Genomic DNA, 115,343 nt, shown 5'->3' on the forward strand with positions numbered 1-115,343 from the left:
ACAGGACCGGATGGCACCACTTATCGCAGCACACAGCCCGGCACATTGGGTGGTCATCGACGCGGAAAAATCTATGGAACGCTGGACTGCCGTGCCGCACTGCAGGCTATCGCGCGCGGAGGTTATGTGAAACATCGCGTATTTTTTGCAGAAGAAGCGACAGCCATTGCAGCGGGCTACCGCCCCTGCGCGGTGTGTCTGCCGCAACGCTACGCGCTATGGAAGGCATCGCGGACAGGTGGCCATTAACGCATTATTGCATTTGCAAATCCGCGGCATGAACTGTATCGGCCCACAATTTCTGCTGATCATCAATGAAAGAGGCAAATTCCTGTGGCGTTTCGCCGCCTGGTGTACCGCCCAGCGTGTGAAACCGTGAAACAATATCCTCCTCATGCAGCGCTTTTCTGGCCGCCTGCTGGATTGTATTGACAATCTCATCCGGTGTTCCGGCAGGCGCAACCAGGCCGAACCAGGCATTGACCACCATATTGTCAATACCGGCCTCTTTCATGGTGGGCACATCGGGCAACTGATCGGACCGTTTTTCACCTGTAACGGCCAGTGCACGAAATTTTCCGGATTTGATGGACGCGATCGAACTGGGCAGATTATCAATCATGAATGTATATTGATTGCCCAGCAAACCCGACACCGCAGGACCCGCGCCTTTATAGGGAATATGCTGCGCGGTCTGTTTAATACGTTGCAGAAACATCTCCGCAGAAAGATGCGGCGATTGCCCTTTTCCCGATGAACCGAATGTTCGCCGATCCTCATTTTCGGAGAGATACGTCACCAGCTCAGCAACCGACTTGACGGGCGTTTCGCTATTGACCACCAGCACATTGGGAACGGAAATAACAAGTGTGATGGCCTTGAAATCTTCCTTTTTATAGGGCAGCGTTTTATACAGGCTGTAGTTGATCGCATTGGGCCCGACATTTCCCATGCCAAGCGTGTAGCCATCAGGTTTGCTGCGCACCAGTGCCTGCGAGCCAATAATGCCGGCAGCGCCCGCCTTATTCTCAATGACGACGGTTTGGCCCAGCGTCTTGCCCATTTTTTCCCCGACCAGCCGGGCGACAATATCGGTGGTTCCGCCAGGCGCGGCGGGCACAATGATGGTAATCGGTTTGTCTGGCCAGGCCGCGCTGGCGGGTCCGGAACAGAGTAAAGCGGCGGTCACGGCAGCAATCAGGCGCAGTGTCATATTCATATGTGTCTCCTGTTTGTAGGTTTGCGTTATCCCGTCAGAATACGGGCGGACCACAAGATTAGCTATCTGTGTTTGGCGAAGACATGCTTCATCCCTGTTTAATGGCGGTTTACCCCTACCTGCCCGCGCCTGCCAGCCGCCGCTTTCCCATCCGATACTTTTTAGGTATACATAAGAACAAATTCCATATTAGACCCGGCGCCAGCCGCCTTATATACTCAATGGATACACGTAACGCCGATACCAGGGAAATGGATATGGATATGAATGCCACAATCGTCAACGTCAGTACGCAAATTCTGGATATTCCAACCATCCGCCCGCACAAGATGTCCGTGGCCACCATGCACAATCAATGCCTGGTGCTTGTACGAATCAAAACCTCGGATGGCATCGAAGGCATCGGCGAAGCCACCACAATTGGCGGCCTCAACTACGGTGGTGAAAGCCCCGAGAGTATCAAGACCAATATCGATCGCTACTTTGCACCGTTGATTACCGGCCAGTCGGCTACTCGCCTGGCGTCCCTTCGCCAGCGCATCAATAAGACAATCAAAGACAACCGCTTTGCCAAATGCGCCATCGAGACGGCGCTGTATGATGCCCATGCAAAACGACTGGGGGTACCGCTGCATGCCCTTTTTGGCGGTGCCATTCATGACGAAATCAGCGTCGCCTGGACCCTGGCCAGCGGGGATACGCAAAAGGACATCGCGGAAGCGCAGCAGATGCTGGAGAGCCGCCGTCATTGCATTTTCAAACTCAAGGTGGGCATGCGCGCGCCCAAGGACGATCTGCAGCACATCCGCGCCATCAAGAAAGCCGTGGGCGATGACGTCAGCATCCGGATCGACGTGAACCAGGGCTGGTCGGAAACAGAAGCATTACGCCAACTAAGGCCCCTGGCCGACGCAGGCGTTGACCTGATCGAGCAGCCCATCCATGAAAAAAATCTGGCGGGATTGCAACGACTGACCGCGCAGGGAATTGTGCCCATTATGGCCGATGAGTCGCTGAAAGGAACGGAAGATGGTTTTGCTCTGGCCAGCGCACACTGCGCCAATGTCTTCGCCATTAAAATCGAACAGGCGGGTGGATTGCAGAATGCACGCGACCTGATCGGTATTGCCCAGGCGGCCGATATTGCCCTGTATGGCGGCACAATGCTGGAAGGATCTATCGCCACGATTGCCGCCGCGCATCTTTTTTCAACGATCAGTAAACTGGAATGGGGCACAGAAATGTTTGGCCCGCTGCTGCTGAAGGACGAGATTCTGGCGACACCGCTGGACTACAGCGACTTCACATTGAAGATTCCCACCGGCCCGGGTCTGGGGGTTGAACTGGACGAGGAAAAAGTGTCCTTTTACACTCGTCCGTAAACCCGGCAGGGTTTGGTCCCATTAGCCCGGCAGGGCCGGGCCAGTTTTAATCGCCCAGGAATGCGCCGACCGCGGCATTGAACGCTGCGGCGGCTTCGATATTGGAAAGATGGGACGCTTCCAGGGCAACACGCTCTGCGCGCACGACCTGGCCAGCGATAAAATCGGCATCATCGACCGTGGTAACCGGATCGTGAGCGCCGGCGACCACCAGCACAGGCGCCGTAATCGTCTTGATGTCATCGCGCAGATCAGCCGTGGCCAGCGCTTCGCAGCAAGCGGCATAGCCCTCTGGCGGCGTGCCGCGTAATTGCGCGATCAGGGGTGCCACCGTAGCCGGATGAGCATCCACAAACTCAGCGGTAAACCAGCGCCCCGCCGACCCATCCGCTACCGGCCCCATACCCTGAGCACGCACCAGAGCCGCCCGCTCTTTCCAGGCCGTTTCCTGACCAATCCGGGCGGCCGTATTGCATACGACCAGTCGATCCAACCGGGACGCCGCATGAACGCCAAGCCACTGCCCGATCAGCCCGCCCATGGAAATACCACAGAAGCTGAACGTCTGTATCTGCAGCGCATCGACCAGTGCCAGTACATCCTGACCTAATTGTTCCAGCGTATAGGATCCCGCAGGTGCCGATGAACCACCATGACCACGAGTGTCATAGGTCAGGACGCGATGCGTTTTGCTGAAAGCGGCCACCTGCTCCGCCCACATGCGCCTCGTGGTGCCAAGCGAGTTCGACAAGACCAGCACCGGCGCCTGTGGGTCGCCGTCGAGCTGGTAGTCAACATGAAGATCATTGATAGCAAGCGTAGTCATGGTTCCTGTCCTGTTTGCATTGTCTGCATCTGCACGATCAGATCGCCGATGGATGACGGCACAGGGCAGTGACCTGGATATCCATATAAGGGAACAGCGGCAGTCCGGACAACACATCATGCAGCTCGGCATTATCCTGCACATCAAAAATACTGACATTGCTGTATTTGCCGACCACGCGCCAGATATGGGGCCATTTGCCTGCCCGCTGCAAATCCTGTGAGTACTGCTTCTCTTTCGCCTTGATATCAGCGGCAACCTCGGCCGGCATATCCTGAGGAAGATTGACTTTCATTTCGACCATGAACAACATATTTAATCCTTGATATTTAACGAAAAAGCACTCATAAGCAAGCACACCTCTGACATCGAAGTTCAAGCACCGAGCTCCGAACTTCGTGTTTCGAACTTCAGCAGTGAAGCCTAGTTTGCCGAAATGCCTGTTTCAGAAATGATTTTTTTCCATTTATCGGTTTCTGATTGCAGATAGGTCTTGAGTTCTGCCGGCGTACTGCCGATTTTTTCAGCGCCAATCGTCTGGAATGTGGTTTTGACCTTATCCGTTTCCATTGCCTTGATCATTGCCTTTTGCAGTGTATCGATGACATCGGCAGGCGTGCCGGCAGGTGCAAAGGTCGCAAACCACGGCCGCAATTCATAGCCGGGCATGCCGCTTTCTGCAATGGTCGGCACATCAGGCAGGGATGACGAGCGTTTGCTGGTGGTAATGCCCAGCGCCTTCAGTTTACCTGCATCGATATGCGGTTTGGACGAAGTGATACTGTCGAACATATAATCGACCTGCCCGCCCAGCAAATCGGAAACGGCCGGACCACTGCCTTTGTAGGGCACATGCAGCATATCCAGTTTACCCAGATAGGTGAACAAGGCACCGGCAAGATGGATCGATGTACCCACACCGGCAGACGCGTATGTGTATTTGCCAGGATTGGCCTTGACCTGTTCGATCACATCCGCTACCGAATTGACGTCCTTGCGACTTGCCTGTGTGACCAGGATATTTGGTACGTCCGCCAGCAGAGAGATCGGCTCGAAATCTTTGATCGGGTCATAGCCCAGTCTTTTATAAAGAGACGGATTGACGGCCATGCCATTGGCCACAATCATGATCGTGTAGCCATCCGGTTTGGCATTCGATACCTGGGTTGCACCAATATTACCGCCGGCGCCAGGTTTATTTTCCACCACAATCGGCTGGCCCAGGTCCTTGGAGACAGTCTCGCCAAGCGTGCGCGCAATCACATCCATGGCGCCGCCGGGCGGGAACGGTACGACCCAGGTAATCGGCCGTTCAGGATAGGCAGCCTGCGCAAAAGAAGCCCCCAAGAGCCCGCCAACGGCCAGGGCGGCGCTCAGAGTAGATATGCCGAAACGGCGACGCGTGATGTTTTTCAACTTCATCTCCATACGATATGAGTAATCGGGACGCCGACCTGATGCCACATTGATGTGACGGGTGTCTCCGGCCCCGGATGTTTTCTTTATTATCCGTATTGTTTTTGTCCCTGTCTAAGACTATATTTGTCGTAATCAATACTTTTAAGGTATGAATAATGGAGTTAAGACAAATCCGCTACTTCCAGTGCGTTGCCCGGGAGCTGAGCTTTACCAAGGCGGCCAGGCTGCTGCATATTGCCCAGCCGCCGCTGAGCCGGCAAATCAAAATGCTTGAAGAGGAACTGGGTGTGGAGGTCTTTGAGCGGCTGGGGCGCGGCATACAGCTGACCGAAGCCGGTCGCTATTTCCTGGACCAGACTGAAAAAATGACGCTGCGGCTGGAGGAAACCATCAATGCCACACGACGGATCGGGCAAAATGACCGCATGTGGTTTGGCGTCGGTTTCGTTCCGTCCACGCTGTATGGTCATATGCCCGCGCTCATTCGGCAACTGCGCGAGATGAACAATCAGGTTGAAATCGGCCTGGTGGAAATGACTACATTGCAACAATTCGATGCTCTCAAATCGGGCCGTATCGATATCGGCGTCGGGCGAATTCTGCTCAAGGATGAGGAAATCGAGCGCCTGGTGCTGACCGATGAACCCCTGGCGCTTGCCTTGCCGATCAGACATCCATTGGCACATCGCCGATCAGTCAAAATATCAGATATCCTGAACGAACCGCTGATCCTGTACCCGGCCCGCCCCCGACCCAGCTATGCGGATCATGTGCTGAACCTGTTTAAACAAAAAGGTCATTCACCCGTGGTCGCCCAGGAAGTCAATGAACTGCAGACGGCCATCGGGCTGGTGACGGCAGGAATCGGCGTATCGATTGTGCCCGAATCTGTCAGACGCCTGCATCGGGAAGACGTGGTCTATATCGACCTGGACGAGTCCGGCTTTACCTCACCCATCATGCTGAGCTGGCGCAAAAACGATCAATCGGCTTTTCTGAAGGAGGTCATTGCCCTGTTCAGGCAAACAACGATCTAGACTGTGGCGGCAGCAGGTACTTAGTCATTCCGTATATGCGTTGAACTCCCCTGATTCCGGATCACGCACAAACAGCAGGCCTGTTGCGACACCAAAATAGGCGCCATGCAGGGTCAGCGATCCATCCTGCACACGCTCGCGCACCGCCGGAAAGGTCATCAAATTGTTCAGGCTGTATTCGACCACGGCCCATTCCAGCTGCCGGATCCAGCCCTGATGGTCTTCGGTGGGCGGCCCCAGTCGATCGACAACCGGCGCGATTTGCGACATCCATTTGCCGATGAAATCGCGCTTGGACAGGGGCGCCGACTTGTTGGCAAAAGCGGCAACGCCACCGCAACTGGCATGGCCCATGACCACGATGTGTTTGACTTTGAGCGCATTGACGCCAAATTCAATGGCGGCACTGGTGCCGTGATACGAGGTGTCGACATCCGGCTCGCAGGGCGGCACCAGATTGGCAATATTGCGCACCACAAACATTTCGCCGGGGCCTGCATCAAAGATGGTTTCTGGCGCAACCCGCGAATCACCACAGCCGATAACCATGATTTCAGGATGCTGGCCCTTTTCGGCGAGCGTCTCGTAGCGGGCCCGTTCTCGTTCAAGCCGGCCATGAAGAAATGAAACATAGCCTTCGGTAAGTCTTTTGGGAAACATGTGGTGATCCTGCGGTCGAATTAATCTTGGCATTATTTTACGCCGATTCTTTTTCCGCATAATCTCATTGCGTTCATATTCTGGAACTCGCAATCAGACCGTTGACCGCCGCTCTCCCTCTCCAGTGCAGAAAAATGAACGAACATATTTTGGAAAAATAGCTTGACATACCGCCCTGCCCCGCTATACTTACGGAATCAAGGGGAGTAGCTCTCTTTCCGCCGCATCGTCATTACGGTTGTCATAAGACATCCCGGTGCCCGGGCAACATGCTCATGTTGCAGCAAGACCTTGCCATCAAGGGCAAGGTGCATCCTCTGAAAAAAGGTGGCCTGTGTCCTTGCGGATCAGGCCGTTTTTTTGTCTGACGCTACTCTCGAATTTGCCGCAAGCCTTCAAGGGCAGGCAGGCCAGGCGTCCCGATCCGTTCCACTTCAACGACAAATTTGACGGATTCATGGTGACTTATGCTTGAACTTTTACAGACGCTCAGTTGGACAGCCGTTTTTCAGATTATTCTCATTGACATACTGCTCGGCGGCGATAACGCAGTTGTGATTGCCCTGGCCTGCCGCAACCTGCCGCCAAAACAGCGAATGCAGGGTATTTTGTGGGGTACCGCCGGAGCCATTATCCTGCGGGTCGCGCTCATCGCGTTCGCTTTGACTTTACTGTCCGTTCCTTTCCTGAAAATCGTCGGCGCCCTGCTGCTGGTCTGGATCGGTATCAAACTGCTGATTCCCGAAGATGATTCGCATGGCAAGATCAACGGCGGCACGACTATCTTTTCGGCGTTCAAGACCATTCTGATTGCCGACTTTGTGATGAGCCTGGACAACGTGATTGCCATTGCCGGTGCGGCCCAGGGCGCAGACCCGAGCCATCAGATCGGCCTGGTGATCTTCGGACTGGTTATCAGCGTGCCGATCATCATCTGGGGCAGCACGCTGGTTCTGAAACTGATCGACCGTTTTCCAAGCGTGGTTATCTTCGGCGCGGCACTGCTGGGCTGGATCGCCGGTGGTATGTTGATCACAGATATCGTGATCGTCGAACGGTTCGGCGAGCCATCTACTGCCATGAAGCTGGCTGCTGAAGCCATCGGCGCCGTGGTCATCGTAGTTGCCGGACGGGCACTTGCCAAACGCAAGCAGCGCCTTGCGGTAAGCCAGGCGTAATAGCGAACCAGGCGTCATTGTTGGCGGCAGCCCTTGCAAGGGCTGCCGCCATTTATATGCTATTGGCGCATGCCGATAGCAAGCCGGTTGAACGCGCTCATCAGTGCAATGGCAAATGTCAGATCAGCGATCTCCGTATCGCTGAAATGCGCTTTGAGCGGTTCATAATCTGCATCCGGTGCATGTGTCCTGTCCACATGTGTCAGCGCTTCAGTCCACGCCAGTGCCGCACGCTCACGCTCAGTGAAATGCGCGCTTGCATGCCACCCAGCCACGCTATCGAGCTTGGCCGTTGCAATCTCACCCGCACGCAATTCTTTCGTATGCATTTCCAGACAAAACGCACAACCGTTGATCTGCGACATGCGCAACCACACCAGCCCGATCAGTTGTTTGCCCAGGCTGCTGGTTTCCAGCGCTTTCTTGGTGGCGGCCAACCCGCGATAAGCCTCGGGCGAGAGTGTCCAGTAGGACAGGCGAAGGGTATTCATACATCACTCCGGATTCGGTCATTGAATGGGCTCGATTGAGCCCCGACCTCAATGCTAGAAGAACAATGATTCATTGAACAGAGACAAGAATCGGCCAATCACATAGGCCATATCACTTCACCCTGTGGCCTGAGTCGGTTTCATACTCCTTCACGGTTTCCCGCAGACAGTCCATCGCAAGCTGTACGGCGTGCGACATAAACGCATCGGTATTCCAATACATGGTGACAGCCCCAGCTCCAGGCAGATCAAGCGGCAGGATGCGCAACGTGTTCATTTCAGCCAGCCGCAGGGCAGCCCGATGCGATGCCACGCCGATCATATTGCTTTTGTTCAGCAAGGTCAGGTTGGCCGTGACAGAATTGGTTTCCAGGCAGTCCTGCGGAATGATCTGTCTGGCGGTTGCCAAAGCGCTATCGAGCGCATTGCGCACCGGCGTGCCCTTGGGCCAGACGATCCAGCGATAGGCACGCAGATCCGACCAGCGCAACGGCCCTGCATTGAGCAGCGGATGACCTGGGCGCACCACCAGATGAATACCGTCAAAAAAAAGGGTTTCCTTGTCTACGGTGGGCGCCCCCAAAGCCAGATCGGCGCGCCCAAGCACGATATCCAGGCCGCCTTCCTCCAGCTGTGCGATCAGCCTGTCGGTGGTGCCTTCCATCAGGCTGACACGGGCCTTGGGCATTCGCTCCAGCAGACGCATAATGGCGATGGGTACAGTATCGGAGGCGGCAACGCCACTGGCGCCGATCATCACCCGGCCGCTGCCCCCTTCCCGCAGCGCTTCCATATCACTACTGGCGCGATCAAGCTGCACGTCGATACGGCGGGCGTGGGCGATGAGCATTTCCCCGTACGGCGTGGGGATCAGGCCCCGGGCATGGCGCTCGAACAGGGGCAGGCCGATGTCATCCTCAAGATCTTTGAGCCATTTCGACAGGCCCGGCTGCGTGGTATGGAGTTTGACAGCCGAATGGCTGATATTGTGTGTCTGTGCCAGACTAAGCAACATTTTCACATGGCGCAGCCGCAAGCGATGAGTCCAATCCATGAGGAAACCTGGTATACGATATTTAATATGGATAATAATATTATTTCATTTTAATTCATATATCAATGACGTCATAATAGCGGAACATCAAAACGTTGGGTGAAAGGAGGAAATCATCGTGACGACCAAAAACACGCGCACCGCCATTGTCGTAGGTGGCGGCATTGGCGGTCTGGCAGCCGCGTTGGCGCTGACCCGCCAGGGCATCCGGGTGCAGTTGCTGGAACAAGCTTCGGAGATCGGAGAGATCGGCGCAGGCATTCAGTTGGGGCCCAATGCCTTTTCCGCGCTTGATGCGCTCGGCGTTGGCCAGGCCGCCAGACAACGCGCCGTATTTACCGACCACATCATCATGATGGACGCCGTCGACAATACCGAGATCATCAGGATTCAGACGGATCAAGCCTTTCGTGAGCGTTTTAATGGACCCTATGCAGTCATTCACCGTGCCGACATTCATGGCGCCATCCTGGATGGCGTCAGGAACGACCCCCTCATCTCATTTCGCACATCGACCCGGATCAACGCATTTACGCAGACTGATGCCTATGCGCAGGTGAGCGATGACGAAGGCAATATCTACCAGGCAGATGCCGTCATTGGCTGTGATGGCGTCAAATCGGTCGTGCGCGATCATCTTATCGGCGGCGCACCGCGCGTAACCGGACATGTCGTTTACCGCGCGGTGGTCGACAAAGAAAACATGCCCGAGGATTTGCGGATCAACGCGCCGGTATTGTGGGCCGGCCCGCGTTGCCATCTTGTCCATTACCCGTTACGCGGCGGCGAGCAATACAACCTGGTCGTGACATTTCACAGCCGGGAGCAGGAGGAATGGGGCGCACGCGACGGCAGCAAAGAAGAAGTCTTGTCTTATTTTGAAGGCATTCATGCCCGCCCGAGACAATTGCTGGATTTGCCTGATTCCTGGCGCCGCTGGGCGACAGCGGACCGTGAACCGGTAGGTCAATGGAGTTTTGGTCGCGCCACGCTGCTGGGCGATGCCGCGCATCCCATGTCGCAGTACATGGCCCAGGGCGCATGTATGGCACTGGAGGACGCGGTGACGCTGGGCTTGTCGGTTGAACAGTGCCAGTCTGATCTGCCTGCCGCATTCAAGCTTTATGAATCCCTGCGTATCCCACGCAGCGCGCGGGTCGTCTGGTCTACTCGTGAAATGGGCCGCATTTACCACGCAGCGGGTGTAGAACGCGCCGTGCGCAATTCCTTATGGAAAGACGCGCCCCAATCACGCTTTTATGACAACCTGCAATGGCTGTATGGCTGGAACGCCGACAACTGCATGCAGGGCACTCGCCTTTGAAAATGACGCCCACTCATAATATGACATCAGGAGACAAGCCATGTTCTTTCGCAAACGCCGCACTGTGCTGGCAGCCGCGCTCGTTGCAGCCTGCATAGGCAGCGCCGCACAGGCGCAGCCGCAGCCGCAGAATTTCCCGGAAAAGCCCGTCACGCTGTACACCGCTTTTTCCATTGGCAGTGGCCCTGATGTCGTGCTGCGCATTGTGGGTCAGGCACTCGGCAAATTATGGAAGCAGCCTGTGGTGGTTGAAAACCGGCCGGGCGGCGGCGGATTCATTGCCCTGGAAGCCGTCAGCAGACAACGTCCCGATGGCTACTCGCTTCTGCAGCTGGACAGTGAACATATCGCCGCCCTGCCACACCTGTATAAATCGCGCCATTATGTTCCCCTGGAAAAATTTGATCTGGTCGCGCCGCTGTTTTATACCTCCTTCATGATCGCAGTCAGCAAGGAATCGCCCTGGAAGACCGTGACCGATCTGCTCAATGCCGCGAAAGCCAAGCCGGATGCCGTAACCTATGGCTCGTGGTTTGTCGGCAGCCCGGGGCATCTGGGTGGCGAATGGCTCAGCTCGCTGACCGGCACAAAAATGCTGCATATTCCGTACAAGGAAGTCAGCCAGTTGTATACATCGGTTGCCACCGGCGAGGTTGACTGGGCCTTCGGCACCATTCCGTCCAGCAGCAACGGCAAATTGCGCTATCTCGCCATCGCCGCCCCGCAACGTAATAAGCTTTACCCGGACATTCCAACCGTTGCCGAATCGGGCGGCCCTGCCGAACTGGATGTCAATTCCATCGTCTCCCTGGTTGCTCCCAAAGGGGTGCCTGACGCCATCCGCGACAAAATCCATACGGACATTGCCAAGGTGCTGGCAGACCCCGATGTGCGCAAGCGCTTCGATACGTTTGCATTCGAGCCATTGGACTGGAGCCTGACGGAGCTGCGCAAGCGCCTTGACCAGAAATCAGCGACGTACCAGAGTTTGATTCAAAAAGCAGGCATCAGCCTGGACTGAAGACAGGAGCAATTATCATGAATGTGATCAACGCCATTCCCTCTCCCGTTCGTTTAAAAGCCATTTCTGCTCCCGGCCAGCCGGAGCCGACACCGGCGCTGGAGCAGTTATATCGCGGCTTTGAACGCGAGATGCTGGTACCCTTGTGGACAGAAATCGGCGACCTGATGCCGGTGAATCCCAAAAGCCGCGCCAGCGCCCATTTGTGGCATTGGGACGCATTGGTGCAACTGGCAGATGAAGCAGGCCGTATCGTCCCCGTGGGACGGGGCGGTGAACGCCGCGCCATTGCGCTGGCCAATCCCGGACTGGGAGGTCGCCCGTTTGCTACTCCCACACTATGGGCCGCTATCCAGTATTTGATGCCGGGGGAAAATGCGCCGGAACACCGTCATACCCAGCATGCCTTTCGTTTTGTCGTTGAAGGCGAAGGCGTATGGACCGTGGTCAACGGTGATTCGGTGCGCATGTCGCGCGGCGATTTTCTACCGCAAGGCGCCTGGGCCTGGCACGCGCACCATAACGCAACCACGCAACCGATGGCCTGGATCGATGGTCTGGATATCCCCTTTGCCCACTACACCGAATCGCAGTTCTTCGAAACCGGACGTGACACGCTGGATCCAGGTGAATATATCAAACCGGACCTGTCCCGTTCCGAGCGCCTCTGGGCGCATCCCGGCCTGCGTCCCGTCTCGCGGCTCGAAGACCTGCCGGTCACGCCCATGCTGGCCTATCGCTGGCAAGACACAGACCGGGCATTGAACGAGCAGCTGACCCTTGAAGCCGAAGGATATGAAGCCACCCTCAGCCCCGGCCATGCGGCAGTACGGTACTCGAACCCGACCAATGGCCGCGATGTGCTGCCCACCATGCGATGTGAGATGCATCGTTTGCGCGCAGGCGCCCAAAGCCGGACCAAACGCGAAGTGGGTTCCTCTGTGTTCCAGGTCTTTGATGGCGCTGGGCTTGTCACGGTTGGCGAGCGTCAATGGAACGTACGTCGGGGCGACCTGTTTGTGGTGCCATCATGGCAACCCTTTACCGCGACATGCGACGCTGATCATGCGTCACTCGATCTGTTCCGCTTCAGTGACACCCCTATTTTTGAGGCCGTTCACGCTTATCGCGAACAATTTGACGCGCAGTGACAGCCGGGCCGGGTAGGCTCGAGCTGTCCGGCCATTTTTTTAACACGAACCGTTAGCGCGGCTCGCTCCCTGTTTTCGACTGGATATTTCATGACTCACGTTTCTTACCTTTGGACACCCTCCCCTGTTCCCTCCCTGCCGGTACGCGGCAGTGACCAGCGCCTGCCCATCAACCGCCTGTTCTTCGTCGGTCGCAATTACCACGCGCATGCGGCTGAAATGGGCAAACCGGTGGACAAAAGCGTCGAGCGCCCTTTTTACTTCACCAAAAGCCCGCAGACGTTAACCCAGTCCGGTGCCACCGTAGCGTACCCCCCTGAAACAGGCAACTACCATTTCGAAATGGAATTGGTGGTCGCCATCGGCAAAACCGGTTTCCGTGTTCCGGCTGAACAGGCGCATGAAATTATTTACGGTTATGGCTGCGGTCTGGACATGACGCGGCGCGATCTGCAGTTGGTGGCACGCGACAAAGGACGCCCATGGGATCTGGGCAAAGACGTAGAGCAGTCATCCGTCGCATCCGAAATCGTACCCATGCCCGGCAAAATCATTGAGAGCGGCGCCATCGAACTGTCCATCAACGGCCAGGTGAAACAACAGTCCGATATCGATAAACTCATTTGGAATGTGCGTGAAATCATTGCTGATCTTTCCCAGTTTTACCATCTGCAGCCGGGCGACCTGATCTACACGGGGACACCGGAAGGAGTAGGTGCCGTGGTTCCTGGTGACCAGATAAGCGGGCGCGTGGAAGCAGTATGTGACATCCAATTGACTGTTGGCCAGCCGGCATAAATGGCGCAACAACACAATCCTGGCCAGAAGGAATAATATGAAAATCTACAGCTTTTTTCGTAGCGGAACATCACATCGCCTGCGCATTGCACTCAATCTGAAGGGCCTGACGCCAGAATATGTGCCGGTCGACCTGCGCGTGGACGCGCAAGCCCAGGCTCCGTATAAACAGATCAACCCACAGGGATTGGTGCCCGCGCTGCAACTGGATGATGGCATCACGCTGATTCAGTCTCCCGCCATTATTGAATGGCTGGAAGAGCGCCACCCCGAGCCCGCCCTGCTCCCGACAAATCCAGAAGAGCGGGCCCATGTGCGGGCACTGGCAGCCATGATCGGGTGTGATATTCATCCAATCAATAACCGGCGTATCTTGCAATACCTGCGCCAGCAGTTTGGCCAGGACGAGGCGGCGATTAACGCCTGGTGTGGTCACTGGATCACTGCCGGTTTCGATGCCATAGAGACCCTGCTCTCCCAGGACTCGCAACGCCAGGGATTTTGTTTCGGCACGCACCCCTCTTTGGCCGATGTTTATCTCATCCCGCAGATTGAGGGCGCACGCCGCTTTGGTGTGGACATGAGTCAATGGCCTTTGATCTGCGCCGTGGATAAAACATGCAGCGCACTGTCCGCCTTCATCGACGCGGCACCGGCCGCGCAACCGGACGCCTGATCAACGCCCGTGCGTCACTCCCCTGACGCGGGCGTGCACTGGCGTGCCGCCCGCTATTGCCTGGCAATCCCGGCCGCGTCTGCAATTTTTTGATAGCGATCGATATCACGCCTGAGCAAGTCTCCGTATTCTTTTGAACTACTGGACACAGGCTCAATCCCCACCGACGAAAACTGCTTTTTGATGCTGTCTTCTTTGACTGCACCCGCCACGGCAAGATTCAATTTTTGAATAATTTCATCCGGCGTACCCGCCGGCGCCAGCAATCCGATCCAGCCGTTGAAGTCGAACCCTTTGTAGCCCAGCTCCAGCATCGTCGGCGTTTGCTTTAATGAAGCGATTCTTTTGCCGCTCAGAATGGCTAGCGGCTTGATGCGCCCCGACTGAATATTGACCATGGCGGCGCCCATTGAATCGGGCATCACCGTCAGCCGGCCGCCAATCAGATCAATACTGGCCGCTGAAGGACCCTTATAAGGAACGCCGGTGAGCTGAACCCCGGCCTGTTGCTTGAACTGCTCCATCGCAAGCCGGAACAGCCCGGCCGAATCGCCATAAGTCATTTTCTCCGGTTGTGCCTTGCTCAATTCAATCAAGGCCGGCACCGTGTTGATAGGTGAATCGTGACGCGCCACCAGAAGCAAGGGCGTGCTGGCCAATAACGAAACCGGAGTCATGTCCTTCAGTAAGTCATAGGGCATGGATTTGAACAGGGCGGGCGGCACCGCTGTGCCTGAAGCGCTGGTCACGACCAGTGTATAGCCGTCGGGTGCGCTTCGAGCAACATGTTGCATGCCGATTGTCCCGCTTGCGCCAGGCTTGTTCTCAATCACAATCGGCTGCCCCAGCACAGGCGCAATCGCATTGGCAATGGCCCTGGCGGTAATATCCGTTGTTGATCCCGGCGTAAACGGCACGACAAAATTGATAGGCTTGGCCGGATAGTCTGCCGCCCAGGCACATGATGAGCAAAGAAAAAGTGCTGCGATCGATCCTGACAGTTTCATTGTTGTAGTCTCCTGGATAGTGTTCCGGGTGGCTCCCGGAATCTGGGTCTGGTTGTATTTGCTGCGTGAATAAATCGTTCCAGCCATACCGCAAGCTGCGTGTCTAAGCTGCGTGTCTATGGTCCTGGCCGCGCCAGCTCGCCGATCCAGTCGATATGCTCACTGTCTTCAAGCGACATCATGCGTTTTACGTAGTCATCGATCTGCTCTGCTGTCAGCATATGGGATACGAGACGATGAAATTTTCCGATCACATCAGAATCAGACAATGCATTATCCATACCTCCGCGAGGCGTATGAAATTCCAGCCGGCAGATCTCCTGATTGTCGATCGACTCGGCCGTGACGATGCATTGCCGGTAATGCGCAAGCGCAGGATTGCTTCGCATGACGATGCGTGCGCGTGTCTGTTGTGTCTGCGCAAGGCTCAGGTATTTTTCGAACTCCAGGCTATGCTGCGGCAGGATCACGCTCTGGCCATTGACGGCAAGCGCAGCGCAATAGCCCAGGTCGAAGCGGGCTTCATTCGGGGTGGCGGGCGGCTTCTGTTTGGAGACGGCGGCATGCACATACGGCGGCAATTCAATCACCAGCCGATAATCAGGCAGCTTGCCCTTCACTTTGCCTGACAATGCAGAGATCGCATCGATCGTGGAATGGATATAGCCGCAACAGGCATGCAACTTGCGGACAGGCCTGGCCAATGCCCAATGCGATTGTCCGGGCTCTTTATGTGCGTCTGTCGGTTGTGAGACCGTGGCGTAATATCCAAATTCGCCGTCCAGTATCTCTGCAGGTCCGGTCATGCCGGCAAGCGCATAGTTGACTGCCGAGATGCCGGTCATGGCTGGCTGCGCCCCGAAAAGCATCGGTTTGACCGTGCCGCCCTGTCTGAAGATCACCTGCGCCGGACACCACCCGGCAAGGCTTGCGGCAATCGCCATGGCCTCTTTTGTTTGTCCCCCGTTCAAATCACGAATGTGACTCACGACGGCAGCCGCACCCACCGACGAAGGCAGCCCGACAGGAACCAGCCCCGCTTCACCAAAGGGTTTCAGGGTTGGATAAATGCGCGAATAGATCCGGCTGGTCACTTCGATCCCGCGCACAACCGATTCAAGCAGAACTCTGCCGGTGATTTTTTTGTCGGCAGCACAGGCAAGCGCGGCGGTCACATTGCCAATGCTCGCGTGCCCGCCAATCAGATCATTCAGTTCCAGAATATCGCCCGCATAGCCATTGACCATGGCAGCCTCTACCGGATCCAGAGATCCGCCCGTGCCAATAACGGGGGCACCCCTTGCGCCCTTTTGCACTCCCCTGCTTGAAGCCGCCTGCAAAACCATGGACACTTCAGTCGTGCGATGGCCTGCGATCATGCAGCCAATGGTATCGAGAATGCAGAGTTTGGCCTGCCTGACAACCTCATCAGGCAGGGTCTCCAGCGTGCAGCGACTGGCCAGCTGTGCCAGCGCCGCAATATTCAGATCCGATGTGGCCATGACGATCACGCCGCCAGCAGATTTCGTGCGATGATCAGGCGCTGGATCTGATTGGTTCCTTCAAAGATCTGATTGAGTTTGGCATCTCTCATCATTCTTTCGGCCGGATAGTCCTTGACATAACCATACCCGCCAAGAATCTGTACCGCGTCAGTCGTCACCTTCATGGCCATATCGCTGGCAAAGCATTTGGCCATGCTTGCAAGCATTGAAAGCTGCTCAAAGTCGCCTTTGTCGCCCGCGCGTGCGCAGGTATAGACCAGGCCGCGTGCCGCTTCAATCTGCATGGCCATGTCCGCCAGCATGAACTGAATGCCCTGAAACTCGGCGATCGCCTTTCCGAACTGCTTGCGCTGCCTCGCGTAATCCACCGCCAGTTTCATGGCGCCTTCAGCCAATCCCAGTGAGGCGGCGGCGATAGCTGGACGGTTCAGATCCAGCGCCCGCATGGCGGCACGGAACCCTTTGCCCTCTTCACCCAGCATATTCTCGACCGGAACCCGAACGTTCTCCAGAAAAATCGGCACGTTGATGGACCCCTTCATGCCCATTTTCCGCTCGTTACGTCCGAACGTGACGCCCGGGGTGTTTTTGACATCGACCATAAATGGACTGATATTGCTGACGCCTCCACCGTCGTCTGTCTTGGCAAAAATCATGATGTAGTCGGCCACGCTGCCGAAGGAACACCATTGCTTTTGTCCGTTCAGGACATAGTGGTCACCGTCCCTGACTGCGCGGGTGCGCATCGCGCTCACGTCGGAGCCTGCGTCGGGCTCGGACAGGGCAATGGCGGTCAGCGTACGTCCTTTGGCCAGCAGGGGCAACATGCGGTCTTTCTGTTCCTGGGTGCCGAAATGAATCAGCGGCAGCGCAAACATGGAGTTGAGTCCGGCCAGCAGCGCGCACGTTTCGGAATGCTTGGCAATTTCTTCCCTTGCCAGGCACACCATGGTCAGGTTGGCCCCAGGCCCGCCGTATTCCTCCGGCACCCACAGTTGTAATAATCCCATATCACCGTAAATCGGCACGAGCTCCTCGGGGAAGCGGTCATTTTCATCTATTTCAGCTGCAATTGGCGCGACATGCGTCTCGGCCATCCGGCGAACGCTGTCCTGAAACGCAACTTCTTCCTCTGTTAAATGCATGAGTGTGATTCCTTCAATCGATTAAGCACAATAGGTGCCATACAAGTAAAAAGACCTGCCTGCGCAAATGCAGACACGGGATACCTAAAAACGCAGTCAGCCGCCTTTACAAAAGGAACTCGTGATGGCCGGGCTCCGACATCCGTTCCTGTGCGGACAGCGTGACAATCATCATCGTGAGCCGGCATACGCAAATCAGACGCGCTTTTTCATCTTCTATACGAATGGCCCAGACCTGGGTGCGGCCACCGATATGCTGCGGGGTGGCCGTGCCGATGACATATCCGGATCGTGCAGGACTCACGTGGTTGGCATTGATATCCAGCCCTACGGCACGCTGGGTCGCCGAGTCAATAGTCAATTGCGCCGCGTAGCTGCCAATCGATTCGGCCAGAAATACTGATGCGCCACCATGCAGCACACCGAAACGCTGTCTCGTTCTTTCGTCCACCGCCATGCGCGCCTGCAGGCTTTCATTGTCCTGGCCATGGAAACCGAGAAACTCGACGCCCATATGCTTCAATGCCGGCCCGCGCGTATCATTCATGACGGGTACGGAAGGGACGATACGCCAATGATCCGCCATCATGATTGTCCACTACCGGTCAGTTGCTGTTGCGTTGCCAGCGTCTGGGACCATTGATGCATCTCATTACGCAGCGAATCCCGGAACGCCGCCAATGTTGCCTGTCCTGGCTGAAATTGCAATTGACGGAATTGAGCCTTGAGTTTGTCTGAGGTAACGGCCTCGGTCAGTGCATCATTGATTTGCCGGACGGTGTCGGCCGGCATGCCCGCCGGACCGAATATGCCGAACCACGAGTCGACCGCATAGTTTGGCACTTGCGAGTTGATGGTGGGCGTGTTTTCAAACAGCGCATCGGGCTTGGCCGATGACACCGCCAGAAGTTTGATTTTTCCCTGGTCGATGAATTGCAGCATCGAGGTTGACGGCGACGTCAGCAGCAACTTCACTTCCCCGCTGACCAATGCAGTCGTACAGGGTGCCTGGCCCTGATAGGGAATATGCACCATGCTGGTGTCGGACATTTTTGCAAACAGCATCGTGGCGTAATGCCCCAGCGAATTATTGCCGGCGCTGGCATATTCCACCCGCCCGGGATTGGCTTTCAGATACTGGATCAATTCCTGCACATTATTGGCCGGCACCGAGGGATGCGTCATCAGGAGCAGGGAGCCGCTGCAAATCAGTCCAAGCGTGGTCAATTTGCTCAACGGGTCGCTTTGTCCCTGCAACTGCGGTGCAAGCAATACCGGCCCGTTGTTCCCGAAAAACAAAGTATGGCCATCGGGCGCGGCATTGATGGTAGCGCGAAATCCGATCATGCCAGAGGCGCCAGGCATACTTTCCACGACAACAGGTTGCTTGAAACGCTGCTGCAATGGCTCCTGAATCAGACGAGCCAGAAGGTCCGTTGTACCGCCCGCAGAATACGGCACGATCAGTCGTATGGGTTTGCTGGGAAAAGCGGGTTGCCTGGCTTGTGCGAATGCGTGCGCAGGACTGAACCCAAGAAGAAGCGAGGCCAAAGCGAATCGGCGCCTGTTAACCATTGTTGTCTCCATGTATGCGCCTGAAATGCACGCTTGTATTTTGTGGATTGACCACCGGTTACTTTCAATGCATCGATGGTAGTACCAATGATATAAGGGAAAAAAATTTTCGTCAACAAAAGAATTGCATTTGTGTGATGGATTATTTCAATCGTGGTGAGCGATCAGATTTACGACGCCCTGACCGCAAGCAATGCTCTCTTCGCCGTATCAGGACGATACGGCGATATGGCGAATCGTGCGTTTCGTTTCACGAAGACTTGGCACGCTTCTGCGCCAGGGTGGATTTTCGTGCCGACGCCGTCAGAAGATGCTGATGCAACCCTGCCAGGTAGGTTGTCATGGCCTTGGACGCTTTGGCGGCATCGCGTGCACGCAGATGTTTCATGAATTGCTTGCGTGAATCAATGAGCAGCGAAATATGCGGTTTATCTGCAGACGCCAGGAACTGCATCAGGATTTCCGTGAGCGCGTCAATGGAGACCCCCAGCACTTTGTTTTTGCCGGCCGCCGCCAATAAGCGGTAAAAATCCTCGGCCAGCTCCAGCCGCCCTTTCGCGTCGCCCGACTGCGTAAATTCATCGGTGCGTTCGATATTTTCTTCAAGCGCCACAAAATCCTCTTCGGTCGCACGATCGCAAGCCAGGCGGATGATATCGTTCAAAATCAGAATTCGCGCTTCTGTGAATTCACTGAGCGTCATCCCGCCGGTCACCAGCACATCCTTGAATGCCCTGGAGACGATTTTGGGATCGCCACCGGTAATGAACGACCCACCGGTGCCACCCTTTTTCAGACTGATCAGCCCGGCGATTTCCAGACTACGCAAAGCTTCGCGCAACACATTTCTGCTGACGCCGAAACGCTCGGCCAGCTCGCGTTCCGGAGGCAGCTTGTCGCCATGCTGCAAGGCACCCGACTCCAGTTGCGCGCGAATCTGGTCGCATACATTCTCGAAGGCGCGCGGTGTTTTCACCGGCCTGTAGACAGGCTTTAGCTCTTTATCCATACACGTACAACACCGTAAAAATTGAATTGGCCAATCTGATCCCGTTAACGTTTTTGCATTAAATGTTCTGCATATTAACTGATCAGCTCAGAACGGATCGTATCAAAAACCGCAACTTTATAGGTTGCGCAAGCAAAGTCTCTTTGATATAGTTCAATGGTAGCACCAACAAACCAACGTGCCAAATAAACTAAGACACGTATGAAAAACGCAGCGACTTGCGCTATTTAAACTGGAGACACCATGTCAGACTACTCGCATTACCAACATTTGAAAATTGAAATTCAAAACAAAATCGCAACAGTGACCCTGAACCGGCCTGACGCACGCAATGCCATTAATCAGCGCCTCATCCGGGAACTGCGAACGATCTGGCTGGATCTGGCCGATGATATGTCGGTCAACGTGGTCCTGCTGACAGGCGCAGGAAAATATTTCAGTGTGGGTGGCGACGTCAAGGCCATGTCCGAGCGCCCCGGCGGCGATGTCCTGGAAGATGGAGAAATCCATGATCCCATGGTGAGCCGGCGCATTGTCAACCAGATTCTGGAACTGGACAAACCGATTATTTGTGCCATCAATGGGGATGCGGCCGGACTGGCGGCCACCATCGCCCTGTTTTGCGACGTCACGGTCGGCGCAGAGAATGCCCGCATCGGCGATCCGCATGTGAAGGTCGGGCTTGTTGCCGGTGACGGCGGTGCGGTGATCTGGCCATTACTGGTCGGTGTTGCCAAAGCAAAAGAATTCCTGATGCGCGGCAATATGATCAAGTGCAAGGAAGCCGAGCGCATTGGCCTGATCAATTACGCCTTACCCCAGGAAGATGTGCTGGCCAAAGCGCAGGAACTGGCGCTGGAATTGGCTCAGGGTGCCACCTGGGCCATCCGCTGGACCAAACTGTCGGTCAATAAAGTCATCAAGGAACGGGTCAATCTGATACTGGAAGCCTCCATGGCGCTGGAACAGGTCACGTTTGAAACGGCCGATCATAAGGAAGCCACGAAGGCATTCGCCGAAAAGCGCAAACCCAACTTTCAGTAACACGAGAAACGGTGCTGAGAGCACGCACGTTCTTTCAATGCCATCATTTCAAAGCAGGTGATTATGATCGAGACAAACAGAAACAAGAGCGTTTCCGAGGGCCCGTTGCATGGCATCAAGGTGATCGACTTTACCATTGTCATGGCAGGTCCCATGTGCACCAGGGCGCTGGCGGACGCCGGTGCAGATGTCATCAAAATCGAATCTCCTGCCGGAGATATTGTCAGGCATCGTGCGCCGATCCGCGCCTGTGGCAGTACGTATTTTGCCGCCATGAATTGCGGGAAACGCAGTATTATCCTTGACCTGACAACGGAGGAAGGCAAGTCGACGGCACGCGAACTGATCGCGACAGCAGATATTTTAGTGGAGAATTTCCGGCCAGGCGTCATGCAACGACTGGGACTGGACTACGAACAACTGCGGGAACTGAATCCGCGACTGATCTACTGTTCCATTTCAGGGTTCGGCCAATCGGGCCCGTTATCCCAGGCTGCCGCATACGCGCCGGTCATTCATGCGTCGTCGGGTTATGACCTGGCCTATATGGGCTATCAAAGCGATTCAGAGAAGCCCCCAAACAACGGCATCTTTCTTGCCGACGTTCTGGGTTCGGCACACGGCTTTGCCGCTGTGCTGCTGGCGCTCTTCGATCGTGAGCGCACGGGACTGGGTCAAAGCATTGACTTGTCCCTGCTCGACTGTGTGCTGGGGTCGCTCATTTACGAAGTGCAGTCGGCCCAGTTTCCTTCCGACAAACCCCGGCAGGTATATCAGCCGGTGCGTTCCAGCGATGGTTTCGTCATGGTGGCGGCGGTCACGCCCAAGAACATGGCGACGCTGTTTGATATTGTCGGGTACCCCGAAGGCAAAACCGACCCCCGGTTTTCAACCGTGGCGGCCAAAGAGGAAAACTGGGCCGCGCTGCTGCAGATTATCGAGCGCTGGACGATCCTGCGCCCCGCAGCCGAATGCGAGTCGACGTTCATGGCGGCCGGCGTACCCTGCTCCCGTTACCGCACGGTGGCCGAAGCCATCAAGGACCCGCATATCCAGGAGCGCAAAGTGCTGGAGCAAATCGGTGAAAACGATCCCTTCTTTGTCGTCAACCAGTCATATAAATTATCACGAAGCAAAATGATTGCCCGTTCGCGCGTGCCTGCATTGGGCGAGCACACCGACGAAATTCTGAAGGAAATATCACACTGATGGACACGATTTCATTACTCGACACGCATGAGCGACAGCTCTTGCGGGATTCTGTCCGCGCGCTTTTGCAGGAACACGCATCGACTACCGATGCTGCCTCATCCGCAAGCCAGCAGGCACCTGAGAATATCGGCAGACGATTGGCCGATCTGGGCATCTTCACGCTGGGCAGCGAACCCCAGGACGGCTATATCCGCGAAATCTGCGCGGTTATGCAGGAACTGGGACGAGCGGCCTGCGCGGTGCCTTTGTCCGGCGCCAGCCTGTTCAATCTGTCCCTGGCTTCCTGCAGTAACGCGGGGTCGGCATTGAGCGAGCTCAGTCAGGCCATACAGTCGGGCGAGGCTCGTATCGGTTGCAGCTTCGCTGCGTGGGAGAGGCAGGCACAGGACGCCAAAGTAATCATCAGGAATGACACGATTACGGTTGCGCTGGATGCGATTGAAAGCGCTTCCGCTCTGACACACCTGATGGTCGCCACGCATGTGAATGAGGCTGCGGGCTTCGCCATTGTTGATTTGGCAGATTCCCACACTGCTATCGTCCCCGATCAATTGCTTGGCACAACCGGCTACAGTCACATCAGGATAACGCAAGCGCCCTTTGCGTTTCTGAACATGGCAGGCTCAAAGGTACAAGACCTGCACCTGCTCATGAAACTGTTTTTGCTTGCGCGGGCTTATGGTGCAGCAGAAAAAGACTTTTCAGACGTAATCGAGTATGCCCGGGTACGTCACCAGTTCTCCCGGCCCATTGGCAGTTTTCAGGCGATCCAGCACAAACTGGCAAATTGTTTTATCGACCTGGAAGGCACCCGGTTGATTCAGGAATATGCCGCGGCGCAATTTGATTTCCAGAACCCAAACTGGCGCTATTTCGTGTCTGCCGCACTCACTTTCGGCAATCGCAGGCTGAAGCAGATTGCACTTGAAATACACCACACCTATGGGGCGAACGGATATGCAGACGATCACGAGGCCGCCCGGCATTTTCGTACCATTCATATCGACACGACGGTCAATGGCGGATGGCACAAGGCGCGCGCTGACCTGGCAGACTGTCTATTCAATGACGGGTTCACGCAGCTTCCGGAATACGATCTGGGTGAGAAAGCCAATACGCTGCGACTGGCGGTTCGGCAGTGGCTTGAGCAGAACTGGTCTGCCGACAGTCGCGCCGCTTTCAAGCAGCAAAATTTCGAGCAGCGTGAGTACGACCCTTTATTTGCACGCGCGTTTGGCACGACAGGATGGATTGGACTGTCGTGGCCGAAGCACATGGGTGGCCTGGCGGGATCCGCCCATGAGCAACTGGCGCTGATCGAAGAACTCGAACGGGTCGATGCGCCGCGCGTGGGCGCCAGTATTCAGTCTAATGCCCTGATTATGTTCGGCACGCCTGCACAACAAGCGAAATATCTTCCGGAAATTTTGCAGGGTCAGGCCATGCACGGTATGGGATACAGTGAACCGCAGGCAGGTTCTGACCTGGCAGCGCTGCAGACCACTGCTGTCAGGGATGGTGAAGACTGGATCATCAACGGCCAGAAAATCTGGACCACAACGTGGTGGGGAAAGTACATGTTCCTTGCCGCCCGGACCGATACACAGGCAAAGCCAAAGCACGCGGGTATCAGCATGTTCATTGTACCCATGGATACGCAAGGCATTACGATCCACCCCGCCAAAACAATGTATGACGGCAGCTTCTCCAATATCTTCTACGATAACGTGCGCATTCCGGCTGACTCATTAATAGGGCCGATCAACCAAGGCTGGCGGGTATTGACCGAAGCGCTGTCCTACGAACGGGGCCTGATTGGCGGGGGCATCGTGCTTAAAGTTGCCCGGGCCTATAATCAGTTGCTCGATTATCTTAAGCGGGACGCATACAATCGAACCAGCAGCAGCCCTGACGCCGAGATCAAAAACATGATGGCCGAGCTGGCTGCCGACATCGAAGCCGGACGCCAGTTGATGCTCCATTGCGCCGAACTGGCCCAGGACGGCGTCACGCCGCCGCACTACGGCGCCATGAGCAAAGTATTCTCGGGCGAGCTGATGGAACGGTTTGGCGAAGCGGCGCTTGAAATGCTGGGAGAACGCGGTCTGTTATCACAGCACAGCGAGCATGCAATACTCGATGGCCGGTTCGAGCAGATGCTGCGACATTCCTTAATGTGGGTCATCAGCATAGGGACCAACGAAATCCAGCGTAGCCTGATTGCCCAAAAGGGGTTGGGATTGCCACGATAAATCACGCCCGTCCGCCTGCAATGCACGCTATCCCGGGCTGAACGTGATGCCAGAACACGTTCAGCCCGGCTAACACCATCAGCCATCAGCCGTCTCTGAGCAATCGAATTTCACAAAAAATATGCCTCAGGTTGAATATTCACTTGAAAGCATATATCATGGTGCCCTTACGCTGCATAACAGATCCACGCAAGGGGCCAGAACATGCCGAAAAAATCCAGCAAAGAGACCACGTCTCCCTCTTCCCGCCGTACGGTCAGGGAAGACAAAGGCGTGGGCGCAACCGAGCTGGTTGCCATCAAAGTAGCCACGCTCAAAGAGCTGCGCAAAACAACACGACATACTCAGGAAGAACTGGCCATCACACTGGACGTCGGTCAGGGCACCATCTCGCGTATTGAAAAACGCAACGATATGCTGGTATCGACATTGCAACATTACATTGAAGCCCTGGGCGGCAAGCTGCAAATCGTGGCTTCCTTTCCCGATGGTCCGGCGGTCATCGTGGAGCGGCTGGGTAAAAAAATCCCGCTGCACCAGAAAGCCGCCAAGCCCGTTTCCACCCACGCCATTTCGCCGACCGATACGTAATATATTCATGCAAACGCTTTCAACACCCTATTATCTGATTGATAAATCCGCGCTGCTGCGCAATCTCGAGGTCATCGATTACATTCGTGAACGTTCGGGTGCCAAAGTTCTGCTGGCGCTCAAATGTTTCGCCACCTGGTCAGTCTTCGACCTGATGCGCGAACATATGGACGGCACGACGTCTTCTTCGCTTTACGAGGTCAAACTGGGTTATCGGAAATTCGGTGGTGAAACGCATGCCTATAGCGTGGCCTTTGCCGACCACGAAATAGAAGAAGTGGTCGCCAATTGCGACAAAATCATTTTCAATTCGATCAGCCAGCTCACACGCTTTGCACCCCTGGCCGGGAACAAGCCCATCGGGCTGCGCCTGAACCCGGGCGTCAGCTGCGCCGGCTTTGATCTGGCCGATCCCGCGCGGCAATACAGCCGACTGGGCGAGGCCGATCCTGCACGCATCCTGTCTGTCGTTGACAAACTCGATGGTGTGATGATTCATAACAACTGTGAAAACAATGACTTTGCCCGATTCGATCAATTGCTGACCGAAGTTGAGCAGCGCTATGGGTCCATTCTGCAGCAGCTCAAATGGGTGAGTCTGGGCGGCGGCATCAGTTTTACTGAAAACGACTATCCACTGGATGCCTTTTGTGAACGCCTGCGCCGCTTCGCCGAACAATACGGCATTCAGGTCTATCTGGAGCCCGGCGAGGCCGCCGTGCGCCACAGCACAACACTTGAAGTAAGCGTACTGGACATCGGCTTCAACGAAAAAAACATTGCTGTCGTCGACAGCTCCACCGAAGCGCATATGCTGGACCTGCTGATCTATCGTGAAACCGCGCCTGTCGGGGATGGCGCCGGTGAACACCCCTATCTGGTCTGCGGCAAAACCTGCCTGGCGGGTGATTTTTTCGGCGAAGGCCGTTTTAACAAACCCTTGCAAATCGGCGATCGTATTTCGATTGGCGACGCAGGGGGCTACACCATGGTCAAGAAAAACTGGTTCAACGGTATCAATATGCCATCCATCGCAATCAGGGATTTCGATGGCTCCATGCGCGTCGTGCGCGACTTTTCCTTTGACGACTACGTCAACAGCCTGTCCTAGGACAGCGCTGCTTGTCATTTAATTTGGGGGATTATCCAATGAAACGCAACGTTCTGATTATCGGCGCCGGCGGCGTCGCTCACGTCGCCGCACACAAATGTGCCCAGAATAATATTTTGCTGGGCGATATCCATATTGCCTCGCGCACCGTCACAAAATGCGACGCCATTATCGCGTCCATCCGCGAAAAAGACAGCCAGTGTGGTCCCGGCCAGTTGAAGGCCCATGCGCTGGACGCACTTGATATCTCCGCCACCACAGCGCTGATCCGCGAGACCGGCTGCCAGATCGTGATCAATGCCGGCTCGCCGTTTTTGAATATGGCCGTTATGAGCGCGTGCATTGAAGCCGGCGCCGCCTATCTGGACACCGCCATTCACGAAGACCCCGCAAAAGTTTGCGAAGCGCCGCCCTGGTATGGCAATTATGAATGGAAACGCCGCGAAGAATGCAGCCAGGCGGGTGTCACAGCCGTGCTGGGCGTCGGCTTCGACCCGGGCGTGGTCAATGCCTACGGGCGTTTTGCGCTGGATACCTATTTTGACAAGGTCGATTCCATCGATATTATCGACATCAACGCCGGCAGTCACGGTCGCTATTTCGCCACCAATTTCGATCCTGAAATCAACTTTCGCGAATTCACCTCAACCGTCTGGTCGTGGGAAAAGAACCAATGGAAAGCGAACAAAATGTTCGAGCACCGTCAGGAATGGGACATGCCGGTCGTCGGCACGCACGCGACCTATCTGACGGGACACGACGAGCTGCATTCCATGTCCAAACACCTGGGCGTTCCCAACATCCGTTTCTGGATGGGCTTTGGCGAGCACTATATCAATGTATTCAATGTGCTCAATAACCTGGGCCTGCTCTCCGAAAAGCCCGTGCGAACCGCCGAGGGCCAGGAAGTGGTGCCGTTAAAGGTCGTCAAAGCGATCTTGCCCGACCCCGCGTCGCTCGCACCCACCTACAGCGGCAAAACCTGCATCGGCGATCTGGTCAAAGGCAGCAAAGACGGGAAAAAGCAGGAAGTGCTGGTTTATAACATTTGTGATCACAAGACATGCTTTGAGGAAGTGGGCAGCCAGGCTATTTCCTACACAGCCGGGGTGCCGGTTGTAGCGGCGGCGATGCTGATCGCCGATGGCCAGTGGGATGTCGGACACATGGTCAACGTGGAAGAACTGAACCCGGCGCCGTTCATTGAACTGATGAACCGCATGGGACTGGTCACACGCGTGCGCGATGCCAGCGGCGACCGGGTACTTGAACCGCAGAAGGAACGGGCTTCGCTGACAGTTGAAGACCAATCCGACGCCCAGGTGCTTGTCGGCCATTTTGGCTATCAGCAGTCAACCCTGGCTGAACAGCGCATGACGGGTTAACCTCCTTTTGGTCAAACCTCAATCAGGCGGCATGCAACGGCTTGACGTATGCACCCCGCCTGGCTGACCATGGAATCTTTTCCTTGCCGGTCACTGCATTATTCCGTCTTTCTGGCGGACATTCGATATAATTTCGCCATGTTCGCTTTCCGGAAACCGTCTTCGCTCAAGGAACTCGCAGTCTGGCAAATACTTTTTTGCCTGACCGTACTCTCTTTTGTTTTGCGGTCCACGATCCCCAGCGGCTATATGCCGGATTCGTCCGCCAGCCGCAATGGCACAATCGCACTGACGCTGTGTTCTGCAGGCGGGGGAAATGCAACGATCCTGCTGGACCTGCAAGGCAAGACGAAGCACTCATCTTCAGACGAGCATAACGCCGGACAACATTGTGCTTTCGGCGTGGTCGCCTCGCAAGGCGTCTTGCCGACCAGCGTTTCTATCCTGCCGGCCATGACGGTCCTGAGCCAGCCTCTGCCTGCCCGGCAGCGCAATCTGGCTTTGCCTCCCATGCCCGCACAGGGCCCGCCTTTAGGATCCCGCGCCCCACCTTCCCACCTCGGTTGATTTTTCATGCCTGGCCTGCATTGACACAGGCCCATCACTGATCACATCTTTTCCGAGGTTCTCATGTCTCTCTTCAGCTGTATTGGCACGCCGCGTGTCACATTCCTGGCGGCCGTTGTTTTCCGTAGACCGTTACACGGATAACGCGCCCACCCTTCAATGACTTTTTCGATCACTGCCCTGCGGGCGGCGGGTTGCCGTCTGTCGAGCCTGCTCGTATTTCTATATTGGATTAAACATGTCTGTGCCCAATACGAAAACCGCTTTCAAGCCGTCGCTTCTGCAATTTTTGCGACGCATTCATTTTTATATCGGCCTGTTTGTAGCGCCCTTTATTTTCGTTGCTGCGCTGTCGGGAACGCTGTATATCCTGAGCCCTCAACTGGAAAATTATTTATATACGGACGCGCTGACTGTTCAACAGCAGGGCACCTCCCGGGCGTTATCCGAGCAGATCGATGCGGCCCGAACTTATGCCGGTCCTGAATCCAGGATTTATGCCATTCGACCGGCACCCGGCCCCACAGAGACGACACGGGTGCAATTTTCCGATCCGACGCTTGGCGAATCTGAATCACGCGGCGTCTTTGTCGATCCGTATACGCTTGATATCAAGGGCGATATGACCGTATACGGTACGAGCGGCGTTCTGCCGCTGCGCATGTGGATTGACAAATTCCACCGTAATCTGCTGCTGGGTGATCTTGGCCGCAACTACAGTGAACTGGCCGCCTCTTGGTTATGGATTGCTGCCCTTGGAGGGTTGCTGCTGTGGGCAGGGACGCGGTCGCGGCGGGGCCCGCCCACTGCTGCGAACCGATTCATGAACACGCGCCGCTGGCATACCACCGTAGGTCTGGTTCTGTTTTTGGGACTGCTGTTTGTGTCGGTCACCGGCCTGACCTGGTCCAAATGGGCAGGTGGGAATATCAATAGTTTGCGAGCAGATCTTGGATGGCTGACCCCGCAGGTTAATACGACACTGTCTCATCATGCAGAGCAAATGAGCCACGCGGCAAACGGCGATCCGCATGCGGGACATGGCGCCGCAGCGCCCGGTATGACAACTGTCAGCGCCGATTGGCAACGTGCGCTTTCCTCTGCAAGACAGGCTGGCATCCTGGCAGAAAAAGTAGAAATTCGCGCACCAAAGGCTGTCGGCAAAGCCTGGACCGTCACGGAAGTGGATCGTCGCTGGCCTACCCGGGTCGATGCCGTTGCCATTGACCCGCAGGATTTCAGTGTAGTCGATCGCACCCGTTTCGAAGCATTTCCCCTGGCCGCCAAACTCACCCGGTGGGGCGTCGATGCCCACATGGGCATTCTTTTCGGTCTGCCTAATCAACTCATTCTGATCGCTTTCGGCGTCGGCTTGTGCTTCATGATCGGATTGGGATACCGCATGTGGTGGATCAGAAAGCCGGTCGCATCGGCTGAGTCGCCGGTCAGAACGCTTGTGGCCGCCTGGCTGGCGCTGGCCTTTTGGGGCCGGATTATTTCAGTTATCGTAGCTGTCGCATTGAGCATTGCTTTACCCGTGATGGGAGTCAGTCTGAGCGCGTTTCTCGTCGTTGATTTGGTGAGGTGGAAACGGGGACAGCGCAGCGCGGCACTGGCCCTGTCTTCTACCTGATTTCATCGGCCCTCGTTCTCAACATCACGTTTATTTATCGACTCTTTTTCAACAGGAAAACTCATGAAAAAATCTATCATTATTTCTTCATTGTTCGTGACTGCTACATTAATGAGCACGTCAGCATCGGCTCATGATCACGCGGCAGCCGCCGGTCAACCACAGAACGCTCAGGCCCATGGGCATATGGCCGGAATGGACCATGGCGCCACAAATGCGGACAAGGGAAGCGACCACGTGCAGATCGAGTCATGCTGGATCCGCCTGCTGCCCGCTGCCGTGCCCTCTGGCGGGTATTTTAAAATCCACAACAAGGATACTGCGAGACCGGCCATTCTGACGCATCTGGAAACGCAGGCGTTTGCCACGACCATGCTGCACCAGACCATGGAACAGGGAGGGCAATCCAGAATGCACATGGTGCACAATGTGCAGATTGATCCCGGCAAAACCATTGAGTTCAAACCGGGCTCCTATCACGCCATGTTTGAAAAGCCCACTGCGGGGCTTAAAGTTGGTGACAAGGTGACTGTGAATTTTGTGCTGGGAACGGGCAAGAAAGTGCCCACGGAATGCCTGGTCAAAACGCCCAATTCGCGTACCTATGCGGATTGAGTGACAACGTCGGTCAGAAGATAGCCTGGGTTTGCGGTGGCGTACGTTGGGCACGCCGCCGCAATGCCCTGGGTTCTGGGTCAGGGCTTGCGGCTTGCGGCTTGCGGCTTGCGGCTTGCGGCTTGCGGCTTGCGGCTTGCGCAAAATGATGTTTCAAAATTGCGCTTCGCTGTAGATTTCCTCGCTTTCCCCGCCCAAAAAGCCGCCGCTCTGGCGGTGCCACAACCGTGCATAAATCCCGTTCTTTTTAAGCAGTTCGGCGTGACTTCCTTGTTCGACAATCCGCCCTTCTTCCATCACAACCAGCCTGTCCATGGCCGCAATGGTAGAGAGCCGGTGTGCAATGGCAATCACGGTTTTACCCTGCATCATTTCGTCCAGGCTTTCCTGAATGGCCGCTTCGACCTCAGAGTCCAGCGCGCTGGTGGCCTCATCCAGCAGCAGAATCGGCGCGTTCTTGAGCATGACGCGCGCAATGGCAATGCGCTGACGCTGACCGCCGGACAATTTGACGCCACGCTCGCCCACCTGCGTCTCGTAACCCTGACGCCCTTGGGGATCGGTCAATTGGCAAATGAACTCATCAGCATGCGCCTCAATAGCCGCCCTTTTGACATCCGCATCAGTGGCATCGGGCAGACCATACGCGATGTTGTCGCGAATAGAACGATGCAGCAGCGAGGTATCCTGCGTGACCATCCCGATTGCACTGCGCAGGCTATCCTGCGTCACCTGGGCAATATCCTGGCCGTCGATCAAAATCCGGCCACCATCTACGTCATAAAAGCGCAACAGAAGATTGATTAATGTCGATTTGCCGGCCCCGGAATGACCCACCAGACCGATACGCTCACCAGGCCGCACAGTCAGCGACAACCCGTCCAGCACCTGACGCTCCCCGTTATAGTTGAAAAAAACGTTATCGAAAGTCACTTCCCCGCTGGCTACCTTCAAGGCAGGTGCATCGGGCGCATCCTGCACCTTGGCGACGCGCGTCAAGGTCGCGATACCGTCCTGTACCGTGCCGATATTTTCAAATAACGACGCCATCTGCCACATGATCCAGTGAGACATGCCATTGACCCGCAAAGCCATGGCAGTCACGGCTGCAACCGCTCCGGTACCGATCTCGTCGCCGTGCCAGAGCACCACAGCATAACCGCCCGCTGCAAAAATCAGACCCGACACCAGCGCCTGATTGACGATTTCGAACTGACTGACCAGCCGCATCTGCCGATAGCCTGTGAGCTTGAAATCCTCCATCGCGGCGCGGGCAAAGTGGGCTTCACGCCGGGTATGCGAGAACAATTTGACAGTTGTGATATTGGAATAGGCGTCGGTGATACGGCCCGTCATTGAAGATCGCGCATGAGCCTGCTCCTGCCCCACCTTGCCTAGCCGAGGCACGAAATACGCGATGGCCAGACCAAAAAGCGTAATCCAGGCAATGAACGGCAGCATGAGCCGCCAGTCAAATCCGGCGGCAAGCGCGATAATCGTGATGAAATAAACGCCGATACCCAGCACAATTTCAACAAAAGTTAACAATACTTCGCGCACCGCCAGCGCGGTCTGCATCACCTTGGTGGTGACACGACCGGCAAACTCGTCAAAGAAAAATGACAGACTTTGCCTGAGCATGAGACGGTGAAAATCCCAACGCAACCGCAAGGGCAGGTTGATCGCGATCACCTGATGCTGCATCAGCGTGCGCAGCGCTACAACAACGACACTGACAACCAGCACGATGCCGATGCTCCACAGGACGCGTTGTTCACTGGCCGCTTCCGGATCACCCGCTTTCCAGGCGGCAAGCAGATCGACCACCTGCCCGAGAAAGGCGAATAGCCAGGCTTCGTAAATGGAGACAGCGGCACTGAGCAGCGCCAGCAGCGCAATATAGCGGCGCGAGCCGCGTGTGCAAAACCATATAAAAGAAAACAAGCCTTTAGGAGGCAACGGCCCCTCTTCAGGCGGGAATGGGTTGAGTCGTTTTTCAAACCAGTTTAGCAAGCGAGCCTCCGAAATCATCACGACACACCTGCCCCGGGAAGGAGCAAATAGTATCTGTTTCGCGTGAATAATCCAACAAGACGAATCATATATCGATTCATCCCTGCCGCGTGCAGAAACCGGGCGTCGGCTAAACGAACGAGCCATCGCTGCATCGCAATCATCGTCTGTAACCGTGTCGCTTACGCCCTCTTCCGCGATCGCTATCAAGTTACCGTCAACTGATTACCGTTCGCCGGTTGCTGCGCCAATTCACAAAGCATATCTTGCAACAGCTTAATCACCACGCGTGCCGCTGTCGTCACCGGCCGGTTTGAGGACGTACCGCATAAAAGATGGGTCGTGACGGCCGGAGTGAGCAGTTTTACGGTCAGGCGTTCCTCCTCTACCTCAGCTCGCACCGCCAGCGCTGACATAATGGTATGGGCCTGGCCCGCAAGCACAATCTCCCGAACCAGATCGTGAGCATCAATTTCAAATGGAATATTCAGTCTGATTCCGGCATTGACCGCAGCCAGATCCATCGTCCTGCGCAAGCCATGGTTGCGGGTTGGCAGCACCAGCGGCAGATTCCTGAGTGCCGAGACGCGGACGGTCTTTCCGCCCCGGCTTCCTGCAGGCTCGGTGCTTTTGGCGGACACGAGCGACAGGCGCAACTGTGCCAGATGATCAAAAATCAAATGATCGGCTCGTCTGGCATTGTCCAGAACACCCACATCAATCCGCCCGGTCGTCAGCCATTCAAGCAAGTAGCCGCTGTAACCTGTCACGATATTCAGTGCGACCCTGGGGTAATTTTTTCGGACCGCAGTCAACAGACCGAATCCCACAATACGACTGAGCGCCGGTGTCATGCCTAATGAAACCGTGCCTCGCACAGCATGGTGATCAGATTGCAGATCCGCAATCGCGGAATCAATTTCGTTCAATAGCGGTCGTACCCGCTCAAGCAATGCCGCGCCCTCTGGCGTGAGCGAGGCGCCCCTGCCATTGCGGTAAAGCAGAACGATGCCGCACTCATTTTCGAGTTTGCGGATCTGTCTTCCCAGGGATGGCTGCGTCATGCCGATGACAGACGCTGCTTTGGAAAAACTGCCGTAATCGGCAATTCGGCAGAGAAATTCAAATCGTTTGAGGTCCATGAATGACTCCCTTTCAGATGTGCATATTGAGTATAACTGATAGAGAAGTCATGCCATTGCTGAAATACTGAGCACGCTGCTAGACTGATTTCATTGCGATTCTATTGAGAAGAAAATTGAATATCCGTCTTACCCATGCGACCAGCGCACACGCCATGATCGGCGTTTTTGCAGAAAACGGAATCGACCGGGCGTATATTGTGCCGGGCGAGAGCTATCTGGGCGTACTTGATGCCCTGAATGATTTCAAGTCAATGGACGTCGTCGTCTGTCGCCACGAAGGCGGCGCTGCCTTTATGGCGGAAGTCGACGGCAAACTCACAGGCCGGCCAGGCCTGGTCATGGTCAGCCGAGGTCCGGGCGCAACCAACGCATCCATCGGCGTGCATGCTGCCCAGCAGGATGGCGTTCCACTGATCCTGATTATCGGACAAGTTCCGCGGCGCGATTTGCGCAAGGATGCCTTCCAGGAGATCGATTACCAAAAAATGTTTGGCGCAATGGCCAAATGGGTATATGAGGCTACGACGCCCGAAGATCTGGCGACAGCCGCTTTCAAAGCCATACGCGTGGCGACGTCCGGTACACCTGGGCCTGTTGTTCTGGTCATCCCCGAAGATATTCAGCAACAGCCGGTACCCCTTCGTCCATTAATCTCTGTACCTGCCCAGCTCACCCTGGCCTCTGCTGCAACCTTGGCGCACATTCATGAACGACTCATCAGTTCACAACGGCCGCTGATAATCGCCGGCAGCATGATTGGACGTCGAGAATCCGGACGAGAAGCATTGCTGGCACTATCAGAGAAATACAAACTGCCGGTTGCCGTTGCGTTTCGGCAAAATGATTTATTTCCCAACGACCATCCTTTGTACGCGGGCCATCTGGATTTGACTATGCGCAAAGAACAACACGAGCTGTTCGCGTCCAGTGATCTGCTTTTTGCATTGGGGACACAACTTGACGATATCACCACGCAAGGATATACGTTTCCCGCAGAGCCCCGCCCCGAGCAGTTTTTAATTCACTGTTTTCCAGATGACCAGGTAGTGAATAAGACCTTTGTGGCTGATATGGGGCTTACTGCAGATCCCGTCACGCTGATCAATCAATTGCTATCACTGGAAGACTCCCGGTCAAATTGCCAACCGGGCACTTCCTGGATTGATGCGATCAGCACAGAACAGCGTAAGGCTTCACAATGGCCAACCTGCGTTGCCGCAGACGGCATTCCTTTTTCTGCAGTCGTGCATGAACTGGAAAAGCAAACGCAAGAAAATCTGACGCTCTGCCTGGACACAGGCACGTTTGCCACTTCGGTTTACAGGAACTTTTCATTCAGGAGAGGACAAAGACTACTCGCCTCATGCTCGGGTGCAATGGGCCATGGTGTTCCGGCAGCCATCGCGGCGCAGATGCGGATGCCGCAAGACAAGGTGGTATGCCTGATTGGTGATGGTGGATTTCTGATGACCGGCAATGAGATCATTACTGCTGTCCAGCGCAAGCTGCCGATCCTGATTATTCTGTCCAACAACAACAGCTATGGTTCGATTCGTGTTCACCAGCATATTTTCTATCCGCACAGACATACAGGCACCACACTGACCAATCCCGATTTTGTCGGGCTGGCCGGTGCGTTTGGCATGAAGGCGGAACGTGTAGAAGACGAGGAGCAAGTCGCGGCCGCAATCAACCGAGGTCTGCTCTCTCATGAGCCATATTTGATTGAAGTAAAAACAAGCCTGGATGCAGTACTGAGATAATCGCAATAAAAAAAACCTCACACTCATATTTGTGTGAGGCAGTTTTTTTGCCCATCCCCAGGTGGATACTTAAAATTAATTTGCCTAGTACGAACAGAATTTTATTCTTTAACGAGTTCCATCCTGTTTGCGATTCGGATATTACACCTGTACATAAAAATATCAACATAGCGTTTTCCCGAATCGAAAACAATTAAACCCTTCGCCACATACGCGTATATCGCTGACGAGTTCGATCGTTGATTTTTAACTTGTTGTCAATGCCAACAATTCATTTTTTTTCTGTTGATACAACGATCAAAGCGTCGAAATAGCAACAGCCCGACAAAATAAAATCCGATGAATTTTGGTCACTGGACTGAGCAACTGAAAAGTCGTTTCGGTTGCCTATTGCGCTTGCACACAATCGGCGTCATCAATGCGCATTATTTCGCTGAAACGGTGTCATGCCATTTCTGTATTCTCGGCACCTTTTTTTGACCGATCAAGGAGGGTGATTTTTCAATGACTTTGCAACAATATTGCTGCGCCTGCAAATCCAAAACCGCCTGAAATTCACGCTGTTTCAATCTTATAAATATTTTATATCAAGTAATATTTAGTAATATTATTTTTAAAAATGCATTGCAAATGTAAAAACAAAAGCACACACTGCAATCGTAGTAAAAAATTAATAATTATTAGGAAAGAAAAAATTGAGGAAAAGCGACGGCACAATAATTAAAGCAAAACGTACAGAAAATTCTTAATTATCTTATTGATATATAAAGAATATATTTACTTTGCAAATTGAACCATAGTTCTCACTCAGCTCCTTCATTTCCGATAATGCATGCGGCATGCGCGGACTTTTGTTTGCTCGTCGCCGGTAAAACAACTTTAAATCAGGTAACTAATTAATTCTTATATATTACCAATGTTGATTATCGTAAATAAATATTTGTAACTAAATTGGTTGTCTGGTCAGCAAATTTGGACCGATTACATCTGCAATCTCTATCAATCTAAGGTGCGTATATTGCGCGGATTCAAGCAGAGAAATGTAGTTGTTGTCGATCTGAAATCCGGACATGGGGTCCGGGACTTTAATGCATCACACATCCTTCTAAGGAGCAGCAAAATGAAAAAACTACTTTTGATCTCTGCATGCGCCATGGCTCTGGCTTCAACAGGCGTATATGCCGCTAGTCTTACCGGCGGATTTTATGGTGTAGGCGGCACAGCGGGCAGCACTGCATCTGGCGGGTCTAACGCATCTGGTGGTCAGGGTTCGATCCTGGCCGGCGCAGCAAGCAATTCCTCTGCCGCCCAGAACCAGACAATGTCAGGCGCGCAAGTCTCTGGCAGTTTCGGTGGTGTGACTACGATTACTGAAGGCAATTCCCTGTCCACGCAAACCAATACCGGCGGCGCGTTGGGCCTTGCTGCGCAGGGTTCAAATGCAGGATCTGGTGGTACCTTCGGTTCCGGCGCTTCCGGCGGATTCGGCACCATTGGTGGGTTCCTCAGCTTTGCACCATAATTTTTTCTGACTCGGCTGTAAACGGCGGGAACCAGGCAGTGTTCAAATTCATTCCGACTCTTTTCACCTATCCAAAAAGATAAGGAATAGAACATGGACCTGGTTACCTCTCGCTCGCAACGATCAGTCGAAAAGAATACTCAGGGAGTATAAAAATGAAAAAATTTCTTTTGTTGGCAGCGCTGGCACTCGCATCTACAGCGGTTTCGGCACAGACCTTTACCATCGGCGCCTTTGCAACCAACGGTGGCGCAGGCAGTTCGGCCAGTGGTGGCTCATCGGCTAGCGGCAGTCAGGGTTCAATTGGAACGGGATCAGCAGGCAATTCATCTGCAGCTTCCAACCAGACAGCATCCGCTGCACAGGTCATCGGCGGACCGGACGGCGTGGCGACACAAACCGGCGGTCAGTCTATTTCCACTCAGACGAATACCGGCTTTTCTACGGGTTTCGCAGGACAAAGCTCCAGTGCCAACGCGGGCGGCACATTTAATTCAGGAGCGGGTGGTAACTTTGGAACAATCGGGACCTTTTTTCACTGGACGCCTTGACGCAGGTGCGCACCAGATAAGGGAACAATCAACGTAACCGTTTTCTCGGAGAGACGCTGTGCTCTCCGTAAGGAATTGCCATGAAACTGATACTTGTCGTTATCCTCGGACTCCTGTTATCACCACAAGTCTATGCGCAATCGGCCGGCGCGATGTCCGGCTCCAATTCCAATGCATCCAGCGGGTCTACTTCGAACTCAAATCAATCGGCCGATTCAGGTGCAGCGGCGGTGGTTGATCTCACGTTCGGTGGTTCAGAGCAGAGGCGTACGCAAACAGTCCACACGACACCCAATGTCTATGCGCCTCCCAGTATGTTTGGCGGTGTCAATAACTGCGGACAGTCCAGTACACTTGGAATTGGCGTCACCGGCTTTGGCATTGGCGGCTCGATGGCTGGTGAGTCTGAAGCGTGTAACGCGCGTGAAGACACCAGTATTGCCTATAAGCTCGGATATAAGGACGTTGCCGATATGCGCTTTTTCTGCTTTGGTGAAGACGTTAACCGTAAAGCCTACGAGTCAACAGGCAGAACGTGCCCCGCTTACGCCACGGCAAAAGGGCTGCCGGAACGTCCCGTTGCGGCTGTTAATCAGATCAACAACAATCAGATGCAACGTAATAGCAACCGTGTAGTCAGCGCGACGCCGGCCTACAGCCCGGCGGTCTATGTGGACAGGCCATCGGTACAACCGGTAAGCACCCAGGATCTGCGCGAGTTCTATGGTCCGAATTGATGATCGTATTTTTTCCGGCAATTTCTGAAAACACGTTTTCCCGTTGGACACATGTTGAAGGCCGCGACTCTGGCGGCCTTCAACAATATGCTGCGTGAATGCGTTAAACATTCACACCTTGCAGTCAGCTTAAGGCTGACCGGTCGCCGGTGCGGCTGGCATGGGTGCTGGCGCAGACTGCGTTGGCGCGGGTTGTGTTGAATCGGAAACAGGAGCTGGCGAAGTCATCGTTGCGTCAGAACCGGCACCCGCAGTTGGCTCGCTGGATCCGTATCCGTCACCAGCACAACCTGCTAATCCCACCATGCCTGAAAACGCAGCAAGCAGAAACAGTGAGCGTGTACTTCTCTTCATCATCATGACGTTCCTTTTGAAATAACAAAATCGAGTGTCCATTATTCGCATTTTCAACGCCCAGACCATTTCAGGGAATCATAAAATACTTGCATTTGTAATATTGAAGAAATGCGATTTGTGGCCGATCTGTTTTCCATCCTGCTGATTTCACTGAAAAACCTGTTAATACGCAAGATTGGCCGCGTATTAATATTTAACTTAATATCTGCAGAAAAAGACCAAAGCAAGCGGGCTAGAGCCCCGGATAAGCTGATCGCCCCGGAAGACGGCGATCATAGTGTGAGCCAATCGAATTGATGATCCGATGAACGGCAGCCATGACACCGGTGTGTGCACGCTTACCGTCGTGACAGCGGCGGTATCAGAGACGCCTGGCTAGCCCTTCCTGAATTGTTGTTCTATGTGCTGCAAGGCTGCCGGGTCTTCCATTGTGCTCAGATCGCCCGGGTCCCGGCCTTCGGCCACTGCCTGCAAGGCACGGCGAAGCAGCTTGCCGGATCGGGTTTTAGGCAAGGCCTCGACAAAATAAACATGCGATGGACGCGCAACCGCGCCAATTTGCTGCTCTACTGTCTTGCAAATGGTTCCCTGCAGTGTCCCGGCATCATCGGCCGCACCCGCTTGTTTCAAGGTGACGAACGCAACAGCGACCTGCCCTTTCACATCATCCTTGACCCCGACGACGGCCACTTCGGCAACGCTGGCATTCGTGGCGATACTGGCTTCGATTTCACCCGTACCCAGCCGATGCCCCGCGACATTGATCACATCGTCGCTGCGACCCGCGATAAAGCAATAGCCGTCTTCATCCTGATAGCCCCAATCGAACGTACTGTATACGCTTTGGCCGGGGACGGATTGCCAGTAGGTGTTGATAAACCGGGTGTCGTCTTGCCAGACCGTCTGCATAAAACCCGGCGGCAATGGTCGCTCAAGTACGATAAGACCTTTTCGTCCTGGCTCGGTAACGGGCTTTCCGGTCGATTCGTCCATGACCCGAACCTTATACCCATACACGGGCAACCCCGTACTGCCTGCTTTGGTTGGCAATGGCTCGACGCCCCTGGGCAAGGTCAGAATCGGCCAGCCCGATTCCGTTTGCCAATAGTTGTCGATGACGGGTACCTGCAATGTTTGCGAAACCCACGACGATGTTGTTTCGTCCAGCGGCTCACCGGCAAGAAACAGGGCCTGCAGGGAACTCAGATCGTAGCCTTCGGATGCGGTGGGGCCTTCCTTTTTGAGAACGCGTATGGCGGTAGGCGCACTGAACATGGAGGTGACCTGATATTTTTCCACGAGCCGCCACCATATGGAAGGGTCAGGACGGATCGGGGTGCCTTCGTACAGGACGGTTGCCATGCCGGCGAGCAGCGGGCCGTAGACAATATAGCTGTGACCCACCACCCAGCCCACATCGCTGGTAGCAAAAAAAGACCGCCCTGGCTTGGCCAGGAAAATATGCTTCATGCTGGCAGCGAGCGCCACCGCATAGCCACCCACATCCCGCTGCACGCCTTTGGGTTTGCCGGTTGTGCCGCTCGTGTATAGCGTATAACTGATATCGGTCGCATCCAGTGGCGTACATGGCACTGGTTGATCCAGCTGCGTGGCGCGCAATGTCGCGTAGTCAATATCACGGTCCGGTACGGCCTGCCATGGCGCCAGCTGGCGGTCCACCAGAACGACATGCGCCGGTTTGTGTGTGGATTGTTCGATGGCGCCGTCAAGCAGCGGCTTGTATGGGATAACCTTGGCGCCGCGTGATCCTGCATCTGCGGAGACAATGACCTTGGGCGACGCATCTTCGATCCGCGAGGCCAGGCTGACGCTGGCAAATCCGCCGAAGACCACGCAATGAATTGCGCCGATTCGCGCACAGGCCAGCATGGCGAATACGGCTTCAGGAATCATGGGCATGTAGATGAGGACCCGGTCCCCTTTGGTCACACCCAGCGAGCGCAACGAGGCGGCCATGGCCTGCACTTCCTGAAGCAGGTCCCTGAATGTGTAGATTTTTTCCTGATCGACTTCCGTAGAGCACCAGATGAGGGCACGGTCGTCGGGTCGCACCTGAGCGTGACGATCGACGGCGTTGTGGCATAGATTCAGTTTGCCATCAATAAACCAGCGATCAAAAGGTGCCTTGCTGCCATCATGAACCTGTGTGAACGGCTCAAACCAGTCGACCAATTGCGACTGTTCGCGCCAGAAATCGTCGGGCTGCTCAATTGAACGACGATAAAACTCGCTATAACTCATTACGTTATCTCCTCTCTTTTGATTGCATCATACCGCTTATTTAGCGACAAATAGAATCCGTAGAGTCCCGGATGCGAGATTTCCGGACTTGCTTTGCGGCGTACAGATCTTCATACTAGTCGCATTAAATCGGTCGCAAAGGAAAGCATTGCACAATGCCTATGAACGGTCCGATGAAAAAATAGTCGGACGGATCAAGCCCGTCGGGAGAAATGAATGAATGTGATAAGCGCGCAAGCTTGTGTCCTGGTATTGGTCGATTATCAGGCGCGTTTAATGCCTGCGATTTCCAACGGTTCTGCGGTGGCCGCGATTGCCTGTCGGCTCGCGCAAGGCGCCCGAATACTGGGTATCCCAGTGGTCGGCACAGAACAGAATCCGGGCAAGCTCGGTCCTAATCTGAAAGCAATCACAGACGAATGCAGCAGCACGGTACAAAAAATGCATTTCGACGCTTGTGCAGATGGCCTGCTGGACGCACTGGAAGCGACCCAGAGCGGCTGCGATCAGGTCGTCATCGCTGGGTGCGAGGCACATGTATGTCTGTTGCAAACCGCCCTGGGTCTGCTGCGCGCGGGCAAACGCGTCTGGGTAGTCGACAACGCCAGCGGTTCCCGTCGCGCAAGTGACCACGCCGCTGCAATGAACCGCCTCATGCAGGCCGGCGCCACCGTTGTGACGCATGAAATGGTCTTGTTTGAGTGGCTGCATCATTGCGAACACCCTGAATTTCGCAAGGTCCTGGCGCTCATCAAGGCAACTGGGTAACGAGACACGATCCCGGGTATTGATGTCGGACACATCCGGCCAGGCATGAATATCGGCTTTTTCCGGGTAGTTAAACCCAGCATTTGCCGGCACTTTACCTATAATAGTGGCTTATGTATGGAGCCACGACTTGTTAAAAACAGAAAAGAGTGCTGGATTATTGGCAACGCCCGGCGTTGTTTCACTGCTGCTCGTCATCGCGCTTGGTATCGGCAGCTTCAGCATCCTGCTGCCGCTGTCGCCCGGCTGGGCGATTCGGGGCGGCGCCAGTGAAGCTGCCGCAGGAAGTGTCACCGCCGTTCTAATGGCATTCACCGTTCTGACCCAACTTTACGTTGACCGTGCGCTCAAGCACTTCGGCTGGGGCACTGTACTGGCTGCCGGTTTGCTGGCGCTCGGCGCGCCGGCGCTGTTGCAGGCAACCTCATTTGATCTGGCGATCATTCTGCTGTCGAGCGCGATACGCGGAATCGGCTTTGGCATCATGACCGTCTGCGGCGCAACCGCGATTGCTTTGCTGGCGCCCCCTGAGCGAAGAGGCGCCGCAGTGGGCCTCTATGGCCTGGCCGTCGCGTCTCCACAGCTGGTGCTGGTTTCATCGGCTCCCATTCTCGAACAGCACCTGGGCATCCTGACGGTCACCCTGATCGCCACCCTGCCGGTGTTCGGGCTGTTCTGGACCCGCGCGCTGGGCCACCTTCTGGATGACCATACCAGGGCCCATAACAAACCAGCCGGCTCGGGTTCTGCGCAACGCAGATCTGTTTTTTTCCTGATTGCGCCAGTCCTGCTCTCGCTTTTTATTGTCACCAGTAGCGGCGGTGCCATCATGACCTTTGCCGGGCAGATCACTGCGGACGCCGCCTCTGCCACATTCGCCCTGCTCTGTCTCACCGGCCTGGCAACGCCCACCCGGTGGGTATTTGGCACCTTAAGCGATCGTTATCCCGTCAAATACCTGATCATTGCGCTGGCGGCGGCTTGCTGCCTGGGCATGGCAGCACTCAGTGCCTCCGTCCTCGCGCCCGACGCGGCATGGGGCCTGACGTGGCTTTATCTCGGCAGCTCGCTCCTGGGTGTTTCGTACGGCGGGATGCAGACCGCTACCCTGGTATGCGCGTATCGGCTGGCTGGCAACAGTCAGATTGCCCGGGTTGCGGTCCTGTGGAACGTCACGTTTGATCTGGGTACCGGTGTCGGCGCCATGTTCACTGGCGTCATTGCTGCAACGACAGGATTCGGCGTTGCCTTCGGCGCGCTGAGCGCGGCGGCGGTGGTGAGTTTGCTCCTGATACTGACACACCTGCAGGCGGTCAATAACAACGCATCCTCGCGCTGATTCGTGCTCACGTTTTGTATCCGACACGCAGCGCCATCAGGAAAAATACCCGGTTCCTTGCCTGCCCCGACAGGCGTATAATTTTTGCAAATACCGACCCGCTATCCGGCGCCTGCGCGACCTACCCACTGCTTGTCGCGCCTTGTCATTGTCGGCTTTTCAACCCTTGACCTTTCTCATAAGGAATCTGTCATGCCCACCTCTCATCTGACCGGACGTCTCTCCTCAATGATGCTTCTGGCTGCCACGATGGCGATCGCCCCTTCCGCCTTTGGCGCTGATCAGGCAAAATCGCCCCCAGCCCCCGCGACCGAACAATCCACCGGCAAAAGCTCGCTGCCCCGCGTCGCAATATTGGCTACCGGAGGCACCATCGCCGGTCAAAAGCAGGCCGACAACGCTTCCGCCCTCAGTTATGAATCGGGCAAGCTGAGCGCAAAAGATCTGATCAGCGCAGTACCGGGACTGGAAAAACTGGCCACACTGAACGCGGAACAAATTGCCTCTGTCGGCTCCCAGGACATGAACGACAAGATATGGTTCAGCCTGGCAAAAAAAATCAAATCACTGGCTGACAGCAAAGGGGCTGACGGCGTTGTCATCACGCACGGTACCGATACGCTGGAAGAAACGGCGTTTTTTCTGAGCTGCGTGCTGGACCCGTCTGTCCCTGTCGTGCTGACCGGGGCCATGCGCCCGGCCTCTGCACTGAGCGCCGATGGTCCCGCCAACCTGTTTGAGGCCGTCAAGGTCGCCGCAGATGCGCGTTCGAAAAACAAGGGCGTCATGGTGGTATTGAACGATACAGTTCACTCCCCCGTCTGGGTCACCAAAACCGACACCACCAATGTGGCCACCTTTCAGTCCGGATATTCCGGACCGATGGGGTATGTAGACGCGGCAGATTTACATTACACCCAGACATCAGCCTCTCAAAAACCGTTCACCCTGCCTTTGCCCGAAGGCGATGCCCTGCCCCGGGTTGAAATTATTTATTCTCACAGCAATATGGACGACCAGTTGATCAAAAGCGCGGTAAGTAACGGTACCCGCGGAATCGTTCTGGCAGGCGTCGGCGACGGCAACACTTCAGCAACTGCACTCAAGGCACTGGAGGCCGCACGTAAAGACGGCGTGGTGGTCGTGCGGGCGTCACGGGTCCAGAATGGCGCGGTCAAGCGCAATGTGGAAGTCAATGATGATCAGTCGGGGTTTGTTGTTTCACCTGGGCTGAATCCTGCCAAGGCCCGGGTCCTGACCCAGTTGCTGATCGCCAACAAAATTACGGCACCAGACAAGGTTCAGCAGGCGTTTGATGCGGCAACAGGGAATGCGAAAGAATAATACAGCTCATACGCCGGCTCGGACGCGATCAAAGACGGCGGTGCTTTCGCGTAAATCGGCGTTCTTTCGTCCGCACCTTCACGTGCAAGACGCAAGAACGCTCCTCTTTGCCCGGCCATAAAGCGTTCACGCCATCACAACCATCTGATCTGTCGAAGTACCAACTTCCTGCCGGGCCTCCAACCAGCGCTGCGCATCAAGTCCAGCCATGCACCCGGTACCGGCACTGGTGATGGCCTGGCGATATACGGAGTCCTGTACATCACCAGCAGCAAAAACCCCTTCTACTGATGTCTGCGTCGCAAACCCCTGCTGACCGCCCCGGGTCTGGATATATCCATTTTTCATGGCAAGTTGTCCTTCGAAAAGACGGGTATTGGGTTGATGACCAATGGCAATAAATACGCCCGTCACATCGACCTCTTCTTTTTCGCTGTTCTGCTTATTGTGCAAGCGGGCGCCCGTGACACCACTTGCATCCCCCAGCACCTCATCCAGTTCGTAGAATAATTTCAATTGAATAACGCCAGCTGCATGCTGGTTCATCAGTCTATCCACCAGTATGGGTTCAGCCCGGAATTGATCGCGCCGATGCACGACGGTCACGCTGCGACAGAGTTTCGACAAATACAGAGCCTCTTCTACAGCCGTATTGCCGCCGCCAACAATAATCACGTCCTGGTTTCGATAGAAAAACCCATCGCATACGGCGCACCCCGACACGCCCCGACCCATGTACTGCTGTTCGCTTGGCAGTCCCAGATATTGGGCGGAGGCGCCCGTCGCCACGATTAGTGCATCACACGTGTAAACCTGTCCGCCTTCCCCGGTCAGCCGGAACGGACGCACAGACAGATCGGCCTGCACAATATGATCTGCAATCATGTCGGTTTCGAAACGCTCGGCATGGGTCTGCAAATTGCTCATCAGCTCCGGTCCCTGTATGCCTTGCGCGTATCCGGGCCAGTTCTCTACATCGGTGGTGGTCATCAACTGGCCACCCTGCGCCTGACCCGAGATCAGCACGGGGTGAAGGTTGGCGCGCGCGGCATAAATCGCGGCGCTATAGCCTGCCGGGCCGGAACCCAGAATCAGAAGGGGTGCGTGCTTGATCATGCGTATTGTCCTATGAATATCAGGTTTGTGGTTGAATATGCGCTGCTTTTACAATGGTCCCGTAACGGTCAAATTCGGTTTTGCAAAAGGCAGCAAATGCCTGTTGGGTTCCCGCCATGGGATCGGCCCCTGCCTGCAACAGTTTGGACCGGACATCCGGATCGCCCAGCGCCTTGTTGACTGCCTGATTGATTTTCGTCACGATCGCCATGGGCGTATTTGCCGGCGCCCATACGCCATACCAGGTTGAAATATCAAACCCCTTCAGTCCGGACTCTTCCATGGTAGGCAACTCCGGTGTAACTTCAGAGCGATGCATTGACGTGACACCCAGCGCTTTGAGTTTGCGCGAGCGGACAAAATTAATGGATGAGGGCGCGCTATCGAACATCATGTCGACCTGTCCGCCAATCAGATCAGTCAGTGCCGGTGCGCTACCCCGATACGGTACGTGCAGGATATGCAAAGAAGTCAACTGATTGAACAGCTCGCCGGCCAAATGGCTGGGGGCACCAATACTGGAAGAGGCAAAAGTCAGCCGCTTGCCCTTTTCCCTGGCCTGCGCGATCAGATCCGCGACCGACTTTGCCTTATTCTCGGGAGAAACAACCAGCATCTGCGGGGTGGAGGCCAGCCCGGCAACCGGAACAAAATCCTTGATCGGATCAAAGGGAAGCGTGGTTTTCAGATACGGGTTGATAACATGGCCCGAATAGTTGAACAGCAAGGTATAGCCGTCGGCCGGCGCGCGGGCGACATGGCCGGCGCCAATCACGCTGCTTGCCCCGGGCTTGTTATCAATTACAATCGTCTGCCCCAGCTGTTTTGACAAGGACTGACTCACAATCCGAGCCACAATATCCGTGGGCCCACCGGGCGGAAAAGGCACCACCACGGTAATGGGTTTGTCGGGATACGTTTCAGTGGCGGTGGCGGGTATTGACTGCGTAACTGCGAACAACACAAACAGGGCTGCCGTAATCGTTTTGATCATCTTCATTGTCTCTCTCCTTTGTTGTGATATCACACTCGGGGTTCATACACCTGTCAGGCGCATGCCACGATCTTTCTTTGAACCAGATCTTCAATCTCTTCAGGAGCCATGCCCAGCACATCGCCCAGTATCTGGCGCGAGTCTTGGCCCAGCACCGGTGGCGCCAGTGTGTATTCAATGGGTGAACGGGATAATTTGAGGGGATTGGCCACCGACGGAATATCTCCCCTGCCGATAGACGCGATAGAGAACTGCGCATTGCGCTGAGCCACATGCGGATCTGCGAAAACATCCTCTATCGTATTTATGGGGCCGCAAGGCACGCCGGCCGCCTCCATCGCTTCGATCCAATGCGCTGTGGTCTGTTCGCACATCACACTTGCAATTGCTTGGATCAGAACAGATCGATGCTCAATTCTGGCTGCATTGGTGGCATAGCGCGAATGATCTGCCCACTCAGGATGCTCCACCAACTCGCAAAACCGCCTGAACTGCGTGTCATTGCCGATAGCCAAAATCATGAACCCGTCCTGGGTGCGGAAGTCCTGATACGGCACGATGTTCGGATGCGCATTCCCCAAACGCTGCGGTGCCTTTCCGCCGACCAGATAGTTCATGGCCTGATTGGCCAGGCTCGCAATTTGCACATCTAGCAAGGAAACATCAATATGCTGTCCCTGCCCACTCGCCCTGCTTTCCATGACGGCAGCCAGAATGCCGGTTGCGGCATACATGCCGGTCAGGATATCGGTGAGCGCCACCCCCACCTTCTGCGGACCGGCTCCGGGTGCACCATCGGGCAGCCCTGTAATGCTCATCAAGCCGCCCATGCCCTGAATCAGAAAGTCATAGCCGGCCCGCTTTGCATAGGGGCCCTGCTGCCCGAAACCCGTAATCGAGCAATAGACCAGCGCCGGGTTGATCTGCTGCAGATCTTCATAGCCAAGGCCATAGCGCGGCAGTGTCCCCACCTTGAAATTTTCGACCAGCACATCACACTCTGCAGCCAATTTGCGCACCAGTGCGGCGCCCTCCTGGCTTGCAATATCAATGGCGAACGATTTCTTGTTTCGGTTAGCGCTCAGAAAATAAGCCGAATCCCGGTCCTCGCCCGAAGGGGTTTCACGCCAGGGCGGACCCCAGGCGCGGGTATCATCACCCGTCCCAATCCGCTCCACTTTGATCACGTCTGCGCCAAGATCGGCCAGTGTCTGTGCGCACCAGGGACCTGCCAGAACGCGTGACAGATCGAGCACCCGTAACCCGGATAATGAACTCATAAACCTTTCTCCCTGAATACAACCGCCTGGCAATCCAGACGCAGACCCGATCAAACCCGCTATGTAAAAGCAAACCTGCACAGCGGCGATCGGGACATAGACTTCAATCGGGCGTCTTGCGGCCTTTCAGATAGGTATCGGCCACACCGGCCTGCTCGCCCTTCCATACGGCCTGAGCCTGGGTAAAGATCTGCGCCACGCGCTGGGCCACTTCTTCCATGGTGATTGAGCTGACCGGATGGGAAATAATGACTGGTTCTAGTTCGGTCATACCCAGCGCCTGGCGGGTCAGTACCGTTTCCTTGACGAACTCTGTGGTCACAATGACCGCTGTCGGCACGCCCTGTTTCTCAAGCGCAATGGCATCACGCAGGCAGCCCGACGTGCAGGAACCGCAATCGCCAATCGCCGTCAAAACGATATCGTTTTCTTCGATGATCTTTTCAATCAGTTCAGGTGCCGCATCTTTGGAGAAACTGTGCTTCACATAATAGTGAACGTCACTGAAGCCAATCTCTTTGCCCAGCGCCTCGATCGCGCCACGCAACAGTTTGTTGGCATTCCATTTGGAGTTATCCAGAACTCCCAGGCGCAGGCCATCCAGTGTGTTCACGCGTTCGGCAGTAGGAATGGCAACAGAACGAACCACCCCGCAAGGATCGTAAACGCGTGGCTGCAGATTTTGAGTATTCATCAACATGGCAATCTCCTATTTTCTCTTTGTTAAAGTGCGCACGTGCCGCTGGAGCAATCAGGCCCCACGGGTGTCGCGTTCGTATCGATCGGGCGATGGACCGGGGTGCTCATATGCCCCCAGCCCGGGATGACCGCAGAAAATCGACCGGCTGCACCGCCCATCACAAACAGGTGGATATTGTCAGGACTATGAATAATGGGAATGCGTGTGTTGTCCTCGCGCTTGTACCATTTCGGGATGTTGCGGTTATAAACCTTGCCGTAGCGATGGCCATAAGCCAGATCGATAAAGCGGTTTCCATGGTTCATGAAAATATAATTGCGGATATCAGCACGGGTCCAGCCATGTTGTGCGATCGTTTTGGCATGTTCGAGCCCCAGTGCCACAGCCATATGGCCGCCCAGCACCGCGGTATTTGAACCAATGGTGCTCATGACCGAACACACCGTATCCAGAATCCCTTCGGGATCATTCGATACGTGATTGGTCACACTGTGAGGCGCTTCAGCCGCAATCGCAAACACCGTTGATTCTTCAGGCTTGTAGCCATGCTCCACATGGTACGGTGCAAACGGACTTTGCGCTTCGTTTTCACAAACGCAATACGTGTATTTTCCCGGATGTCCAAGCGTGCTCTTGTCCAGATCGCCAGGCCAGGCGCCCCCAACATTGAGCATGATCAGGCGCACTGCACGCCCGATCGTCGCATTGGCGCGATTACCGGAGCCAAATGCATTGGCGCCGCCATTCATACCCAGCTCTTGCGCGATCGGGCCGTTGACGACAATCAGCGGCGAAGCAACGTGCGTGGTGGCCTGCACGCCGTTCAGATTGAATGCCGAATCGGTTAGCGCCAGAATGGCTGCTCTTACCACCGGCGCATAGGCAGCCTTGCAGCCGGCCATCACCATATTGATGGCAAGCACTTCGCGCGTCAGTTCGCCCCAGCGCGGCGCAACCTTGCACTCGACAAATTCGGGGTCGCCCCCCAGCGCCTGCACGACGGCATCAATTTTTTCCTGGGTGGGGGGGACAACCGGCAAACCGTCGCTGAACCCGGCATCGTAATAATATTCAACGAGATCGACGTCTGTGTCTACCGTTGTTGTTTGCATCACTGCGCTCATCGTATCGCTCCTTTTCGAGATGGATGAGGCAATTCTATAGACGGGCCCGATTATTTCCAATTAGAATCTATTAGCATAGATAATTGCTTTTTTGACATAAATATCAGTGCAAATTCGCATTCACCCTATCCCGGCGAGCGCATTCAATTACCGCACCCCATTTACAAGATCAGCTATTCATGACTCGTTCCAAGCAACCCAATCTGAGCGCCAGGGAAATGCTGGCCGTCAAGACCGTCGCAGACTATGGCAGCTTCAATGCCGCAGCCATTACCCTGAACATCTCGCAACCGGTACTGACACGCACGATTCAGCGCGTCGAAGCGCAACTGGGTATCACCCTGTTCGATCGCAATACGCGCAGCGTAGAAATTACCGAGGCGGGAAAAGAGTTTGTGGCCTTGTCTGAACGTGTGCTCAATGACATGCAGATTTATATGCAGGCGATCGAGCAACGCTCGGATCAAAAACGCGGACAGGTGGTGATTTCATCTGTCATGTCCGTGGCCTGCACGGTGCTACCCAAAATCATTGCCCGTTATAAACAATCCCATCCCGGCGTCGATTTGTACATTTATGAAGGCGTACACGGTAATGTGATCGAAAATGTGCGCTCCAGCGTCGCCGACTTTGGATTGACCTACCTGGATGATATTTCGCCCATGTTCGAGGAAAAGCCGCTGAGCACCGAAGCATTTCATGTTGTGCTGTCAAAAGGACACCCGCTTCAGAAGCGCAAGCAGGTGGCCTGGGAGGCATTGAAGAACGAGCAGCTTATATCGCTGCCGGCAGATTCGCGCACCCGCAGGCTGATTGACGCGACGGCAACGACATCCGGCTTTCAGTTGCGGCATAACATAACCGTCACGCAATTTACTTCTATGATGCAGTTTGTCGCGGATGGTGTCGGGATTGCCATTGTTCCCGAGGGATCACTGGCCGGGGCCCTAAACATCGGCCTGGCCACGCGCCCGCTGGTGCAACCCAAAGTCAGCCGGGTACTGGGACTTGTTACCCTGAAAGAACGTAGTCATTCGATCTTTGCTCAGGAAATGATGCGACAGATTGAAATGGACTGGAAGGTGTTGCGGGAGTAACATACTCTCGCTGATCGGCGGCCCATCATCTGCCCGCTAAGAAACAACACGGCGGACCATTTCAGCTCTCTTTTAGCGCGAAAGGAAAGATTTCCTGGTCGTATTGTGGATGAGCATCGGTTATATCAAACCAGGATGCCTTGTCCGTCACGTAGACATGGATGTCGGGTTTGACGCCCGGGTCATCATCTAAAGCGCCCAATGGCAATCCGTAGCGGGATGAATCATAATCGAAGCGGCTTACTATTGGTGAGCCGCAGACGCGACAGAACCCCCGATGGTTACCTGGCGACGATTCGTAAAAATTGATCAAACTGTCTCCCTGCGTGATTTTAAAATCAGCAGAATTGACTCGTGCGCAGCTGCGAAATGCAGCGCCATGGGCTTTACGACACATTTGACAGTGACAATTAAGCGCCCCGGTCAGCGGTCCGGAAATTTCGAACGTGATACCACCACATAGACAGCTTCCCCGAGTGTTTGACATGGCCCCTTCTCCTAGTTAAATCCAATTTCGATCGCAATATCATTTTTAACACTATTTCAACCCGCATCGTTGAATTGTTTTCCGTGTCATATGCATGCTTGTAGGTTGGAACCAGGAATTGGCGACCATGGATTTCTGGAGGAACGTTGCGCCACCTTGCGGTTCAGCCATTCACCGCGCGATGATGCTGATCTCGTTCAGGCATTTTGACCGTTCTACGGCTGGCATTTCAGAGTAAGGGAATTTGATCTGCCGCAGCAAGTGTTCCCGGCACATCGAGGTCGCATACGATATGCGATGTCGCGCCAGGTGGCACGAACGCCAATGATTTGCGTGTCCGCACCATTGCCACCACCGGCACCTTCAGCGCCGCTGCCATATGCATCGGCCCGGAATCGGGCGTCACCATCAGTCGTGCCCGGGCCAGCATGGCAGCAAATATCCGTAGCGGCTGAGGCGGACACAGCGCGCCTAGTGACAGTGACTGCATTGCATGCTGCAAATGAGGAATCATCGCGGTCTCTTCAGGACCGACGAAAACGACGAACCGTTTCCGGGCCTGATTCAGGTCATTGATCAATGCCACCCAGAAAGACAGGGGACAGACTTTGTCGGCATGTCCGCCTACAAAAACGGCCACAAACGGCTCTACCCCGTGCGCGCCGTCTGCCGCCAATCCAAGAGCCTGCAGACGATCGATTGCACACGTCATTTCGTCATTGGATAAAGCCAGTTGCGTACTGACTGCGCCCGCTGTTCCCAGCGCGGTTGAAAACGCCGCGCCCGCATCATACGCATTGACGATCGGCTCCCCGACTTTGATGTCATACCAATCAGCATCACCCTTGGGCTTGCCCATCACATAACGGGCGCCCAGCATCGAGGCAAGAACCAGGCCACTCAGGGAACTGGGGGCCAGTTGCACCGCAAGGTCATAACGCCTTGCCCGCAAGCGGCGCAGCAAAGACACCGTCCGCCAAGGTTTCAGAATGTTCGATCTGGACACGGCCGCAACATTATCTACCGGTAAATTCTTAAAGAGCGTTGCGGTTTTGTCGGTAACGAGAAAATCGATTTGTGCATCCGGGAAGCGTTCCCGCAGTGGGGCAATGATGGCAGTGGCCAGGATGGCATTGCCGATACGGTAGTTGGGGCGCACGACGATGATTCGGGAAATGTTCTGGAGCGCGCTCGCCGATATTTCCTTTCTGGTGCCGCAAGCGGCTCCCAGCGCGGCAAAAACGGCTTTTTTGGCGATCTGTTCCAGCTTTTTGGCAAAGGCGCCCATCACACATCCCTCTTACTTCGCAGGTGTACTGGGCGCGTCGAGCCCCAAGTCGTAAAACGGTCACGCTGACAGCATCGGTGTTCCCCTTGAAACATCTTTGTGTCTGGCGTGCGGCTAAATATACGCTTGGTTTATTACAACTTTAATGCTGTCGATTGATTGACGTCCCGCCATCCGGCAGGCACTTCTGCCGCAAGGGGGGTGGCGCCGGGATTTTTTGTTTCAATTTTTTTGCGGCTGGGCGTTGTTTTTCAGGCGTCCTCCTGGCTCCACTGAGTTCTCACCCAATACAACCCCGTTAACCTTCTGACCATACAGATTATCTCCGCCATCATGATACTTCTTGCGCGTGGTTTCGACATCAACGGTAAAGCGCGGATCCTGGGGACGTTCATGCGAATTCATGAAATAGGCCACGTCCCATGCCTGCTGGTCTGTGAGGGCACCGGGATTGCCGAGCGGCATGTTGCTTTTGATAAAAGCCGCAGCATTGGGAATCTGGTGCATGCCTGCTCCCCAGTTGAATGAATCATCTCCCCACAGTGCCGGAAACACGGTTTTACCCGCCGCTTTCCGCCCTTCTCCGTTCTGTCCATGGCAAACAGCGCAATTGGCCATAAAGACTTGCTTGCCACGCTCCAGGTCCATCGTCTGCGCGGGTGCGGCAAGTTTCCTGTAGCCCTGGCCCTCCAGCTTGACACCTGTGGGCGCTTTGCTGGCCATCCAATACATGTAGGTGGTGATGGCCAAAATGGCTTCAGAATCTGCGGCGGGCGCCTTGCCGTTCATGCTGAACCGGAAACATCCCTGCAGGCGTTCGGCCAGACTATTGACATGACCATTTTTCGCACGATAGGCAGGATAAAGAACGTAGGCACCCCACATCGGCGCAGAATCGGAGCGCCGGCCTGCATCCAGGTGGCAGTTGACACAGTTAAGCGAATTGCCGACGTTGTCGGGAAGCATCTGCGAGGTGTGCAGGAAATAGTCCTGTCCTTTGCGCACCATATCGCCGAATTCATTTTTGGGGATGGCATCCGCCGGCGGCGGTGAGAACGATTCTGCCGCGAGGGCCTGATTCAATGACAGCGCCAACAGCGCTGCAGTCAGTACCCGCAGCCATTTGAATATATGATTCATTGCTCTGGCGCTCATTTGACCTCTCCTTTTTGCTGAACATCAACGTTCACGACAGGCTTCAATACGCCTTTCGCAAAATAGGTGCTGACCTGGGCGATCTGTTCATCGCTCAGGTTCCTGGCCAAATGCGTCATGAGTTTATGGGTATCTTCGCCCCGATCGCCCGATTTCATTGCAGTCAGCTGCGCTTTCAAATACTGCTCCGGTTGCCCGGCCAGTGCGGGAAAAACGGGCTCGACACCAATGCCTCCGGGACCATGGCATTGCACGCAGGCGGGAATATAGGGATTCTCACTTCCACGATGCGCCAGCCAGGCGCCTGTATCCGCGACAGGATACGTCTGGACCAGATTAGCGAGTTTGTCCCGATCGAAAACCGGCGGGAGGGACTCGTAATACGCGGCAACGGCCGCACGCTGCTCTTCGGAAAGTGCCTTGGCCAAGGGCTGCATGATGGGTTGCTTGCGCGACCCATCGGCGAAATGCGCAAGTTGTTCAATCAGGTATTGCGCGGGCTGGCCGGCCAGGTAAGGATATCCCGCGGCCGCCAATCCTTCTCCCTTGGCTCCATGACAACTTACACAGGCAGGCTGGCCGCTCGCTCCCTTGAGCGCGATCTCGCTGCCTTGCTGAATCTGTCCGCTATCGGCCGCATGGGCTGTCCATGTTGCCGCCGCCATACAGGCGAACAATAGCTGCCGGCGGATTGTGTTATCGGTGCGATAGGTCATACGAATTCGATTCACCATAGCTTTTCCCTAGTTGCGGCAGGGCGAAGATCGCTGGCTCCCGCCTGCTTATTAATGATGACTATAAATTATATGCTTATTATATTTAATAATATAGATCGATAAAGCCATCCACGGAAGATATTACGAAGTGACATGCTGCACGCAATTGGCCCAGCAAATGATCAAGCCGGCTTTTTATTTCATTTGTATTGTATTGATTACGCAATGCGTATATCATTTACGCAATAAAGCAGCGCCCACGCAGCACCTACATCAAAATCGGAGACAACATGCGCATTCGCACCTGCCTGACATCCTGTTCGCTGACCCTGATCGCCTGCAGCCTGACCTTTACCGCAGCCCCGGCCCGGGCACAGTCTTTCCCCGACAAACCCATTCGCTGGATCGTGCCCTATCCTGCGGGTGGCGGGTCGGATTTTCTGGCGCGCACCATCGGCCAAAGCCTGTCGGAAGATATTAAACAGTCCGTCGTCATCGACAACAAACCGGGTGGCAATACCGCCATCGCAGCCAGCGACACGGCGCGCGCCGCTCCAGACGGTTACACTGTTCTGTCGGCCGATAACGGCACCATGGTCTTCAACTCGGCACTATACAAAAAACTTTCCTACGATCCGGTCAGGGATCTGGCACCAGTCACTCTGCTTGGACGCTTTCCCATGATCCTGGTGGTCAACCCGGCCAGCGATATCAAAAACCTGAAAGACTTTGTCGAACATGTCAAAAGCAGCAATGGCAGCATCAACTATGGCTCTGCGGGTGCCGGCAGCCCCCATCATTTGGCCATGGAACTGTTCAAGACGGAAGCAGGTCTGAAAATGACCCATGTGCCCTACCGTGGCGCCGCGCCTTCGCTGACCGATCTTGCAGGCGGCCAGGTGCAGGCCATGATGGTTGATCTGGCGGCAGGTGCGGGTTTCCTGAAAGGCGGAAAAATACGGCCCCTGGCCGTGGCAAGCGCCAGGCGTTTGCCGCAGTTGCCTGACGTCCCTACGTTTGCCGAGTCCGGTTATCCCAATGTAGAAGCGGCCGCACTGGTTGGAATGGTGGCCCCGGCAAAAACGCCCACAGATATCCTGGCCAGCCTGAATAAAAGTGTTGTCGCCGCATTGAACAAACCCGCGACACACAAGAAACTGGTTGAGTTCGGCATAGAGCCGGTGGGCGACACACCAGAGCAATACAGCAAACTGCTGGAGGATGAACGCACCCGCTGGCACAAACTGATCAAAGACCTGAACATTACCCTGGACTGATCCGGATTACGCCATGAACACCTCTTCCACTTCACAATCAACACAGGCGCAATGCCCCTTCTCCGGTGCAGGCAGCAACGCGCCTGCTGGTTATCCGGTCAGTCCGCGCGCTGCGCAGTTCGATCCCTTCGAAGATGCCTACCAGCAGGACCCGCCGGAATATGTGAAATGGTCTCGCGAAGAGGAACCGGTCTTTTTCAGTCCCAAACTGGGATACTGGGTGGTGACCCGCTACGAAGACATCAAGCAGATATTTCGCGACAACATCACCTTCAGCCCCTCTATTGCACTTGAAAAAATCACACCGACCGGACCTGAAGCCAACGCTGTACTGGAGTCCTACAATTACGGCATGAGCCGGACACTGGTCAATGAGGATGAACCGGCACATATGCCACGCCGCCGCCTGCTGATGGAGCCGTTTACTGTCGATGCACTCAAGCACCACGAGCCCATGGTGCGCCAGCTCACTCGCCAGTACGTCGACCAATTTGTCAATGATGGAAAAGCGGATCTGGTGGAACAGATGCTGTGGGAAGTCCCCTTGACCGTCGCCCTGCATTTTCTGGGCGTTCCGGAAGAAGACATGGACACCCTGCGCAAGTATTCCATCGCTCATACCGTCAATACCTGGGGTCGCCCGAAGCCGGAAGAACAGGTGGCTGTCGCGCATGCAGTGGGCAACTTCTGGCAACTGGCTGGCCAGATTCTGGAGAAAATGCGCAAGAATCCAGAGCAACCCGGCTGGATGCAATACGGTATTCGCATGCAGCAGACAAACCCGGAGGTGGTAACCGATTCCTACCTGCATTCCATGATGATGGCGGGCATTGTGGCTGCGCATGAAACCACGGCCAACGCCTCTGCCAACGCCATCAAACTGCTGCTGTCACACCCTCATGTCTGGCAGGAAATCTGTGAGGACCCGAGCCTGATTCCCAACGCGGTGGAAGAATGCCTGCGTCATAACGGTTCGGTCGCAGCATGGCGCAGACTGGCGACACGTGATGTGCAAATCGGCGGCGTCGACATTGCAGCAGGTTCGAAATTGCTGATTGTGAGCTCATCGGCCAATCATGACGAACGTCATTTTGCCGATGCCGATCTGCTGGACATCCGGCGTGAAAATGCCAGCGACCAGTTGACCTTCGGCTATGGTTCCCATCAATGCATGGGCAAGAATCTGGCGCGCATGGAAATGCAGATTTTTCTTGAAGAGCTCACACTGCGCCTGCCCCATTTGAGATTATCAGAGCAGACGTTTACCTACGTACCCAACACCTCATTCCGGGGGCCGGAACATTTATGGGTCCATTGGGATCCTTCTGAGAATCCGGAACGCCACAACCCCGCTATCCTGGGCAAGCAACATCCGGTGCGGCTTGGCGAGCCTTCCACCCATTCATTGTCGCGCCAGGTTGTGGTTCAGGAAACAGAGATGCTGACGGACGACATCATGCGAATCCGTCTGGCGGCAGCCGACGGCCAGACGCTGCCCCGCTGGACGCCCGGATCTCATATTGACCTGGTGTGTGGCGATCTGGGTATTTCTCGACAATATTCACTTTGCGGCGACCCGACGAATCCTCAAGTGCTGGAGATTGCCGTCTTGCGCGAAGACGCAGGTCGCGGTGGCTCGGCATGGGTACATCAGCACATCCGTAGTGGACTTCCCTTGCACATTCGTGGTCCACGCAACCACTTTCACTTCGATGAGCAAACCAAAAAAGCCATCTTGATTGCAGGCGGCATCGGCATTACGCCTATCAGTGCAATGGCGCGCGCAGCCCGAGCGCGGGGAATGGACTACCAGATTCACTATTGCGGCCGCAGCCGCAAGAGTATGGCATTGCTCGCGTCGTTGCAAGAGCATGGTGATCGCTTGCATGTCTATCCTGCAGATGAAGGCCGGCGTGCAGATTTTGCCAGCCTGCTGGCCGCACCGGACGCCGACACGCAGATCTATGCCTGCGGCCCGCAACGCCTGACCGACTGTCTGCAGAAAATCTGCGAAAGCTGGCCGGACGACGCATTGCATATCGAACACTTTCATTCCACGCTGGGCAAACTCGATCCAGGCAAAGAACACGCGTTTGAGGCTGAACTGAAGCAGACAGGAATGACCGTTACCGTTGCCGCCGACCAAACACTACTGGAAGCCTTGCGCGCTGCCAATATCGACATCCAGAGCGACTGCGAAGAAGGCCTGTGCGGTTCCTGTGAAGTCAGCGTGCTGGCAGGTCAACCGGACCATAGGGATGTGGTGCTCACCCGCTCCGAGCGTATAGCGGGCAACAAAATGATGAGTTGCTGCTCCCGCGCCATAGACCAACGTATTGTGCTGGATTTATGACCGTCACCACCACGACTCCCATCCGTAACCGCGAACGTCGGCAAAGCGTACAGGCAGCCGACACCGTGGTCGCCGTGCTTAAAGGGCTGTCCAGCCTGGGAGGGAGCGCCAGCCTGACCGGGCTGGCCTTACATCTGGACGAAAATCCTGCCAAAGTCCATCGCTACCTGGTGAGCCTGATGGACGGCGGGCTGGTAACACAAAACGCCAATACCCAACAATACACGCTCGGTCTGGAGTCAATGCTGATCGGCCTCGCAGCCATGCGACAAGCCGACCCCGTCAGAATAGCCGAGCCTGCCCTGATACATCTGCGCGAGCAATTGGGCATTACCAGTTTTATTGCTGTCATGGGCAACAAAGGCCCGACGATCGTGCGTATGGAAGAGCCCAGCCTGCCGGTGACCGTAAACGTGCGGGTGGGCTCAGTCCTCTCTTTTCTGTGGTCGGCCACGGGTGGAGTGTTTCTGGGGCTGCACGACGAGCCCGGGGTTCGCGCAATGGCAAGACTGGAATTTGATGCACTGGACAAAACCCAGAACCCACCCGCAGCATTCGATGTCCTGGTTACGCAGTTGCATGATGAAATACATCAATTTCAGTGTGTTTGCGTCAGGGACACCAATCTGAAAGGCATCAGCGCCGTCGCCGCGCCGGTATTTAATTATGCCGGGCAACTGGCTGCCGTGCTCACCGCCCTGGGCGCCAGCGGCGGCTTTGATACGTCGCTGGACGGGCCGATTGCCATCGCCGTTCGTGAACAGGCGCAACGCATCAGCCGGCAGCTGGGCTACAGCGTGCCGTGAGGAATGAGTTCTGTTCCGCGTTATAGTACCCAATCCCGATCCGCAGCCCATGCGGTGATTGATCGCTCAGTATCACGGCCTTCCTTTTGCAACCATTTGCAAAATTCGGAAGCCGGCGACGCTGCCCGCAGCGGGGCGGTGCTGTTGGCATAATATGTCCGCCGTTTTATACCCAGGGGGCCGAACGGAACGCAGAGGCGACCGGAAATAATGTCGTCTATTGCTAAAAACAATGGAACCATGGCCAATCCCAATCCCTCCGACGCGGCTTGCAAAGCGAAGTACATTTGTTCGAATCTCAGCATATTGGCCGGTTTCAGATCGGGCACGCCGGTTGCTCCCAGCCATTCACTCCATGAGTACGGTTCGGTGGCGTAACTGATGAGCGTATGCGCCTCCAAATCACGCGGATGGATCAGGTGCATGGTTTCCTGCAGGTCGACGTGACAGATTGGAGCAATGATCTCGGTCATGAACGGAACCGACTTGAAGTGACTCAGCGGCCCGTGCTGTCCGCGAATGGCAATATCATATGTATTCTCCTGAAAATTGAGCGGATCCACCGACGTCGTCAGGCGTACTTCAACATCCGGATATCTGCGCTGAAAAGCCGAGAGGCGCGGAATCAGCCAGCGCATTGTAAATGTGGGAGGCGCATTGGCGCGCAGCACGACTGGCGAAGCCTGCTTCGTCACATGTATTGATGCGGCCACAAGGCGGTCGAGTGCTGCCGATACCTCAATGAGATACCCACGACCCGCTTCCGTAAGCGTCAATTGTGATGGGGCTCTGTGAAATAGAGCGACACCCAGCCATTCTTCCAACAGCGCGACCTGGCGGCTAACGGCCCCATGGGTCACGTTCAGTTCCGCTGCGGCTTTGGTAAAGCTAACATGACGCGCTGCCACTTCGAACGCTCGCACGGCATTGAGTGGAGGCATTTTTTTGATGAGAGGTCTCCTTTTTCCAGACTTTCCAGCGTAACGTAACCGCACGCCGCGTTGATATTATTACGTCGCCGCGAAACCTTCAACCTCTTCGTGGCCCGCAACGCCGCCAGGTCTACTCCACCTTTGCGGTCACTGCGTTCATTCTCGCGGGAGCATGAGAATAACTCACGCTCCCCCAAATTAAGTCGTTTGCTGCGTCCGACTGCTGCACTGATAATTTGCAGGACAGAATCAATTTTCGCTTCACACGCGTTCAAGATGAGAATGATGGATAGCAACCCCTTTTGTGCGATAAACCCCGGCGTTGTGCGTAGCACAGTGGCGCCTCAAAGGCGGACCACTTTATGAAAGCCGCCCCTTTTGAATATGTTCTGGCCGAAACCACCGGCCACGCACTGGAATTCCTGGACCAGTATGGCATGGAAGCGAGAACCCTGGCCGGAGGCCAGAGCCTGGTCCCGATGATGGCCATGCGACTGGCGCGCCCTGCCATGCTTTTGGATATCAATCGCCTGGTGGAACTTAAACATGTGGACATAAGCGACAACGCAGTATCAATGGGCGCGACAACCCGACAGCGCACCATTGAGGACAGCGTTGACGTGCACAAAGCGATTCCTCTGGTACGCGATGCCCTGCGCTGGGTGGGTCATACCCAGACACGCAACCGCGGCACGATCGGCGGCAGCCTTGTCCATGCGGACCCATCCGCCGAACTGCCCCTGGCCGCGGTTGTGTTGAATGCCAAGCTGCATCTGAGCAGTCTGGCGCAAGGTGAACGTCAGATTGACGCCCAGGACTTCTTTCTGGGTCCGATGTTCACCGTGACATCTGAAACCGAGTGTCTGACCCGTATTGAGTGGCCTGTCTGGCAAGGCAATGGCATCGTCACCGCTTTTGACGAAACGTCCATGCGCCACGGCGATTTCGCCATGGCATCGGCAGCCTGTCAATTACAGATCGACGAGGATGGCGTCTGCCGACGCGCCGCCATAGGAATGGGTGGCGTCGATGGCGTGCCGCGATCTTTTCCTGAATTGGCGCAGGAACTCGTAGGGCAGCGCATCAATCCGCGAATGGCTTTGGAGGTAGCACATTGCGCCGCACAGCAGACCGAACCAGGGTCCGATCTCCACGCCAGCGCAGAGTATCGCCGGCATCTTGCCGTTGTGATGCTATCGAGAGTATTGGCCGCAGCATCGAATTCGGGCCCGACCGATACAACTGCGTCCGCCGTCCAAGTCCAGTAAAGGAGTTTTCATGCAACCCCCACTCGTATCAGTCGAGATCAAAATCAATGGCCTGATCCGGACTCAGACAATAGAGCCGCGCACCACACTGATCGATTTTCTCCGTGATCATCTGGGACTCACGGGCACACACGCAGGATGCGAACATGGTGTCTGCGGGGCCTGTTCGGTGTTGCTCGACGGCGATCCTGTCAGATCCTGCTGCATGTTCGCAGTACAGGCCAACGGGATGTCCGTTACCACCGTGGAAGGTCTGGCGCCGCAACGCGGCTGTCTGTCCAAAATCCAGGATGCCTTCTGCGAAACACATGCGCTCCAGTGCGGCTACTGTACCCCAGGCATGCTTATTGCCTGCCACGCCCTGGTGGATAAAACGCCTCAGCCGGACGAAGCCCAGATACGCGATGCCATCGGCGGGAATCTTTGCCGATGCACCGGGTACCAGCAGATTGTAGATGCAGTAAAACTGGCTACGACGCCTGGATACCAAATCAAAGAAGCGTCCGCTACTGCCACCCGAAAAATGGCGAAAACCGTTATTCCGGGAGACTCGAATGACTGATCCCCGGCACCCTGCATATAACGCTTTCAAATATATCGGTCGCCGCCGTCGGGCCGTGGAGCACCGGCGCTTTGTCACGGGTCAGGGACATTATGCCGCCGACGTTGCCTTGCCGGGCCTCTTGCATGTGGCGATCGTCGCCAGCCCCTACGCAAGCGCACGCATCGTCTCTATCGAGACTGCGGAAGCGCTTGCCATGCCCGGTGTGCACGACGTGCTGACAGGAGAAGAACTGACCAGCCAAATCGAGCCGATGCTGCCCGGGGTCGACGCTCCGAAAGTAGCCCGCTATCCGCTGGCAAGCGGCGTGGTGCGATATGCGGGTGAATGGGTGGCTGCAGTCGTTGCCGACACGCGTGCGCTGGCCGAAGACGCGGCCGAAAGGGTTTTGGTCGAATACGAGCAGACCCCGCATGTGATGGATACAGAGGCGGCGATGGCAGAAGATGCCCCCCAGGTTCATCCCGCACATGGCCACAATATCATCTGGCATCGCAAGTTTGTGTGGGGGCCGGTAGATGACCATTTTTCCGGCGCCGACCATCAGCTGAGCTACCGCGCCCGCTGGGCCCGCAGCTCCACGGTTCCCATCGAGACGTTTGTGGCGACATGCGCATGGAGCGATGCGACGCAAATCCTGGACGTATGGGCATCTATTCAAATGCCGAAATATCCGGATCTGCTCGCCAAATGCCTGCGCCTGCCGGGCAACAGCGTGCGGGTCCACTTCGATGTGGACGTAGGCGGCAGCTATGGCGTCAAGCGCGGTCTGAAGCATTCCATTTTAGTGGGCTATCTTGCGAAGAAACTGGGCCGCCCGGTGCGCTTTCTCGAAGATCGACTGGAAAATATGCGTGGCGGGGACATGCAGGGCCCTGACCGTATATTCGATGTAACGCTGGCCTTTGACGGCGATGGCACGATCCGTTCCATGCGCATGCGTGCAATAGATGATATCGGCGCCTACTCCGGGCGCTCTCCCTTGCAACTGGGCAAGCCTGTAGGCGCTATCGTGGGGCCTTATCGAATCGGAAGCGTGGAGTACGACGCCTATTCAGTCATGACCAACAAAACGCCGCAGGAGGCGGTCAGGGGTTTTGGTCAGGCGCCGACCAACTATGCCATAGAAACAGGCATGGACAAGGTTGCACGTTTTCTGAATATGGACCGCATTGCATTGCGGCGCAAGAATTTGATCGGGAAAGACGAATTTCCCTATCTGATTCCAAGTGGCACTCACTATGATTCGGGCGATTACGAAACGGTGCTGGACAAGGCCCTGGCCGCTGCGCCTTACGAAGAAATATTGAAACAACGCGATCTAATGCGTGCGCAGGGCAAACTTGCCGGCATCGGGATTGCGACCTGTCTGGAACCATCGGGTGGCAACTCGGCATTCGAACCGCTCTTTAACGCCAAAAACGAAACCACCACCTGGATGGACGCATGTCTGATCCGCATTGATCTGAACGGTGCCGTCACCGCGCTGATGGGCACGTCCACCTCGGGTCAGGCGCATGAGACACTCGTATCTACCGTCGTTGGAGAAATACTGCAGAGGGAACCCGATACGGTGCGGGTATTGCACGCCGATTCGCTCAACGCGCTTCCGTCCAACAGCCCGGTAGGCAGTCGCATGGCCATCATGCTGGGAGGAGCGGCCGCCGGCGCCGCAAAGATACTCAAAGCAAAGTTGCTGGCGATCGCAGCGCATAACTTCAAGGTAAGCGACGATGCGCTCACTTACGAAGATGGCGATATTTTCCTGCGGAGCGAGCCGACACAGCGTCTTTCCTGGAAGGCCCTCGTCGAAATCGCGCATCGCAAATATCACTGCATGCCGGCAGGCATGGAACCCGGCCTGCAGGAAAAGTTCTGCTGGGAGGTACCGACCGGCGGCAAACTTCCGACCGAGGATGGCCGCGTACAAATGTACCCATGTCACTCTTTCGAATGCCATGTCGTTCTAGCCAGTATTGACGTCGATACCGGAAAAGCGACCTTGCACCGGTATGTGGTCGGCCACGATTGCGGCGTCATGATCAGTCCGGACGTCGTGCATGGCATGACCTACGGTGGTGTGGCGCATGGCCTGGGCGCAGCGCTTCTCGAGAAGTTCGCTTACTCGGATGAAGGCCAGTTGCTCTCGGGCACCTTTATGGATTATCTGCTGCCAAGCTCCGAAGAAGTCCCGTCGATCACAATCGTGGATCACTGCACGCCTTCTCCGCTTACGGTCTTCGGTCAAAAAGGCTCCGGCGAAGCGGGCTATCTGGGCGGCCCGGCAGCCATCGCCAGTGCACTGAACGATGCGCTTGCGACTGTCGATGTTTCCGTCGACGAACTTCCAATGACCCCACAATCGATCTGGCGTGTATTGCGTCCAGCCTCTCTTTTGACAAAGGAAACAATATGATCGACGCTTTAGAGCGCCATACCATACGTGGCGTGACCGCCGAACTGGCAGTTTATCTTCAGGGTCCGCAGGACGGCACACCCGTCATCATGACGCACTCCATCCTTTCCTCCAGCGCAATGTGGGACGAGCAGGCAATTCTGCTGGCTGAAAAGGGTTTTCGCGTCATCCGTTTCGATACCGCCGGACATGGCAAGTCCTCGGCTCCTGCTGCTATTTTCACGATGGACGAGCTCGCGGCCGATACGGTTGCAGTGCTCGAAGCGCTGGATATTCGCAGCGCACACTATGTGGGTTTATCGCTGGGTGGCATGAGCGGATTTGGTTTCGGCATCCTCCATAGTGGGTGCGCTTTGAGCCTTGTGCTATGCGATGCTCGCGCTGACGCGCCGGCAGAGGTCGCGTTACCGTGGGATGACCGTATTGCGTTAGCGGAACAGCATGCCAGTTGCGCGCCGCTTGCCGATCCGACGATAGCGCGCTGGTTTGGCGAATCGTTTCTGAAAAAGCGCCCGGACGTTGGAGAGCGATTCCGCTCGATTGCCCGACATACATCAGTGCAAGGGTTTGTCTGTAGTGCACTTGCCATTCAATCGCTCAATTACCTGGGCGATGTCGGCAATATCGAGGCCCCCACCACTTTCATTGTCGGCGCCAACGACGGCGTACTTCCCGAAGCGATGCGTGACATCCAGGCGCGGGTTTCCGGCTCTGCACTGGACGTCATTCCCAATGCGGGCCATCTTCCCAACATTGATCAGCCAGACGCCTTTAACGCAGCCCTGATGCGCCACTTTGAACGTCTGGCCGTATGACACCGTTTTCAAACCCACTGGAGCTTTCCCCTATGCATCAACACCTGAAGGTCGAACAAAAAGGCCGTTTGCTCAATATCACTCTGAATCGTGCCGAGGACAACGGGGTATCCGATAGCATGGCGTCGGCGCTTTCGAGCGTTTTGCTCAAGGCTCACGAAACATCCGATGCCGTGCTGCTCAGAAGCGCAGGTCCAGATTTCTGCACGGGACGAATCAGGGATGCCGGACCGACCCCGGCTGCCTCCGAAGCCTACACTCGCAGGGACGAATACGATGGCATTTTTGGCAGCTATCAGGCTATGCGTGGTGCGAAGGTCCCGATCATCGGCGTAATAGAAGGCCGATGCATGGGTTTTGGCACGGCTATCGCCTCGCTGTGCGATGTCAGCTTCGCCAGCGATGCCGCAACATTCAACATCCCCGAAATTGGCCATAATGTTATGCCAACCATGGTCATGTCCGCAGTCTATGATCGTATGAACCGGAATGCAATTTTGTGGATGGCCTACTCCACCGATTTTATCGATGCACAGCGGGCACTCGCCTACGGTCTTGTTAGTCAGGTGGTTCCGGCCGCTGAACTGGAAAACGAAGTGGCGCGGTTTGTGCAACTGCTGCTATCGCGACCCCGGCCCGCCATTTTGGGGTTGAAAGAATATTTGCGTGTGGCGCCACGCATGGACGAACAGGCCGCCATCGATTACGCAAGAACGCTACATTCCATGGTGAATACTGCCGCCGCCATGAAAAAGGATCATTGACCTTATGGAAATCACCGGCACCCAAACCCTCCCCGCTTCCCGTCAAAAAGTATGGGACGCGCTGAATGATCCGGACGTTCTGAAAAAGTGTTTGCCCGGTTGTGAATCCGTGGAGCAGACCAATGACACAGAATACAAAGTCGTCATTGCCGCCACGATCGGACCGTTACGGGCTCGCTTCAATGGCAGGCTGCGCATGACGGAGATGAGTCCGCCCTCTTCCTGCACCATGGTGTTCGAGGGGCAAGGGGGACCGGTCGGATTTGGCAAGGGTTCGTCCGTTGTCCGGCTGGAACAAGCCCCAAACGGCACAGAACTCAACTACACGGCAAAAGCGGAAGTCGGCGGCAAACTCGCGCAGGTCGGTTCAAGACTCATCGACAATGTGGCACGCAAGATGGCTGACGATTTTTTCAACGCATTAAAAAAACAGCTTTCTTCTCCCGCCCAGGACCTGGCCGAAAGCGCCGCTCACGTTGCGCCCACCCCATTAAGCGCGACAAAAGAAACCGCAACAAGTGCAATGCCCGGCCATGCCCACAAAGCTACGTCCGTGCCGCAACAAAATGGCACTGTGATGGTGCCGGGCTGGTGGTTACTGGTCGCAACCGCCCTCGGGTCGATACTCACCGTCGTAGGAACATTGCTCGTTCGTTAAGTTAATTTCAACTGGTCACGGTCCGCAGAACTTTGCCAGTATCTGTATCCCAATAAAATCAACAGGAGACAAAAAATGACCTCGATCAAACCTTCGCGGCGAAAATGGTTAATCGCCTCAGCCAGTGCCGGACTCTGTGCATTGGCCCACACGAGACTGGCCAGAGGTGCTGAAGTCGTTCGGATCATCGTCGGCTTTCCGCCGGGCCAGGCCACGGACATTGTCGCCAGGCTGCTTGCCGAACAACTGAAAACGGTCACGGGTGATAACTACATTGTTGATAATCGGCCAGGCCAGGGAGGCAGCATTGCGATGGGAATAACAGCGAATTCGCCTGCCGACGGTACCGTCATGATGCTGACCCATATGTCTGCCGTGGCGACAAACCCGCATTTGTACAAATCAGTCCACTACAACTCAAAAAACGACTTCAAGGCAGTCGGACTGGTCGGTGACCTTCCTTTCGTATTGGTTTGTCACCCATCGCAACCGTTTACGACGATACCCGAACTGATTGACTATGCAAAAAAGCACCCCGGCAAGCTGACACATGCCTCGTCAGGAAACGGGACGGTCTCGCACCTGGCGATGGAGGAATTCAAGCGGCGCGCGGGCATAGACGTGTTGCACGTGCCATACAAGGGAAGCGCTCCCGGCCTGACCGATGTTGTTGCCGGCCAGGTATCTCTGGCACTCGAAACCGCTGCGGGCGTGCAACCCTTTGTCAAAAGCGGTCAACTGCGCGCATTGGCGACAGCGACACCAAAGCGGTTGCCTGGCATGCCAAAGGTCCCGACGACTGCAGAACAAGGTTTTGCCGACTTCACAGCGGCAACGTGGCTCATGCTGATTTACCCGGCCCGCACACCAGATACGCTGGTTTCATCGACATTCGATGCTTTGTCGAAGGTGATGAGTAACCCTGAAGTTAGCGAAAAACTCGCCCGGATCGGCGCGATCGCACGCACCAGCGCAAACCCTCAAGAGGCGGCGGCTTATATTCGCTCAGAGTATGACAGTTGGGGAGAAGTGGTAAAACGCAGCGGAGTAGTGCTGGATTAACGCAAAATATCACTGCTATTACAGGGATTTATCTTCACGCAAGCTGCCACTGTCTTCGTCCTTTTGTTAGCCGCATGCAGGATCCGAGGCAATCTATGGCGCGATGAATATAATCGCCGCGCCATATGTAAACAAGAAAGGCTACTCAGAACTCTTTACAAAGCCGAAGACTATCGTAGATGGCCGCGTGGATATTGCGACTGGCTACCGCATCTCCTACGCGAAACAACATATATTTCCCGTCAGTGTTGGAGCCGATTGTCTGGGGCCGATCACCAGTCAGAGCCCTGTAATCAACAGCACCCGCATTGCGGGAATATGCCTTGAGTTCCATATAGAGGTCGTCATTGGGCACAGTGCCGTTATCGCTGACGACCATGTCCACCTCACGCACCTCCTCCTCAAGTGTATATTCGTTGCGCAGAACAGCGTTCAGACCATTGCCACTGCGCTCGACGCGCTTGAGCCGCCGGTCCGGGGTTATCGTGACTCCATTCTTGTAGAGGTGAGACAAATAAACCGGAAAATTATAGGCACCCGCCTCGACGCCGAGATGTCGTTCGGGCGTGATTACCTCCAGTTTTTTCTTCGCCTGGGACAGATAGTCGGCACAACTGATACCGGAATCGGCGCCCTGGTCGTCGAACATCAGTATCCGCTCGCCGAGTTCCACCCGTCCGCTTAATATATCCCACGTACTATAGGTATGCTCAGCTCCTTCGATCTCGCCGACATTCGGATAGCCGCCAGTTGCGATCACGACGATGTCTGGCGAGAAGCGGGCCACCATTTCAGCATCAGCCGTGTACCCCAGCCAGATATCGACGCCAAGTTTGCGGCACTGATCTTCAAGCCACTGCGTGATGGTCTGCAGGTCTCCACGCCAGTTCACCTTGGCGGCATAGTTGATCTGACCACCGAGTTGAGGCTCTGCCTCGATGAGCGTAACAGTGTGCCCCCGCTCGGCCGAAACACGTGCCGCTTCCAGCCCGGCGGGGCCGCCACCGACGACGACCACGCGCTTCGACGCCTTGGCTCGCTGGATGACATGCGGCATACTCACTTCGCGACCGGTGGCGGGATTTTGAATACAAAGGGATTCGCCACCTGCATAGATGCGGCTGATGCAATAGTTGGCCCCGACACAGGGACGAATGTCGTTTTCCCGCCGCTCAGTCAGCTTGCGCACGATATGCGGATCCGCGATATGCGCACGCGTCATGCCGACCAGATCGATGACGCCCTCCTCCACTGCGCGCGCCGCTGTGGAAAGATCCATGATGCGATTGGCATGCATGACCGGAATGGAAACGGCCTCCTTGATAGCGCCAGCCATTGTCAGATAGGGAGCCAAGGGGGTTCCCATGCCCGGCATGGACAACGATGCCGTGCGCCAGTCATAGACCGTACTCGCCATGACATTCAGATAATCGATGGAACCGGTGCCGGCCAGACCGGTAGCGATACCCAGGCTTTGTTTCTGATCAATGCCGGCTTCGAAGAATTCGTCTGCGGTCATGCGCACACCAAGCACAAGTTTGTCTCCCAGCCCGCGCCTGACGGCATCGATGATTTGCAGCGGAAAACGCAAGCGATTCTCTAGACTCCCGCCATATTCATCATCACGCCTGTTCACAGCCGGAGAGAGAAATTGCAGCGCGATCTGTCCGCCACCAAAAAGCAGTTCGATACCATCAAGACCGGACGCGGCAGCGCGCTGACCGGCTTCGTAGAAGTCCTGCAAAATACGATCGAAGTCCCAGGCCTCCATCTGGCGTGGGAACGAGCGATGCTGCGCCTCGCGCACAGCCGATGGCGCAACCGGCGCCATCCACACCCCCGTATCCCAGCGTCCCCGGCGGCCGGGATGTGATATTTGACAAAAAACCGCTGCGCCATGATCATGAACCGCCTCCACCAGCGACTTGATATGCGGAACCGCCCGGTCTTCAGCGAGCGTGAGTTGTCCGAAAGGCGCGGTGGAGTCAGGCGATACGGCGCTTGATCCGCCAATCACTGTCAAGGCCAGACCGCCCTTGGCTTTTTCGACATGGTACAGGCGATACCGTTCTCCGGCCAGCGACTCGACCCCATATCCGGGAGCGTGGGCAGTACTCACAATTCGATTGCGCAGTGTGAGTTCACGTAAGCGGAAGGGTTGAAGAAGTGAGTCATAAGCAGGCATGGCAATGGTCCTTTGTTAGAAACAGCTCATTAAATGGGGTTCGCGGGGGTTGTAATGGTGAGCGTGATAATTGAACGCTCAGTTATTTAGCATGTGGTGATAACGGGTCAGGAAAGTCTTCAGTCTGTCGGACTGTGGGTTACCAAGTAACTCAGCAGGCGGACCGATTTCCGTGATTTTGCCCTGGTCGAAAAAGACCAATACATCTGCGACATCCAGCGCGAAGTTCAGCTCGTGCGTGACTACCACCATTGTTCGGCCGTCCTCAGCCAATGCTTTCATCACATCCAGAACCTCTCCGACCAGTTCCGGATCAAGTGCGGATGTCGCTTCATCAAAAAGCAAAACTTTTGGCTCCATCGCAAGCGCCCGTGCAATCGCGACACGCTGCTGTTGACCGCCTGACAATTGAGACGGATAGCTTTTCGCCTTTTCACTCAAACCGATGCGTTCAAGCAATTGAAGCGCAAGCGACTCTGCTTTTTCACGCTCCATCTTTCGAACCAGCATCGGCGCCAGCGCGACGTTATTGAGGACCGTGCGGTGCGGAAAGAGATCGAAGCTCTGAAAAACCATGGCCATTTCCCGTCGAAAACTCAGGGCATCTTTCTCGCCATCAACTTGCTTCTCGTTCTGGAAAAAAACCTCTTTATCGCCAATTCTGAACGTGGCTTCAGTCGGTGTTTCCAGCAGATTAAGACATCGCAAAAAAGTCGACTTGCCACACCCGGAAGAGCCGATAATGGCTGCCGTTTTTCCTTCTTCCAGACTAAAACTGACATCTGTCAGCGCTTTGAAATCGCCATAACTCTTGGACAGGTTTTCAATCGTGATAAATGGTGTTGACATAATCAGCTCAGCCTCTTGTTGGATTGGCGCTCGATATGATTCGTCCAGGTTGCCAGCGGCCAGATGATGACAATGTAAATCACCGCAGCAAAGGTAAAGACTTCCAAAGGACGATAGGTTTCAGCAGTCAGCGCATTGGCGGCGTACATGAGGTCATGCACCGCAACGATGGATAGTAAAGACGTATTTTTGAACTGGATGATGGCTTGATTGACAATCGCCGGCGTCATGCGCCGAAACGTTTGCGGCAATATCACATGACGCATGGTCTGCCAATAAGACATGCACAGGGAGCGGCTTGCGCTCCATTGACGTTTATCGATTGACTGTATGCCGCCCCGGAAAATTTCGGCGGAAAACGCGGCCATATAGAATGTGAGTCCACAGCCGGCAGCCAGCCACGGCGGAAAGTTGATGCCCAGCACGATAGGAAAGGCATAATAGAACCAAAGAATTTGTATCAGTGCAGGCGTACACCGGAAAATGCCAATGAATAGCTGAACAAACCACCGCGCCGGCCCGAAGGAACTGATTAACATCAACCCCAGAACGAGCCCGAGAATCAATCCGACGACGGTTGTCCCTATTCCATAGACCAGCGTAATATAGATTGCCTCGAGCCAGACGGATGGTTGCAGCACAACACTCCAATCATATTCATATCCCATGAATTTCCCTTAGTATGTGAGTAAAGCGAGCGCAGGTACAGCGACCTGCGTCCGCACGTATCAGGCCTCTGTCCCTAAGGCACTAGAACTGCACTTCAGGCGGAATCTGCTTGGCGTCGTAACCCGCCTTTGCCAGAACCTTCATAAAGATATTTTTGACAGTGCCATCTGCCTTGCGCTCTGCAGCCCATTTTGTAAGCCACTCGGAAAGCTTATCCGCCGACCTCGGAAGGCCGGCTGATGAACCCATCGTGACCAGCGGAGTCGGAAAAAACACGCTTTTGAACACAGTCGGTGCCGCCTTGATCACGTTGAGGCACCGCAAAACATCCGCGCCCATGATATCGGCACGTCCGGACTGCACGGCAAGCGTAATTTCAGAATATTCGGAGAGCGTGATATGTTTTGCTTTAGGCGCCATTTTCTTGAACATGGCTTCAACACTCGTACCGGTCACGGTGGCAATGCGCACATCAGGGGAGTCCAGTTCCTTCCAGGTTTTCCCAACAGTTGAATTCTTGCCGTCCATGGCACAAAAGGCGAGGTCGTACACAGGACCGACCATGAATAACGCTTTCTTTCGTTGATCTGTGGCGCTCATTCCAGGCCACAAATCAATTTTTTGTGATTGCAGATCCAATACGACCGTCTTCCAGCTGGTCTCCTTGAATTTGACATTCAGTTTTTTACCCATCTTGTCGCCCAGGTCTTTGGCGATCGCATGGCAAAGTTCGATTTCATAACCTTCCCATTTACCGGTAGCCGGATCAATCCACGAACCAATACGATCATTTGGAATGGCGCCGCAAACAATCTCCCCGTCGCTTTGAATGCGATCCCAAACGGGATCCGCCAGCGCGGGGGTTGCGGCAATACTGCCGCAACTTAAAGCGAAGAATGTCGCTATATTCAGTCTGAAATTCATGCTATATCCCCTCGTTAAAGAGTGAAATTACACCGCTAGAAACGTTTACTTCGGAAGAGGCTTGTTCGCCGTGGCATAGATCTTCTCAATCCCTTTCCCTATTTCAGATACCTTTGCCTTGTCTGCCGCCAGATGCGGACGGCGAACTGTTCCTCCGTTCAGACCGAGCGCAGCCATACCCGCTTTCACAAAGGCAAAGTTGGACAGGCCGGAACTGGCCATCAAGTGATAAAGCTGATCAATAATTTGCTGATTGCGCGATACCTCGGCAAGGTCGCCTGCGCGGTAAGCGTTATATGTCGCCACGACTTCAGCCGGGCAAATGTTTGAAATGGTTGATACGGAACCGGCAGCACCCCGGCTCAGGAGACTGCTCAGGTAGGGTTCAAGCCCGGCGAAATGCTGCAACTTATCGCGGGTCAGATAGTAGGTTTGCGCAACGGCATAAAGATCCCGTGCGCTCTCTTTATATGCTGCCACGTTAGGGATGTCTGCCAACTCGGCAGTCAAAGAAGGAGAAAGCCCGACGCCAACACGACCCGGATTGTTGTAGAGCATGACAGGCAACCCGATTTCAGCCACTTCGCCGATTGCGGCCTTAATCTCTGCCGGGGTGGGCAGGCAATAGACTGGCGGCAAGACCATGCATCCGTCGTAGCCGATGCTTTTTGCATATTTTGTGAGGTCCAGCGTATCGGCGTGATTCAGGGATGAGGTCCCCGCAACCAGCGTCGCTTTTCCTTTGTAGCCATCAGCAATCAACTTAAAGAGGTTCTTTCTCTCTTCAATCGACATCGAATAATACTCGCCTGTGCTGCCAGAGACGACAAAGCCGTTGATACCCGCCTGCAATAGCCGGTCCAGATGTGCGGTCAATGCTTTCTGGTCGATCGCCCCCGTTTCGTTGAACGGTGTGATCACTGCGGATAAAACACCTTGCCAATTCATTTTGCTCATTTACGTCTCACTTTTTTAGTTGATAAAGAACACGATATACGATATATTGTGCGATATACGATATATGCTATATTTCATATTGAAAAACGTAAATAAGGGTTTTTACTGTGAAAACATTGGAAAATAACGCCACCGACGCATTTAACGCCGTTCGCAACGACTCATTATCCGAACAGGTATTTGCCCAACTGACGCGCACGATTCTGTGTGGAGGTTTTGCTCCCAATGATCGGATTAATCTGCGTAATATTGCGCGTGATTATGAGGTCAGTGTGACCCCGGTAAGAGAAGCGGTTCTGCGGCTGGTGTCCGATGGCATTCTTCAAACCACTGAACGCAATGCCATCATTGTTCCCCAGCGGTTTGAAGAAGATATCCGCGAAATCTTTAGAATCCGCAGGACACTTGAAGGCGAACTGGCCGAAGCGGCGTGTCTGAAGCTGACGCCAACCGACGTGGCTGCATTGAACGACACACAAGCCAATTTCGTTGCGGCGCTTGAAAAGGAAAATTACCGCGAAGCCCTTCGCCTGAATGCCGATTTGCATTTTCGGATTTACAGTGCCGCACAGATGCCTATCTATTTAAAGATTGTGGAAAGCCTGTGGCTGCGGATCGGGCCGACCCTGCGCAATATGTATCCCATTCTTAATCAACGCCGTACAGACCACAGCCCGCACGAGCTCATTCTTGCGAGTGCCACGGCCGCAGATGCGACCGGACTGCGTGAGGCGATCATCGCTGATCTGACCCGATCAGAGCAGGCGCTCACGGAATATCTCAGGCGTGTGAATGAAGCGCAGGCACTTATAGCCATGCCGCATCGGGGCTATCGTTGAGTACTCCGACTCATTTTGGAGGACAACAGCGACAAAACGTCGATGTTGCGATCATAGGCGGCGGTATTGTCGGCTTATTTACAGCCTTTCTGCTGGCCCGGTCCGGCAGACGAGTCGCGCTTTTTGAACAAGGCGAAATCTGGTCCGAAGCATCGGCAGTGAACGCCGGTTCGCTGGGTGTCCAGAATAAACTGAACCCGCTTGTACCTTATACATTATGGTCATGGGAGATTTGGCAGAAGCTCGCGACAGAATTTGGTATCGATGCAGCTGTCAAGCGGTCGGGCGGATACAAAATCGCCCTGACAGACGAAGAGGCAGAGCGCCTCGGGCACAGTGCTGCGGAGCAGGCACGCCTAGGTCTGACGGTGGAAATGCTGACACGAAAACAAATAGAAAAACAGGCGCCCTGGCTCTCCGCAGAGGTGACAGCGGCAGCCTACTCTCCCGATGATGGTTCGGCCAGCCCGACAAAAATGGGGCCGGCGCTTGCCAAGGCGGCCCTGGCCTGCGGTGTACAGATTTTCTCGCGCACGCCTGTTTTCGATATTAATCCAGGCCCACGTGTTGAGATTAATACATCAGAAGGGGCCTATTTTGCCTCGCAGCTGGCGATCACGACCGGCGCCTGGACACAAGGCGTAGGCGCCATGCTGGGCGCGACGCTTCCGGTCGAATTGGATGTAAATATGGTCACCGTCACCGAACCTGCAGCATTCACCATCGGCGGGCTGGTCAGCCACGCCCGCGGTATTCTGACGCTCAAACAGGTCGCCAACGGCAGTTGCCTGATTGGTGGTGGCTGGCAGGGTGTGGGCACGCTTGAAGACCGGCGCAAAGATATCGACCATGATCAGCTTGTCCAAAATATCAGGCTGGCCTTGCAGGTCGTCCCTGGCTTGCGCCGACTGAACGCACTGCGAAGCTGGGCAGGATACGAAGGCGTGACGCCCGATTCCCTGCCCTATATCGGCCACTTGGGTGGTCAGGAAAACATCTTTGTTGCAGCATGCGCGCGCGGCGGCTTCACCCTCGGCCCCGCCATGGCGCGCCTACTGAGTGAACTGATATCGAAAGGACGTACTACGCTTCCGATCGATATCTTCGACCCAGCGAGATTTGAAAATGACTAAATACCGCCAGATTGCCGGCGTCCAGCCAGGCAAATCAGTCGCCTTCACATTCAACGGGCTGCCATTGAGCGGACATGAGGGGGACAGTATTGCAGCTGCCCTCATGCGTGCAGGCGTCACATCCCAGCGCCACTCGTCGCGCGACAACGCTGCCCGGGCTTATTATTGTGGCATGGGACAATGCTGGGAATGCGCCGTGCACATTGACGGGATCGGGACCGTGCGAAGCTGCATGCAACGATTGGCCCCTGATATGGTGCTTGCCGCCGCCGACAAGGATCTGTAATGGAGGATCCCGTTGTCATCATCGGAGCCGGCCCCGCCGGTTTGTCTTGCGCCCGTACCCTTGCCAAAGCAGGACGCCCTGTCGTCATCATCGACGAAAACAACCAGCCAGGCGGGCAATATTTTCGTCAGTTGCCCGAACCATTTACCGCTGACTATAAACATCTTCCCCACGACATTCCCGGATTTCAGTCGCTATCCGGTGTGCTCGAGCATGCCGCTGTACGCTATCTGCGGGCCACCACCGTCTGGTCTTGCACCTCGCCGCAGCAGGTTGCCTATGCCGGCAGTGCAGGCAGCGGAAGAGTAAATGCCAGCGCTGTTGTTCTGGCGACAGGCGCCCAGGATATGCCGTTTCCCTTTCCGGGCTGGACTTTGCCCGGCGTGATTTCAGCAGGCGGCTGCCTGAATATGATCAAAGGACAGGGACTGGTGCCGGAAGGTCGTATCGTGATTGCAGGAAATGGCCCGCTCGTCCTTGTCACTGCAGCGAGCCTTGTTGCTGCCGGTGCCAACGTTGTCGGGGTGTTTGAAGCTCAGCGTTCCTCCAGACTGATACCGCCTGTATTGAAGGGCCTGTTTTCTGCGCCGAACATCGTTTCGCAGGCAATCTCGTACAGGGCAAAACTGATGAAAGCCCGCGTCCCCCTGCATTTTAAGCGGATGATTACCCAGGCAGAAGGCACAGGCCAGCTTGGCAGGGTCACGCTAGGCCACGTTGGCGCCAATGGCAAGCCGGAACAAAACGGCAGGCACTCGATCGACGCAGATGTGCTTGTCACGGGATACGGCCTGATACCTGGCGCTGAACCAGCAAGACTATTCGGCTGCAAGATGCAAACTGCGCCGGACCTGAATGGTACGGTCCCCGAACGATCCGCAACGCTGGAGACCAGCGTGGCAGGCGTATATGCAGTGGGCGACGGGGCAGGAATCGGTGGCGTCAAAGTTGCGATCGCCGAAGGTCATATCGCGGCCTTAGCCATATTGAACCAGCCAGTCCCTCTTGGCGCAGCCGCCAGCTATCGACGACTGGACCGTTTCCGCAGGCAACTGAATCTGGCATACCAATCCCCAAGCCCGCTTACTGCCGCCACCGCCGATACGATTATCTGCCGATGTGAAGCGCTTCGGCTTGCCGAACTACAGAATCACCCTGCCCTGAAGTCAGGCAATTTGAACGCACTAAAAACCGCTACCAGGCTGAGCATGGGACGCTGTCAGGGGCGCAATTGTCTGCCTTCCATTTCACATCTTTTGTCACTACCTTCGGAAAATCTCTCTGCCCGTCCACGGGTTCGCCCACCTTTGCGTCCGGTTCCGTTGTACCAACTCGCCGCAGACAAAGACGCAATCCGGGTCAGGGAACCCGATGAACCATCCACTCAAAAAAAGGAGAATGCGCATGACAGCTACCGAGCTGATTAAAAATATGGATCTCAATCCCTTTATTAACGGCGAACACGTATCGACGGGGAGCAACGCGACCGAACCCACTTATGACCCGGCGACAGGAAAAGTGCTATGCGAAGTACCTGTCGCCGATGCCGCCCTGGTCGACCGGGCAGTGAAGTCCGCGAAAGCCGCACTTGCAGGCGCGTGGGCAGATGTCACTCCGGCTGAACGCAGCCGCATCCTGTTCCGGATAGCGGCCGGCATTCGAGCCAAAGCAAACGATTTGTCGATAGTGGAGTCTTATGACAGCGGCAAGCCCTTGCGGGAAGCGAAAGGCGACATCGAAACCTCTGCGCGGTACTTCGAATATTATGCCGGCATGGCCGACAAACTCCAGGGCGATACGATTCCGCTGGGGAAAAATTTTGTTTCGTTTACCCAGCATGAGCCCATTGGCGTCACTGCACATATTATTCCCTGGAACTTCCCCCTGGTCACGACATCACGCGGCCTCGCACCCGCGCTTGCCGCAGGAGCAACCGCCGTGGTCAAGCCGGCTGAACAGACGCCACTTACGGCACTGATGCTGTGCTCTATTCTCAAAGAGGCCGGCGTGCCTGATGGCGTTGTCAATGTCGTTTGTGGTAATGGCGTAACAACCGGCGTGCCGCTTGTGGCTCACCCCGATATTGCGCATGTGACATTCACGGGCTCAGTCGTGACCGGTATAAATGTCATGCGCAGTGCCGCCGAGCACGTTGCTTCTGTTACGCTCGAGCTGGGCGGCAAATCTCCCGTCGTCGTCCTGAATGATGCAGATCAGGATGCCGCGCTTGAAGGCACGCTGAAGGCAATTTTCATGAACGCGGGCCAGGTATGCTCGGCAGGCTCGCGGCTGGTCATTGAACGCGGATGCGCCGATGCTTTTCTGGAAAAACTGGTTGCCCGCGTTCAACAGATGACGCCAGGTCGTGGCTCAGATGATCCTGATATTGGCCCGATCGTATCCAGCCAGCAACTGGATAAAATCGCCAAAATCGTCTCAACCAGCGTCGAAGCGGGTGCAGAACTTCTGGCTGGCGGCAGCGTCCTGAAACCAGAGGGCCTGGACGGCTGGTTCTACGCCCCCACCCTTCTGAAGGCAAACAGCAAGGATACGCCTTCCGTTCAGGAAGAAATCTTCGGGCCGGTTTTGACCATTCAGATCGCTGACGATTTTGACCACGCATGCGAATTGGCAGAGTGTACCAATTTTGGTTTGGTCGCCGGCATTTACACAGCCGATTTTTCCAAAGCAATGCGCTTCAGTCGTTTGGTATCGGCAGGACAGGTCTTCATCAATCAGTATTTCGCCGGAGGCGTGGAAACGCCGTTCGGCGGTACGAAAAATAGCGGATTCGGCCGTGAAAAGGGGCTGGAGGCTTTGCGCGCATATTATGCCGTTAAGACAATTACCGCGAAAATTTAAATTGAAAAAAGGGGCTGTCTTCAGCATGCACTGACGGGGCATGCCCCAATGACATAAGTAATTTATACAAAAACTAAAATCATTTAAACGGAGGAGCATCCGATCATGAATGCCTCGGCATTGAAAATTGTTTTATGTGCGCTATCCCTTGCCATATGCAATAGCGCACCTGCACAAACGAACTATCCGTCTCAGCCAGTCAAAGTCGTCGTGGGCTTTGCCCCTGGCGGTTCAACCGATCAAGTTGCCCGCATTATTGCAGATGGCATGGCTGCGCGTCTGAACCAGTCTTTCGTTGTTGAAAACCGCCCCGGGGCAAGTGGCAATCTCGCTGCGGGACAGGTAGCGCGAGCCCACGGAGATGGTTATACGCTGCTATTGAGCGCAGTGGGCCTTGCGACAACGGCAGCATTTAATCCTGAAATACTGCAAGCTCATCCCACACAGGATCTCGCGCCGGTTGCACTGCTGGCCTATACACCAAATGTCCTGTTAGCGAGCGACAAAAGTGGATTCAAATCTGTAGCAGATGTCATTGAATATGGAAAGAAAAATCCAGACGGACTCAGTTTTGGCCATTCGGGATATGGCGGCGGTTTGCATTTGACCGGCGAGATCTTCAGCGTCCGGTCTGGTGTGAAAATGACCCAGGTCCCATATAAGGGCGTGGCCCCGATGATGCAGGACTTGCTTGCCGGCCATATCAACATCGGCTGGGATAATCTTTCTACAGCTTTGCCTGTGGCCCGCAGTGGCAAGGTACGCGCGCTGGCCATTGCAGCGCCAAACCGGTCACCGGAGATGCCCGATGTGCCGACATTCGAAGAGCTTGGCTATAAAAATATGGATTTTGGCGCCTGGTTCGGTATGCATGCGCCTAAATCCATTTCCCCAAAACTGGCAAAAACCCTGTCTGAGCAGTTGTCTGCTGTTCTGGACGATGAAAAAGTCAGGCAACGGATCGCTGCGTTAGGAATACAAATTATAAAAAGCAAATCCCCCGAAGCATTTTTGGCTTATGTGGATTCGAATATAACGCAGTGGAAAGAGGTCGTTGATCAGGCGAATGTAAAGCTGAATAAATAAGCGTCGGGGGCTGATTAAGCGCTGTCTTATATCAGCTCCCTGATCAATCCTTGAGGTCAACTATGCATTTAAAGGATTTCGATATCAGGCAATTTTTCAAATTCATTCAATTTCCCGCAGAGCCTGAACAAATAGATTCCTCTGCACCTGACCCAATGAATGAGGCAAGCTCAAGCCCTTATCCCCTTGACAATGAGGAATCGATTGCCCTGGCCTATTTACTACAAGCGCCCTGGCTTTAGGTACCGGTTCCCAAAGGCAATAACTGAAAGCGGACACGCTTTTGCAATCCTCATTTTTAAATTCAAACAAATGACTTGTCGTATTTCACAATAAACAGCAGAATATGCATATCCTGATAATTACCCCGATAATCTCCATATTCCAAATAGAAAGAGCATAGATATGTCGTTCAATACCTGGGCCCTGCTCCTCATCACCTCAATGGGAATCTCACTGGTGCCAGGCCCTAATGCGCTGCTCGCCCTGACGCATGGTGCATTACATGGCCGCCAGCGGGCCCTGTTTACCATCGCAGGCGGTTTACTGGGATTTATCATTGTCATTGGCCTGTGCGTTTTCGGCATTGGAGCACTATTACAATCCTCCGTATTTTGGTTCACTGTGCTCAAATGGGTCGGTGGTATTTATATCGCCTGGCTGGGAATAAAACTGTGGTTGTCACCGCCCATCGTTCTGGAAGTGACAGAAGGAACGAATCGCGCCACCAACGGTAAGCTATTTCGCCAGGGCTTCCTGTCTGCAGTGACCAATCCTAAAGCACTACTCCTATACACCGCCATGCTTCCCCAGTTCATTGATCCGAACGGCAATATTTTTGTCCAGTTCGTTATCATCGCCATTACCTATTCCGTCACTGAGTTCGCTGCTGAGTATATGTGCGTGTATGCAGCCAATCGCATACGACCCTGGCTTTCGCGGGTCGGCAAGCGATTTAACCAGGCGTTTGGGGGCTTATTTGTTGTGATAGGCGCTGCATTACCTCTGCGCACTTAGTTATGGCGCAGCCTGTGGCGAAATCACCCGGGGGGCTTGGTGCATGAAAATCAGGGAAGCAGCAAAAATAGCACAGCCGGCGGTCACGTAGAGAGGGGCGCTTTTCCCCAAAAGATCAACAGCGATACCGCCAATAATGGCCCCCAGCGTGACACCGAACTGGATGACCGCCAGAAAGAGCCCTCCCACGCCTTCGAGAAGATCAGGCGCAGCGCGCCCCATCCACGTCTGAGTCATGACTGGTCCAGCGCCGATAGCCATGCCCCAGGCCGCCGCGAAAGCAAGGACCGCGAAATAACTGGCGTTAAGCGCAAGCAGGCCTATCGTTGCGATACCGAGGGTCAAACATGTGATCGCGAATCCCTTGCGCAGAACACGATCGGCAAACACCCCGGCCATTGCGCTCCCGACCAGGCTGGAGAGGCCGAGCACTAATAAAACGGGGGCGATAGCGGTCGCCCCGAGGCCGTTGGTTTCCAGAAATGGACGCATAAAGGTGAAGCCGCATACTTCTCCGCCGAAAAATAGGAGTCCAATGACCATGCCAACCCGGACTTTTTGCCTTGTCAGCAAACCAAGCAGGCTTGAAAGGCTCGTAGCGCTTGCTGACGGGACACTTGGTAAACATATGGCCTGGAAAATCAATGCAATCAAACCGAATCCGGCAACGGTCATAAATGCCGCGCGCCAACCTAATGCTTCACCAATGAGCGTGCTGAGCGCTGGCGCAATAACAAGCCCTGCAGACAGACCCATAAACACAATCGACATCCCCTTACCCATATCTTCTATCGAAACAAGACGGACGATTGTCGCGCCCGCCAGAGCAAAGAATCCGCCGATGGCGATTCCAAGGAGCATGCGGGCAGCAAGCAGGACAAGGTAGTCGGACGTAAGAGAGACTGCAATATTGGACGTGATCACCAGCATACACAGAATAAGATTGATTCGCTTGCGGTCCAGGTTACCGATAATCAATGCAACGGTGGGCGCTGCGATACCGGCAAAAAGCGCAGTGAGAGTGACGGCCTGCCCGGCAACACCTTCCGTGACATTGAGATCGGCCGCCATGGGCGTGAGCACAGCCATGGGCAGCAATTCGCTGCTGATCAATGCAAAACTCCCGAAAGTCAGGGAGATGACCGCCAGCCAGGTGGATATCGACCACGAACTGTTCTGATGAGTGGATTCAGGCATGATGTTCTCCTTGATGAATAATCATGAAAACAGTCTAATGCCTAAATTCGAAGCGGCAGAGTAACAAATTTGTCGCTAATCTGATGGCTTTGTCTGCACGAATGCAATCATATAACCCGGTTGTGCGGCTCTCAGGCTAACAAGGGGCCCTCTGGTACCCGAGAAACAATGCGAAAACGCCGGCTTAAGCATTCGCTCCAGCCGGCGGCGGTGAGCAGACAACACGCGGAAGTTATGCGTCAGCCGGGACGAGCGCAGGATAGTCGATGTAACCTTTGGCACCGCCACCATACAGCGTGGCCTGATCCAGGTCCGCCAGCGGAGCGCCCGCTTTCAGGCGTTCTACCAGATCAGGGTTCGCAATGAATGGACGTCCGAAGGCAAACAGATCGGCTTTGCCCTCTTCGAGCCGGGCGTTCGCCAGTTCCAGATCGTAGCCGTTGTTTGCGATGTAGGTGTTCCTGAACTGTCGGCGCAAAGCGTCGAAGTCGAACGGCGCCACGTCGCGCGCGCCTCCCGTCGCCCCCTCGACAACGTGCAGATACACCAATCCCAGAGTGTCGAGCTGTGCCACGAGGTAGTCGAACTGCGCCTGCGGATCGCTGCTGGAAATGCCATTGGCTGGCGAGATCGGAGAAATGCGAATGCCGGTGCGCTCAGCGCCGACTTCCTTCACCACGCCCGCCGCAACCTCCAGGGTCAAACGCGCGCGATTGTCGATCGAGCCGCCGTAGGCGTCGTCACGCACATTGGAACCATCCTTGAGGAACTGATCCAGCAGATAGCCGTTGGCGGCGTGGATCTCTACGCCGTCAAAGCCGGCGGCAACCGCGTTGGCCGCAGCCTTGCGGAAGTCTTCGACAATACCCGGCAGTTCGTCGAGACTCAGCGCACGCGGTTCAGAAACCGGCAAGAATTCGTTGTTGACGAAGGTCTTTGTCTCGGCGCGAATGGCAGAGGGCGCGACCGGCGCGGCGCCGTTCTCCTGAAGTGCCACATGCGATACCCGTCCAACGTGCCACAGCTGCAGGAAGATGCGCCCGCCTTTGGCATGAACCGCATCAGTGACCTGCCGCCAGCCGTCAATCTGCGCCTGCGTGTAAATGCCAGGCGTGTCCTGATATCCCTGGCCTTGCTGGGAAATTTGCGTGGCTTCGGCGATCAGCAAGCCGGCTGAAGCACGCTGGCTATAATAGGTGGGGGCGAGTTCGCTGGGCACGAATCCCGCTCGCGCGCGGTTGCGCGTCAGCGGCGCCAGGACGATCCGGTTTGCGAGTGTCAGAGAGCCCAGAGCATAGGGCTCGAACAACGATTTCTGAGTCATGTTTTCGATTTTTCCAATTGGGTTGATGGATTTCTCAAATGTCTGGAGCCCATGGTGATATTGACTGCCAGTATTCGACGTCGTAGCGGTATGTACCGCCGGGCCAGCCGACGGATGATGTTCATCGTCCAGGCATCCGGAGAATTTCAAGCTAATTTATGATGATGCCCATAATCTATTTTGTCAAATCTTTGGTTATAACTGAAATATATGTGGGAATCAAAAACAGTATCCGCCCCAAAAATGTAACAAGCCCCTTTCCCCTCTTGAAACTCTCCCGTTCATCCCTATAATTAGCACTCAGTAGGGTCGAGTGCTAACAGCTCGCCTGACTTAACCAATTTACCAACCTTTATATATCTATTCAGGAGTTTTTCCATGGCATTGCGTCCTTTGCAAGACCGCGTGATCATCAAGCGCCTCGATAACGAACGTAAAACCGCGTCCGGCATCGTTATCCCTGACAGTGCAGCAGAAAAGCCAGATCAGGGTGAAGTTGTTGCTGTTGGTCCAGGCAAAAAAACAGAAGATGGCAAAGTACTCGCTGTTGACCTGAAAGTCGGCGACAAAGTGCTTTTCGGTAAATATGCCGGTCAGTCCGTAAAAGTCGACGGCGAAGAGCTGCTGGTGATCCGCGAAGAAGAAATCCTCGCAGTAATCGGCTGATCCGCCTGCAAGAACTAACCTGCCCGCCCTGCTTCGGCACGGATACAAGGGCTACCGAGACAATCAATCAAGGAATTAAACATGGCTGCTAAGCAAGTATTTTTCGGTGACGACGCACGTGTGCGTATCGTCCGTGGCGTAAACGTTCTGGCAAATGCTGTTAAGACAACACTGGGTCCTAAAGGCCGCAACGTGGTTCTGGAGCGCTCATTCGGCGCCCCCACAGTGACTAAAGACGGTGTTTCTGTTGCCAAAGAAATCGAACTGAAAGACAAATTCGAAAACATCGGCGCCCAGCTGGTCAAAGAAGTTGCTTCCAAAACATCCGACAACGCCGGTGACGGTACTACGACTGCAACCGTTCTGGCCCAGGCCGTGGTTGAAGAAGGCCTCAAATACGTGGCTGCCGGTATCAACCCAATGGATCTGAAACGCGGTATCGACAAAGCCGTTGCCGCTGCCGTTTCCGAACTCCAATCCCTGTCACGCCCATGCACAACCAGCAAGGAAATTGCCCAGGTTGGTTCTATCTCTGCCAACAGCGACAGCTCTATCGGCGACATCATTGCCAACGCAATGGACAAAGTCGGCAAAGAAGGCGTGATCACTGTTGAAGACGGCAAATCTCTGGACAACGAGCTGGACGTGGTTGAAGGTATGCAGTTTGACCGTGGCTACCTGTCTCCTTACTTCATCAACAACCAGGAAAAACAGGTTTCTGCCCTGGAAGATCCGTACGTTCTGATTTTCGACAAGAAAATCAGCAACATCCGTGACCTGCTGCCTATCCTGGAACAAGTTGCCAAATCAAGCCGTCCTCTGCTGATCATTGCCGAAGACGTTGAAGGCGAAGCCCTGGCAACGCTGGTTGTGAACAACATCCGCGGCATCCTGAAAACCACTGCTGTTAAAGCACCTGGTTTCGGCGACCGTCGTAAAGCCATGCTGGAAGACATCGCCATCCTGACTGGTGGTACCGTGATCTCTGAAGAAACCGGTATGTCTCTGGAAAAAGCCTCGATCGACGATCTGGGCCAGGCCAAACGCATTGAAGTCGGTAAAGAAAACACCATCATCATCGACGGTGCAGGCGTAAGCGCAAACATCGAATCTCGCGTTAAACAGATCCGTACACAGATCGAAGAAGCCACTTCTGACTACGATCGCGAAAAACTGCAAGAGCGCGTTGCCAAGCTGGCAGGCGGTGTTGCTGTGATCCGTGTCGGTGCTGCAACCGAAGTTGAAATGAAAGAGAAAAAAGCACGTGTTGAAGATGCATTGCATGCAACGCGCGCTGCGGTTGAAGAAGGTATTGTTCCTGGCGGTGGCGTTGCGCTGATCCGTGCCAAGAAAGCCATCGAACAGATCAAAGGCACCAATGCCGATCAGGACGCCGGTATCAAACTGATTCTGCGTGCTGTTGAAGCTCCTCTGCGCACGATCGTATCCAACGCCGGCGACGAGCCAAGCGTTGTTGTAAACAAAGTTGCAGCTGGTGAAGGCAACTACGGCTACAACGCCGCCACAGGCGAGTACGGTGACCTGGTTGAACAAGGTGTTCTGGACCCAACCAAAGTAACACGTACAGCACTGCAAAACGCTGCTTCTGTCGCCAGCCTGTTGCTGACAACTGAAGCCGCTGTTTGCGAAATCGTTGAAGACAAACCTGCTCCTGCCATGCCTGATATGGGCGGCATGGGTGGTATGGGCGGCATGGGCGGATTCTAATCCTCCTTTAGCCAGCTCAGTACCAGGGCCCGCTTCGGCGGGACCGCAGTCAACAAACCCCGAACGGGCAACCGTTTCGGGGTTTGTCTTTTATGGCGCCTCGCTGACGCGTGCGCTTCCTGCCCAGGGCGACACGCTGTGAGCGTTTTGTCCCTGTTTGCTTGAATCGACAGACAGCACGCGGTTTAATCAAGACGTAGCGTTTTGTGAACTACAATGTCGTTCATGAATCGACCAAGCCACCCCCGTGTCCGCAAAAATCGCGGCGTCCTGCGTTTTATGCAGGCCGCTGTGTATTCGGCGCAGGGTTTTCGTGCCGCGTTTACCAGTGAAGAAGCGTTTCGTCAGGAATTGATGGTCTGCCTGATTCTGACGCCCTTCGCCTTTTTGCTGGGCCGCAATTTTGCAGAAATCGTTGTTTTGCTGGGTGTCCTGGTCAGTGTACTTACGGTGGAATTGCTTAACTCGGCCATCGAAGTGCTTGCCGACACTGTCAGCACCGAAACGCACCCCCTGATAGGCCAAACCAAAGATATTGCCAGCGCAGCGGTTATGATGGTGATCGCTTTTGCGGGTCTGGTCTGGGTTGGTCTGCTCCTTGTTCGTCTGTTTTCTCATTAAGCATCAATGACATTTATCGAAAAACTGGAATCTGCCTGGCAAAGCCAGAACTCACTTCTGATGGTTGGACTGGATCCCGATCCTGAACGCCTGCCGGTCAGCATGAAGCAAAACCGGGCATCCACCCTTGAATTCTGCAAAGGTATTGTGGATGCGTCTGCACCCTATGCCTGCGGCTTCAAACCGCAAATCGCCTATTTTGCCTCACAGGGCGCCGAAGAACAGTTATCGGAGCTGTGTGCCTATATCCACGAAACCTATCCGCATCTGCCCATTGTCCTGGACGCCAAGCGCGGTGACATTGGTACCACAGCAGAGCACTACGCGCGCGAAGCCTATGAGCGTTACAGGGCCGATGCCGTGACCGTCAGCCCCTATATGGGATTTGACTCCATCGAGCCGTATCTGGCCTGGAAAGACAGGGGCATCATTATTCTGTGCCGCACCTCCAACCCGGGTGGCTCCGACCTGCAATTTGTCGAATCGGCCACGGGTGAACCCCTTTATTTGCACGTAGCCAGCATGGTGGCAGAAAAATGGAATACACACGGCCAATGTGGCCTGGTGGTGGGCGCGACATTCCCTGAGGAAATTGCCAAAGTTCGCGAGCGAGTAGGCGATGCCATGCCGCTGCTGGTACCCGGTGTGGGCGCTCAGGGGGGCGATATTCCGGAAACGGTGGCTGCCGGGCGCAATGCGGCGGGAACAGGAATGATGATCAATTCATCGCGGGCGATTCTGTATGCCAGCTCCGATGAAAACTGGCAGCAGGAAGCCGCTAGAGTGGCGCGGGAAACCCGCGATCAGATCAATTTGGCACGCGCGCTGTAGCAAAAAAGCGCGCTTGACCGGCGATGCCTCCGTAACCGGAGGCCGCCGGTATACTCCGCCTAATTTTCGTCGATGATACGCCTTGCGATTTCCATGGCGTAAATGACGGCCTGGCTGCGGACCTGGTGACGATCCCCGACAAAATTTTGTGAAAACGGCAGTGTGACAATGCCGTCTGCTTTACGGTAAGAAACAGCAAAGCAAACCAGTCCGACCGGCTTGTGTTCCGTGCCGCCATCCGGACCGGCAATCCCGGTAGTACTGACGGCGCAGGTCGACAGCGGCGCGTTGCTGAGCACCCCTTCTGCCATTTCAATGGCCACTTCTTCACTGACCGCACCGAATCTGTCCAATGCAGTCTGGTTCACGCCAAGCATATCCATTTTCGCTTCGTTCGTGTAAGTCACAAACCCGCGGTCAAACCACTGACTGGACCCGGCAATGGCCGTGATGGCACCAGCAAGCAGTCCGCCTGTGCACGATTCTGCCGTGCCGAGCAACCAGCTTTTTTTCTTCAGAGAATTGCCCAGATCGGCTGCGACCTGCCATTGTTCGCTTAACAATTCAGACATCCTTTACCCCAGTATCCTTGTAGCAATAGCCATAATGAACAACGTATAGGCAGCGGCCACCACATCGTCCCACATCACGCCGAACCCGTTTTTAAGTGTGCGATCGAAGTAGCCGATAGGCGGTGGTTTGACAATATCAAAAAAGCGGAACAGCACAAAGGCCACCAATTGCCAGCCCAGATTCATGGGCGCAACCAGCAGGAGCACCGCCCAGAAAGCCACGATTTCATCCCAGACGATTCCACCATGATCGTCCACCTGCATTTCCTGGGCCACGCGATGGCAGCAGTACACGCCATAGGCAAAGCAGATAAGAATAAACAGGGCCATGTAAAAGTCGGTGCCCAGCACGGCGCTCAGCGGCCACCACAGAATCCAGGCCAGGACAGTGCCCCAGGTGCCAGGACCGGGTCTGACCAGACCGGAGCCAAAACCAAAGGCAAAAAACCGATGGATGTTGCCACGGATCCAGCCGAAAGTGGGCCATTGCGTTTTCACGTTAGTACGGTTGCCGGCGGCATTATTGATCGTGTGGGTAGGAATGTCTTCTATCATGCAAGTGCTTCTGTGTTTACGGCTGCTGCCGAGACCGCCGGAAATGATCGAATCCTGCGGGAAGTGCGGAAATGTCCTGTTGCGTTGCATCCAGCACCCGCAAGCCCTGCCCGGCATGAATCATGCCGATGCGCGTCAGCTTGACGGACTGGCTGGCAGACAGAGCCAGCAGCGCCGGTCTGGCAGATTGCGGGGCGGTAAAACACAGCTCATAGACATCGCCGCCGCCAAGGACAGATTGGCGCAACTGCTGCGGCTCATTTTCCGGCAGGCTAAGATTAACAGGCATTAAAGATTCGTACAATATGGCAGCAACACCGCTGGCCTGCAAAATATGTTTCAAATCCTGTACGAGACCATCGGAAATATCAATCATGGCATGCGCCAAGGGCCGCAAGGCCAGTCCCAGCGCGACCTGCGGCTCGGGCCGTTCCAGAGCAGAACGGGTCGCGGCCAGCAATTGAGTATCGCGTTCGCCCAGTGTCTCGCCCGCTTTTTGGCGCAGCAGCAAATTCAGCGCCCAGTCAGCTGCGCCCAGGGTGCCTGATACCCAGATATCGTCTTCGGGACGGGCCCGGCTGCGCGCCAGATACGGGGGCGTGACTTCTCCCAGGACGGTAACGCTGATGACAATGTCATGTTCGCTGCGGGTGGTGTCGCCCCCGATCAGGGGACATTGGTATCGGTCGGCCAGTGTGTTGAAACCGCGCGAAAAAGCTTCGAGCCAGGCGGCATCATACTGCGGCAGCGCGATTCCCAACAGGCATCCGCGCGGCGCCGCCCCCATGGCCGCCAGGTCGGACAAATTGACAGCCAGCGATTTATGGCCAAGGGCTTCGGGATCGACGTCGGAAAAGAAATGACGCCCTTCAAGCAGCAGGTCTTTGCTGATGGCCAGCGAGGACCCGGCCGAGGGCGCAAAGACGGCGCAATCATCACCCACCCCAATGTCAATCGACGATGCGGGACGGGTGAAATAATTGCGGATGAGATCAAATTCGCCAGACATAGGGACTGCTCTAGACGCCACAATAAAGACGGCAATGGGGGCTGACCAGGATCCGCATCTGCTTGCGCCTTGCGGGCGTTACCGGCAACACAGTGCCGGTCGGCTTGCCGTTACGCGATCAGCGCCCGGCATTGACTTCGAGCGAACGCACACGCGCCGCCAGTTTGTCCAGAACGCCGTTAACAAATTTAAACCCGTCAGTGCCGCCGAATTCCTTGGCCAGCTCGACGGCTTCATTGATCGCGACCTTGTAAGGTACATCGACGTGATGGATCAGTTCGTAGCTGCCGATCAGCAAAATGCCGTGCTCGATCGGCGACAGCTCGTCAAGGGGACGGTCGATGTAGGGCACGAATGCCTCACGCAACGCCGGTGCGTCGGCAAACACGCCATGCAGCACGGTTTTGAACCAGACCGGGTCGGCGTTTTCAAATTCAGGGCTGTCCTGGATATGCGCATCAATCGCCCCGGCCTCGCGCAGGTCAGTGTCGCCACTGACCAGCCAGGCGTAAATTCCCTGAAGGGCAAATTCGCGCGCCCGCCGGCGCGCACTGCGATGCATTGTTTTATTGTCCTGAGCCACTCGTTATCCTATCGCCTTGGGGTATCTGCAATTTCTTCTGTTTCATCATCTTCGTCGTCATCATCATCGAGATCGTCGAAGTCATCGTCTTCATCTTCTGATTCCGGCACCAGCGCAGCAGACAGATTGGCCATTTCAACAGCGACCTGGGCGCAATCCTTGCCCTTTTGCTCGGCACGGGCCTTGGCCTGCTCGTCGTCTTCTGTGGTCAGAATGCCATTGGCCACCGGCACGTTGGTATCCAGAGACACGCGGGTAATGGCTGCGGCACTTTCATTGCTGACAATTTCAAAGTGATAGGTTTCACCACGAATGACGGCCCCCAGGGCAATTAACGCGTCAAATTCGTAGGTTTCTGCCATTTGCGCCAGCGTCAGGCCGATTTCCAGTGCGCCAGGCACGGTCACGACCATGATATCGCGCTCGTCCACACCCAACTCGCCAAGCTCTGCCAGGCAGGCTTCGAGCTCGGCAAAACCAATTTCCTCGTTAAAGCGTGCGCACACGATGCCGATATGCAGGCCTTCGCCATTCAGGTCGGGGGCGAGTGTATAAGGTTTCATAGCCATTCCTCTTAAAGTCAGCTGGGGTCAGAATAAGTTTCGTAACCTGTCACGGTGAGTGCATAACCGGTCATGCTTGGCATTTTACGTGGAAGTGCAAGCAGACGCATCTTTCCAACGTTCAGTTCACGTAATATTTGCGCGCCGATTCCATAGGTGCGCAGATCGTAGCGATCATCGCGTCGTGCCGTATTCTCGGTGTCGCCCCATTTTCCCAGTGCATCGAGCAGGCCTGCCTGCGACCCCTGGCAATTGAGCAGCACCAGAACACCGGCCGGGCTGGCGGAAATGGCTTCGAGCGCCTGGGATACGCCCCAGCTATGGGCATTGCGTTCCAAGTCGAGCAGGTCCAGAACCGAGACCGGCTCATGAACGCGAACCAGCGCTTCCTGTTCCGGGTCAATCGTACCGTGCACCAGTGCAATGTGAGCAGCACCGGACATGCTGTCCTGGTAGGACACCGCTTCGAACTGGCCAAAAGGCGTTTTGAGGCTCTTGCTGCCCAGGCGCCGGATCATGGACTCATTTTCGCTGCGATACTGAATGAGATCGGCGATGGTGCCTATTTTCAGATTATGCTCGCGGGCAAACTCAACCAGGTCGGGCAGGCGGGCCATGGTGCCATCGGGCTTGAGAATTTCACAGATGACTGCAGCCGGGGTCAGGCCGGCCATGGCGGTCAGGTCACAGCCCGCTTCAGTATGCCCGGCGCGGATCAGCACCCCGCCTGACACCGCCTGGACGGGAAAAATATGACCGGGATTGACGATATCCTGTGGCTTGGCTGTCTTGGCAACCGCGGCCTGAATCGTGCGGGCACGGTCAGCGGCCGAAATACCGGTCGTCACGCCTTCGGCCGCTTCAATGGAAACGGTGAAATTGGTACCAAAGGACGTGCCATTGCGTGAGGCCATCAGCGGCAGTTCCAGCTGACGGCAGCGTTCTTCGGTGAGCGTCAAGCATACCAGACCACGCGCGTGGGTGACCATGAAATTGATGGCTTCCGGGGTCACGAAATCAGCCGCCATGACCAGATCGCCCTCGTTTTCCCGGTCTTCTTCGTCGACCAGAATCACGATACGCCCCGCCTTGAGCTCCTCGACAATATCGGAGACGGGAGAAATGGTGCAATCGGGCACCAGGGAGACAGGGGCGGCAGAGGTCATGATTAAGCTTGTATCCGGAAGGCTGTGCCGGCAAGTAGCGCCAGCATAAGGCAAAAACGTTATTTTACCCCGTCCGTACCCTTAAAAGGAGGCAAACGACGCTTTCACTCCGAGGTTTGTTGCGTGCCGCGCACCACTGCCGTGACTTCAATTTCCACTTTTGCCCGATCCTCGATCAGGTCGGCCACTTGCACGGCGGTCATAGAGGGAAAATGCCGTCCGATGAGCGTGCGATAATGCTCGCCAATAACCGGATAGGCGGCTACATATTCCTGCTTGTCTTTCACATACCAGTTCATGCGCACGATATCCGATGGCCGGGCGCCCCCCTCGTTGAGAACAGCCACGATATTTTCCAGGGTCTGGCGCACCTGCTCGCCCAGATCGTCGGAGTCGAACTGTTGCTGGCCATTCCAGCCGATCTGGCCGCCGATGAACAGCAGGCGGCTGCCCGCCTCTACTGCAATCATCGTGCCGTTGGCATAGCCGCGAGGTTTGGTCCAGTCGGACGGTTGTAATATTTCCATTTTTCTGCTTCCAAAGTATTACCGGGTTTCGGCCATTTTTCTCAAAACAAAACGCTGCAGCTTGCCGGTTTCGGTGCGCGGCAGTTGCTCGACAAATTCGATTTCACGCGGGTATTTGTAGGGCGCCGCTTCGCGCTTGACGTAATCCTGCAGGGTCTTGACCAGGTCTGCGTCAGGTGCAAAGCCCGGGTGGAGCACGACGTAGGCTTTGACAATGGCGCCCCGCTCCTCATCGCGCGCGCCCACAACGCCGCAATCAGCCACCGCTTCGTGCGTCATCAGCACGCTCTCAACTTCAGGACCGGCAATGTTGTAACCGGCGGAGACGATCATGTCGTCGTCGCGGGCGCGGTAATAGAAATAGCCATCCACATCCATCACAAACGCGTCGCCGGGCAGATTCCACTGCTGCTGCACATAGCGTGACTGGCGCTCATCATCCAGGTAGCGGCAGCCGGTAGGCCCGCGCACGGCCAGCCGGCCAAGCGTGCCGGGCGGCACTTCGTTCATGTTTTCATCGACAACCCTGGCCTGATAGCCGGGCACCACCCGTCCGATCGCGCCATCACGAATGTCATTGCCCGAGCTGGATATATAAACATGCATCATTTCGGTGCCGCCGATGCCATCTGTCATATTGATGCCGCTGGCCTTTTTCCACAGCTGACGCGTTGCGTCCGGCAGCGCTTCACCTGCAGACACGCAAATGCGCAGCGAGGCCAGCGAGTAGCTGCCCGCCAGCTCCGCCATTTTCCGGTAGAACGTCGGCGCGGTGAAGGTCATGGTCACTTTTTGCTCCTGGATGACCTGCAGGAACAGTTCGGGAGTAAGTTTTTCCACCAGCAGGGTCGAGGCGCCGGCGCGTAGCGGAAAGCACAGCAGGCCGCCGAGGCCGAATGTGAACGCCAGCGGCGGCGTACCGCAGGCAATGTCGGTTTCGCGCGTCTGCAGGATATGGCTGGAGAACGTGTCGCACATGGCCAGCACATCGCGATGAAAATGAATGCAGCCCTTGGGTTTGCCCGTCGTACCACTGGTAAAGGCAATGATGCAGGGGTCATCCCGCAGGGTTAGCGCATCATAGGGCACATCGCTCTTTGAGGCGGCGCGCGCCTGCATATCGTCCGGCGCATCACTGCCGAAGGTGAGGATCTGTTGCAATTGGGGACAGTAATTCGGGTTGTCCGGCGTACTGCATTGCTGCAGCTCGTCCAGCAGGCGCGCGTCGCACAGTGCAGCCTGGGCGCGGGACATCTTCAGGATAGTACACAGCTCGCGCGCGCGCAGCAACGGCATGGTCGGAACGGCAACAACCCCCGCCTTAAGGCTGGCAAGCAATGCGCCGGTCATTCCCAGATTATTGGGTCCGCGCAGCAGCAGGCGGTTGCCCGACACCAGACCCATGTCTTCGGTCAGCACCCGCGCCAGCTGATTGGTCCATTGCGCCAGTGCCTGGTAGCTCATCTGCTTTTGCGCGCCGTTTTCCAGCCAGCGCAAGGCGATATTGCTCCCGCGTCCCGCCTGCAGGTGGCGGTCAATCAGCTCTACCGCACTGTTCAGCTTTTCCGGGTATTGCAATTGTGGTGAATCGAAAAGATACACGGGTTGCTGGCCGATGGCGGGCATATGGTCCAGGACAAACCGGTCTTGTAATCCTGTATGTGGTGTCATCGCTTGTCTCCTTTAGGACACGCTACCGTCTTATGGACGGCGAGCCTGCCCATTTTGCTCTTGTGATTCTATTGTCCGCGGCTCTGCGCTTGCGCGGCGGTTTCTGCGTATGTTCGGTTATCACTGCGCTTGCACGATCACATATCAATCCCGCAATATTTCACGTGCAATAATCAGTTTCTGCACCTCGGTGGCGCCCTCGTAGATGCGCAAGGCGCGGATGTCCCGGTACAGGCCCTCGACCACTTCACCTGCAACAACCCCTTGCCCGCCGAACAGCTGCAGGGCCCGGTCAATCACCTGTTGCGCCGATTCAGTAGCGAACATTTTGGCCATGGCCGCTTCTTTGGTCGTTCTGGCCTGGAACACATCCCGACGCCACGCGGCGCGATAGGTCAGCAGCCTGCTGGCATCAAGGGCGGTTGCCATATCGCCCAGCGCCGCCTGGGTCAATTGCAGATCGGCCAGCACACCGCCGAACATCTTGCGTGACTTGCTGCGCGTGAGCGCCTCGTCCAGCGCCCGGCAGGCAAAACCATTGGCCGCCGCAGCAACCGAGGCGCGAAAGATATCCAGCACCTGCATGGCCAGTTTGAACCCTTCCCCCTTAACGCCCAGGAGCGCTTCGGCCTCGACCCGGCAGTGGCTGAAGCGCAAAACCGCCAGGGGATGCGGGGCCATGACTTCAATACGTTCCGAAGTATCGAGCCCCGCTGTATCGCTATCGACAATAAATGCGCTGATACCCCGCGCACCGGGCAGAAAGTCGGTGCGCGCAAAAACGCAATAGAAGTCGGCAATGCCTCCGTTTGAAATCCAGGTTTTGACACCGTCAAGCACATAGCCCGACCCCTGCACGCTAGCCTTGCAGGCCATGGCGGCCACATCGGAACCCGCTTCCGGCTCGGACAGGGCAAAGGCGGCAATTTTTTCGCCGCGCGCCACCCGCGGCAGATAAGTCTTTTTCTGGGCGTCGGAGCCGCCCAGCACGATCGCCCCGCTGCCCAGCCCCTGCATCGCAAAGGCAAAATCAGCCAGGGGATGGTAGCGGGCAAAGGTCTCGCGGATCAGGCAGACAATGCGTGAGTCAATGTATTCGTCAGCGCCGCCCCAGCTTCCGTTGGGGCCCGCGGGTACGGCATAGCGCAACCATCCACCCTCGCCCATGCGCCGAACCAGCTCGCGGCAGGTGTCGTCGGTGTTGTTATGAGGGAAGTTGCGCAGATTCTCCCTGGCCCAGCGCTCCAGTTCGACTGCCAGATGGCGATGGCGCGTTTCAAAAAACGGCCAGTCCAGAAATTCGTGGTCAGGCATGGTCAGTCTCCCTCAAACACCGGTTTCTGTCTGGCCACGAAAGCGTGGTAGGCCCGGTGAAAATCCTGTGTCTGCATGCAGATGGCCTGTGCCCTGGCCTCGGCGTCAATGGCTTCATCGACGCCCATATTCCACTCCTGATGCAGGCAACGCTTGGTCACGCCGTGGGCAAATGTCGGACCGGCCGCGATTTGCGCTGCCAGTGTTTGCGCGGCGGCCAGTACCTGATCGGACTCGTGCAACTGGTTATAGAACCCCCAGTCCAGCCCCTCTTGTCCCGACATGACCCGTCCGGTGTAGAGCAGTTCGCTGGCGCGGCCCTGTCCGATAATCCGCGGCAAAATGGCACAGGCGCCCATGTCCGCACCCGCCAGGCCCACGCGGGTAAATAAAAATGCCGTCTTGCAGTCTGCGGTTCCCAGCCGGATATCGGCGGCCATGGTCAGGATGGCGCCGGCACCGGCACAGACACCGGCCACCGCTGCAACTACCGGTTGCGGACACGCCCTGATGGCCTTGACCAGATCGCCGGTCATCTGGGTAAAGGCAAGCAGTTGCGGCATCGCCATCCGGGTCAGCGGGCCGATAATTTCATGCACATCGCCGCCGGAACAAAAATTGCCGCCAGCGCCCGTGATCACCACCGTTTTAATATCCGAAGCGTAGCTCAGGGCCCGGAACAGGTCGCGCAACTCGGCATAGGAATCGAAGGTGAGCGGATTTTTTCTGTCCGGCCGGTTCAGCATTATCGTTGCAACCTTGTGATCGTCGCTGACCTGCCACTCAAAATGGATTCCACGATAGCCCGCCATGGGCTGCTGATTCTGCATGGGATGAATGTCATCCGTGATGGTCATGATTCGTTCTCCTGTTCAGTTCGCGGGTACCGTTGGCAGCGAAGTAGCGCCAATCTGCGCGAAACCCCGCGATGCGCCATTTCTCGGGGCGTTGATTCATCCGGCCATTTTTTCACCGCCGTCCACCGGCACAGCCTGGCCATTGATACTGCCCGACTGCGGCAGGCACAGCCAAAGTACGGCATGCGCCACTTCCTCGGGCTGCACCAGTTTTCCCTGCGGATTGTTGCCCGCCAGGTTGGCCCTGGCCTGCTCTGCCGTCATTCCGGTTTTGGCCACCATATTGGCGATGGCCCCTTCAAGTAATGGCGTTTCGGTATAGCCCGGACATACGGCATTGACCGTGATATTTTTGCCGGCCAGTTCCAGCGCGAGCGCGCGGGTCAGTCCAACCACCCCGTGCTTGGCTGCGCAATAGGCGGTGACATACCCATATCCCTTGAGCCCGGCCACGCTGGCCACATTCACAACCCGCCCCCAGCCCTGCGCCAGCATGTCGGGCAATGCAGCCGCGATGCACTGATACGTGCCCGTCAGATTGACCTGCAGCATCCGGTTCCAGAACTCGGCATCCATGCGGTCAAAGCGCTGGCTGGCTGCCTGCCCGGCATTGTTCACCAGAATATCAATGGGACCAGCGCCTTTGCGCGCCTGGGCAAAGGCGCGCGCGATGGCATTTTCATCTGTGATATCGGCCTGTACCGTCTGAATGCGCGAGGCGCTTTGCGGGAACGTAGCGGCAGCAGACTGCAGGTCAGTCGCATTGCGCGCCAGCATGGTCACCCGCGCACCGGCATCCAATACCAGGCGCGTCACTTCCAGCCCGATCCCCTTGCTGGCACCGGTGATCAGGACATGACGATTTTCAAGAGAGGGCGTTGCGGTACGGGTCATGATGTTTTATCCATTCTGCATGAGTTGGGCACGCTCAAACAGCGTTTCGATCTGGCGTTTGCCGGCGCTGTATTGCCTGGGCCAGTTGATATGGGTGTAGCCGATTTTTGCCGTTTCGCTCAGCGTCCAGGCCGGATTGGCCAGGTGCGGGCGACCTACCGCACACAAGTCGGCACGACCCGAGGCAATAATGCTATTGACCTGATCGGCTTGCGTGATGGCGCCGACCGCCATGGTCGCGATGCCTTCCTGGTTGCGTATTTCATCAGCGAAGGGCGTCTGGTACATCCGCCCATACACGGGCTTTTGCGCGGGGCTGACCTGGCCTGACGAACAGTCGATCAGATCGGCGCCCGCAGCCTTGAAGGCACGGGCAATCAACACCGCGTCATCGGCTGTGATGCCCCCGTCCACCCAGTCGCTGGCCGAAATCCGTACGTTCAGTGGCCGCTCCTGAGGCCAGACCGCTCGCATGGCGGCAAAGACCTCCAGCGGATAACGCAGCCGGTTTTCCAGTGTGCCGCCGTAATCGTCCTGGCGCTCATTGGTCAGCGGTGAAATAAAGCAGGACAGCAGATAACCATGGGCACAATGCAGTTCAAGCACATCAAAGCCTGCCTCGTCAGCCCGCCTGGTCGCCTGCACAAATGCATCTGTTATACCCTGCATGCCGGCGCGATCCAGCGCCTGCGGGACCTGGGAAATATCCGGCAGGTAGGGCAGCGGCGAGGCCGACACCAGCGGCCAGTTGCCCGATTCCAGCGGCATGTCAATGCCTTCCCACGCGGCTCTGGTTGAGCCCTTGCGGCCTGCGTGACCAAGCTGGATACCTATTTTGGCGTCCGACTGGGTGTGCACTGCCTGTACGATATTTTTCCAGGCCTGGGTTTGCGCATCGTTCCATAAGCCCGGACAGTATGGCGTGATACGCGCTTCGGGAGACACGCAGGTCATTTCCACCATGACCAGCCCTGCACCGCCCAGCGCGCGCGCCAGCAAATGCTGGAAATGAAACGCACCCGGCACACCGTCAACGCAGGAATACATGGCCATGGGGGAAACCACAATCCGGTTTTTGAGCCTGACCGAACGCAGCGAGAACGGCGTCCACATGGGCGGAACGGGCGATGCGCCCTCCTCGGCCACCGGCTGGCTATCTTCGCCGTTGCTGTCCTGGCGGCTGAACCAGTTTTCGAAGCGCGCCATCCAGCGTGGATCGCGCAGCCGCAAGTTTTCATGTGAAATACGCTGCGAGCGTGTCAGCAGCGAATAGGCAAACTGTTCCGGCGCCAGACGACTGTAGCGGTCCACATGTTCAAACCACTCGGTGGAATTGCGCGCGGCGTTCTGGATTTTCAGCACTTCGATACTGCGCTGTGATTCGTACTGCGCGAGCGCGTCGGCCGGATCGCTGTGTGCGGCAAAACGCTGATCCAGTTCGATGGCATCTTCCAGGGCTAGCTTGGTTCCCGACCCGATGGAAAAATGGGCAGTGTGGGCAGCGTCACCCATCAATACCACCGGCACCCGCTTGCCATCGGGCAATGTCTGGTGGTGAACCCAACGCTCGCAAATCACGCGCGGGAACTGGGCCCAGATAGCCGACCCCCGCAGGTGTTTGGCATTGCTCAGCAAGCGCTTGCCATCCAGCCAGGGCGCAAACAGCTTTTCGCAATACGCGATGCCGTCTTCCTGGGACATCTGGTCGATGCCTGCAGCGCGCCAGGTTTCATCACGCGTTTCCACGATAAAGGTGGACATGCCCTTTTCGTACTGATAGGCATGAGCCTGAAACCAGCCGTGTTCGGTCTGGACAAAGGCAAAGGTAAAGGCATCGAAGGTTTTTTCCGTACCCAGCCAGACGAACCGGCAGCGGCGCGTATCGATATCGGGTCGGAATGTGTCGGCATAGCGAGTACGAATGCGGCTATTGATACCATCAGAGGCAATGATCAGATCAGCGTCATATTGCACGGCGATGGCCTGATCGTCCTCGACCACGGTTTCAAACACCAGTTCCACCCCAAGATCCAGGCAGCGTTGCTGCAGGATATTGAGCATCTTCTTGCGACCGATACCGATGAATCCATGCCCGCCGCTGCGAAGCGTGGTCTGCCCGATATGAATATCAATATTGTCCCAATGATTGAACTCATGGATGATTTGTTCGGTAGTGGCCGCATCGGCTTTTTTCAGATTCTCCAGCGTCGCATCAGAGAACACGACACCCCAGCCGAAGGTGTCAAACGCACGATTGCGCTCAATGACCACGACACGATCCCGGGGGTTGCGTTTTTTTAACAGCAGCCCGGCGTACAAACCGGCAGGGCCGCCACCGATACAAACGATGTTCATGACAGATCCTTTGAGAACGCTCCGCGCCGCCACAGACCCCGGCGCGCTGTATCCGCGTCAACCCCAGGCAAATGGAGCCGGCTCAGAAACGATGATTTGTCTCTTTTCGATTAATATTTATTTTAAGTTTAAACTAATTTATAATTCACCACAAACGGTTTTTGTAAACAGACCTCACGCCGCAAGGTGGTGCAAAAATCGCGTCACGATTACAATCTGCACTCCCGTTGCCGTACTCATTTCGTTCTGGCTTCAAAACTTTCAGCAGGAGCAGTTATGCAACACGATCTGGAAACCCGCGCAGCAAGCAGCGACCATGCCGAATTGCGCCTGTGGCTGCGCCTGCTGACCTGCACCAGCCTGATCGAAAATCACATTCGCAATTGTCTGCGTGTGCAGTTCGATTGCACCCTGCCGCGCTTTGACCTGATGGCACAGCTGGCGCGGGAACCGCAGGGCATGCGCATGGGCGATCTGTCCGCGCGCCTGATGGTCAGCAACGGCAATGTCACGGCGATTGCCAACCAGCTTGAAAAAGAAGGCCTGATCCTGCGCAAAGTCAGCAGCGAAGACCGGCGCACGACTTTTCTGCGCCTGAGCGCCAAGGGGCGCCGACAGTTCGACAAGATGGCCGCCGCTCACGAAACCTGGCTTCAGGACATGTTCAGCAGCATGCCCAAAGGCAATCAGAAAGAGCTGTATACTCTGCTTGCCGATCTGAAACAGACCGCCCTGAGCGCTTCCCGCCTATGACGGAAATGAAGGCCATGAGCGCCTCCATAACGGGACTCGCACCGCACGCTTTTGCCGTCGCTTCGTATATCCCGTAGCCTGCACACCTGCCATCACGGTCGTCCGCCCGTTCGGGTAAAATAACTTTTTCTGACGACAATACGATGACTGTCGTCAGTAATGTATTTCTTCGGAGCAGTCCAGATGAACACGGAAGCGATTCAGCAGAATGATCAATCCATGGCGCAGGTCGATCTGCTGGTGGTCGGCGGCGGAATCAACGGAACCGGCATTGCCCGTGACGCTGTCGGGCGCGGCCTGTCGGTACTGCTCTGTGAAAAAGACGACCTGGCCAGTGCAACCTCGTCGGCCAGCAGCAAGCTGATTCATGGCGGTTTGCGCTACCTGGAGCAATACGAATTCCGTCTTGTGCGCGAAGCACTGGCCGAGCGTGAGGTCTTGCTGAACATTGCCCCGCATATTGTGCGACCCCTGCGCTTTGTATTGCCTCATGATCATACTTTGCGTCCGGTCTGGATGATTCGCGCAGGCCTTTTCCTGTATGACCATCTGGCGCGACGCTCGCCACGCCTGCCCGGCTCCCGTCATGTGCGCCTGGACGACGAGTCAGCCTTTGCCCGGCCGATGGCCGACCGGATCAAACAGGGCTTTCTGTATTCAGACTGCCAGGTAGACGATTCCCGGCTGGTTGTGCTCAATGCCATGGACGCACAACAACGCGGCGCGCAAATTCTGACGCGCACAGCCTGCGTCTGCGCCCAGCCCAGGGATGGCCGCTGGCAGGTCACCTTGCAGGATGTCCACGGCCGCCAGCTGGAGGTCAGCGCACGAGTCCTGGTGAACGCGGCCGGCCCCTGGGTCGAAAATGTACAACAATCGGTCAGCGACACCCAGACAAAAACCCATAATCATCTGCGCCTGATCAAAGGCAGTCATCTGGTCACCCGAAAACTGTATGAGGGCGACCACGCTTATATTCTGCAAAACGACGACAAACGCATTGTCTTTATCACACCGCACCGTGATGCCTATTCCATGATCGGCACAACCGATGTCGACTTCAGCGGCGATGCCCGACACGCCACGATTTCTGAAGAAGAAACAAGCTATTTGCTGTCAGTCGTCAACCGCTACCTGCGCGAGCCGGTCACGCCCAGCGATGTGGTCTCCAGCTGGTCGGGCGTGCGTCCCCTGTATGACGATGCCGAAGGCAAAGCCTCTGCCGTCACCCGCGACTATGTCTTCGACGTAACGGGTGGCAAAAACGGCGCCCCCGTCATGCTGTCCATTTTTGGTGGCAAAATCACCACCTATCGGAAACTGGCCGAACACGCCCTGGAAAAACTGCAGCCCTTTCTGAAGCAGGGGCCGGCCTGGACAGCCACCGCAACGCTGCCCGGCGGCCAGCTACCTGAAACGGACCCACGGCGCTTTCTGCAACATTTACAGGCAGATTATCCCTGGCTGGACCTGAAACTACTGGAACGCCTCGTCGCAGCCTATGGCTCGATGACATCCGAGATTATCGGCAAGGCACAGTCGACTGCCGATCTGGGCATGCATTTCGGCCATGGACTGTATGAAGCAGAAGCCCGCTGGCTTATTGACCGGGAATGGGCCCAGACGCCACAGGATATTTTGTGGCGCCGCACGCGGCTGGGGCTCAAATTCAGTGACGGACAGGTACGAACGCTTGAACACTGGCTGGCGGGCAGAACCCCTGCCGCAGTGGGGCAGTCTGCCGCTTTCTTTGATACTGCGCTCGCGCCGGAATAAACCATGGAAGGAATGGATTTCCTGCTGATTTGAATGCTTATGTCCAATTTATGACATGTCATCAAATACATATCTTCCTAGTGTTACTATACGTAGCATCTCCAAATTACGTATTACCCAAATCACAACGACTATGTCTGAACAGGAACTCAAGCTGCACGTGCCTGCGTCCGCAGCTGCGCAGGTAGAAAGCGCACTTAAGAAAGCCAAATGCGACACCATTTCGCTGCGCGCCATGTATTTCGATACTCCCGACCGCGAACTGGCCAAGGCGAAAATTGCCATCCGGCTGCGGCTGGAAGGCGATAACTGGGTCCAAACCCTCAAAATGCCGGGCGCCAACGCCCTGACCAAACTGGAACTCAACCACAACCGCCCCAACGCGGTTCTGGATCTGAGCCTGTACGCCGGAACCCCGGCAGAAGCCGCACTGCTCAAACTGGGTAAACCCCTGGAGCTTCGCTACGAAACCGACATCACCCGCCTGTACCGCCGCCAGCGCACCCGCAAGGGCACGGTCGAAATCGCCTTCGATACGGGTGTCATCCGGGCCGGCGAGCTGGAACTGCCCGTCTCTGAAGTGGAGTTCGAACTGGTTTCCGGCACAGCCGAAGCGATTTTCGAGCTGGGACACAAATGGCTGTCTCAATACAAACTGCTTTTGGACCTGCGCAGCAAATCACATCGCGGCGACGCCCTCGCCCAGTCTGCCGCCAATATCCGCGACGCAGGCGGGGCGATAGCCAGCTCCCAGTCGCGCGATAGCGAAGTGACGCGTTTCTGGGCACCCCGCAAGGCACGCGCCTATGAGATTGACAAGCTGGGCAGCGCCACGCAGGCCCTGATTTCTGTCACCAACGAATGTCTGGAACAGATCACTGCCAATGCGGGCGCTCTGGCCGAAATCGACACGCTGGGCGTGGTCCAGGTCGGACGGCCGGAACATGTTCATCAATTGCGTATCGGCATGCGTCGCCTGACCAGCAACTGGAAACTGTTTTCAGGCCTGGCCTGGCTGCCCGACGAAGACATCCGCAACGAATTGCGCGTACATCTGGCCCGATTCGGCGCGACCCGCGATCTTGATGTCATGCTGGCCACCATCGTGCCTGTCCTGACAGACGCCGGCATGCCGGCCATGCAATTTGGCTCACATGCGGAAGGCGCCACGCCTCACGATATTGCCAAAAGCCCGGCCTTCCAGCAATGGTTGCTGCGACTGCTTGAGTGGACGGTGCTCACGCCCACCAACGATCCGATCGAAGCGGCCGCCGAGGACATCGACACAACGCAAGACGATCAGGACCTGCCCGATGCACTGGATTCAAACGATGCCGAACAGACCACACCAGAGGCGACGCAAGCCGCCGCATCTGCCATTCAGGATGTGGCCCTGTCTGCGCCCGCGCCAACTGATACGGCATCGTCGTCCGGTCTGCTCGAACCATTGATCATTCCCCTGACGCCCCTGCCCCAGGGACGGCCCGTTTTACGCAGGATGCTGGAGCAGCGCCTGAATAAATGGAACCGGCAGATCGTGCGTCACTGGAAAACCGAAGACAAGTCGGATATTGAGTCGTACCATGACTTGCGCAAGCGCATCAAACGCATGCGTTATGCGCTGAATGTGTATGAGGGCCTGCGTCCCAACTGCAATCTGGGCCCGTATGTGAAGAAACTTGCCGCCGCACAGGAAGTGTTCGGCAAACTGAATGATATGTCCACCGCCCTGACGTTCTTCAGCGCCCACACACAAACCCACCCGGGTGCCTGGTTCGCCGTGGGCTGGTTGACAGCCACACTGGAGACGTTGAAACACGAGGCCGACGAGGCACTGACTCACGTCCCGGGGAAAATCCGATACGATTGATTGATCCGATTAAGCAAATAGTAGAAGAGCCAGGCGCAAAAAAAGCCGAATCTGGAACCGTACCGGATTCGGCTTTTTTACGCGTTGGCGGAAACCAGCTTACGGTTGGCCTTCGTTGCGGGATTTTGAATAGTACTGACTTGCGGTTGTCCCTCGACCCGGAGTCCTGAATCGCAAACTCTGGCTGGTCAGTCGCCCAGCAATGCGCCCGCAAATTCGGACGCAACAAAGGGTTGCAGGTCCTGCAAGGTTTCGCCCACGCCGATCCAGTATACGGGCACCGGACGAACGCCCTGGCTGCCCGCCGCGACCGCAGCCAATGTGCCTCCTTTGGCGGTGCCATCCAGTTTGGTCACGACCAACCCGGTCAGGGTGAGAGCCGCATCAAAAGCCTTGATCTGCGAAATCGCGTTCTGGCCGGTATTGCCATCCACAACCAGCAGAACCTCATGAGGGGCTTCACCATCAGCCTTGCCAATGACCCGCTTGATTTTCTTGAGCTCTTCCATGAGGTGCAGTTGCGTCGGCAGCCGGCCTGCAGTGTCGACCATAACGATCGAAGCCTTGCGGGCCCGGCCGGCGTTGACGGCATCGAACGCCACGGCGGCAGGATCGCCGCCATCCTGCGCAATGACGGCCACGTTATTGCGTGCACCCCATTCGATCAACTGCTCGCGCGCCGCGGCGCGGAACGTATCGCCGGCGGCCAGCAGCACACTGTGTCCCTGCGCCTGGAAGTGATGTGCCAGTTTGCCGATTGAGGTGGTTTTTCCGGCGCCATTGACGCCTGCAATCATCACAACGCGCGTCTGGCCCGTGCCGGCATTAAACGGCTTTTCCAGCGGCGTCAAATGCTCTGCCAGCAGATCGCGCAAGGCGCGCTTGACCGTTTGCGCATCTTCAATCCGCTCTTTTTTCACCTTGTTGCGAAGTTTGTCGAGCAGCGATTGGGTCGCCTCAACACCGGCATCGGCCATGATCAGGGCCGTTTCCAGTTCTTCAAAGAGATTTTCATCAACCTTGACGCCCACAAACAAGGAACTGATATTGGAACCGGTGCGTGACAGACCGTCCTTGAGCCGCGACAGCCAGGATTTTTTCTCTGGGCGGGGTGTTTCTGCTGCGGATGTTGCAGGTGCGGCCGGGGCGACCAAAGGCGGCACAATCGGGGATGGTGTGGAAACAGGCGTGTCGGCAGTCACTGAGGTCGTCTCGGGCGCCGACGGTGCAGTTGCGACTGCTTGAGACTGAGGCGACGCAGAAGCGACTGCGGTCGGGCTAGCGACTGCACTGGCTGATGGCGATGAAACGGGCGTGGCGTGGGACGCGGCTGCAGTCTGGGCTGCGGATGCTGCTTCTGGCGCGAGCACCGCTTCGATGGGTTTTCTGGCACCGGCAGCCTTCTCGCTCAGATCCACATGAACCGGCGGTGCTTCGGGGAGCGAGCGCACATCGCGTTCGCTTACCGAGGAGGACAGAGGTACCGAATCAGAAGGCCTTGTCAGTGGTGGCGGCGTTTGCCCGGGCGCCTGGGGTGATGGCTCGGCGGGCACTGGCGGTGGCACTTCCCTGATCGTTGGCTCGGCTGGTGCAGGCGCTGGCGGTTCCTTGACCGGCGGCTCGTCCGGCGCAGGCGCTGGTGGTTCTTTGACGGGCGGCTCAGCTGGCGCAGGCGGTGGTGGCTCCTTGACTGGCGGCTCGACGGGTGCCGGTGCAGGCGGCTCCTTGACGGGCGGTTCGGGTAAAGGCGGCTCTTCAATTGAAGGTCCGTTTTCAGATGGCGCTTTTCCCGTGTTGCTGTCATTCTGTTCGACGTGTTCAGCATCGCCCCGTTCATGCGCGAGCGTGTGATCCGGGACAGGCGTCAGCGCAACCCCTTCTTCAAGGGTCTCGGGCTGGCGGGTCTCGAGAACCGGCTCAACGGGCTTTCCCGTGGTCTCGCTGGTTTTCTTTTTACGTTTGAAAAAACTGAACATGGGTCGTCGCAGGAAAGTGAATACTACAATAACAATAGGATTTTCTATTTTAACAGTCTATGTCACAACAATGATGAAACCAGCAAACCGCCAGACAGGCGCCTCGGGCAAGCGCCAGGCCGTCCGGATTATTGGCGGCCAATACCGCAGGTCACTGATTCCGGTCGTGGACGCCGGTGGCCTGCGCCCCACCTCCGATCGCATCCGCGAAACCCTGTTCAACTGGCTCACGCATTTGTGGGACGGTAAGTTCGATGACAAATCGGTCCTTGATGTATTCGCCGGTTCGGGAGCACTGGGCTTTGAAGCGGCCTCGCGCGGGGCTGCACATGTGCAGATGGCCGAAAACAACCCGGCGGCCCTGGCCACTCTGCGGGCAACCCGTGACAAATTGCAGGCAAATCAGGTGCGCATCAACAGCACCGATGCCTTTGTCATGCTGCAACGGATGGACGCCAGCAAGTTTGATCTGGTGCTGCTCGATCCGCCCTTTGCAGGCAAGTTGTTCGATCGGGTGTTTCCTTATCTTGAGGCAATTCTCAAGCCCGGCGGACTGGTCTATATTGAATCGGATCGGCCCGAAGACCCGGGTCCCGCCTTTCCAGTCATCCGCCAGGGCAAGGCCGGACAGGTGTATTATCAGTTACACGAACGGCTTATTGCGCCGCACAAGAACGATTAAATACCCTATAATCGACGTTCCTTTAAACGCTCAGGCCGCTATTGCGGTCTCTTTCCCGGCATCGATCGGGATCAAACGGAGCACATGATGATCACTGCTGTATACCCAGGGACATTTGATCCTCTCACCCGCGGACACGAGGATCTGGTGCGACGCGCAGCCAGCCTGTTTGATCACGTCGTGGTCGGCGTTGCCGTCAGCGCCGGGAAAAACCCACTGTTCACGATTGAAGAGCGCCTGCAAATTGCCGAGGAAGTGCTGGGTCACTACCCGAATGTCAGCGTCAAAAGCTTTGGCGGCCTGCTCAAGGATTTCGTGCGCCAAGAAGACGCACGCATCATCGTACGCGGCCTGCGCGCCGTTTCCGACTTCGAGTACGAATTCCAGATGGCCGGCATGAACCGGCATCTGCTGCCCGATGTAGAAACGCTCTTCATGACGCCCTCCGATCAATACCAATTCATTTCCGGCACCTTTGTGCGTGAAATCGCCCTGCTGGGTGGCGAGGTCGGCAAATTCGTCTTCCCTTCCGTTGAGCGCTGGCTGCACGAAAAGTCCAAGATCCGCCTGGCCGCGCGACAGGCTCAGTCAAAAGACGAGTAAAAAAACACGCCTGGGTCCTCCCAGGCGTCCCTGACAAAAATGAAGCGTAAATAAGCTGCAGCAACCTGCGAAGCCGCAGCGCTGCAACGCTCACCCTTTGCGGCGAAACACTTGCCTTTTCAGGTATTTATCCGGTCATTGGCGTACACTAGAGGGGTGTCTAAACTGAAAACGCCGAAACCATCATGGCCCTGCTGATTACCGATGAATGCATCAACTGTGACGTCTGCGAACCGCAGTGTCCCAATGAAGCCATTTATATGGGGGTGGATTTTTATGAAATCGACCCTGCCAAGTGCACCGAATGCGTCGGGCACCATGGCGAGCCGCAATGCCAGGTCGTCTGCCCGGTCGAGTGTATCGAAGTCAATCCTGAATGGCAGGAGTCCCAGGATATGCTCATGGCCAAATTCTACAAACTGACCAAAGCGGCCTGAAATCAGGCCTCCAGACTCTCATCGGGGTGCAGCTTGACCAGGCGTACGGGTCGTTCCAGAAGTTTACTGAACCATGCGTCCGCCAACTGCCCCTCGCTCACAACCCGCAAGGTGCGTCCCTTCACCTGCGCCTCTTCAAACGCCTCTTCATCATCTTCCAGCACATCGACCGGGATGTCCAGCCGCAGCATGCCTGGCGCACGAATTACCAGATAATCAAAACGAATGGCAAGTTCCACGTGCTTTAAAAGCGGGTCGTCAGTATTCAATGCCTGTGACTGTTCATCCAGAAGCAGCCAGCGCAATTGTGCGGCCGGCCGGATCGGGCCAGCGATGGCAGAGCATTGATAAATGGGCTGAAATTCGGAAATCGTCATGGTGCGAAACGGGAAAGAGTAAAAACTGCAGATTTAGGGTGTAGCGGGTGACGCTGCCGGCGCCCCTGCAGCGGGGGCGGCCTCAGGCTTGTCTGCCGGTGGAGTTGTCGGTGGCTCAGGCGCGGCTGGTGTTGCACCATCAGGAGGTGCGCCAGCGGGCGCCTCAGACGCGGCGGGGGCAGGTTTATCCTGGGCGGATTCTGCTGGACCCGATGCCGGTGAGGGGGTCGCCGAAGGCGTTGATGCCTCTGCCGGCACTGCATTCTGGTTCGCTGCAGCCTGATCTGCGGCCTTTTTTTGCGCTTCGGCTTCTTTTGCCCTGCGCTGTTTCACAAACTGCCCCAGTGGAGAATTATTCAGCCGCTGCCACTTCACTTTGAATTGCGCATCGGCAGGTGTGCCCGTCAGTTCAAATGGCAAAGACACTTGCTTGATGCTCAACTGCAGCCCATCCTGATTCAGCGTCACAGGCTGGCGCGTGACAAAACGGCCCGGAAAGGAAAACTGATTGTTCATCAGATTATAGACGGCCAGGTTGTCGTCGGCTTCAATCAGCACCGGGTCGGTCAGCAGGCTGAAGCGCGCAAAATGCAGCTCACCCTTGTCCAGGGCAAGCCTGGCTTTCAGGGTGTGATACGGCGTTTTGGCGGCCATATCATACTTCCAGGCGGCTGCCTGTTCGACATTATTGGCATACGCGGCCGGGTCGGCAAAAATCGGCGCCAAGTCAAAACCACTGATGGTGCCGTCATGCACTTCGCCTTCCAGTGATCCGGTGGCATGTGCGCGCCAATCCGCCCCCTCGGGCACATTCTGACTGGAAAAAACCAGCGCGAAGGTACCTGTTCCGGTCATGACCGGGCTCATGCCCAGACCTTTGAGCAGCGGTTCTATGGACACATTCTGGAAGTTGAGTTTGGTCGTGGTCTCGCTATCCTTCATGTTGACCAGAGCATCGCCTTCAACCTGTCCGTCGAAAATGCTGGATTTGATATTGGTAATGCCCAACTGGTTTTTTGTGAAATTCAGCGCAGCCGTCACGTCGTTGTACACCACGCCGTGATAGGTAATCTGCTTGAGACTGGCGGTACCGGATCCGACCAGCGAACCCATCAGGTCACTCACCAGATTGCGCACAGCCGTGGTGGTAGGCTTGGCTTCGGCACCCGCAGCAGCTGGCGGCGGTTCCTCTCCCTGCGCATTGGCGGCCGGTGCAGCGGGTGCGGACGACACGTTATCGATCAGTTCATCCAGGTTCACCGAATCGGCGCCCACCGCGAAACGCACATAAGGCTCGTCAAAATGCGACACATTGCCGTCAAAGCTGAATTTGCCCGAGTTGATCACCGCATCGGCCTTGAAGCTGGCCACGTTTTTGAGGAAATCCGCATTAAAGGTGCCGATGACCGGGATGCTCTGTTCACGCGTCTCGGCATCCTTGAGCACGACGTTACCACTGATAGCCGAGAGTGCAATCAGGCGACGCGTGAGATCCATTTTTGCGGGGGAAGAAATATTGAAATTGACGGCGCGATTGCTGGCCCGTGCATACGCGCCATCCAGCTTGACTTCCGCTACGCTCAGCGCATCGGACGTACCGCTGATGCCCTGCATGCGAAAATTCATGCCGAACTGTTCCTTGCCCTTTAGCCGGATTGAACCCGTCAGCGGTCGCCCGCCCGCCCCAGTCGGAGAAATGTCCAGGGCGGGTGTGTTCAGCACCCATTCGTAACTCTGGTCATCTTCATCAGACGCGCTGCCTTTAACGGCAAAATTGGTCATTTGCAGCAACGGAGCAGTCGAGTCGAAATTCAGTTTCGGCGCCGTCAGGCTCATATCCAGATTGCGCAAACCGGTCCCTTTGGCACCCTTGCCCGAAACGGTCATATCAATTCCCGAACCGGTTAGCGCGTGCGCAAAACTGTCCACGGCAAAGTCGCCGGTCAACGTCCCGGTCTGGATGTCCACATCGCCCACCACACCCTTGACGTTGGCCTCGAAATTACGCGCCGAATACAATTTGGTGACCGGATCCAGCTTGACCAGTCCCTGGATGTTGACCGTCGCATTGGCAACCGGCCTGGCGCCTTCCAGGCGGCCGGTGACCGACACATCGAATGGCTGATCGAAGGTGACCCTGCCCGTATTGATCGTCATCCCGTTCAGGCGCATATCCAGATTATTCAAACGGTCCTTGTAAAACAGCGCACCATTCTGTACTTCAAGGCCTGCAATATCGATTTTGAAATCGGTTTTTTTGGGCTGCGGTAAAACGCTGTTGGTTTCAGCAGATGTTGTCGTTGCAGGACGGATCTCATCGGTTTTGAAACGTGGATCGACGTTTTCTGCCTCGGGTAGTGGCTGGGACAACAGGTCTTCAAAGTTGAAGTTGCCTTTTTCATCGCGTACGATCCAGCTCTTGAGCCCCGAGACGGCGACATGATCGACCACCAGCCGGTTGGACAGGAGCGGCCAGATCGCGACCGCAAAGCGGGCGCTGTCGATTGACGCGAACGTGGTAGTGGAATCGGGTTCGGACAGGGAAATTTTACGAACCGACAAACCAATGCGAGGGAACAGGGAAAGCTCCAGATCGCCTTCAATCACCATGGTACGGTTGTACCTTTCCTGCACAATGCTTTCGATCTTGTGTTTATAGGCGTTCGGGTCGAACGTCAATAAAAAGACGGCTGCGCCAACAAAGGCGAACAGCATCAATATCACAAGGCCGATCAGAATTCTTTTAAGCCAGACTTTCATGGGCGGCTTGATCTCTCATCATAATAAGTGGGAACAGCCCGCGCAAGGACCGTCTGTCATTCCGATAAACGCAACGCGATTGCCTGAGCCGGCTGCATTACATCTGCAATACAATCGCGCAATATTGTCAGCACGCGTCCACACCCGTAATGCGGTCGCGTGCGGCAGGCCGACACACTTCCTGACTGTACAGGAAACATGCGCCGGCCACCGTTGGGCGAGGAATGTCCTGTGTGCCTGCCTGACTTGCCGCAAAAAGCGTCGTCGATCGGACTGTAATTTTGATTATGCTAACAGATATGACCGGCAAATGCAGGCGGAACAGGACTATTTGAACAGCGAGGACAGCGAATTGAGTATATCGTTATCGCCGCGCGCCTGCCCGTCTGCGGGAATCTGTCCGTCAGGAGTGGATTTGTCCACCAATTGCGGCAGGATACCGGACAATGAGCCCAGAATATCATCGCGGGAATGACCTGATTGCTGCGCAATGGAATCGACGGTATCGGGACCCAATGCCGTATCAACCTGCTGGGGAGAAATATCGCGGTTCTCGCCGTGGTTAACCCAGGAATTGAAAATATCGCCAAGACCGCCCCGCTGGAATTTGTCGGCCAGACCACCCAGACCGCCCTGCTGATTATTAATCACAGACAAAATGACCGGTAACAGCGCGCTGAGCGAACCCAGGTTGATACCGCCACCCAGACCACCCAAACCGCCCAGGCCTCCGAGTCCGCCCATATCCTCCTGCTGTGCTGCCGGCGCCTGATCCACCTGCGCCTGTTGCTCCGCTACCTGACCATCCTGTACCTGTTCGCTTTTTACCGGCTCCTCGGATTTTTTACCTCCGCCCAGAACCGCATTGACTGCATCCAGAATTCCCATGATCTTTCCTTGATTGAGTAAGAAGAGGATTCTTGACTATAACACCGTATTGCGAATGGAATGTGAAGGGATTTGAGGGATAAACATTTGATACAGTTAGAGATTAGTGCAATCGGATGGAAATCCAGACAACGGACGGGTGGACAAACGTAGCTACAAATAGGAGTGATTTCCCCAATTAAAAAATTACTAATGCAGAAGCAGAAGCTCGATCTCTGTGCTGTTCTGATGCAAAACATGATATTAATTGGGCAGTCTCATATTTACATTCAAAGCAGACAGACTCTTTCTGAAGCGGTTTTCTTTCGTTACTGGGCTAGTCTGACAGAGGCAGGATCTATCCCCGCTTCACGAAGTACCAGATCAAGGTTTTGTTCCAACGTTAATCCATTACCGAGGCTTTCTTGCAGAGGCAGTCCCAATACGAATATCAGTTGCTTTTTCAGTGAAATTGGCTCTGCATCCTCTAAATCCTCATCGGCGTTGATTTTTTCGGGAAACTCGTGAAATTTGGAATATGCGATATCCATGTATTAATCTCCAATGTAGGCGTTACGTCTTCAGTCCTAGTTTTGGAATTTCTCCATTTCGAGCCTGACAAGCTGCAAATGGTTCATCAACTCGTCAATCTGCTTCGTCGTAGCAGCAAGCGGAACTTTGCCTATTTCAGACAAAAGTACGCCTCTTGAATTTAATTTCAGCAGATATTCGGAAATGTAGCCTTTGTACTGCTCGAGAGTTAAATCGGACAGACTACGCCCGTCCATCACCTCGCTTTTCGGGTCAAAGACCGGTTTTACGAAAGACATAGTGCACTCCTTTCACTGATAACAGGATGAGTTTTCAATCCAACATTCCCGGAAAAACCATGGCATTCGTTAGCGGGCTATAAGCTGCTCTCATCCACAGTTTACCCAGATCGCGACCGCCACAAACCTTGACGGTTTCGTCAATGGATTGAGCTTTCAAATATATCAATTGAATAGGATATACGAACAGCGTTTGTTACTGTTTCTTAATATCTTTGTGTGCTCGAAATCTATTCTAGAATAAAGCCGATCGACGCCACTGCCCTACTTTCATCGGCAATTAGCAGAAGATGGCCGAAATTGAGCATTGTGCCCTAAGTATGGGATTTTTTGATTTATATTTAGTTACACAGAGTTCTACTTGATCATTCAATACGTATACTGTCAACAGATAAAGTCCAATCATTCGATAAGCATACCGGGCACTTTGACAAATTGTCTTTGAGGCCTAGAACCGTATTGCCACAACAACGGCAAGAAAAATATCTTTCTCGGTTAGTGTCTTCGTTTTTGCTGTCAATGTTTTCCTCTTCGAGGTAACGTTCAATAATGGAAAGTCCCGGCCTCACATCTTCGTCTTTGTAATAGAAGACGCTAACATTTCCGTCTATTTCAAGGAAAGCGAGTCTGATCTGGCCCAGGTGCTCAATGCTTTTTTGACGAAGCTCCAAAGAAAATTCGTCAAAGGGTATGCTACTCCTCTTGACGTTATCCCAGACAAGCCGCCCATGTTTTACTACCAACATTGGCTTTCCTTCCAAAATCTTCTGAAGTCTATCACTACGGCGTACACATAAAGTAAAGACCCTATATACGGAGACGATGACAACAAAAGAGACAATAGCTGGCAATAAAGGTGCATCTTCCTGCAAGGCCACATCCCCCGCAGCCGTTCCTAAAACCAGGATAATGACGACTTCCAACGGAGTCATCTGTTTTACCCCTCTGCGACCGATGAATCTGAGAAAAACGAAAACGAGTATAAAGGTGATAAATGATCTGAATAACACTTCGATCAAAAACGAAGCCGGATTGTCATTTAGTACGATACGTCCGAGGTCTAAACTTTCCATATCTTTATTCACTCCCTGAGAAAAAATAGCCATTTACGATCGTGCCCCCATTGACGTCTATCGTCTGCCCAGTCATATAAATCGAAGCCGCTAACGAGACTAGCATACGCGGGGACTAATTCAAAAGCCTGGCCTGGTCGGCTCATTGGCTTATTTTTCTTTAATTCGGCTGCCTTCCCTGCCAAAAAGGAAGCCGGTATAAGGGGGATCCAAATAGGTCCTTTCGCTATGGCGTTGAACCACCTGTGTTGGCTGGCGATTTTGTTGGACATAAAAAATATCTTCATGATCAGGTCGCTCCAAGTAAAGCATATGTGAGGCCGGCGTTTGTAATCAGTCGTAAAGAACACATTCAGACTTTTCTTGAATCTCGTCGATTTTGCTACTAATGCACTGCTTCGGCCCCATAGAAGCTTTTAACCTTGCGCAAAAGCCATATCAAGCAGTTTATTTCAGCGCCTATTTCTTATTAAGGATATGTAACCCCGTCTTTTAATTAGCAATTAACTTGTTAGTATGAACTGTGGTTTCCAATTTATCGCATTACTCTAACCTAAGGAGAAGTCAATGAATCAAGATATCGCTGAAGGAAAATGGGAGCAACTAAAAGGATCCATTAAAGAAAAATGGGGTGATCTCACAGATGACGACATTACACAAATAAACGGGAATGCACAAAAAATGTGCGGAGTGTTGCAAGAGAAGTATGGGAAAAACAGAGAAGAGGCAGAACGAGAAGTAAACGATTTCTGGGCTCGGCAGAACCAGCTTTAAAGCGCTACTGAGTTAGCGCCCAGAATCCCGCGAGTGCTTTTTTGTTTGGAGGCTATTATGTTACGTATTCCGATGAAAGCCCTACTGTTATCCACTTTATTTGTGGTGCCGATTACTGCCTCGGCACAATCGACAAACCCAGCTACAGATATGAGCCCGAACACCGAAACGAAATCCACTAAAGACAATTTATCAGGCAGTGATGAATCTTTTTTTACCAAAGCCGCTGAAGCAGGCCTGGCGGAAATCGAAGGCGCCAAACTGGCCCAACAAAAGGCATCCACCAGCGAGGTAAAAGACTTTGCAGCCCGCATGATTACAGATCACACCAAGGTCAGTGAGGAGCTAAAAGCGCTAGCGATAAAAAAAGGCGTGACCCTTCCTACTGAGCCCTCTTTAATTCAGAAGGGCGAGATCAAAGCGTTGAGCCTGTTAGATGACAAGTTTGATGAAAACTACGTCGACAGAATGGCTGTATCAGCTCACGAAAGCACAATAACGCTCTTTAAAGATACAGTTAAAGACAGTAAAGACGCTGATATCAAAGCGTTTGCACAAAAAACCTTGCCTGCATTGGAGTCACATTTGGACATGGCAAAAAAATTGCATCCTACTGTCAGCAAAACAAAATAGTACCGATTTGCTTTGGTGTATGTGTTAAGCATCGAAGATAAGATGCTTCATTGTGCAATCGTGTTTTTACTATTGAAATTATTAGCGCTGCGCTCGATTTAGGAAGCATTGTGGCCGGCGCAGGGATAGCGAAATTGTTATTTGTGACTTCGTTATTCTCGCTGTACTTTTTTATTAGGCAGGAATAGATAACTCACAAAATTTATAAGGAGTTGATCATGGCACAATCGACTAAAATCGCTCAATTGGAAGAGCTTGTTTTACAGATGATAGAGACTGAATTAGGCGGAGAGCAAGTTTATCGTACCGCACTTACTTGCGCAATAAACGAGGACTTGAAAAAAGAGTGGGAAGGTTACCTCGATGAAACATTGAAACATCAAGAATTGGCAATGGCGATTGCCAAGCATTTGGACCTCGACCCGAATACACATTCGCCGGGCCGAGAAGTCGTAAAGACTCTGGGTGAATCGTATGTTAAAGCAATGAAAAAAATTCAAACTGAAGGTTCGCCTGAAGCAGCCCAGCTAGTAGCCTGTGAATGTGTAGTTCTGGCCGAGACTAAGGACCATATGAACTGGGAACTATTTGGCAAAGCGATAGAAAAAGCAAATGCCAGCGACAAACGTTTTTACAAAGAAATATTTGAACAAGTGGAGCAACAAGAAGACCACCATCTGTTTCACACAAAAGGATGGTGTCGAGAACTGTGGATTGAGAGTCTGGGTTTGCCGGCCGTATTGCCTCCACCCGAAGAGGTCAAGCAAGTAGAAACGGAGATCGGCGCCTCTCGAGCAAAACAGCAAAGACAGGATTATTTATAAACTCTTGCAGGCCATAATGCGATTCGACAGTGCCTTTGAGAGTAACGGGCATGTATTCGCTTTCGCATTATGGGCGGCGACTCCAGCGTTGCTATTTATTTAAGGCCTCAAACTTTTTAATTTTATGCTCGACTTCAGTTAAGACTTTCAATAAATAATCACATTGTGTGCAGACTTCCCCGGCTTCTCTATTTTTCGAGGAACTTAAAATAAGATCGATCTGCTGATAGATCACCTCCACGAATGTGATGAGATTCACCAGAGTAGGAGTCGCTTCTTTGCGCAAATAGAGTAACGAATCAAGGTTCCT

General features: G+C 55.3%; 109 protein-coding genes (2 of these 109 cut by a window edge). 56 read left to right on the forward strand and 53 right to left on the reverse strand.

What is annotated here, in order from left to right; all coding sequences use genetic code 11:
- A protein-coding gene (locus W822_RS24765; protein WP_024003175.1) for an Ada metal-binding domain-containing protein crosses the window boundary here: on the forward strand, nucleotides 1-249 show its 3' portion. It extends 27 nt beyond the left edge of the window; only the last 249 of its 276 coding nucleotides appear in the window; its start codon lies off the left edge, out of view; its stop codon occupies nucleotides 247-249.
- A 4-nt stretch (nucleotides 250-253) separates the two neighbouring features.
- Here the strand turns inward: W822_RS24765 and W822_RS24770 are convergent, their stop codons facing one another.
- Complete coding sequence (locus W822_RS24770) at nucleotides 254-1,219, reverse strand: Bug family tripartite tricarboxylate transporter substrate binding protein (RefSeq protein WP_024003176.1); 966 nt, start codon at nucleotides 1,217-1,219, stop codon at nucleotides 254-256.
- A gap of 263 nt (nucleotides 1,220-1,482) precedes the next feature.
- Between W822_RS24770 and W822_RS24775 the strand changes: the two genes are divergently transcribed.
- The gene (locus W822_RS24775; protein WP_024003177.1) at nucleotides 1,483-2,601 is read left to right on the forward strand and encodes a muconate/chloromuconate family cycloisomerase; all 1,119 of its coding nucleotides are present in this window, start codon (nucleotides 1,483-1,485) and stop codon (nucleotides 2,599-2,601) included.
- A 46-nt stretch (nucleotides 2,602-2,647) separates the two neighbouring features.
- Here W822_RS24775 and pcaD read toward each other — a convergent pair whose 3' ends face one another.
- From pcaD to W822_RS24790, 3 genes are all read right to left on the reverse strand, one after another.
- A complete protein-coding gene (gene pcaD / locus W822_RS24780) occupies nucleotides 2,648-3,427 on the reverse strand; it encodes a 3-oxoadipate enol-lactonase (protein WP_024003178.1) in 780 nt (259 codons plus the stop codon).
- A gap of 37 nt (nucleotides 3,428-3,464) precedes the next feature.
- Nucleotides 3,465-3,740 (reverse strand): muconolactone Delta-isomerase, encoded by a 276-nt coding sequence (catC, locus tag W822_RS24785; protein WP_024003179.1) that lies wholly within the window; start codon nucleotides 3,738-3,740, stop codon nucleotides 3,465-3,467.
- Between the two features lie 110 nt (nucleotides 3,741-3,850).
- Nucleotides 3,851-4,849, reverse strand: a complete 999-nt coding sequence (locus W822_RS24790; RefSeq protein ID WP_024003180.1) for a Bug family tripartite tricarboxylate transporter substrate binding protein — start codon at nucleotides 4,847-4,849, stop codon at nucleotides 3,851-3,853.
- Nucleotides 4,850-5,001: 152 nt separating this feature from the next.
- Between W822_RS24790 and W822_RS24795 the strand changes: the two genes are divergently transcribed.
- Nucleotides 5,002-5,883 (forward strand): LysR family transcriptional regulator, encoded by an 882-nt coding sequence (locus tag W822_RS24795; RefSeq protein WP_024003181.1) that lies wholly within the window; start codon nucleotides 5,002-5,004, stop codon nucleotides 5,881-5,883.
- A 24-nt stretch (nucleotides 5,884-5,907) separates the two neighbouring features.
- Here the strand turns inward: W822_RS24795 and W822_RS24800 are convergent, their stop codons facing one another.
- A complete protein-coding gene (locus tag W822_RS24800; RefSeq protein ID WP_024003182.1) occupies nucleotides 5,908-6,543 on the reverse strand; it encodes a carbonic anhydrase in 636 nt (211 codons plus the stop codon).
- A gap of 467 nt (nucleotides 6,544-7,010) precedes the next feature.
- Between W822_RS24800 and W822_RS24805 the strand changes: the two genes are divergently transcribed.
- Entirely contained in the window at nucleotides 7,011-7,721 is a 711-nt protein-coding gene (locus tag W822_RS24805) for a TerC family protein (protein WP_024003184.1), read from the forward strand.
- 59 nt (nucleotides 7,722-7,780) lie between these two features.
- Here the strand turns inward: W822_RS24805 and W822_RS24810 are convergent, their stop codons facing one another.
- Both W822_RS24810 and W822_RS24815 read right to left on the reverse strand, forming a co-directional pair.
- The gene (locus W822_RS24810; RefSeq protein WP_024003185.1) at nucleotides 7,781-8,212 is read right to left on the reverse strand and encodes a carboxymuconolactone decarboxylase family protein; all 432 of its coding nucleotides are present in this window, start codon (nucleotides 8,210-8,212) and stop codon (nucleotides 7,781-7,783) included.
- 112 nt (nucleotides 8,213-8,324) lie between these two features.
- Nucleotides 8,325-9,266: a LysR family transcriptional regulator gene (locus tag W822_RS24815; RefSeq protein ID WP_024003186.1), complete on the reverse strand. Its 942-nt coding sequence runs from the start codon at nucleotides 9,264-9,266 to the stop codon at nucleotides 8,325-8,327.
- Between the two features lie 115 nt (nucleotides 9,267-9,381).
- Between W822_RS24815 and W822_RS24820 the strand changes: the two genes are divergently transcribed.
- The 5 genes from W822_RS24820 to maiA all read left to right on the forward strand — a co-directional run bounded on the left by W822_RS24820 (nucleotide 9,382) and on the right by maiA (nucleotide 14,236).
- Complete coding sequence (locus W822_RS24820) at nucleotides 9,382-10,590, forward strand: 3-hydroxybenzoate 6-monooxygenase (RefSeq protein ID WP_031241952.1); 1,209 nt, start codon at nucleotides 9,382-9,384, stop codon at nucleotides 10,588-10,590.
- 40 nt (nucleotides 10,591-10,630) lie between these two features.
- On the forward strand, nucleotides 10,631-11,611 hold the full coding sequence (locus W822_RS24825) for a Bug family tripartite tricarboxylate transporter substrate binding protein (protein WP_024003188.1): 981 nt from the start codon (nucleotides 10,631-10,633) through the stop codon (nucleotides 11,609-11,611).
- Nucleotides 11,612-11,628: 17 nt separating this feature from the next.
- Nucleotides 11,629-12,762 (forward strand): cupin domain-containing protein, encoded by a 1,134-nt coding sequence (locus W822_RS24830; RefSeq protein ID WP_024003189.1) that lies wholly within the window; start codon nucleotides 11,629-11,631, stop codon nucleotides 12,760-12,762.
- A 90-nt stretch (nucleotides 12,763-12,852) separates the two neighbouring features.
- Entirely contained in the window at nucleotides 12,853-13,560 is a 708-nt protein-coding gene (locus W822_RS24835; RefSeq protein ID WP_024003190.1) for a fumarylacetoacetate hydrolase family protein, read from the forward strand.
- A 37-nt stretch (nucleotides 13,561-13,597) separates the two neighbouring features.
- Complete coding sequence (gene maiA, locus W822_RS24840) at nucleotides 13,598-14,236, forward strand: maleylacetoacetate isomerase (protein ID WP_024003191.1); 639 nt, start codon at nucleotides 13,598-13,600, stop codon at nucleotides 14,234-14,236.
- 53 nt (nucleotides 14,237-14,289) lie between these two features.
- Here maiA and W822_RS24845 read toward each other — a convergent pair whose 3' ends face one another.
- From W822_RS24845 to W822_RS24870, 6 genes are all read right to left on the reverse strand, one after another.
- Nucleotides 14,290-15,243 carry a Bug family tripartite tricarboxylate transporter substrate binding protein gene (locus W822_RS24845; RefSeq protein ID WP_024003192.1) on the reverse strand — a complete coding sequence of 318 codons (954 nt, stop codon included), beginning with the start codon at nucleotides 15,241-15,243 and terminating at the stop codon, nucleotides 14,290-14,292.
- 116 nt (nucleotides 15,244-15,359) lie between these two features.
- The gene (locus W822_RS24850; protein WP_024003193.1) at nucleotides 15,360-16,745 is read right to left on the reverse strand and encodes an MmgE/PrpD family protein; all 1,386 of its coding nucleotides are present in this window, start codon (nucleotides 16,743-16,745) and stop codon (nucleotides 15,360-15,362) included.
- A gap of 5 nt (nucleotides 16,746-16,750) precedes the next feature.
- Nucleotides 16,751-17,893, reverse strand: a complete 1,143-nt coding sequence (locus W822_RS24855; protein ID WP_024003194.1) for an acyl-CoA dehydrogenase family protein — start codon at nucleotides 17,891-17,893, stop codon at nucleotides 16,751-16,753.
- A gap of 106 nt (nucleotides 17,894-17,999) precedes the next feature.
- Nucleotides 18,000-18,482 carry a hotdog fold thioesterase gene (locus tag W822_RS24860; RefSeq protein WP_367379352.1) on the reverse strand — a complete coding sequence of 161 codons (483 nt, stop codon included), beginning with the start codon at nucleotides 18,480-18,482 and terminating at the stop codon, nucleotides 18,000-18,002.
- A complete protein-coding gene (locus W822_RS24865) occupies nucleotides 18,479-19,468 on the reverse strand; it encodes a Bug family tripartite tricarboxylate transporter substrate binding protein (protein ID WP_024003196.1) in 990 nt (329 codons plus the stop codon). Before W822_RS24865 ends, W822_RS24860 begins: the two co-directional genes overlap by 4 nt.
- 250 nt (nucleotides 19,469-19,718) lie before the next feature.
- Complete coding sequence (locus W822_RS24870; protein WP_024003197.1) at nucleotides 19,719-20,477, reverse strand: FadR/GntR family transcriptional regulator; 759 nt, start codon at nucleotides 20,475-20,477, stop codon at nucleotides 19,719-19,721.
- Between the two features lie 243 nt (nucleotides 20,478-20,720).
- Here W822_RS24870 and W822_RS0123040 point away from each other — a divergent pair, with 243 nt between their 5' ends.
- The 9 genes from W822_RS0123040 (at nucleotide 20,721) to W822_RS24910 (ending at nucleotide 30,887) form a co-directional block, all read left to right on the forward strand.
- On the forward strand, nucleotides 20,721-21,521 hold the full coding sequence (locus W822_RS0123040) for an enoyl-CoA hydratase/isomerase family protein (RefSeq protein WP_031241955.1): 801 nt from the start codon (nucleotides 20,721-20,723) through the stop codon (nucleotides 21,519-21,521).
- 63 nt (nucleotides 21,522-21,584) lie between these two features.
- Nucleotides 21,585-22,730, forward strand: a complete 1,146-nt coding sequence (locus W822_RS24875) for a CaiB/BaiF CoA transferase family protein (protein ID WP_024003198.1) — start codon at nucleotides 21,585-21,587, stop codon at nucleotides 22,728-22,730.
- A complete protein-coding gene (locus W822_RS24880; RefSeq protein ID WP_024003199.1) occupies nucleotides 22,730-24,985 on the forward strand; it encodes an acyl-CoA dehydrogenase family protein in 2,256 nt (751 codons plus the stop codon). The genes W822_RS24875 and W822_RS24880 overlap by 1 nt, the downstream gene beginning before the upstream one ends.
- Nucleotides 24,986-25,189: 204 nt before the next feature.
- Nucleotides 25,190-25,576: a helix-turn-helix domain-containing protein gene (locus W822_RS24885; protein ID WP_024003200.1), complete on the forward strand. Its 387-nt coding sequence runs from the start codon at nucleotides 25,190-25,192 to the stop codon at nucleotides 25,574-25,576.
- Nucleotides 25,577-25,583: 7 nt separating this feature from the next.
- A complete protein-coding gene (locus W822_RS24890; RefSeq protein WP_024003201.1) occupies nucleotides 25,584-26,687 on the forward strand; it encodes a carboxynorspermidine decarboxylase in 1,104 nt (367 codons plus the stop codon).
- A 38-nt stretch (nucleotides 26,688-26,725) separates the two neighbouring features.
- On the forward strand, nucleotides 26,726-28,072 hold the full coding sequence (locus W822_RS24895; RefSeq protein WP_024003202.1) for a saccharopine dehydrogenase family protein: 1,347 nt from the start codon (nucleotides 26,726-26,728) through the stop codon (nucleotides 28,070-28,072).
- 48 nt (nucleotides 28,073-28,120) lie between these two features.
- Entirely contained in the window at nucleotides 28,121-28,639 is a 519-nt protein-coding gene (locus W822_RS24900; protein WP_024003203.1) for a DUF2946 family protein, read from the forward strand.
- 238 nt (nucleotides 28,640-28,877) lie between these two features.
- Nucleotides 28,878-30,272, forward strand: coding sequence for a PepSY-associated TM helix domain-containing protein (locus tag W822_RS24905; RefSeq protein WP_024003204.1), 1,395 nt, complete (start codon nucleotides 28,878-28,880; stop codon nucleotides 30,270-30,272).
- A gap of 63 nt (nucleotides 30,273-30,335) precedes the next feature.
- Complete coding sequence (locus tag W822_RS24910; protein ID WP_051401566.1) at nucleotides 30,336-30,887, forward strand: copper chaperone PCu(A)C; 552 nt, start codon at nucleotides 30,336-30,338, stop codon at nucleotides 30,885-30,887.
- Nucleotides 30,888-31,040: 153 nt separating this feature from the next.
- Here the strand turns inward: W822_RS24910 and W822_RS24915 are convergent, their stop codons facing one another.
- A complete protein-coding gene (locus W822_RS24915; protein WP_024003206.1) occupies nucleotides 31,041-32,900 on the reverse strand; it encodes an ABC transporter ATP-binding protein in 1,860 nt (619 codons plus the stop codon).
- A 206-nt stretch (nucleotides 32,901-33,106) separates the two neighbouring features.
- Nucleotides 33,107-34,042 carry a LysR family transcriptional regulator gene (locus tag W822_RS24920; protein ID WP_024003207.1) on the reverse strand — a complete coding sequence of 312 codons (936 nt, stop codon included), beginning with the start codon at nucleotides 34,040-34,042 and terminating at the stop codon, nucleotides 33,107-33,109.
- A 116-nt stretch (nucleotides 34,043-34,158) separates the two neighbouring features.
- Between W822_RS24920 and W822_RS24925 the strand changes: the two genes are divergently transcribed.
- The 4 genes from W822_RS24925 to W822_RS24940 all read left to right on the forward strand — a co-directional run bounded on the left by W822_RS24925 (nucleotide 34,159) and on the right by W822_RS24940 (nucleotide 38,618).
- On the forward strand, nucleotides 34,159-35,808 hold the full coding sequence (locus W822_RS24925) for a thiamine pyrophosphate-dependent enzyme (protein ID WP_024003208.1): 1,650 nt from the start codon (nucleotides 34,159-34,161) through the stop codon (nucleotides 35,806-35,808).
- Between the two features lie 1,120 nt (nucleotides 35,809-36,928).
- The gene (locus tag W822_RS24930; protein ID WP_024003209.1) at nucleotides 36,929-37,330 is read left to right on the forward strand and encodes a hypothetical protein; all 402 of its coding nucleotides are present in this window, start codon (nucleotides 36,929-36,931) and stop codon (nucleotides 37,328-37,330) included.
- 155 nt (nucleotides 37,331-37,485) lie between these two features.
- On the forward strand, nucleotides 37,486-37,881 hold the full coding sequence (locus tag W822_RS24935; protein WP_024003210.1) for a hypothetical protein: 396 nt from the start codon (nucleotides 37,486-37,488) through the stop codon (nucleotides 37,879-37,881).
- Nucleotides 37,882-37,961: 80 nt separating this feature from the next.
- Nucleotides 37,962-38,618 (forward strand): hypothetical protein, encoded by a 657-nt coding sequence (locus tag W822_RS24940; RefSeq protein WP_024003211.1) that lies wholly within the window; start codon nucleotides 37,962-37,964, stop codon nucleotides 38,616-38,618.
- Between the two features lie 732 nt (nucleotides 38,619-39,350).
- On the opposite strand, the gene W822_RS24950 is transcribed toward W822_RS24940, so the two are convergent.
- Entirely contained in the window at nucleotides 39,351-41,237 is a 1,887-nt protein-coding gene (locus W822_RS24950; RefSeq protein ID WP_024003214.1) for a propionate--CoA ligase, read from the reverse strand.
- Between the two features lie 216 nt (nucleotides 41,238-41,453).
- Between W822_RS24950 and W822_RS24955 the strand changes: the two genes are divergently transcribed.
- The 3 genes from W822_RS24955 to W822_RS24965 all read left to right on the forward strand — a co-directional run bounded on the left by W822_RS24955 (nucleotide 41,454) and on the right by W822_RS24965 (nucleotide 44,688).
- Complete coding sequence (locus W822_RS24955) at nucleotides 41,454-42,005, forward strand: isochorismatase family protein (protein ID WP_024003215.1); 552 nt, start codon at nucleotides 41,454-41,456, stop codon at nucleotides 42,003-42,005.
- Between the two features lie 130 nt (nucleotides 42,006-42,135).
- Nucleotides 42,136-43,344, forward strand: a complete 1,209-nt coding sequence (locus W822_RS24960) for an MFS transporter (protein ID WP_024003216.1) — start codon at nucleotides 42,136-42,138, stop codon at nucleotides 43,342-43,344.
- A gap of 192 nt (nucleotides 43,345-43,536) precedes the next feature.
- Nucleotides 43,537-44,688, forward strand: a complete 1,152-nt coding sequence (locus W822_RS24965; protein WP_051401567.1) for an asparaginase — start codon at nucleotides 43,537-43,539, stop codon at nucleotides 44,686-44,688.
- Nucleotides 44,689-44,814: 126 nt separating this feature from the next.
- Here the strand turns inward: W822_RS24965 and trxB are convergent, their stop codons facing one another.
- The 5 genes from trxB to W822_RS24990 form a co-directional block, all read right to left on the reverse strand.
- Nucleotides 44,815-45,804, reverse strand: a complete 990-nt coding sequence (gene trxB / locus W822_RS24970; protein WP_024003218.1) for a thioredoxin-disulfide reductase — start codon at nucleotides 45,802-45,804, stop codon at nucleotides 44,815-44,817.
- A gap of 19 nt (nucleotides 45,805-45,823) precedes the next feature.
- The gene (locus tag W822_RS24975) at nucleotides 45,824-46,804 is read right to left on the reverse strand and encodes a Bug family tripartite tricarboxylate transporter substrate binding protein (RefSeq protein WP_024003219.1); all 981 of its coding nucleotides are present in this window, start codon (nucleotides 46,802-46,804) and stop codon (nucleotides 45,824-45,826) included.
- Between the two features lie 47 nt (nucleotides 46,805-46,851).
- Nucleotides 46,852-48,078, reverse strand: coding sequence for a CaiB/BaiF CoA transferase family protein (locus W822_RS24980; RefSeq protein WP_024003220.1), 1,227 nt, complete (start codon nucleotides 48,076-48,078; stop codon nucleotides 46,852-46,854).
- A 103-nt stretch (nucleotides 48,079-48,181) separates the two neighbouring features.
- Complete coding sequence (locus tag W822_RS24985; protein WP_024003221.1) at nucleotides 48,182-48,778, reverse strand: UGSC family (seleno)protein; 597 nt, start codon at nucleotides 48,776-48,778, stop codon at nucleotides 48,182-48,184.
- A gap of 23 nt (nucleotides 48,779-48,801) precedes the next feature.
- Nucleotides 48,802-49,902, reverse strand: a complete 1,101-nt coding sequence (locus W822_RS24990) for a hypothetical protein (protein WP_024003222.1) — start codon at nucleotides 49,900-49,902, stop codon at nucleotides 48,802-48,804.
- 179 nt (nucleotides 49,903-50,081) lie between these two features.
- Here W822_RS24990 and W822_RS24995 point away from each other — a divergent pair, with 179 nt between their 5' ends.
- The gene (locus W822_RS24995) at nucleotides 50,082-50,999 is read left to right on the forward strand and encodes a LysR family transcriptional regulator (protein WP_024003223.1); all 918 of its coding nucleotides are present in this window, start codon (nucleotides 50,082-50,084) and stop codon (nucleotides 50,997-50,999) included.
- Between the two features lie 61 nt (nucleotides 51,000-51,060).
- Here the strand turns inward: W822_RS24995 and W822_RS0123050 are convergent, their stop codons facing one another.
- From W822_RS0123050 to W822_RS25010, 4 genes are all read right to left on the reverse strand, one after another.
- Nucleotides 51,061-51,486 carry a GFA family protein gene (locus tag W822_RS0123050; RefSeq protein ID WP_031241965.1) on the reverse strand — a complete coding sequence of 142 codons (426 nt, stop codon included), beginning with the start codon at nucleotides 51,484-51,486 and terminating at the stop codon, nucleotides 51,061-51,063.
- A gap of 229 nt (nucleotides 51,487-51,715) precedes the next feature.
- Nucleotides 51,716-52,774: a glycosyltransferase family 9 protein gene (locus W822_RS25000; RefSeq protein WP_024003225.1), complete on the reverse strand. Its 1,059-nt coding sequence runs from the start codon at nucleotides 52,772-52,774 to the stop codon at nucleotides 51,716-51,718.
- 222 nt (nucleotides 52,775-52,996) lie between these two features.
- Complete coding sequence (locus tag W822_RS25005; RefSeq protein ID WP_081724240.1) at nucleotides 52,997-53,929, reverse strand: c-type cytochrome; 933 nt, start codon at nucleotides 53,927-53,929, stop codon at nucleotides 52,997-52,999.
- Entirely contained in the window at nucleotides 53,926-54,663 is a 738-nt protein-coding gene (locus tag W822_RS25010; RefSeq protein WP_081724241.1) for a c-type cytochrome, read from the reverse strand. Before W822_RS25010 ends, W822_RS25005 begins: the two co-directional genes overlap by 4 nt.
- Before the next feature lie 272 nt (nucleotides 54,664-54,935).
- On the opposite strand from W822_RS25010, the gene W822_RS25015 reads away from it, so the two are divergent.
- From W822_RS25015 to W822_RS25025, 3 genes are read left to right on the forward strand one after another with little or no spacing between them, the layout of a single operon-like run.
- Nucleotides 54,936-55,922, forward strand: coding sequence for a Bug family tripartite tricarboxylate transporter substrate binding protein (locus W822_RS25015; RefSeq protein WP_024003228.1), 987 nt, complete (start codon nucleotides 54,936-54,938; stop codon nucleotides 55,920-55,922).
- A 13-nt stretch (nucleotides 55,923-55,935) separates the two neighbouring features.
- Nucleotides 55,936-58,275, forward strand: a complete 2,340-nt coding sequence (locus W822_RS25020; protein WP_024003229.1) for a cytochrome P450/oxidoreductase — start codon at nucleotides 55,936-55,938, stop codon at nucleotides 58,273-58,275.
- The gene (locus W822_RS25025; protein ID WP_024003230.1) at nucleotides 58,272-59,081 is read left to right on the forward strand and encodes an IclR family transcriptional regulator; all 810 of its coding nucleotides are present in this window, start codon (nucleotides 58,272-58,274) and stop codon (nucleotides 59,079-59,081) included. The genes W822_RS25020 and W822_RS25025 overlap by 4 nt, the downstream gene beginning before the upstream one ends.
- Nucleotides 59,082-59,101: 20 nt before the next feature.
- Here W822_RS25025 and W822_RS25030 read toward each other — a convergent pair whose 3' ends face one another.
- Entirely contained in the window at nucleotides 59,102-60,022 is a 921-nt protein-coding gene (locus tag W822_RS25030; protein WP_051401568.1) for a LysR substrate-binding domain-containing protein, read from the reverse strand.
- Between the two features lie 353 nt (nucleotides 60,023-60,375).
- Here W822_RS25030 and W822_RS25035 point away from each other — a divergent pair, with 353 nt between their 5' ends.
- The 7 genes from W822_RS25035 (at nucleotide 60,376) to W822_RS25065 (ending at nucleotide 67,558) form a co-directional block, all read left to right on the forward strand.
- Entirely contained in the window at nucleotides 60,376-61,281 is a 906-nt protein-coding gene (locus tag W822_RS25035; protein WP_024003232.1) for an FAD binding domain-containing protein, read from the forward strand.
- Nucleotides 61,282-61,291: 10 nt separating this feature from the next.
- Nucleotides 61,292-61,843 carry a (2Fe-2S)-binding protein gene (locus W822_RS25040; RefSeq protein ID WP_024003233.1) on the forward strand — a complete coding sequence of 184 codons (552 nt, stop codon included), beginning with the start codon at nucleotides 61,292-61,294 and terminating at the stop codon, nucleotides 61,841-61,843.
- Nucleotides 61,836-64,259 carry a xanthine dehydrogenase family protein molybdopterin-binding subunit gene (locus W822_RS25045; protein WP_024003234.1) on the forward strand — a complete coding sequence of 808 codons (2,424 nt, stop codon included), beginning with the start codon at nucleotides 61,836-61,838 and terminating at the stop codon, nucleotides 64,257-64,259. Before W822_RS25040 ends, W822_RS25045 begins: the two co-directional genes overlap by 8 nt.
- Nucleotides 64,256-65,074: an alpha/beta fold hydrolase gene (locus tag W822_RS25050; RefSeq protein WP_024003235.1), complete on the forward strand. Its 819-nt coding sequence runs from the start codon at nucleotides 64,256-64,258 to the stop codon at nucleotides 65,072-65,074. Before W822_RS25045 ends, W822_RS25050 begins: the two co-directional genes overlap by 4 nt.
- Before the next feature lie 32 nt (nucleotides 65,075-65,106).
- Entirely contained in the window at nucleotides 65,107-65,838 is a 732-nt protein-coding gene (locus tag W822_RS25055) for an enoyl-CoA hydratase/isomerase family protein (protein ID WP_024003236.1), read from the forward strand.
- 4 nt (nucleotides 65,839-65,842) lie between these two features.
- The gene (locus W822_RS25060) at nucleotides 65,843-66,496 is read left to right on the forward strand and encodes an SRPBCC family protein (RefSeq protein ID WP_024003237.1); all 654 of its coding nucleotides are present in this window, start codon (nucleotides 65,843-65,845) and stop codon (nucleotides 66,494-66,496) included.
- Nucleotides 66,497-66,571: 75 nt separating this feature from the next.
- Nucleotides 66,572-67,558 (forward strand): Bug family tripartite tricarboxylate transporter substrate binding protein, encoded by a 987-nt coding sequence (locus W822_RS25065; protein ID WP_024003238.1) that lies wholly within the window; start codon nucleotides 66,572-66,574, stop codon nucleotides 67,556-67,558.
- A 145-nt stretch (nucleotides 67,559-67,703) separates the two neighbouring features.
- On the opposite strand, the gene W822_RS25070 is transcribed toward W822_RS25065, so the two are convergent.
- The 5 genes from W822_RS25070 to W822_RS25090 all read right to left on the reverse strand — a co-directional run bounded on the left by W822_RS25070 (nucleotide 67,704) and on the right by W822_RS25090 (nucleotide 73,142).
- The gene (locus W822_RS25070) at nucleotides 67,704-69,743 is read right to left on the reverse strand and encodes an oxidoreductase (protein WP_024003239.1); all 2,040 of its coding nucleotides are present in this window, start codon (nucleotides 69,741-69,743) and stop codon (nucleotides 67,704-67,706) included.
- Nucleotides 69,744-69,821: 78 nt separating this feature from the next.
- Complete coding sequence (locus W822_RS25075) at nucleotides 69,822-70,592, reverse strand: amino acid ABC transporter ATP-binding protein (RefSeq protein WP_031241973.1); 771 nt, start codon at nucleotides 70,590-70,592, stop codon at nucleotides 69,822-69,824.
- 2 nt (nucleotides 70,593-70,594) lie between these two features.
- Entirely contained in the window at nucleotides 70,595-71,260 is a 666-nt protein-coding gene (locus W822_RS25080; protein ID WP_024003241.1) for an amino acid ABC transporter permease, read from the reverse strand.
- A gap of 82 nt (nucleotides 71,261-71,342) precedes the next feature.
- Complete coding sequence (locus tag W822_RS25085; protein ID WP_024003242.1) at nucleotides 71,343-72,185, reverse strand: transporter substrate-binding domain-containing protein; 843 nt, start codon at nucleotides 72,183-72,185, stop codon at nucleotides 71,343-71,345.
- 45 nt (nucleotides 72,186-72,230) lie between these two features.
- Nucleotides 72,231-73,142 carry a dihydrodipicolinate synthase family protein gene (locus W822_RS25090; protein ID WP_024003243.1) on the reverse strand — a complete coding sequence of 304 codons (912 nt, stop codon included), beginning with the start codon at nucleotides 73,140-73,142 and terminating at the stop codon, nucleotides 72,231-72,233.
- A gap of 107 nt (nucleotides 73,143-73,249) precedes the next feature.
- On the opposite strand from W822_RS25090, the gene W822_RS0123055 reads away from it, so the two are divergent.
- The 7 genes from W822_RS0123055 (at nucleotide 73,250) to W822_RS25125 (ending at nucleotide 80,365) form a co-directional block, all read left to right on the forward strand.
- Nucleotides 73,250-73,981 (forward strand): GntR family transcriptional regulator, encoded by a 732-nt coding sequence (locus W822_RS0123055; protein ID WP_031241975.1) that lies wholly within the window; start codon nucleotides 73,250-73,252, stop codon nucleotides 73,979-73,981.
- Nucleotides 73,978-75,114: an NAD(P)/FAD-dependent oxidoreductase gene (locus W822_RS25095; RefSeq protein WP_024003245.1), complete on the forward strand. Its 1,137-nt coding sequence runs from the start codon at nucleotides 73,978-73,980 to the stop codon at nucleotides 75,112-75,114. Before W822_RS0123055 ends, W822_RS25095 begins: the two co-directional genes overlap by 4 nt.
- Nucleotides 75,107-75,400, forward strand: coding sequence for a (2Fe-2S)-binding protein (locus W822_RS25100; protein WP_024003246.1), 294 nt, complete (start codon nucleotides 75,107-75,109; stop codon nucleotides 75,398-75,400). The genes W822_RS25095 and W822_RS25100 overlap by 8 nt, the downstream gene beginning before the upstream one ends.
- On the forward strand, nucleotides 75,400-76,827 hold the full coding sequence (locus W822_RS25105; RefSeq protein WP_024003247.1) for an FAD-dependent oxidoreductase: 1,428 nt from the start codon (nucleotides 75,400-75,402) through the stop codon (nucleotides 76,825-76,827). Before W822_RS25100 ends, W822_RS25105 begins: the two co-directional genes overlap by 1 nt.
- Nucleotides 76,805-78,262: an aldehyde dehydrogenase family protein gene (locus W822_RS25110; RefSeq protein WP_024003248.1), complete on the forward strand. Its 1,458-nt coding sequence runs from the start codon at nucleotides 76,805-76,807 to the stop codon at nucleotides 78,260-78,262. The genes W822_RS25105 and W822_RS25110 overlap by 23 nt, the downstream gene beginning before the upstream one ends.
- A gap of 105 nt (nucleotides 78,263-78,367) precedes the next feature.
- Nucleotides 78,368-79,348 carry a Bug family tripartite tricarboxylate transporter substrate binding protein gene (locus W822_RS25115; RefSeq protein WP_024003249.1) on the forward strand — a complete coding sequence of 327 codons (981 nt, stop codon included), beginning with the start codon at nucleotides 78,368-78,370 and terminating at the stop codon, nucleotides 79,346-79,348.
- Nucleotides 79,349-79,753: 405 nt separating this feature from the next.
- Nucleotides 79,754-80,365 (forward strand): LysE family translocator, encoded by a 612-nt coding sequence (locus tag W822_RS25125; RefSeq protein WP_024003251.1) that lies wholly within the window; start codon nucleotides 79,754-79,756, stop codon nucleotides 80,363-80,365.
- Here the strand turns inward: W822_RS25125 and W822_RS25130 are convergent, their stop codons facing one another.
- Entirely contained in the window at nucleotides 80,366-81,562 is a 1,197-nt protein-coding gene (locus tag W822_RS25130) for an MFS transporter (protein ID WP_024003252.1), read from the reverse strand.
- A gap of 232 nt (nucleotides 81,563-81,794) precedes the next feature.
- Nucleotides 81,795-82,886 carry an alkene reductase gene (locus tag W822_RS25135; RefSeq protein ID WP_024003253.1) on the reverse strand — a complete coding sequence of 364 codons (1,092 nt, stop codon included), beginning with the start codon at nucleotides 82,884-82,886 and terminating at the stop codon, nucleotides 81,795-81,797.
- 378 nt (nucleotides 82,887-83,264) lie between these two features.
- On the opposite strand from W822_RS25135, the gene groES reads away from it, so the two are divergent.
- From groES to pyrF, 4 genes are all read left to right on the forward strand, one after another.
- Entirely contained in the window at nucleotides 83,265-83,552 is a 288-nt protein-coding gene (groES, locus tag W822_RS25140; RefSeq protein WP_024003254.1) for a co-chaperone GroES, read from the forward strand.
- 81 nt (nucleotides 83,553-83,633) lie between these two features.
- A complete protein-coding gene (gene groL / locus W822_RS25145) occupies nucleotides 83,634-85,280 on the forward strand; it encodes a chaperonin GroEL (RefSeq protein WP_024003255.1) in 1,647 nt (548 codons plus the stop codon).
- A 225-nt stretch (nucleotides 85,281-85,505) separates the two neighbouring features.
- On the forward strand, nucleotides 85,506-85,901 hold the full coding sequence (locus W822_RS25150) for a diacylglycerol kinase (RefSeq protein WP_024003256.1): 396 nt from the start codon (nucleotides 85,506-85,508) through the stop codon (nucleotides 85,899-85,901).
- Nucleotides 85,902-85,907: 6 nt separating this feature from the next.
- Nucleotides 85,908-86,732 (forward strand): orotidine-5'-phosphate decarboxylase, encoded by an 825-nt coding sequence (gene pyrF / locus W822_RS25155; RefSeq protein ID WP_024003257.1) that lies wholly within the window; start codon nucleotides 85,908-85,910, stop codon nucleotides 86,730-86,732.
- A gap of 59 nt (nucleotides 86,733-86,791) precedes the next feature.
- Here the strand turns inward: pyrF and W822_RS25160 are convergent, their stop codons facing one another.
- From W822_RS25160 to W822_RS25215, 12 genes are all read right to left on the reverse strand, one after another.
- Nucleotides 86,792-87,304 (reverse strand): CinA family protein, encoded by a 513-nt coding sequence (locus tag W822_RS25160; protein ID WP_024003258.1) that lies wholly within the window; start codon nucleotides 87,302-87,304, stop codon nucleotides 86,792-86,794.
- A gap of 3 nt (nucleotides 87,305-87,307) precedes the next feature.
- The gene (locus W822_RS25165) at nucleotides 87,308-87,859 is read right to left on the reverse strand and encodes a phosphatidylglycerophosphatase A family protein (protein WP_024003259.1); all 552 of its coding nucleotides are present in this window, start codon (nucleotides 87,857-87,859) and stop codon (nucleotides 87,308-87,310) included.
- 16 nt (nucleotides 87,860-87,875) lie between these two features.
- Entirely contained in the window at nucleotides 87,876-88,868 is a 993-nt protein-coding gene (thiL, locus tag W822_RS25170) for a thiamine-phosphate kinase (protein WP_024003260.1), read from the reverse strand.
- Between the two features lie 118 nt (nucleotides 88,869-88,986).
- A complete protein-coding gene (gene nusB / locus W822_RS25175) occupies nucleotides 88,987-89,430 on the reverse strand; it encodes a transcription antitermination factor NusB (protein WP_024003261.1) in 444 nt (147 codons plus the stop codon).
- A 29-nt stretch (nucleotides 89,431-89,459) separates the two neighbouring features.
- Nucleotides 89,460-90,014 carry a 6,7-dimethyl-8-ribityllumazine synthase gene (gene ribH / locus W822_RS25180; RefSeq protein ID WP_024003262.1) on the reverse strand — a complete coding sequence of 185 codons (555 nt, stop codon included), beginning with the start codon at nucleotides 90,012-90,014 and terminating at the stop codon, nucleotides 89,460-89,462.
- A 17-nt stretch (nucleotides 90,015-90,031) separates the two neighbouring features.
- Nucleotides 90,032-91,180, reverse strand: coding sequence for a bifunctional 3,4-dihydroxy-2-butanone-4-phosphate synthase/GTP cyclohydrolase II (gene ribBA, locus W822_RS25185; RefSeq protein ID WP_024003263.1), 1,149 nt, complete (start codon nucleotides 91,178-91,180; stop codon nucleotides 90,032-90,034).
- Nucleotides 91,181-91,284: 104 nt separating this feature from the next.
- The gene (locus W822_RS25190; protein WP_024003264.1) at nucleotides 91,285-91,707 is read right to left on the reverse strand and encodes a RidA family protein; all 423 of its coding nucleotides are present in this window, start codon (nucleotides 91,705-91,707) and stop codon (nucleotides 91,285-91,287) included.
- 18 nt (nucleotides 91,708-91,725) lie between these two features.
- Nucleotides 91,726-93,378 carry an AMP-binding protein gene (locus tag W822_RS25195; protein WP_024003265.1) on the reverse strand — a complete coding sequence of 551 codons (1,653 nt, stop codon included), beginning with the start codon at nucleotides 93,376-93,378 and terminating at the stop codon, nucleotides 91,726-91,728.
- 144 nt (nucleotides 93,379-93,522) lie between these two features.
- Nucleotides 93,523-94,692, reverse strand: a complete 1,170-nt coding sequence (locus W822_RS25200) for an acyl-CoA dehydrogenase family protein (RefSeq protein ID WP_024003266.1) — start codon at nucleotides 94,690-94,692, stop codon at nucleotides 93,523-93,525.
- A 2-nt stretch (nucleotides 94,693-94,694) separates the two neighbouring features.
- Nucleotides 94,695-95,549 carry an enoyl-CoA hydratase family protein gene (locus W822_RS25205; RefSeq protein ID WP_024003267.1) on the reverse strand — a complete coding sequence of 285 codons (855 nt, stop codon included), beginning with the start codon at nucleotides 95,547-95,549 and terminating at the stop codon, nucleotides 94,695-94,697.
- Between the two features lie 96 nt (nucleotides 95,550-95,645).
- Nucleotides 95,646-96,443, reverse strand: a complete 798-nt coding sequence (locus W822_RS25210) for an SDR family NAD(P)-dependent oxidoreductase (RefSeq protein WP_024003268.1) — start codon at nucleotides 96,441-96,443, stop codon at nucleotides 95,646-95,648.
- Between the two features lie 6 nt (nucleotides 96,444-96,449).
- The gene (locus W822_RS25215) at nucleotides 96,450-98,798 is read right to left on the reverse strand and encodes a bifunctional salicylyl-CoA 5-hydroxylase/oxidoreductase (RefSeq protein ID WP_024003269.1); all 2,349 of its coding nucleotides are present in this window, start codon (nucleotides 98,796-98,798) and stop codon (nucleotides 96,450-96,452) included.
- Nucleotides 98,799-99,074: 276 nt separating this feature from the next.
- On the opposite strand from W822_RS25215, the gene W822_RS25220 reads away from it, so the two are divergent.
- The 3 genes from W822_RS25220 to W822_RS25230 all read left to right on the forward strand — a co-directional run bounded on the left by W822_RS25220 (nucleotide 99,075) and on the right by W822_RS25230 (nucleotide 103,197).
- Entirely contained in the window at nucleotides 99,075-99,551 is a 477-nt protein-coding gene (locus W822_RS25220; protein ID WP_024003270.1) for a MarR family winged helix-turn-helix transcriptional regulator, read from the forward strand.
- Nucleotides 99,552-99,734: 183 nt separating this feature from the next.
- Entirely contained in the window at nucleotides 99,735-101,327 is a 1,593-nt protein-coding gene (gene glpD / locus W822_RS25225; protein WP_024003271.1) for a glycerol-3-phosphate dehydrogenase, read from the forward strand.
- 133 nt (nucleotides 101,328-101,460) lie between these two features.
- A complete protein-coding gene (locus W822_RS25230) occupies nucleotides 101,461-103,197 on the forward strand; it encodes a CYTH and CHAD domain-containing protein (protein WP_024003272.1) in 1,737 nt (578 codons plus the stop codon).
- 188 nt (nucleotides 103,198-103,385) lie between these two features.
- On the opposite strand, the gene ftsY is transcribed toward W822_RS25230, so the two are convergent.
- Nucleotides 103,386-104,576 (reverse strand): signal recognition particle-docking protein FtsY, encoded by a 1,191-nt coding sequence (gene ftsY, locus W822_RS0123065; protein WP_031241983.1) that lies wholly within the window; start codon nucleotides 104,574-104,576, stop codon nucleotides 103,386-103,388.
- A 670-nt stretch (nucleotides 104,577-105,246) separates the two neighbouring features.
- Here ftsY and rsmD point away from each other — a divergent pair.
- The 3 genes from rsmD to W822_RS25250 all read left to right on the forward strand — a co-directional run bounded on the left by rsmD (nucleotide 105,247) and on the right by W822_RS25250 (nucleotide 106,895).
- Nucleotides 105,247-105,855: a 16S rRNA (guanine(966)-N(2))-methyltransferase RsmD gene (gene rsmD / locus W822_RS25240; RefSeq protein ID WP_024003274.1), complete on the forward strand. Its 609-nt coding sequence runs from the start codon at nucleotides 105,247-105,249 to the stop codon at nucleotides 105,853-105,855.
- A gap of 87 nt (nucleotides 105,856-105,942) precedes the next feature.
- Entirely contained in the window at nucleotides 105,943-106,458 is a 516-nt protein-coding gene (gene coaD, locus W822_RS25245) for a pantetheine-phosphate adenylyltransferase (protein WP_024003275.1), read from the forward strand.
- Between the two features lie 185 nt (nucleotides 106,459-106,643).
- On the forward strand, nucleotides 106,644-106,895 hold the full coding sequence (locus W822_RS25250) for a YfhL family 4Fe-4S dicluster ferredoxin (protein ID WP_024003276.1): 252 nt from the start codon (nucleotides 106,644-106,646) through the stop codon (nucleotides 106,893-106,895).
- Nucleotides 106,896-106,897: 2 nt separating this feature from the next.
- Here the strand turns inward: W822_RS25250 and W822_RS0123070 are convergent, their stop codons facing one another.
- The 6 genes from W822_RS0123070 to W822_RS25275 form a co-directional block, all read right to left on the reverse strand.
- Nucleotides 106,898-107,272 carry an MOSC N-terminal beta barrel domain-containing protein gene (locus W822_RS0123070; protein ID WP_031241984.1) on the reverse strand — a complete coding sequence of 125 codons (375 nt, stop codon included), beginning with the start codon at nucleotides 107,270-107,272 and terminating at the stop codon, nucleotides 106,898-106,900.
- Between the two features lie 33 nt (nucleotides 107,273-107,305).
- A complete protein-coding gene (locus tag W822_RS25255) occupies nucleotides 107,306-110,032 on the reverse strand; it encodes an AsmA family protein (protein ID WP_024003277.1) in 2,727 nt (908 codons plus the stop codon).
- A gap of 327 nt (nucleotides 110,033-110,359) precedes the next feature.
- Nucleotides 110,360-110,920, reverse strand: coding sequence for a YidB family protein (locus W822_RS25260; protein WP_051401569.1), 561 nt, complete (start codon nucleotides 110,918-110,920; stop codon nucleotides 110,360-110,362).
- A 308-nt stretch (nucleotides 110,921-111,228) separates the two neighbouring features.
- Entirely contained in the window at nucleotides 111,229-111,450 is a 222-nt protein-coding gene (locus W822_RS25265; RefSeq protein ID WP_024003279.1) for a hypothetical protein, read from the reverse strand.
- Between the two features lie 36 nt (nucleotides 111,451-111,486).
- Nucleotides 111,487-111,729: a hypothetical protein gene (locus tag W822_RS25270; RefSeq protein ID WP_024003280.1), complete on the reverse strand. Its 243-nt coding sequence runs from the start codon at nucleotides 111,727-111,729 to the stop codon at nucleotides 111,487-111,489.
- 365 nt (nucleotides 111,730-112,094) lie between these two features.
- Complete coding sequence (locus W822_RS25275) at nucleotides 112,095-112,835, reverse strand: DUF421 domain-containing protein (protein WP_155848061.1); 741 nt, start codon at nucleotides 112,833-112,835, stop codon at nucleotides 112,095-112,097.
- Between the two features lie 534 nt (nucleotides 112,836-113,369).
- On the opposite strand from W822_RS25275, the gene W822_RS25285 reads away from it, so the two are divergent.
- From W822_RS25285 to W822_RS25295, 3 genes are all read left to right on the forward strand, one after another.
- Nucleotides 113,370-113,576 carry a CsbD family protein gene (locus W822_RS25285; protein WP_024003283.1) on the forward strand — a complete coding sequence of 69 codons (207 nt, stop codon included), beginning with the start codon at nucleotides 113,370-113,372 and terminating at the stop codon, nucleotides 113,574-113,576.
- A 57-nt stretch (nucleotides 113,577-113,633) separates the two neighbouring features.
- Nucleotides 113,634-114,209, forward strand: coding sequence for a DUF4142 domain-containing protein (locus W822_RS25290; RefSeq protein ID WP_024003284.1), 576 nt, complete (start codon nucleotides 113,634-113,636; stop codon nucleotides 114,207-114,209).
- 218 nt (nucleotides 114,210-114,427) lie between these two features.
- Nucleotides 114,428-115,033 (forward strand): hypothetical protein, encoded by a 606-nt coding sequence (locus W822_RS25295; RefSeq protein ID WP_024003285.1) that lies wholly within the window; start codon nucleotides 114,428-114,430, stop codon nucleotides 115,031-115,033.
- 91 nt (nucleotides 115,034-115,124) lie between these two features.
- Here the strand turns inward: W822_RS25295 and W822_RS25300 are convergent, their stop codons facing one another.
- Nucleotides 115,125-115,343, reverse strand: partial view of a hypothetical protein gene (locus W822_RS25300; protein ID WP_024003286.1) — the end only. 429 nt of this gene lie beyond the right edge of the window; only the last 219 of its 648 coding nucleotides appear in the window; the start codon falls outside the window, past its right edge; the stop codon is at nucleotides 115,125-115,127.

The sequence above is a fragment of the Advenella kashmirensis W13003 genome (assembly GCF_000506985.1).
GTDB lineage: Bacteria > Pseudomonadota > Gammaproteobacteria > Burkholderiales > Burkholderiaceae_B > Advenella > Advenella kashmirensis_A.

Coding starts and splice junctions, on each gene's coding strand:
- W822_RS25205 (WP_024003267.1), bottom strand. CDS start 95,549: ATGACCATCACGGATGACATTCATCCCATGCAGAATCAGCAGCCCATG.
- W822_RS24950 (WP_024003214.1), bottom strand. CDS start 41,237: ATGAGTTATAGCGAGTTTTATCGTCGTTCAATTGAGCAGCCCGACGAT.
- W822_RS25285 (WP_024003283.1), top strand. CDS start 113,370: ATGAATCAAGATATCGCTGAAGGAAAATGGGAGCAACTAAAAGGATCC.
- W822_RS25125 (WP_024003251.1), top strand. CDS start 79,754: ATGTCGTTCAATACCTGGGCCCTGCTCCTCATCACCTCAATGGGAATC.
- W822_RS24965 (WP_051401567.1), top strand. CDS start 43,537: ATGCCCACCTCTCATCTGACCGGACGTCTCTCCTCAATGATGCTTCTG.
- W822_RS24850 (WP_024003193.1), bottom strand. CDS start 16,745: ATGGCCACATCGGATCTGAATATTGCGGCGCTGGCACAGCTGGCCAGT.
- W822_RS24910 (WP_051401566.1), top strand. CDS start 30,336: ATGAAAAAATCTATCATTATTTCTTCATTGTTCGTGACTGCTACATTA.
- W822_RS25215 (WP_024003269.1), bottom strand. CDS start 98,798: ATGAACATCGTTTGTATCGGTGGCGGCCCTGCCGGTTTGTACGCCGGG.
- W822_RS25260 (WP_051401569.1), bottom strand. CDS start 110,920: ATGGGAATTCTGGATGCAGTCAATGCGGTTCTGGGCGGAGGTAAAAAA.
- W822_RS25060 (WP_024003237.1), top strand. CDS start 65,843: ATGGAAATCACCGGCACCCAAACCCTCCCCGCTTCCCGTCAAAAAGTA.
- W822_RS25115 (WP_024003249.1), top strand. CDS start 78,368: ATGAATGCCTCGGCATTGAAAATTGTTTTATGTGCGCTATCCCTTGCC.
- W822_RS24795 (WP_024003181.1), top strand. CDS start 5,002: ATGGAGTTAAGACAAATCCGCTACTTCCAGTGCGTTGCCCGGGAGCTG.
- W822_RS25190 (WP_024003264.1), bottom strand. CDS start 91,707: ATGGAAATATTACAACCGTCCGACTGGACCAAACCTCGCGGCTATGCC.
- W822_RS24990 (WP_024003222.1), bottom strand. CDS start 49,902: ATGAGCGCAGTGATGCAAACAACAACGGTAGACACAGACGTCGATCTC.
- W822_RS24985 (WP_024003221.1), bottom strand. CDS start 48,778: ATGTTGATGAATACTCAAAATCTGCAGCCACGCGTTTACGATCCTTGC.
- W822_RS25130 (WP_024003252.1), bottom strand. CDS start 81,562: ATGCCTGAATCCACTCATCAGAACAGTTCGTGGTCGATATCCACCTGG.
- W822_RS24920 (WP_024003207.1), bottom strand. CDS start 34,042: ATGGACCTCAAACGATTTGAATTTCTCTGCCGAATTGCCGATTACGGC.
- W822_RS25065 (WP_024003238.1), top strand. CDS start 66,572: ATGACCTCGATCAAACCTTCGCGGCGAAAATGGTTAATCGCCTCAGCC.
- W822_RS24890 (WP_024003201.1), top strand. CDS start 25,584: ATGCAAACGCTTTCAACACCCTATTATCTGATTGATAAATCCGCGCTG.
- W822_RS25085 (WP_024003242.1), bottom strand. CDS start 72,185: ATGAATTTCAGACTGAATATAGCGACATTCTTCGCTTTAAGTTGCGGC.
- W822_RS24845 (WP_024003192.1), bottom strand. CDS start 15,243: ATGAAACTGTCAGGATCGATCGCAGCACTTTTTCTTTGCTCATCATGT.
- rsmD (WP_024003274.1), top strand. CDS start 105,247: ATGAAACCAGCAAACCGCCAGACAGGCGCCTCGGGCAAGCGCCAGGCC.
- W822_RS0123050 (WP_031241965.1), bottom strand. CDS start 51,486: ATGTCAAACACTCGGGGAAGCTGTCTATGTGGTGGTATCACGTTCGAA.
- W822_RS24935 (WP_024003210.1), top strand. CDS start 37,486: ATGAAAAAATTTCTTTTGTTGGCAGCGCTGGCACTCGCATCTACAGCG.
- W822_RS25035 (WP_024003232.1), top strand. CDS start 60,376: ATGAAAGCCGCCCCTTTTGAATATGTTCTGGCCGAAACCACCGGCCAC.
- W822_RS25025 (WP_024003230.1), top strand. CDS start 58,272: ATGACCGTCACCACCACGACTCCCATCCGTAACCGCGAACGTCGGCAA.
- W822_RS24865 (WP_024003196.1), bottom strand. CDS start 19,468: ATGGTTAACAGGCGCCGATTCGCTTTGGCCTCGCTTCTTCTTGGGTTC.
- groL (WP_024003255.1), top strand. CDS start 83,634: ATGGCTGCTAAGCAAGTATTTTTCGGTGACGACGCACGTGTGCGTATC.
- trxB (WP_024003218.1), bottom strand. CDS start 45,804: ATGATCAAGCACGCACCCCTTCTGATTCTGGGTTCCGGCCCGGCAGGC.
- W822_RS24775 (WP_024003177.1), top strand. CDS start 1,483: ATGAATGCCACAATCGTCAACGTCAGTACGCAAATTCTGGATATTCCA.
- W822_RS24900 (WP_024003203.1), top strand. CDS start 28,121: ATGCACCCCGCCTGGCTGACCATGGAATCTTTTCCTTGCCGGTCACTG.
- W822_RS25050 (WP_024003235.1), top strand. CDS start 64,256: ATGATCGACGCTTTAGAGCGCCATACCATACGTGGCGTGACCGCCGAA.
- catC (WP_024003179.1), bottom strand. CDS start 3,740: ATGTTGTTCATGGTCGAAATGAAAGTCAATCTTCCTCAGGATATGCCG.
- ribBA (WP_024003263.1), bottom strand. CDS start 91,180: ATGACCTCTGCCGCCCCTGTCTCCCTGGTGCCCGATTGCACCATTTCT.
- W822_RS24810 (WP_024003185.1), bottom strand. CDS start 8,212: ATGAATACCCTTCGCCTGTCCTACTGGACACTCTCGCCCGAGGCTTAT.
- nusB (WP_024003261.1), bottom strand. CDS start 89,430: ATGCATCGCAGTGCGCGCCGGCGGGCGCGCGAATTTGCCCTTCAGGGA.
- thiL (WP_024003260.1), bottom strand. CDS start 88,868: ATGTCTGGCGAATTTGATCTCATCCGCAATTATTTCACCCGTCCCGCA.
- W822_RS24830 (WP_024003189.1), top strand. CDS start 11,629: ATGAATGTGATCAACGCCATTCCCTCTCCCGTTCGTTTAAAAGCCATT.
- W822_RS24975 (WP_024003219.1), bottom strand. CDS start 46,804: ATGAAGATGATCAAAACGATTACGGCAGCCCTGTTTGTGTTGTTCGCA.
- W822_RS25000 (WP_024003225.1), bottom strand. CDS start 52,774: ATGGGCGCCTTTGCCAAAAAGCTGGAACAGATCGCCAAAAAAGCCGTT.
- W822_RS25150 (WP_024003256.1), top strand. CDS start 85,506: ATGAATCGACCAAGCCACCCCCGTGTCCGCAAAAATCGCGGCGTCCTG.
- W822_RS24955 (WP_024003215.1), top strand. CDS start 41,454: ATGAATGTGATAAGCGCGCAAGCTTGTGTCCTGGTATTGGTCGATTAT.
- coaD (WP_024003275.1), top strand. CDS start 105,943: ATGATCACTGCTGTATACCCAGGGACATTTGATCCTCTCACCCGCGGA.
- W822_RS25220 (WP_024003270.1), top strand. CDS start 99,075: ATGCAACACGATCTGGAAACCCGCGCAGCAAGCAGCGACCATGCCGAA.
- W822_RS25005 (WP_081724240.1), bottom strand. CDS start 53,929: ATGAGCGCCAGAGCAATGAATCATATATTCAAATGGCTGCGGGTACTG.
- W822_RS25010 (WP_081724241.1), bottom strand. CDS start 54,663: ATGGTGAATCGAATTCGTATGACCTATCGCACCGATAACACAATCCGC.
- W822_RS25110 (WP_024003248.1), top strand. CDS start 76,805: ATGACAGCTACCGAGCTGATTAAAAATATGGATCTCAATCCCTTTATT.
- W822_RS24770 (WP_024003176.1), bottom strand. CDS start 1,219: ATGAATATGACACTGCGCCTGATTGCTGCCGTGACCGCCGCTTTACTC.
- W822_RS25230 (WP_024003272.1), top strand. CDS start 101,461: ATGTCTGAACAGGAACTCAAGCTGCACGTGCCTGCGTCCGCAGCTGCG.
- W822_RS24905 (WP_024003204.1), top strand. CDS start 28,878: ATGTCTGTGCCCAATACGAAAACCGCTTTCAAGCCGTCGCTTCTGCAA.
- W822_RS24855 (WP_024003194.1), bottom strand. CDS start 17,893: ATGCATTTAACAGAGGAAGAAGTTGCGTTTCAGGACAGCGTTCGCCGG.
- glpD (WP_024003271.1), top strand. CDS start 99,735: ATGAACACGGAAGCGATTCAGCAGAATGATCAATCCATGGCGCAGGTC.
- W822_RS0123040 (WP_031241955.1), top strand. CDS start 20,721: ATGTCAGACTACTCGCATTACCAACATTTGAAAATTGAAATTCAAAAC.
- W822_RS25255 (WP_024003277.1), bottom strand. CDS start 110,032: ATGAAAGTCTGGCTTAAAAGAATTCTGATCGGCCTTGTGATATTGATG.
- ribH (WP_024003262.1), bottom strand. CDS start 90,014: ATGAAACCTTATACACTCGCCCCCGACCTGAATGGCGAAGGCCTGCAT.
- W822_RS25210 (WP_024003268.1), bottom strand. CDS start 96,443: ATGACCCGTACCGCAACGCCCTCTCTTGAAAATCGTCATGTCCTGATC.
- W822_RS25045 (WP_024003234.1), top strand. CDS start 61,836: ATGACTGATCCCCGGCACCCTGCATATAACGCTTTCAAATATATCGGT.
- W822_RS25090 (WP_024003243.1), bottom strand. CDS start 73,142: ATGAGCAAAATGAATTGGCAAGGTGTTTTATCCGCAGTGATCACACCG.
- W822_RS24930 (WP_024003209.1), top strand. CDS start 36,929: ATGAAAAAACTACTTTTGATCTCTGCATGCGCCATGGCTCTGGCTTCA.
- W822_RS25200 (WP_024003266.1), bottom strand. CDS start 94,692: ATGCCTGACCACGAATTTCTGGACTGGCCGTTTTTTGAAACGCGCCAT.
- W822_RS24860 (WP_367379352.1), bottom strand. CDS start 18,482: ATGATGGCGGATCATTGGCGTATCGTCCCTTCCGTACCCGTCATGAAT.
- W822_RS25100 (WP_024003246.1), top strand. CDS start 75,107: ATGACTAAATACCGCCAGATTGCCGGCGTCCAGCCAGGCAAATCAGTC.
- maiA (WP_024003191.1), top strand. CDS start 13,598: ATGAAAATCTACAGCTTTTTTCGTAGCGGAACATCACATCGCCTGCGC.
- W822_RS24980 (WP_024003220.1), bottom strand. CDS start 48,078: ATGAGTTCATTATCCGGGTTACGGGTGCTCGATCTGTCACGCGTTCTG.
- W822_RS25055 (WP_024003236.1), top strand. CDS start 65,107: ATGCATCAACACCTGAAGGTCGAACAAAAAGGCCGTTTGCTCAATATC.
- W822_RS24800 (WP_024003182.1), bottom strand. CDS start 6,543: ATGTTTCCCAAAAGACTTACCGAAGGCTATGTTTCATTTCTTCATGGC.
- W822_RS25040 (WP_024003233.1), top strand. CDS start 61,292: ATGCAACCCCCACTCGTATCAGTCGAGATCAAAATCAATGGCCTGATC.
- W822_RS25020 (WP_024003229.1), top strand. CDS start 55,936: ATGAACACCTCTTCCACTTCACAATCAACACAGGCGCAATGCCCCTTC.
- W822_RS25165 (WP_024003259.1), bottom strand. CDS start 87,859: ATGATAGAAGACATTCCTACCCACACGATCAATAATGCCGCCGGCAAC.
- W822_RS25270 (WP_024003280.1), bottom strand. CDS start 111,729: ATGTCTTTCGTAAAACCGGTCTTTGACCCGAAAAGCGAGGTGATGGAC.
- W822_RS25015 (WP_024003228.1), top strand. CDS start 54,936: ATGCGCATTCGCACCTGCCTGACATCCTGTTCGCTGACCCTGATCGCC.
- W822_RS24895 (WP_024003202.1), top strand. CDS start 26,726: ATGAAACGCAACGTTCTGATTATCGGCGCCGGCGGCGTCGCTCACGTC.
- W822_RS24815 (WP_024003186.1), bottom strand. CDS start 9,266: ATGGATTGGACTCATCGCTTGCGGCTGCGCCATGTGAAAATGTTGCTT.
- W822_RS25105 (WP_024003247.1), top strand. CDS start 75,400: ATGGAGGATCCCGTTGTCATCATCGGAGCCGGCCCCGCCGGTTTGTCT.
- pcaD (WP_024003178.1), bottom strand. CDS start 3,427: ATGACTACGCTTGCTATCAATGATCTTCATGTTGACTACCAGCTCGAC.
- W822_RS25265 (WP_024003279.1), bottom strand. CDS start 111,450: ATGGATATCGCATATTCCAAATTTCACGAGTTTCCCGAAAAAATCAAC.
- W822_RS0123070 (WP_031241984.1), bottom strand. CDS start 107,272: ATGACGATTTCCGAATTTCAGCCCATTTATCAATGCTCTGCCATCGCT.
- W822_RS25195 (WP_024003265.1), bottom strand. CDS start 93,378: ATGACACCACATACAGGATTACAAGACCGGTTTGTCCTGGACCATATG.
- W822_RS25290 (WP_024003284.1), top strand. CDS start 113,634: ATGTTACGTATTCCGATGAAAGCCCTACTGTTATCCACTTTATTTGTG.
- W822_RS25075 (WP_031241973.1), bottom strand. CDS start 70,592: ATGTCAACACCATTTATCACGATTGAAAACCTGTCCAAGAGTTATGGC.
- W822_RS24790 (WP_024003180.1), bottom strand. CDS start 4,849: ATGAAGTTGAAAAACATCACGCGTCGCCGTTTCGGCATATCTACTCTG.
- W822_RS25070 (WP_024003239.1), bottom strand. CDS start 69,743: ATGCCTGCTTATGACTCACTTCTTCAACCCTTCCGCTTACGTGAACTC.
- W822_RS24885 (WP_024003200.1), top strand. CDS start 25,190: ATGCCGAAAAAATCCAGCAAAGAGACCACGTCTCCCTCTTCCCGCCGT.
- W822_RS24870 (WP_024003197.1), bottom strand. CDS start 20,477: ATGGATAAAGAGCTAAAGCCTGTCTACAGGCCGGTGAAAACACCGCGC.
- W822_RS25080 (WP_024003241.1), bottom strand. CDS start 71,260: ATGGGATATGAATATGATTGGAGTGTTGTGCTGCAACCATCCGTCTGG.
- W822_RS24940 (WP_024003211.1), top strand. CDS start 37,962: ATGAAACTGATACTTGTCGTTATCCTCGGACTCCTGTTATCACCACAA.
- W822_RS24825 (WP_024003188.1), top strand. CDS start 10,631: ATGTTCTTTCGCAAACGCCGCACTGTGCTGGCAGCCGCGCTCGTTGCA.
- W822_RS25295 (WP_024003285.1), top strand. CDS start 114,428: ATGGCACAATCGACTAAAATCGCTCAATTGGAAGAGCTTGTTTTACAG.
- W822_RS25160 (WP_024003258.1), bottom strand. CDS start 87,304: ATGTCTGAATTGTTAAGCGAACAATGGCAGGTCGCAGCCGATCTGGGC.
- groES (WP_024003254.1), top strand. CDS start 83,265: ATGGCATTGCGTCCTTTGCAAGACCGCGTGATCATCAAGCGCCTCGAT.
- W822_RS25250 (WP_024003276.1), top strand. CDS start 106,644: ATGGCCCTGCTGATTACCGATGAATGCATCAACTGTGACGTCTGCGAA.
- pyrF (WP_024003257.1), top strand. CDS start 85,908: ATGACATTTATCGAAAAACTGGAATCTGCCTGGCAAAGCCAGAACTCA.
- W822_RS25135 (WP_024003253.1), bottom strand. CDS start 82,886: ATGACTCAGAAATCGTTGTTCGAGCCCTATGCTCTGGGCTCTCTGACA.
- W822_RS24875 (WP_024003198.1), top strand. CDS start 21,585: ATGATCGAGACAAACAGAAACAAGAGCGTTTCCGAGGGCCCGTTGCAT.
- W822_RS24835 (WP_024003190.1), top strand. CDS start 12,853: ATGACTCACGTTTCTTACCTTTGGACACCCTCCCCTGTTCCCTCCCTG.
- W822_RS24880 (WP_024003199.1), top strand. CDS start 22,730: ATGGACACGATTTCATTACTCGACACGCATGAGCGACAGCTCTTGCGG.
- W822_RS24995 (WP_024003223.1), top strand. CDS start 50,082: ATGACTCGTTCCAAGCAACCCAATCTGAGCGCCAGGGAAATGCTGGCC.
- W822_RS25030 (WP_051401568.1), bottom strand. CDS start 60,022: ATGCCTCCACTCAATGCCGTGCGAGCGTTCGAAGTGGCAGCGCGTCAT.
- W822_RS25275 (WP_155848061.1), bottom strand. CDS start 112,835: ATGGCTATTTTTTCTCAGGGAGTGAATAAAGATATGGAAAGTTTAGAC.
- W822_RS24805 (WP_024003184.1), top strand. CDS start 7,011: ATGCTTGAACTTTTACAGACGCTCAGTTGGACAGCCGTTTTTCAGATT.